The following is a 113631-nucleotide window of genomic DNA, read 5'->3' on the forward strand; positions in this document are numbered from 1 at the left end:
CCTCGGCTACGCGAGCGCGCCCCTGGTGCCCGTCACCGCCTGGCTCGTGCGCGTCTGTCTCACCCAGGAGCCGCCCGCCGCGCGCACCGTGGTCGCCGCCGCTGCCGGAAGGGAGCGCGCCCACCTGGCCGCGGTGCTCGCCGCCGCAGGCTGCATGACGCTGCTCGCGGTCGTGTCGACGGCCGTCGTCACCGCCATGGGCGCGGCAACGTCGGCGGACTCGCAGCACCCGGTGCCGCGGCTGCCCGCCGGCCTCGCCGGCCTCGTCACGGCGGCCGTCTGCGTGCTGATCGGCGTGGCACTGGGCGCCCTGGGCTCCCGGCCCCTCGTCCGCGGCCGGGGCTGGTCGACGGCCGCGATCGCCGTCGGCTCGCTGCTCACGCTGGTGACGCCGGGATCGCCGGCGCAGTACGCCGTGACGGCGCTGGTCACCGGCTCGCACGCCGGCACCGTCGAGGTGCCCTGGCTCGCGCTCCCGGGCGCCGCCGCCGTGGCCGCCGGAGCCGTCGCCGTGGTCTGTCGGCTCACCGCCTGGCGGGACTGAGTACGCTCGAAGGTATGGACGAGAAGCAGAGGACGACGGACACGGCACCCGCGGGCGCGTACTGCGGTCCCGAGCCGGCCGCCGCCGAGCCGAAGCCCGCCGGCGGCCCGCCCTGGGCCGAGTGCGTCCTGTGCCGCGAGCCCACCGAGTACCCCGAGTCGACCAAGGGCATCACGCTCTGCCCGGTCTGCGAGTGGCGGGAGGCGGAGCGCACGGCCTGCTCGGGCTGATCAGCGCCCGGCCATCAGCTCGGAGACCTTGACGAAGCGGTAGCCCCGCCGCCGCAGCTCGGGCACGATCCGGTTGACGGCCTGCTCGGTGACCGGCGCGGCGCTGCGCGTGCAGTGCATCACGACCAGGGACCCCGGCTTCACGCCCGCGAGGACCTGGTCGGCCACCGCGTCCGCGTCCTTGGCGAAGGCGTCGCCGCTGACCACGTCCCACTGCACCGCGGTCACCTTCGCCGGGACGAGGGACCTCAGTGCCGCGTCGTCGTAGCAGCCGCCGGGAAACCGGAAGTACGGCACCACATTGCGCGCGCCCGCCTTGCGGAACGCCCCGAAGGCCCGCTGGACGTCCGCGGCCATCTCCTGTTCCTCCAGCACCGGAAGCCCGTAGCAGGGTGCCTTGAAGGAGTAGTGGCTGTAGGAGTGGTTGGCGATCTCGAAGTTCGGGTCGTTGCCGATCGCCTTGGCCTGCTCCGGGTACTCCTCCGCCCAGCGCCCGGTCATGAAGACGGTCGAGGGGACCTTGAGGCGGCGCAGCGTCCCGATCAGTGCCGGGTTGTCGAACCGCTCGCCGCCCGCCGCGCGGGGCCCCTGGTCCGCGGTCATGTCGGCGTCGAAGGTGAGCGCGACGACCTTGTCGGCCGCCCCCTTGGCTCCCCGCTCGAACACCGGCGTGAGCCCGGCGGGGCCCGGTGCCATGGTGGGCGGCGCCTTGGCGGGCGGCGCCTTCGGAGCGGCCTGCGACGGCCTTCCGGAGGGCGCACCGAGAGCCGTGGAAGGCGAGGCCACGCCCCCCGTCCCCACGCGCGCGCTGTCGGAGCCGCCCCCGCAGCCCACCAGAACGGCGCCCAGCAGAGCCAGCGCCGACATTTTTCGTACAGGAATGGTCACGTACGGAAAGTATCTGATCTATTTATTGGCTTGTATGACCGGCAGTACCGCCAACCGTGCGATCAGCCGTCCCCGTCCGTCAGCAGCCGTCTGCGGCACTCCTGCACATCGAAGTCGCCCGGCGGGTACGTCGGGTCGAGCTCCTCCAGATGTTCCAGGAGCAGCGTGCTGATGGCCCAGTTCCGGTACCACTTGCGGTCGGCCGGTACGAGGAACCAGGGGGCCGCGTCCGTCGAGCAGCGCTCCAGGGCGATTTCGTAGGCCTCCTGGTAGGCGGGCCACAGGGCCCGGTCCTCGAGGTCGCCCGGGCTGAACTTCCAGTGCTTCTCGGGGTTGTCGAGGCGTGCCAGGAGCCGTCGGCGCTGTTCCTCGTACGAGAGGTGCAGAAAGACCTTGACGATGGTCACGCCGTCGTCGGCGACGTACCTCTCGAACTGGTTGATCTGGCCGTAGCGGCGCTCGACCAGCGAGCGGGGGACCAGCTGCCGGACCCGGGGGACCAGCACGTCCTCGTAGTGCGAGCGGTCGAAGATGCCGATGGTGCCCGGCTCCGGAAGCTCCCGCATGACGCGCCAGAGGAAGGGGTGCCTGCGCTCCTCGGGCGTCGGGGCCTTGAAGGCCTTGATGCGGCAGCCCGACGGATTGAACAGACCGATCACATGCTTGACCGTGCCGCCCTTGCCGCTGGTGTCCATGCCCTGCAGGATCAGCAGCAGGCGCCTGCGGTCGCCCGCGGTGCTCGCCGCGTACAGCCGCTCCTGGAGCGCGGCGAGCCGCTCGCCCATCCGGGCGGTGGCGGCCAGTGCGGAGAGCTTGTCCGCCGGACCCGCCGGGAGGGCGTCGGCCGCGTACGAGGAGAGGTCGAGGCGCTCGCCCTCGGTGACGCGCAGGAGGTCACGGAGGGCCGGGGGCGGCTTCGGCTTCGCTCCCTTCCCCGCCCCGTTTCCCGCCCCGGCCTTCTTCTTCTCCCTCTTCTCGTTCTTCTCCTTCTTCGCCACTGGGCGCCCCTTCCGGTCCGTTCCCTCGCGCGTCCTTTCGATCGTGCGACGGAACGGGGCGGGCCGCGAGCGCGGCACCCCCCCCGGGAGGGCCGCCTAGGTCAGCGCCACGGCCCGGTCACCGCGAAGGTGGTTCCGGGCGTATAGCAGTTGACGTACATGGTGTTGCCGTCCGGCGAGAACGTGACGCCCGCGAACTCGCCCCACTCGGGCGCGTCCGCGCCGGCCGGTGTGAGCGCCTGTGCGTTGCGCGCCATCGCGTACACCTCGCCCCGCTTCGTCAGCCCGAACACGTGCTGCGCGCCGTCGCCGTCCTCACACACCATCAGACCGCCGCTGGGCGCCAGGCAGATGTTGTCGGGGGACTCACCGGGCAGCTGGACGTCCGTGCTCGGCCCGAACACGACGACCAGCGTGAGACGCCGCCGGTCCGGTTCGTACCGCCACACCTGGCCGAAGTGGTCCGCTCCCGAACCGTCCTTGGACCGGGCGAAGCTGGAGACGAAGTACACGCAGCTGCCGCGCCAGTAGCAGCCCTCCAGCTTCTGGGCGTGGGTGATGCCCTTCGGGCCGAAGTCCTGCAGGCGGACGGGGGTTTGCACGGCCAGCGGGTCCGGTACGGGGACCCACTCGACGCCGTCGAAGCTCGCCCCGGTCTCCTGGACGACGGAGAGGTCGGCCACGCCCGGCACCCGCATCGCCTCCAGGGCGCCGCCCGCGCGCAGCGAACCGGTGCCGCCGAGCGGACGTTCGGGAAGGAAGCGGTAGAAGAGCCCGAAGGGCTTGTCGAAGGCGTCCTCGGTCTCGTACACGATTCCGCTGTGCGGGTCGACGGCGATCGCCTCGTGCTGGAAGCGCCCCATCGCGGTGAGCGGCACGGCCCCGGTACGGTGCGGGTCGACCGGGTCCACCTCGAAGATGAAGCCGTGGTCCTTGGTGTAGCCGTTGGTGCCGGCCCGGTCCTCGGTCTCCTCGCAGGTGAGCCAGGTGCCCCACGGGGTGGGCCCGCCCGCGCAGTTGACCGCGGTGCCCGCGATGGCCACCCGTTCACGCAGGACGTTGTTGCGGCCGTCCAGCTCGAGCGCCGTACAGCCGCCCTTGCCCATCGGGTCGTAGGTGAGCCCCTCGACCGTGGGGACGCCGATCTTCCCGGTGACCCGGTTCTCGTGGTTGCGGACCAGGTGAACGCATCCGCGGCGGCCCGCGAAGGCCCCCATGCCGTCGTGGTTGCTCGGGACCCTGCCCTCGCCGGAGCGCAGTGGGTCGCCCTCCCTGGAGAGGACCTTGTAGTGGAAGCCGCGGGGGAGATCGAGCAGTCCGGCCGGGTCCGGGACGAGGGGACCGTATCCGGCATGGCCCCGGGCGGCGGCCGTTCCGGCGAAGAGCTCGGAGAAGGCCCCGGCGAAGGCGACACCGGCGACGGACGCGCCGGTGCGGGCCAGGATCTGACGTCGTGTTGCGGACATGTGGCAACTCCCTGTTGGCAGACAGGATGTGACCCGCATGTGTGTATCACGCAGGGTGCTGACGCGTGAACCATGCGGGCCACGTTGCCTCATGTGGCGTGAGGGTCAGACGAGCTTGGCGGTCAGCGTGATCTTCGTACCGGCGAGGGCCTGGCTGACGGGGCAGTTCTTCTTGGCGTCCTCGGCCGCGGCCTGGAACGCCTCCTCGTCGAGGCCCGGAACCTCTCCCTCGACCGTGAGGTGGCTGCCGGTGATGCCGGTGCCGGGCTGGAAGGTGACCTCGGCCTTGGTCGTCAGCCGGGTCGGCGGGGTGCCGGCCTTGGCGAGGGCGCCCGAGAAGGCCATGTTGAAGCAGCTGGAGTGGGCGCCCGCGATCAGCTCCTCCGGGCTGGTCTTGCCATTGGCCTGCTCGGCCCGGGCGGGCCAGGAGACCGGGTACTCACCGATGCCGGAGGAGTCGAAGGTGACGACGCCCTTGCCCTGGAGGAGGTCGCCCTCCCAGACGGTGTGCGCCTGACGCGTGGTGGCCATGATGGTTCCCCTTCACAGATGGATTGGTCCCAACCGGCCCCAACCTACTGGCCCACGAGGCCCTTCGCGTCGCGCGCCAGCGCGGTGAGCCGGGAGATCGCCCGGAAGTACTTCTTGCGGTACCCGCCCTTCAGCATCTCTTCACTGAAGAGCCGGTCGAAGGGCCGGCCGGAGGCGAGCACGGGCACCTCGCGGTCGTACAGGCGGTCGGCGAGGACGACCAGCCGCAGCGCGGTGGACTGGTCGGGTATGGGCTGGACGTCGGTGAGGCAGACCGCGGTGACGCCGTCGGTCAGCGCGCCGTACCGGCTGGGGTGGACCCGTGCGAGGTGCTCCAGGAGGTGCGGGAAGTCGTCGAGGCTGGCGCCGGGCGTGGCGTACGCGGCCTTCGCCACCTGCTCGTCGCTGTACGGCGCGGGCGCTTCGGGCAGCCCCCGGTGGCGGTAGTCCTCGCCGTCGATCCGGAGCGGCCGGAAGTGGGCCGAGAGGCCCTGGATCTCCCGCAGGAAGTCCGCGGCGGCGAACCGGCCTTCGCCGAGCTTGCCGGGGAGCGTGTTGGAGGTGGCCGCCAACGCGACGCCCGCCTCGACGAGCTTGCCGAGCAGCGTGGACACGAGGACGGTGTCGCCCGGGTCGTCCAGCTCGAACTCGTCGATGCACAGCAGCCGGTGCCCGCTGAGGGTCCTGACCGTCTGCTGGAAGCCGAGCGCGCCGACGAGATTGGTCAGCTCCACGAAGGTGCCGAAGGCCTTCAGCGACGGCTCGGCGGGGGTGGCGTGCCAGAGGGAGGCCAGCAGATGGGTCTTGCCGACGCCGTAGCCGCCGTCCAGATAGACGCCGCGCGGGCCGGTGGGCTCCGCCGGCTTCCGGGCGAACCAGCGGCGCTTGCCGGAGCCGCTGGCGTGGGCGCCGCCCAGTCCGCCCGCGAAGGAGGCGAGCACCTTCACGGCGTCGGTCTGGCTCGGCTGGTTCGGGTCCGGGATGTACGTGTCGAAGCGCACGGAGTCGAAGCGCGGCGGCGGCACCATCTCCGCGACCAGCCGGTCTGCGGGGACGTGCGGCTCACGGGCGCACAGGGACAGGGGAGCCGCTTGGGTCATGGCAGGGGTCGACACAGTTCCCCACTGTAAGCGCCGTGTCAGACTGCACGGATGCGACGCCTGTTCCCTGTGACCGACCTGACAGCGACCGGCCCGGCGGTGGCCGGCACCGATTCCGGGGACCGGGAGTGGTCCCTGGACGAGCTGGCCGACGCCTACGCGTATCCGGAGGGCCCCTGGCTGCGGGCCAACATGGTCTCCACGCTGGACGGAGCAGCCCATCACGACGGCCGCTCCCAGCCGATCTCCTCCGAGACGGACATGCGGATCTTCGGCACCCTGCGGGCGCTGGCCGACGTGGTGATGGTCGGCGCCGAAACGGTCCGGCTGGAGGGCTACCGCCCGGCCCGTGCGCGCGAGGCCTTCGCGGCCCGCCGGGAGGCCGCCGGACAGGGGCCGGCGCCCGCGATCGCCGTGGTCAGCGCCTCGCTCCGGCTGGACTTCTCGCTGCCGCTGTTCACCGAGCCGCTGGTGCCGACGCTGGTACTGACCGGGGCCGCCGCGCCCCAGGACCGGATCCGGGCCGCCGAGAGGGCGGGCGCGGAGGTGGTGATCGCCGGGGACGGGCCCGGAGTGGACGTGGCCCGTGCGGTACGGGAGCTGGCCGCCCGCGGGCTGCGCCGTCAGCTCACCGAGGGCGGCCCGCGGCTGCTCGGCCAGCTGGTGGCGGCCGAGGCGCTGGACGAGCTGTGTCTGACCGTCGCGCCGATGCTCACGGCGGGGGACGCGCAGCGGATCGCCGGAGGGCCGTCGGTGACGGTTCCGGCGCGGTTCGCGCTGGGGTCCGTACTGGAGGAGGCCGGGTTCCTTTTCACCCGCTACCGTCAGATCTGACAAGTGGCGGAATTTGCCGTTCCGCTTAGCTTCCGCTGGGCACACTTACCCTGCAGACCCCGTGCGGGCACGGGGAAGGATGGTTTCCGCAGAAGGGCTCACGCAGTGTTCACTAGCGTTTTGATGATCGAGAAGCCCCTGTCGCCCGTCGACGTGGAGTTCGTCACCACCCTGCACGGCGACGAGAGGGTCTCCTTCATCGTGCTGATGCAGCCCCGCGGCGACCAGGCGGACGTCCTCCTGCGCGCCATCGACGACGTGGCCCTGGGCGAGCTGAAGGAGGCCGCCCGGGAAGGCGAGGAGCCGGAGGGCAAGGAAGCCCGGGTCCCGGCGGAGGCCGCCCTCGAACACTCCCTCCAGGCCCTGCGGGACGCGGGCTGCGAGGCCGTGGGCCAGGTCGTCGAGGACCACCCGCTGAGCCGACTGAAGGCCGTGGTCGAGGAGTCCGACGCCGACGAGGTGATCGTCCTGACGGCCCCGCACTACGTGGAGGAGTTCTTCCACCGCGACTGGGCCTCCCGGGCCCGTCACAAGGTCGGCGTGCCGGTCCTGAAGCTCTTCGCCCACGGCGAGCAGCTCGCCGAGTAGCTCTCCGGGGGCGGCCCCGCCGAAAAGAGACTCCGCCGCCCCGCCGACGGCCCCGAGGCCGGGTCCGGCCCCCGTCCCGGTGGCGCGTCCCGGCGTCCCGGCCCCGAGGAATTAGGCTGGGACTCTCATGTACGTCGCACCCCGGGGAGACACACGCATGGCACCCGCCATCCCTGCCGCCATGGAACGGCCGCACTTCATCGGCATCGGCGGTGCCGGAATGTCGGGCATCGCGAAGATCCTCGCCCAGCGCGGCGCGAAGGTCGCCGGCAGCGACGCCAGGGAGTCCGCGACCGCCGACGCGCTGCGGGCCCTCGGGGTCACCGTCCACATCGGCCACGCGGCCGCCCACCTCGCCGACGACGCCACCTCGGTCGTCGTCTCCAGCGCCATCCGCGCCGACAACCCGGAGCTCGCCCGCGCCGACGAGCTCGGCATCCCGGTCGTGCACCGGTCCGACGCGCTCGCCTCGCTCATGACCGGCCTGCGCTCCATCGCCGTGGCCGGCACCCACGGCAAGACCACCACCACCTCCATGCTCGCCGTCGCCCTCGGCCGGCTGGACCTGAGCCCCTCGTACGCCATCGGCGGCGACCTCGCGGGCCCGGGCACCAACGCCCTCCACGGCGACGGCGAGATCTTCGTCGCCGAGGCGGACGAGAGCGACCGCAGCTTCCAGAAGTACGACCCCGAGGTCGCCATCGTCCTCAACGTCGAGCTGGACCACCACGCCAACTACGCCTCGATTGACGAGATCTACGAATCGTTCGAAGCGTTCGTGGCGAAGGTCCGCCCCGGCGGCACCCTCGTCGTCGGCGAGCACGCGGGCGCCCGCGAACTGGCCGCCCGGGTCTCCGCCCGCGAGGGGCTGAACGTCGTCACCGTCGGCGAGTCCGAGGGCTCCGACGTGTGGATCCGCCGGATCACCCCGAAGGGCATGACCAGCGAGGTCTCCGTCGTCATGGACGGCGTCGAGCACACCTTCACCGTCTCCGTCCCCGGCCGCCACTACGCCCACAACGCCGCCGCCGCGCTCGCCGCGGGCTCCCGCGTCGGCATCGACACGGCCGAGCTGGCCCAGGCCCTCACCGCGTACACCGGGGTCGGCCGGCGCCTCCAGCTCAAGGGCGAGGCCGCGGGGGTCCAGGTCATCGACTCGTACGCGCACCACCCCACCGAGATGACCGCCGACCTGGAGGCCATGCGCGGCGCCGCCGGAGCCGCCCGGCTGCTCGTCGTCTTCCAGCCCCACCTCTTCTCCCGCACCCAGGAGCTCGGCAAGGAGATGGGCCATGCCCTGGCCCTCGCCGACGCCTCCGTGGTCCTGGACATCTACCCCGCGCGCGAGGACCCGGTCCCCGGTGTCACCAGCGCGCTGATCATCGACGCGGCCCGCGCGGCCGGCGCCGACGTCACCGCCGTCCACGACAAGGACACCGTGCCGGACGCGATCGCGGGAATGGCCGAGCCCGGAGACCTGGTTCTCACCATGGGCGCGGGCGATGTCACGGACCTCGGTCCCACGATCCTCGCCCGCCTGTCGAGCTGAGGAGCATGTGATGGCGTACGACATCGAGAAGCCGGACGAGCAGTGGCGGGCCGAGCTGACACCGGAGGAGTACCACGTCCTTCGCGAGGCCGGCACCGAGCGGGCCTTCGTCGGTGAGTACACGGACACCAAGACCAAGGGGGTCTACTCCTGCCGGGCGTGCGGCGCGGAGCTCTTCACCTCCACGACGAAGTTCGAGTCCCACTGCGGCTGGCCGTCCTTCTACGACCCGAAGGACTCCGACGCGGTCGAGCTGATCGAGGACCGCTCGCACGGGATGAGCCGCACGGAGGTGCGGTGCGCGCGGTGCGGGTCGCACCTCGGCCATGTCTTCGAGGGCGAGGGCTACGGCACCCCGACGGACCAGCGGTACTGCATCAACTCGATCTCGCTGCGGCTCACCGCCGACGAGGCCTGAGCCCGCGCGCTCCACGACGGCCCCCGGTCACTTCGGTGACCGGGGGCCGTTCGGCAGCCAGAAGCAGGCGGCCGCGAGGAGCGCCGTCGCCGCCGAGCCGGTGAGGACGGGGACATTGCCGAGCCAGGCGGCGAGCGCCCCGCCGGACAGGGCGCCGACCGGGACGGTCGTCAGCAGGGCCGCCTGCACGAACCCGGCGACCCGGCCCTGGAGGCGGTCCGGGGTCACCAGCTGCTGTGTCGTCGTCATGGAGATCGCCCAGACGGTGGCCGTGAGCCCGAAGAGCAGCTGGTACGCGAGGAGCGCCGGGAAGGCGAGACCGAGGGAGGCGGCCGGGACCAGGAAGATCGCCGCGGCCGCGCCCACCGAGCAGATCCGCGTCGCCCGGTACAGCCCGATGGTCGCGGCGAACCGTCCGGCCAGCAGCACCCCGAGGACGGTGGCGACGCTGAACGTCGCGTAGACCGTCCCCAACTGCCAGGCGGGCAGCGCCAGATCACGGCTGGCGTAGAGCACGAACAGCGCGTCGGCGGACCCGCTGCCGAGATTGAACCCCGCGCCCGCGAGCACCTGCCGCCGCAGCATCGGCTCGGCGCGGACGATCGCGAGACCCTCGCACAGGCCGGACAGCCGGGGGCTGTCGCGGGCGGCACGTTCGGCGGCGCTCTCGCCCGGCGTGTCCAGGGCCGCCGGGAGGGCGAGCAGCAGTACCGCCTCGACGGCGTACGCGGCGCTGCCGGCCAGCAGCGCCTCCGACGCGCCGGCGAGGCCCACCAGGACACCGCCGAGGGCCGGACCGCCGATCTGGCCCGCCGTACGGGCCCCGGTGAGTGCGGAGTTGGCCGCAAGGAGCTGGTCCGCCCGGACGACCCGGGGCAGCGCCGCCTGCAGCGCCACCGCGAGCGTCCAGGTCAGGGCGCCCGAGGCGGTCGCCACCGCGTACAGATGCGGCCAGGTCAGCTTCCCCAGCGTGGCGGCCGCCGGGACGGAGCCGACCACGACCACCTGGAGGGAGGTGAGCGCGACGGTGAGGCTGCGCAGCCGGGCCCGGTCGGCGAGGACCCCGGCGAACGGGCTCAGTACGGCTCCGGGGAGATAGGTCAGCGCCAGCAGCGCGGCCGCCCCGAAGGGGCCCGCGTCGAGCCGGGTCACGGCCAGCAGCGCCAGCGCCAGCGCGGTGACCTGGCGCCCGACGGAGCTGGCCGTCTGCTCGGCGCAGAGCAGCAGGAAGGGGCGGTGCCGGCGCAGCGCGCGCGGGCCGACAGGCCCCCCGGGGGAGTGGCCGGGGGAGCCGCGCGCGAGGGACCGGGCCGATGAGGCCTCGGAGGGGGAGCTCACGTTCAGACGCTCGTGCAGGGGACGGGCCACTGCCGCAGTCGTGGGGGCAGGGCGACCGCCCAGCCTCCGCTGATCAGAGCCAGCCGCTCGTCCGCCAGCAGCCCGACGGCCTCCCGCCCCCCTTCGTCGAGATCGTCCAGCGCCGTGGGCTCGAGGACGGTGAGGAAGGCGTCGAGCAGCAGGGGCTGGTCCAGGGTGAAACGCGCCGACTCCAGCCGCTCCCTGCGGTCCATCACCGTGACGAAATCGGGCCCGTGCCGGTGGTAGAGCAGCCCGTAGGCGTGCCCCGACCGCCACTCGGCGCTCCAGGCGGGCTCCCCGGGCCTGGGCGCCGGCGGTGGCAGATGGCGCAGGAGTCCGGGGGCGAAGGGCAGCTCGGCCGTGTCCGGGAGCCAGTCCACGGTCAGCGCGTGACTCTGGCACTCGCGCAGGAACCGCACCGCGCCCACCGCGTGGCGACCGCCCGCGCCCAGCGGCAGCGGATCCTCCACGACGACCCGCCGGCCCTCGAGCCGGTGCGGCGGGGCGGACGGCGGCAGGGCAAGGGGCGGCGACATGGTGGTCATACGGTCACGGCCTCCGCCTCGTCGACGCGTACCGGGGTGTTCCGGAGCGGCAGCGACACGTACGACCGCCCGTCGAAGTACAACAGCCCCAGGGACACCCCGTCCCCGAGCCACCGCGCGAGCACCTCGGGCGGTGCCCCCTGGCCGGCCTCGGTGAGCAGCCGGTGGAGCGCCGCTTCGGTCCGGCCGTGCTCCAGGTGCCGGAACGCGGCCGCCTCCCAGCCGGTCAGCCGGTGCGTACGGCGCGGCCAGCCGCGGCGCCGGTCGTGCAGGAGCAGCGTCCCGTCCCCCTCCTCCTCCAGGACCAGGCTGGAGAAGGCGTGACCGGTGTGCCAGTCCTGGACGGCCTGCTTGAGCCGCTCCTCGGTCCTGCCGCCGATCCCGAGCGGCGGGGTGTCGAAGAGATAGACCAGATCGGCCAGTTCCTCGTCCGGGAGGTCGTAGACATGGCCGTACATCTCGGCGGGGCGCCGTTCGGCGAAGCCGAGGGCGGGGTTGGCGAAGTTGGGGCTGAACCGCTCCAGCTGGATCCGGAACGCGCCGCCCGGCGGCTGGAGATGGACCAGCGCCGGCATCTGGTCGATGACGGACGTGTAGTCGTCCGCCGTCTCGTCCGGAAAACCGTAGAGGTAGTTCCAGGTGCAGGTGAGCGAGTGGTTCGCGCACTCCCGGAGCGTGCGGACGTTGCGGGAGCCGCTCACTCCCTTGTCCATCAGGTCGAGGACCCGGTTGTTGAGGCTCTCGATCCCCGGCTGGATGTGCACCGCTCCGGCCCTGCCCAGCAGCTCCAGCTGGTCCGCGGTGAGATTGGACTTGACCTCGTAGTGCATCCGCAGATCCCAGCCGCTGTCGGCGGCGCGCGGCAGGAAGTCCTTGAAGTAGGACATGTCGATGATGTTGTCGACGGTGACGACGTCGAGGAGGCGGTGGCGCCGGACCAGACGGTCGATCTCGTTCCACAGCCGCTCGCCGGGCTTGGCGCGGAAGGCCATCGCCGAGCCGTTGAGACCGCAGAAGGTGCAGTGGTGCTTCTCGCCCCACCAGCAGCCCCGCGCGCCCTCGACCACCAGCTTGGGATGGACGTACTCGGCCACCGGGGAGGCGTCGAGCGCGGACTGCCACAGGTCGTAGTCGGGCGAGGCGATGTCTCCGGGGGCCACCGTGCGCCGCGTCTCCTCGTTCGCCCGCGAGACGCCGCCGTCCCACCAGCACAGCCCGGGTACGTCCACGGGCGGGGTGGAGCGGTCGAGATGGGCCAGCAGGGCGGGGAACGCGTACTCCCCCTCGCCGCGGACCACATGGTCGACGAAGGGATGGTTGCGGTGCAGGGCGTGCCCCATCGGCCCGTCGCAGTTGCTGCCGCCGAACACCACGGTGACGCCGGGGCGGCGGCGTTTGAGCTCGGCCGCGAGCGCGAGGGAGGACACGTTCTGCATGAACGTGCTGGTGAATCCCACGACCTCGGGGTCGTCGCCGAGGATCTCCGACGCCGTGCGGTCGATGAACTCCGCCGCGTGGACCCGCATCGCGGTGGCCTTCTCGATGGAGATGTCGCGCCGGCGGGCGTACGCGGCGAGCCGCTCGACGCCCCAGTCGGAATCCTCGTAGAGCACGCCCGAGAAGACCCAGTCCCCGAGCCCGTCGAAGATCGAGTCACTGCCCACGGCCACATGGTCACCGGGGCGGATGCGGCCCCCGGAGCGCTCCAGCAGGAACTCGGCCCAGCGCAGGGAGCCGTGGAACTCGCGGACCTCGTCGTCGGGCCGGGTACGGCTCAGCAGGGAGTGGAGCAGACCGATCTGCAGCGAGGGCAGTTCGACCGGCTGCCACGGCATGGTCACCAGATGGACGCGCATACCGTCTCCCCGCCCGTTCCCCCACCAGCGACGCGGGGCGGCCGCCGACACGCGACCGGCGCCCGCCCACGCCCGCTCAGGGCGTCGGTCGCTTGTCGATGGTGTGCCGCTCGCGGTTCTTGGCCTCCTCCTCGCGGACCACCACCTTCTTGATCTCCGGCTTGACGCGGGTGTCGTCCTCTGGTGCCCTGTCGCTGTCCATGGTTTCCCTCCCATGCCTCAAGTCCGTTGACCGTAAGCGCAGTTACCAGTGGTACGCAAGGGGCGGCCGAGTGGGGGAGGTTCCGGTTCAGGCCCCCCACAGCGCGTCCAGGCCGCCCAGCCGCAGAGTCGTCCAGTGCTCCTCGATCAGCACGCACACCAGGTCGCGCGCGGCGGTGGTGAGGTCCTCGGGCGGACCCGGCAGCGGCACCGCCACCGGTGGCCGCCCCAGCCGCACCGGATTCCACACCCACAGGTTCTCGTCCTCGCCGGCGCCGACGATCAGGTCCTGGCCGTCGTGGTGGAGTGTGGCCCAGTGAGTGAGGGCGCAGGGCAGGGTCAGCTCGGCCGTCGAGCCGAACAGTCCCAGGGCGTGGAGGCTCATGACCGGGCGCCCCCGCCCGCCGGAGACGACGGCGAGCCGCGCGTCCCGCTGTCCGCAGAGCACCACGAGCGGAGGCAGGGACTCGGGGCGGGGGCCGAAGCCCAGGGCCGCGATCTCGCGGGCCTTCGCGATGGGGGTGCCGGAATGGAGGTGTACGACGCCCGCCCGGTCGACCCGCACGAACTGGAGCTTCCCGCTCGGCCGGATGAACGGCACGAGTTCGGAACGGGCCCCCTCCGACGGGTCGTAGAACGTCTCCACCTCCCCGTTCTTCCGCCAGATCAGCGCCCGCCAGCCCGATCGGTGGGAGTTCACGACCAGCACTGCGGTCCGGCCCGGGTTGGACACCGCCCGCAGCGATCGCAGGTCGCCCCTGGCCCAGGACACGCAGTACCGGACCTGGGGGGAATCGATCTCCTTACCCGTCCGCGCGTCCACGAACCACCCGCGCGAGTGCTCGCTTCCCCCAGCCAGGACCGGCTGCCCGTCCGGCAGGACCAGCGCCGCGATCCGCGTGCTCAGCCTGGACCCGACCTGGCAGACCAGGCGTCCGGCGCCGTCGAAGGTCGTCAGCCGCAGCCCGTCGCGGGCTCCCACCACAACCAGCGACCATTCGAGACCCTCCGCCGGAGGCAGGGCGACGACACGGCGCGCACGGCGCAGATCGTAGTCCGGCTGATCGGGGGGCCCGCCCCGGTCCGCGTCCCAGAGTCTGACGGTGCCGTCCCACCCCGCCGACGCCAGCAGCCGGTCGCCCCGGCCCGTGCTGAGCGCGGTCAGCGCGTAGGCACTGCCCCGCAGGAGCCCGAGCGTCCTGAGGTCGTCCTTCTGTTCCGCAACGCTCACCTGGGCGCCCAGCGCGCTCTCCGCCGTCTCCTGGTCGGCGCTCAACGCCATCCGGCTGTTCAGCTGCCGGACCGGCGCCCCCGTGACAGGGTCGACGATCCGGATCCGGGAGGCCCGGCCGGCGATCGCCAGCAGCCTTCGGCCCTGCGAGACGAACGGCACCAGGGCCCTTACGCGGCCCACCAGACCCGGCACGGCGTGGACGGCGGTGCCGCACTCCACGTCCCACACCCGGACCGTGCCGTCCTCCGCCCCCGAAACCGCCAGCACCCGCCCGTCCGCCGCTTCCAGGCAGCTCAGGGCGTACACGGGTGTGATGTGTCCGTGCATCCCCCCGGCCGGCTCCCGGGCATCGACGTCCCAGCGGCGGACCGTGCAGTCGGCGCCCGCGGACAGCACCAGGCGGCGGCCGTCGGGCAGTACGGCCGCCGCCAGCGCCGCCACCGGCCCCAGGTGGCCGGGCAGGACCGTGGCGGACCAGGTCCGCGGATCCCACAGCCGCAGCCGCCGGTCCTTGCCCGCCGAGGCGAGCACCGGCGGCCCGCCGGTGTCGAGCCCGGCCAGCGCCTGCACGGTGTCGCTGTGCCCGCGCAGCACCGCGACCCGCTCGCCGTCCTCCAGATCCCAGACCAGGACGTCCTGACCGGCCGCGGCGGCCAGCAGCCGCCGGCCCCGCGCGTCGGTGAGTCCGGCCAGCGCGGTCACCGTGGTCGCCGCCCCGGTGAGCACCCGCCGCGTCTCACCGGTGTCCGGGTCCCACACCCGTACGGTCGTGTCCCCGCCCGCCGAGGCCAGCAGCTCGCGTCCGTCCGGCGCACGGCACACCGCGAGGGCCATCACCGGTCCCGAGTGGCCGCGCAGCCCGACGCTGAAATCGTCCGGCACCGCCGACAGCGCCTCCACCGTCACCGGTAGCGCCTCGCGCCCCTGGAGCCAGTGCAGCAGTGACGGCTCCTCCGCCAGGGCCGTCATCCGGAGGGTGCGCAGCCGCGCCGCCGGGTCGAGCGGTACGAGCCGGGGCGCGGCCCGCAGGTACAGCCGGGCGACCGGCGAGGAGAAGCGGTCCGGCAGGGAACGGACCGCCGCCTCCGTGCGGGTGGGATCGGCACACATGAGGAATCCCAGCTCGCGCAGGACCCTCGGCAGGAGCCCTCCCGCCAGCGCGTGCGCCGCGACGTGCCGGGGCAGGTAGGGGTGCGCCCGCTCCCAGGAAGCCGGGTCCGGGCCGCCCACCGTCGCCAGCAGCGCCCGGGCGATACGGGTCTGGGCGTCGTCGGGGGACAGCGCCCTGAAGTGGTCGATGAGCGACTGGTGGTAAAGCCGGTACACGGTCTGGCCCGACTCGCCCGCCTCGACGAGATGGAAGCCGGCGTGCTCGAGTACCCAGGTGATGTCCCGGTCGGTGTACACCCGGCCGTCGTCGGAGAGCACTGTCGCCAGCACCGGCCACAGATCCCGGCGTGGCAGCCCCGCGCCCTCCGCCCAGGCCAGCGGCCGCAGCAGATCGCGGACCCGCCCGGGATCGGCGATCCGGGCGAACTCCTCGTCCAGTACAGCTGTCAGGCCGCCCGCCAGCAGCCGCTCCAGGCCCCCGTCCGGGACGTCGCCGTCGGCGAGGGAGGTGAGGACGGCCCGGGTCGCGACCCGGGCGTACAGAAAGATTCCCCGGCTCGCCCGGGCGACCCTGGCAGCCCAGGCGCGTGCCTCCGTGTCGCGGCCCCGAAGGGGTGAGCCCTCGGCGCCGAGCAGTCGGCGCAGGGCGTACGCGGCCAGGTCGGCGTCGCTCCCCGGCTCGTCGTCGAGCACGGCCGTCTCGTCCGGGGACAGGGCCTGCAGCAACGGGCCGCTGTCCTGGACGTGTTCCCCGCCGCCGGCGCGGTGGGGCCTGGTGCCGACCAGGACGCGCACCCGCGGCAGATCGGCGAGCGGACGCAGCAGGTCCGCGGCGATCGCCACCGCCTCGGCCGGCTTGGCCTCGTCGAGTCCGTCCAGGACCACGGCGACCGGGCGGCGGAGCTCGCCGACCTGCTGGACGACCTGCGGGGCGCGCAGCCGGCCGTCGTGAGGAACGGGCAGCCGCAGCGCGTCGACGAGCGCGCGCAGACAGTCGTCCAGGGTCTTGTTGCGGCACGTCAGCGCGATGTCGACGCAACCCAGCGTCGGCAGCGCGCCGTTCGGGGTGTCGACGAGGGCGCCCTCCGCCTCGGCGATGGCCCGCAGATTCGGGTCCGAGAGCGTGGCGATCCGGCCGAGCAGCGCGGACTTGCCGGTGCCGGGCGAACCGGTGACCACGAACAGCCCGTGGTCGGCCCGGTCCAGCCAGCCCGTCAGCCGCCGGAGCAGCCGGTCGCGGCCGCAGAAGTACCAGCCGGTCTCGCCCACTTCGATGCCCCGGGCCGAGAGCACCAGATGCTGGTCGATGCCCGAGGCGCGCAGCCGCCGCAGCCGCTTGGTCTCCACGTCCTCGTCGGGGATGACGGCCGCACCCGGATGCAGCGGATTGCGCAGCGCGGGCACGGGCGCGCCCCGGGCGATGTACGCAGTCCGCCCGTCCCGTTCGGCCATCATGCGGGACATCACGTCCGCGAGCTCGTCCGAACGGATGGTCCGGTCGTGCTCTGTCCAGCGCCGGTCCTCCGGGCCCAGCCGCACCACCTGGTTCAGCGCCTCCGCGAACACCCCGTCCTCGGCGCTCTCGTACCCGCAGGCGGAGGCGATCACCGCGAAGCGGCGCTCGGCGCCCGCGTGGCTGCTGTGGTCGATCACCCGGCCGATCTCGGTGGCGATCCTGGACGCGGCGGCGCCGCTCGCGCAGCAGTCGAGAAGGACCAGCACCTCACCGAACTCCTGGTTGACCAGGAAGCGGGCGAGCGCGGTCGCGGACACGGCGTTGAAGCCGTCGAGCCGGGAGGAGGGCGAGTCCCCGGTCACCAGGAAGTGTTCGTCGGCGTCGACGCAGCCGTGCCCCGTCCAGTACAGGACGAGCCGGTCGCCCGAGCCTCGCCAGGCCTTCAGCCGGCCGACGATGTGGGACCAGGCGCCGCCCTCAGCGAGCTCGGCCAGCTCGTGCCCGTACCCGAGAGAGGCGAACAGCTCCCGTAACCGGCCCACGCTCTCCGGCACATGGGTCAGCGGCGGCCAGCCGCCGTCCCGGTACCCGCCGACTCCGACCGTGACGAAGCGCGCGTCGTCGCTCCCGCTGTGCCCGCCGTACGGTGACATCGCCGTGCGCTCCCCGTGGCCGTCCTCACGCCTAGCATGAATACCAACGCCAACCAGCCGGAATAGTAAGGCGAATGGGCCAGCGAGGGGGATCGGTGCCGACATCTCAGGTGGCGGATCTGGTGGTCGTACTGCCCGGCATCATGGGCAGTGTCCTGGCACGTGACGGGAGTGAGCTGTGGAACCACACGGCCGCCGTCACCGGCAGGCACGCCCTCGGCGGGCTCCGGGAACTCGACGCGCTCGCCCTGCCACCCGGCACCGGCGACGAGGACCCCGGCGACGGCGTCGAAGCCGTCGGCCTCATCCAGGGGCTGCACATCCTGCCCGGTGTCTCCGCCATCGACGGCTACGGCACCCTGATCGGCTTCCTGCGGCGCCGGCTGGGCCTGTCGTCCGAGAACGGCCGGCTGCTCGCATTCCCGTACGACTGGCGCGTGTCGGTGCGCCTTTCGGCGCGGCGGCTCGCGGCCCGGGTGGAGCCCGCCCTGGCCCAATGGCGCGCCCGGAGCGGCAACCCGGACGCCCGGCTGGTGTTCATCGCCCACTCGATGGGCGGTCTCGTCGCCCGTTACTACCTCGACGTGCTGGGCGGCGCCCCTCTGGCCCGCTCGCTGATCACGATCGGCACGCCCTACCGGGGCTCGGTCAACGCCCTCGACTCCCTCCACCACGGGGTCGCCCCGCGCCTCGGCCGGCTCTCCGCCCCGCTCACCCGGCTCGCGCGCTCGATGCCGTCCCTGCACCAACTCCTGCCGACCTGGCGGTGCGTGGCCGACGGTGACGGCGGCCGGGCCGGCCTCGCCGCCGTACCCCTGCCCGGCGCGGACGCCGGCCTCGTCGCCGACGCGCTGCGGCTGCACGACGAGCTCGACACGGCCACGTCGGACGGCTACGCCCTCCATGTCTTCGGCGGCTACCGGCAGCCCACCGGCCAGTCCGCCCTGCGCACCGGCGACGGGCTGCGCAGCAGCCGCGAGCTCGACGGCACGGACCACCGGGGCGACGGAACGGTGCCCCGCTTCTCCTGCTTCCCGCCTCAGCTCACCGACGACTCCACCGTGCGCTTCTTCGCCCAGAAGCACGGCGCGCTGCAGAACGAGCGAGCGCTGCTGAACCAGATCGAGGCCATCCTGACCGCCCGTGACCCGCGCCGGTTCCTCGACGGCGCACGGGAGTTGTCCGTCGACGTGCCCGAGATCGCCGACGGTGCGCGCTGCCCCGTCGAGGTCACGGCCCAGGACGGCCGGCTCGTCCTGGTCGCCACCGCCGAGGACGTGGAGACCGGGACGGTGGCGGTGCGCCGGAGCCTGCGCAACCGGGGCGAGGGCCGGTACGGCGCCGACATCACGCTCCCCGGCCCCGGCACCTGGCGCGTCGTCATCGGCGACCCGGTGAACCGGGGGAGGGTCCACGAGGTCAGCAGCATCGTGCTCACCGCCGGGTGACCGCGCCCGGCCGGGGCCCGCGGGGAGCCGGCGGTCGGGTCGGCCGCGGCAGATCCCGCGGAGAGCCGGGCGGTCAGGCGGGCTGGAGCAGGTCCCAGCGGTTGCCGTAGAGGTCCTCGAAGACCGCCACCGAGCCGTACGGTTCGTGGCGCGGCTCCTCCAGGAAGCGGACTCCGGCCGCGAGCATCCGGGCGTGGTCGCCGGCGAAGTCCGCGGTGTGCAGGAAGAAGCCCACCCGCCCACCGGTCTGGGCGCCCACGCTCGCCGCCTGCGCGTCGTCCCCGGCGCGGGCCAGCAGCAGTCCCGTACCGCCCCCCTCGCCGCGCGGCCGCACCACCACCCAGCGCGAGCCGTCGCCCCTGTCGGTGTCCTCGACCAGTTCGAAGCCGAGGGCGTCGGTGTAGAAGGCGATGGCCTCGTCGTAGTCGCGCACGACGAGAGTGATCAGGGCGATGAAGGACATGTGTCAACGTTATACGTATGACTAGGGTGCGGCAACCAAGGCGGGCTCCTGCTCGCCGGCTGGAACAATGGCGCCCATGGACCCGCAGCTGCTCGCCGAGCTCACCGGACGCGCGCGGCGGCTCGCCGTGCCGGGACGCCGCCGCATCCTGGGGCTGGCCGGGGCACCCGGCGCCGGGAAGTCCACCCTCGCCGCGCGACTGGCCGAACGGCTCGACGGGCTCGCCGCCCTCGTCCCCATGGACGGCTTCCACCTCGCCAACGCCGAGCTGGACCGCCTCGGCCGCGCCGGCCGCAAGGGCGCCCCCGACACCTTCGACGCCGCCGGATACGCGGCCCTGCTCGCCCGCCTGCGTGCCCCCGAGCCCGGCACGACCGTCTACGCCCCCGCCTTCGACCGGTCCCTGGAGGAGCCGGTCGCCGGCAGCATCCCGGTCCAACCCGGCACTCCGCTCGTCATCACCGAGGGCAACTACCTCCTCCACGGCGAAGGGCCCTGGGCGCACGTCCACCCCCTCCTCGACGAGGTGTGGTTCCTCGAGCTGGACGACCGCCGCCGCGTCCCCCGGCTCGTCGAACGCCATGTGCGCTTCGGCAAGGAACGCGGGCACGCCGAGCGCTGGGTCAGGGAGTCAGACGAGGCCAACGCCCGCCTCGTGGCGCGCGGCCGGGACCGCGCCCACCTGGTCGTCACGATGAGCTGAGCCCGCGCGGGCCTTCACCGTGGTCCCCACCACACCGGTGCGGCGGCCGACATGCCCTCGGTAGGCTCGGGGCAAGTGTTCACCAGCTGAAGCGGTGACGAGGGAAGGCAGCGACGTGGGACTGTTCCGGCGCGGGCCGAGGCGAGACAGCAGCGACGCACCGAGGGACCCCGAGTTCTCGTTCTTCTCCGAGGCCGAGGGCGGCCGCTTCCGCGGGCAGGTCCGCGAGGCCTTCGCCGAGCGCGGTCTCGAAGTCACCGTGTACGCGGACGTGGTGACCGACGACGCGGGGCGCCAGTTCGGGCTGGGGAACCTGGCCGCCGTGTGCCACAACGACCAGCGCGGGCCCCGGGTGTGGCCCGACCTCACCCGGCAGCACGTCGGGATGGTGCTGCGCACCATGGACGCCCCGTCCGCGCTGGAGACCCTGCCGCCCGAGCAGATCCGTGCCCAGCTCTATCCCCGGGTCGTCAGCGGCGACGGGCTCAACCGGGGGACCTTCGGCTACGCCCGCCCGGTGGCGCCGGGGCTGTACGAGATCCTCGCGCTCGACCTGCCCGAGAGCGTCATGATGCTCACCGACGAGGCCCTCGAGCCGCTCGGCGACCTCCAGCAGCTGCGCGACCGGGCCCTGAACAATCTGCGCGGGCTCCCCGTCGAGGGACACGAGACCGTCAAGGACTCCGACGGCATGCGCTTCGAGGTGCTCCTCGGCGACTCCTTCTACACCGCCAGCCGGGTCCTCGCCCTGGACGAGGTCGTGCGCCAGGTCACCGGGCAGCACGTGGGCGACCACGGGGTACTGGTGGCGCTCCCGTTCCGCCATCAGCTGGCGTTCCATGTCATCCGTGACATGGCGATGGTGCCGGCGCTCAGCGCGATGGCGTCCTTCGCCGCCTCCGGCTACCAGGACACCCCGGGCGCCATCAGCCCGTACGTCTACTGGTGGAGGGCCGGTACGCTCACCCAGCTCAGTGACCGGGACGAGGACGGCGACGGGATGCGGATCGTCGTCGGGGACGACTTCCAGGACCTGCTGGAACTGCTGCTGGCCCGGGAGGGCGACGGCGGCTGAGTCGCCCCCCGCCGGCCACGGGGGCAGGATGCTGTACGTCGAGCGTCGAGGAGGAGCTCCATGCCCAGCACGACCGTGCCGTCCGACGCCGTGCCGCCGGAACCCGCGCCCTTCACCGCCGAGGACTACCGTGCCCGGATGACCCGCGCGGCCGAGTCGGCCGCCGAGGCCGGGCTCGCGGGAGTCCTCGTCTCCCCGGGCCCCGACATGGTGTACCTGACGGGCTACCAGCCGACCGCGATCACCGAGCGGCTCACGCTTCTCGTCCTGGCGGCCGGGCGGCAACCGGTGCTCGTCGTCCCGGCGCTGGAGGCGCCGGACGCGGCGAAGGCACCCGGCGCGGTCGCCCTCACCCTGCGTGACTGGACCGACGGGAAGGACCCGTACGACCTCACCGCCCGGCTGCTCGACGTCGACGGCAGGTTCGGCGTCAGCGACAACGCCTGGGCGATGCACCTCCTCGGGCTCCAGAAGGAGCTGCCCGACAGCTCGTACGTGTCGCTGACCGAGGCGCTGCCGATGCTGCGTGCCGTGAAGGACGCGCACGAGCTGGAGCGGATCGAGGCGGCGGGCCTCGCCGCCGACGAGGCCTACGGCGAGATCCTCAAGGTGCGCTTCTCCGGCCGCAGGGAGACCGAGGTCGCCGCGGACCTGGCCGCTCTGCTGCTGCACTTCGGCCACTCCCAGGTCGACTTCACCGTCGTCGGCTCGGGCCCCAACGGGGCCAATCCGCACCACGAGGCCGCAGACCGTGTCATCCAGCACGGTGACATGGTGGTCCTCGACTTCGGCGGCCTCAAGTACGGCTACGGCTCCGACACCACCCGTACCGTCCATGTCGGCGAGCCCACCGCCGAGGAGCAGCGCGTCCACGACGTCGTCCGCGCGGCGCAGCAGGCCGGGTTCGACGCGGTCGAGGCGGGAGCGGCCTGCCAGGCCGTGGACCGGGCCGCGCGCGAGGTGATCACCGAGGCCGGGTACGGCGACTACTTCATCCACCGCACCGGCCACGGCATCGGCGTCACCACCCACGAGCCGCCGTACATGATCGAGGGCGAGGAGCAGCCGCTCGTCCCCGGCATGTGCTTCTCCATCGAGCCCGGGATCTATCTGCCGGGCCACTTCGGCGTCCGGATCGAGGACATCGTCACCGTCACCGAGGAGGGCGGCCGCCGCTTCAACAACACCTCGCGCCAGATGGCGATCGTCGACTGATCCGCACGGCCTCCCGGACGGGTCCTCAGCGGTGCTCAGCCGTCCGCGAGGATCACGGACGACTCCGGCGCGAGTGTCAACACGCCCTTGGCGTCCGGAGGTTCAGTCGGATCCCAGGAGGTCAGGACGCGCCCTCCGCCGCCCAGGGGGATCCGGGCCGGATCCTTGGCGAGGTTCACCGCGACCCGTACGTCTCCGCGCCGGAACGCCAGCCAGCGCGCCGACTCGTCGTAGGCCACCCGTACCGCCGCCAGGTCCGGATCCGTCAGGTCCGGCTGGGTGCGGCGCAGGGCGATCAGCTCGCGGTACCAGGCCAGGAGCCGGGCGTGCGGCTCCCGCTGCCGCTCGGCCCGGTCCAGGCAGGAGCGGTCCCGGGTGGCGGGGTCCTGTGGGTCCGGGACGTCCTCCTCGGCCCAGCCGTGCGCGGCGAACTCCCGCCGCCTGCCCTCCCGTACGGCCCGCGCCAGCTCCGGATCGGTGTGGTCGGTGAAGAACTGCCAGGGCGTCCCCGCTCCCCACTCCTCGCCCATGAACAGCATCGGAGTGAACGGCCCGGTCAGCACCAGCGTGGCCGCACAGGCCAGCAGGCCCGGCGAGAGGCCGGCCGAGAGCCGGTCTCCGAGCGCCCGGTTGCCGATCTGGTCGTGCGTCTGGGCGAAGCCGACGAAGCGGTGCGCCGCCGTCTTCGCGAGATCCACGGGGCGGCCGTGCGTGCGGCCCCGGAAGCTCGAATACGTCCCGTCGTGGAAGAAGACGCGGCCGAGGGTCTTGGCCAGGGCGGCGAGCGGCGCGCGGGCGAAGTCGGCGTAGTAGCCCTGGGACTCGCCGGTCAGCGCCGTGTGCAGGCCGTGGTGGAAGTCGTCGTTCCACTGGGCGTGCAGCCCGAGGCCGCCGGCCGCGCGCGGCGCCGTCGTCGCGGGATCGCACCGGTCGGACTCGGCGATCAGGAACAGGCTCCGGTCCTGCTCCGCCGCGAGGGCGTCGACCGCGGCGGACAGCTCCTCCAGGAACGTCAGCGCGCGGGTGTCGGCGAGCGCGTGGACGGCGTCGAGCCGCAGCCCGTCGACGCGGTAGTCGCGCATCCAGGCGAGCGCGCTCTCCAGGAGGTAGGCGCGGACCTCGTCGGAGCCGGGGGCGTCGAGGTTCACGGCCGCGCCCCACGGCGTGTGGTGCGTGTCGGTGAAGTACGGACCGAAGGCGGGCAGGTGATTGCCGGACGGGCCCAGGTGGTTGTGAACCACGTCCAGCACGACCCCCAGCCCGAGCCCGTGGGCCGTGTCGACGAAGCGCATGAGTGCCTCGGGCCCGCCGTACGGCTCGTGCACCGCCCACAGCGACACACCCTCGTACCCCCAGCCGTGACGCCCCGGAAACGGGCACAGCGGCATCAGTTCCACATGGGTGATGCCCAACTCCACCAGCTCGCCGAGGTGTTCGGCGGCGGCGTCGAGGGTGCCCTCGGGCGTGTACGTGCCGATGTGCAGCTCGTACAGCACGGCGTCCCGCAGTCCGGGAAGGCTCGCCGCCGAGGGGTGGCGCCACACGTACGCGCCCGGGTCGACGACCGCGCTGAGACCGTCCGGGCCGTCCGGCTGACGGCGCGAACGGGGGTCGGGCAGCACCGGACCGCCGTCGAGCGAGAAGCCGTACCGCGCGTCCCCGCCCGCCCCCTCGCCGGCCTCCGCGTGCGAGACCCACCAGCCGTCCCGCACCGGATCCCGCTCCAGCGGATGGTCCGAACCGTCGAGCCGCAGCACCACCCGGTCCCGGGCGTGCGGCGCCCACACCTCGAAGAGCACTGGCGAATCCCTTCGTCGTCTCGTCCCATCCTGCAAGGCGGGGCGCCGTCACACCAGGTGGACGCGCTCCTGCACCACCGGATGCCCGGCCCGTGCGAAGTTCGCCGCCATGGGGAAGTTCCCCTGATCGGTCGCACCCGCGACGAAGGCGGCGCCCCGCTCGGCCAGGAAGTGCGTGCACTCGACCAGCAGGTCATAGGCGTAGCCGTGGCCGCGCTGCTCCGGTACGACCCCGATGAAGCCGACGCACGGTCCCGAGGAGTTGTGGGCGGGCACCTGGATGCCCACGAGCTCCCCGTCCGGGGTGTAGGCCAACCGCCACCACTCGCGGGGCGAGGGACACCAGTGGAAGAAGTCCAGCTCCTCCTGGGCGGCCAGGTCCAGCCCGCTTTTCTCGATGGCCAGCAGGGCGTGGGCGTCGAGGGTCACCGAGTGCACCCGGCGCAGCACGTCGAGGACGACGGCGTCGTCGGGCTCGGGCCGGAACTCCAGCCGGCCGGGCCGCCCGGGCAGTCCGCACTCCGGCGTCCACCGATAGAAGAACCGTTCCACCAGGACCTTCATGCCGGCCACCCGCGCGGCGCTGATCCTGGACTCGCCCGCCGCCCGCGTCGCGGGGTCGTCGCGCCAGCCGGCCGGCAGGATCAGTTCGTACTCGGTCCTCAGCGGAGACCGGCTCAGCAGCTCGGCGCCCGCCTCGTCCTCGCCCGGCGCGAAGTCGAACCAGTTGAGGAGCCGGGGTTCGGTGTCCTCCGGGCCGCCCCACCAGGCGGCGCGGGCGACGACGACGCCGTCGCGTTCGGCGATCCAGGTCCACTCGGGCCGGTAGTCACCACCTTCGGCGAGTGTGCGGTAGGAGACACCGGTGATCACCCGGCCGACGAGGCCAGGGTCCTGGAGCGAGTCGAAGAGGGACGTTTCCCCCTCGGCCAGGGGGCGGATCACCAGCCTGCTCGGCGTCTTGCTCACACGCGCCCCCAGACGTAGTTGACGGCCCGCTCGAAGTTGACGTACCCGGCGCGCTCGAAGGACTTCGCCATCGGCACGTTGGCGAGATCGGTGGCTGCGCGGATCCGGGGCACCTCCTGCTCGGCGAGGATGCGGGTGCCCTCGACCAGGATGTCGTCGACATGGCCGTGGCCACGGTGCGCCGGGACCACACCGATATAGGCGATGGTGTGGTGGTAGTTGTTGCGGGCGGGGACGACGAAGCCGACCGGCTCGCCCGTCTCCGGGAGTTGGGCGACCCGCCACCACGCGCGGGGCGAGGCGTACGCCTCGAACTCCTCGTCGTAGTGCTGCTCCGCCGCCTCGCGCGGCGAGAGGCCGGACGCCAGATCGGACTGGCCGTGCGCGTCGAGCGTGCCCTCGATCACCAGCGCCATCAGCGCGACGAGGTCCTCGCGGTCCTTCACCGGACGGAACTCCAGCCGCCCCGACGGCGCCGGTACGGGGGTCCCGGGGCGCCACTCCAGCCGCAGCCGCTCCACGAGCAGCCGTGCGCCCGAACGCTCGAGCACGCCCGTGAGCGTCTCCACCACCGCGCGGGCGGCTTCGTCCTCGCGCCAGTCCGCCGGGATGAACCTGCCGTACTCGGGGCGCTCCGCGCCGGCCGGCACGACCTGCGCCATCGCCGTCTCCAGGAGGCGCAGTCCGATGTCGGAGGCCTCCTGGGCCGGGAGTTCCGGGTCGATGTCGAAGAAGTCGAGGGCGAGCGGGGCGCCGCCCTCGGCATTGGTCCACCAGGCGATCCGGGCCAGGACGCGGTCTCCGCGCAGGGCGATCCACATCCACTGGGGCACCCGGCGCCCGGTGGCGAGATCGTCGGCCAGTTCGTGGTCGAGGACATACGAGAGCCGGCAGAACAGCTCCAGCTCCTCCGGCCCGGCGAGCGGGCGGACGGTGAGAAGATCGGCCGTCGTCGAAGACGTCGTCAAGAGGTGGTCCCTCCAAGGGAGTCGAGTGCGCAGACCGTAACAGCGCGAGGCTCCCGGGGCACGGAAATATAAGGGTCCGGCCCAGGTCAGCGCATCAGGGGCCCGCTTCTTCTGGACACCCCGGGCATCCCGGCACGACAATCTGGAACGTGACGTCCTCCTCCGAATTCAGCACGTACCCCGCTCGGCTCTCGGACGCCGAACGGGACAAGGCGCTGGGGATACTCAGGGAGGGCGCCGCGCAGGGCAGGCTGTCGCACGACACCTTCGTGAACCGCATGGAGAAGGCTCTGGCGGCGGCCCGCCCCGAGGAGCTCGCGGCGCTCACCGCCGACCTGGTGACCGAGGGCCGCTGGTCGCGCCGGCTGTTCGGCGCGGTGGAGCGCGCGTCCGCCTTCACCGCCCGGCTGGGGCGCGCCTGGCAGGCCGAGCGGCTGCCGAAGCTGCTGCTGCCCGAGCCCGGCCCGCACCCGCTGCGGATCGGCCGCGACCCGGTGAACGGTCTGCGGCTCAGCCACGACACGGTCTCGCGCCTGCACGCCGAGCTGAGCCTGCGGGACGGCCGGTGGGTCCTGCGCGACCTCGGCTCGACCAACGGCACCACCGTCAACGGACTGCGGGTGACGAGCGCCGTCGTCGTGAGGCCCGGTGACATGGTCGCGTTCGGCCATATGAGTTTCCGCCTCTCCGGACGCTGATCCGGCCCGACACCGCAGGTGAGCGCCCCGGGCCGTCACCCGAATGGGTGTACGTCGCCTGCGGCGGGGCCGAAAGGGTGATGCGCTGGGGGAACGCACGCCCCCGACCCGGGTGCGGCGACCGGCCAACGGCACCGACTGGGGGCGCGATGGTTGACGACCAGCCCACGGGCATCCGACGCATAGGCATACGAGGAGCGGGCACCTGGCCCGCACGGGTGCCGGGAGGTACTTCGGCACCGTCCGGCGCGGCCTCGGCCCGTACCGTCGCGCCCAGCCCCTTCGGCCACGGCGCCGCACGCGATCCGTACCCCGTCTACCGGACGCTGCGCGAGGACTTCCCGCTCACCTTCGACCCCTTCCTCGGGGCGTGGCTGCTCAGCCGGTACGCCGATGTCGCCACGGCCCTCGTCGATCCCCGCTTCACCCACGGCCACCGGCCCGGCGACCCGCCGTGCGCCGCCACCCACCTGGACGTCGACAGCGCCGAGCTGCGCACCGTCACCGAGCGCACCGCCCATGCCCTGGCCCGGCGCATCGCCGGCCGGACCCAGGCCGACCTGGTCGAGGACTTCTGCCGCTGGCTGCCCGCCGGGACGGTCGCCGCCGCCGTCGGGGTCCCCTACCGCGACATGATGCGGCTGGTGCGCGGCCGGGCCGCCACGGCGATGGCGGGCCAGTGCACCGGCCAGATCGCGCTGCGGGCGAAGGCGCTGGCGTCCTTCCTCGCCAACGTCCTCGACGACCCGGACCAGCTGGAGGCGCTGCGGTACGGGCCGCCGGAGCTGGTCGTCCGGGCCTGGACCGAGTCCCTGCGGCGCGACCCGCCCGTACAGGTCGCCGTCCGCCGCACCTGCGCCGAGGTGCGGGTCAGCGGCGGCACCGTCCCGGCCGGCGAGTCCGTGGCCCTGCTGATCGGATCGGCGGGCCGGGACGCGGAACGCTTCCGCGATCCCGACCGCTTCGACGTGCTGCGCGACGACGGCGGTCAGCTCACCTTCGGCAGCGGCTTCTGCCCGGCCGTCCTGCTCGCCTCCCTGGAGGCGGAGTACGGACTGCGCGCCCTGCTCGACGCCATGCCCAAGCTGCGCTGGGCGGACGGCTTCCGGCCCCGGCAGGCGGGGCTGATCACCCGGGCTCCCCGGGCTCTGCTGGTACAGCCAGGCGGCTGAGCAACGCCACCGGGCGGTCCGCGAACAGCTCGGCGAGCCGTACCGGACCGCCCTCGAACTCCCGGCGGGGATCGAGCAGATCGAACCAGTGGCCCTCCGGCAGGGGCAGCTCGGTGCCGGCCCAGCCGCCCGACTCCGCCAGCCGCAGCGAGAGCCGGGTGACCGCCGTGACCACCGCGCCGGAGCGGACGAAGGCCAGGCAGTGTCCGGCCGCCGGGCCGGTCGCCGTCAGCGGTGCGTACCGGCCCGACTCGCCGAAGATCTCCGAGTAGTGCCGGCGCAGCCGCAGCGCCGCGCGGGTCACTTCCGTCCTGGCGTCCGGCGGCCCGATCCGGAACGGCCCCCGGTTGTCCGGGTCGACCAGGGTCCGGCACTCCCGCTCCGTGCCCTGGTACAGCTCCGGCACGCCCGGCATGGTGAGGTGCACCAGCGCGGCGCCCAGGGAGTTGGCGAGCGCGTGCGGGGCGAGCTCGGCGGCGGCTCGGACCACCGGGTGCCGCTGCGCGCCGGGCCCCGCGACACCCGTCCCGACGAACGTCGTGACCGCCCGCTCGTAGGCCGGGTCGGGCTCCGTCCAACTGGTGCGCAGCCCCGCCTCCCGTACGGACTTCAGCAGTGCGGTGCCCAGCCGCTCGGCGTCGTCGTCGGAGCGGTCGGGGCCCAGACCGAAGACGGTCTGCCAGGCCGTCCAGGCCAGGTGCGGGTCGGGGGCGGCGGCGCGGGTGTCGGCGGCCGCCTCCGCCACCAGCTCCGCCCACCGGCCGGGGCACTGGGACAGTACCGCGATGGAGGCCCTCACGTCCGCGCTGCGCTTGGTGTCGTGGGTGGACAGCACGGTCCCGGTGGCCGGCCAGTCGTGGGCCAGCCGCGCGCAGTAGGCGTGGAACTCCTCCGGGCTCACCGCGGGCGCCCCGGGGTCGCCGCCGACCTCGTTGGCCGACAGGAGCGGCGTGTAGCGGTAGAAGGCCGTGTCCTCCACGGACTTGGCGCGCAGCGCGGAGGCGGCCTGCGCGAACCTCGCCCGGAACCGCCGGTGGAGGGGCCCGTCGCCGAGCAGCCCGAGCGCCAGGTCACGGACGACGTCGACGGCCGCCGCCTCCTCGGGCACGGCGTAGGCCGCCTTCGCCCGGCGCGCCGCGTCGGGGGTGAGCACCTCCTCCCCGCCGGTCCGGTAGGGACGGTAGACGGGTACGCGCACCAGGAGTTCCCGCACGGCGGTGCGCAGGGCCCAGGGCGCGTGGTCGCGCAACCGCGCGTCGTCGGCGCAGATATGGGCGGCGGTCCTGGTCAGGAAGGCGATCTCGGCGGAGAGCTCATGGTTCACCACCCAGTAGGCGGCCCGCCGCGTCGTCGCCTCCCAGTGCCCGCCCCGGTCCCCGGCCGGCCCGGCGAACTCGCGGTAGACCTCCGTCAGTTCCCCGGCCCCGCGCTCGTCGACGAACAGGCCGTCGATGTGGCGCAGCGCGTCGTACCCCGTGGTGCCGGCGACGGGCCAGCGCGTGGGCAGCCGCTCCGGGCCGGTGAGGATCTTCTCGACCACCGTCCAGCACTGGCCGCCCGCCGCCTTCCTGAGGTCCTCCAGATAGCCCTCCGGGTCCGCGAGGCCGTCCGGGTGGTCGATCCGCAGCCCCTCGATCACGCCGTCCCGGACGAGCTCCAGAATCTTGCCGTGAGTGGCCGCGAACACCTCCGGGTCCTCCACGCGGACGCCGATCAGATCCGAAATGGTGAAGAAACGGCGGTAGTTGAGCTCGGTGCGGGCCAGCCTCCACCAGCCGAGCCGGTACCACTGGGCGTCCAGCAGCTCGGGCATGGGCAGCCCCTCGGTGCCCTCGCGCAGCGGGAACTCCTGGTCCTCGTGGAGCAGCGTCCCGTCCCGGACCCGCAGCCGGGGCAGGGCGTCGCCGATCCGGTCGGGAAGGACCGGCAGCAGCACCTTGTTCCCGCCCGCCTCCCAGTCGATGTCGAACCAGCGGGCGTAGGGGGAGTCCGGCCCCTCGCGCAGGACCTCCCACAGCGGCCGGTTGTGACGTGGCACGGCCGCCATGTGATTGGGGACCAGGTCCACGACCAGGCCGATCCTGTGCTCCCGGGCGGTCGCGGCGAGCGCCCTCAGCCCCGCCTCACCGCCCAGCTCGGCCCGGATCCGACGGTGATCGGTCACGTCGTACCCATGGGCCGAACCCGGAACGGCCTCGAGGACCGGCGACAGATGCAGATGGGAGATCCCGAGCGAAGCGAGATACGGGACGGCGTCGGCCGCGGCCGAGAACGTGAATTCCGGCCGCAGCTGGAGCCGATACGTGGCGGTGGGCGTCATGCGAACGTACGTACCCCGTGAGACGGCTTCTGTGTCATTGACCCATGCGTCCATTTCGGTGCACACGGTTACGTTCGCCTGATGCTTCGAATGTACCGGGAAACGATGTCTCTGCTCGGACCGGTTCTTCCGGGCATCTCCTTCCTGGGCCGCCTTCCGACGGCGATGTGTCAGCTCGGCAGCCTCCTTCTGGTCGCCGAGACGAGCGGAAGCCTCGCCACCGCGGGACTGGCCGGCGGAGCGCTCGCCGCCGGCCAGACGGTGGGCGGGCCGCTGCTCGGCCGCGCGGCGGACCGGCGCGGCCAGCGCGGAGTCGTCCTGGTCGCCTCGCTCGCCAACGCCCTGGCCGTCGCCGCCCTGGTGTTCGCCGCGCTGGCTAATCCGGCGACCGGCTGGCTCGTCCTGCTCGGCGCGCTCGCCGGGGCGACCGTTCCGCAGGTCGGCCCGCTGGCCCGGTCCCGCTCGGTGGCCCTGGCCCGCCAGTCCGGCGCGGACGACCGGCTCGTCGGCACCGTGCTCTCCTTCGAGGGCACCGTGGACGAAGTGTCCTTCGTGCTCGGTCCGGCCCTGGTGGGGCTCGCGGCGGCCGTCGCCCATCCCGCCGCAGCCCTGTTCCTGGCGTCGGGACTCCTCGCGGTCTGCGGCACCGCGTTCGCCCTGCACCCGACGGCGAAGAAGGTCCGGCCGGTGGCACCCGCCACCGGCGCTGCGCGCCGGCGCGGCGACCGGCTGCCGGGGGCCGCGTACGCGCTGCGCGTCACGATGGTCCTGCAGGGCGCGATGTTCGGCGCATCCCAGGCGGGCATCACCGCGCTCACCGACCAGCTCGGCCGGCCCGCGCAGGCCGGGCTCGTCTACGCGGCGATGGGCGTCATGAGCGCCGCGGCCGGGCTGTCGATGGCCGCCGTGCCCTCCGGGATCGGCCTGACGACACGCTGGCGAGCGGCGACGCTCGCCCTCGTGGTGCTCTCCGCCCCGCTGATGCTCGTGGACGCCCTCTGGTCCCTGTACGCGTCGGTGATCGTCCTCGGGATCGCGTACGCCCCCCACCTGATCACCGTCTTCGGACTCACCGAAAGGATCGTCCCCGCCACCCGGTTGGCGGAGTCGATGGCCTTCCTGACGAGCGGCATCGTCGGCGGGCAGGCCCTGGCCCTCGCCGTCTCGGGCCGCCTCGCCGACAGCCACGGTGCCCCGGCCGCCTTCGCCGTCGCGCTCGGCGCGGCGGTCGCGTGCGTGGTGCTGTCGTGGACGGTCCGCACGCCGGGCCGCGCGGACCGTCCCTCCCCGTCCGTCCCCGTCGCCCAGGAGGCATGAGCCACCCGGGAAGTCCGGGCCGCCCCGGGCCAGGGCCGCCGCGGTGCTACGCCGGCCTGCGCAGGACCACCAGGCTCCGTCCCAGCAGCGGAAGCCGGTCGCCCGCCGAGACCTTCTCGGCTTCGTACGGCGGGACGACCTCGGGGCGGGCCGTGTCCACCAGGACCTGCCAGTTGCTCCCGTGGTTCACCGGAACCATGAATTCCAGGTCCTCCGGGCTGGCGTTGAACATCAGCAGGAACGAGTCGTCGCCGATCCGCTCGCCACGCGGCCCCGGCTCGGAGATCGCGTTGCCGTTCAGGAACACCGACAGCGCCCTGGCCTGCGCCGCCTGCCAGTCCCGGGCCGTCATCTCCTCCCCCTCGGGGGTGAACCAGGCGATGTCGGTGAGCTCGTCGTGCGTGCCCTCCACCGGGCGGCCGTGGAAGAAGCGGCGCCGCCGCAGGACGGGATGGTCCCGGCGCAGCCCCACCATGGCCCGGGTGAACGCGAGGAGCGTGCCCGACGCGTCCGTGCCCGACTCCGGCCAGCGGACCCAGGAGACTTCGTTGTCCTGGCAGTACGCGTTGTTGTTGCCGCCCTGGGTGCGGGCGAACTCGTCGCCGTGGCTGAGCATCGGCACGCCCTGCGAGAGCATCAGCGTGGCGATGAAGTTGCGCATCTGGCGGTCCCTCAGCTCCAGCACCGCCGGATCGTCGGTGTCGCCCTCGGCTCCGCTGTTCCAGGACCGGTTGTGGCTCTCCCCGTCCCGGTTGCCCTCGCCGTTGGCTTCGTTGTGCTTGGAGTTGTACGACACGAGATCGTGCAGTGTGAACCCGTCGTGGCAGGTCACGAAGTTGACCGAGGCCAGGGGGCGCCGCCCGTCGTCCTGGTAGAGGTCCGACGAGCCGGTCAGCCGGGACGCGAACTCGGCGAGCGTCCTCGGCTCGCCGCGCCACAGGTCCCGCACGGTGTCCCGGTACTTCCCGTTCCACTCGGTCCACAGCGGCGGGAAGTTCCCCACCTGGTAGCCGCCCTCGCCCACGTCCCACGGTTCGGCGATCAGCTTCACCTGGCTGACCACCGGATCCTGCTGGACGAGGTCGAAGAACGACGACAGCCGGTCCACCTCGTGGAACTGCCGGGCCAGCGTCGCGGCCAGGTCGAAGCGGAAGCCGTCGACATGCATCTCCGTCACCCAGTACCGCAGCGAGTCCATGATCAGCTGCAGGACGTGCGGGGAGCGCATCAGCAGCGAGTTCCCCGTCCCGGTGGTGTCGGTGTAGTAGCGGCGGTCGGCGGAGAGCCGGTAGTAGGAGGGGTTGTCGAGCCCGCGGAAGGAGAGCGTCGGGCCCAGGTGGTTTCCCTCGGCGGTGTGGTTGTAGACGACGTCGAGGATGACCTCGATGCCCGCCTGGTGCAGCGCCCGCACCGCCGACTTGAACTCCAGGACCTGCTGGCCCCGGTCCCCCCAGGACGCGTAGGCGTTGTGCGGGGCGAAGAAGCCGATGGTGTTGTAGCCCCAGTAGTTGGCGAGCCCGGCGTCCACCAGCCGGTGGTCGTTGACGAACTGGTGCACCGGCATCAGCTCCAGGGCCGTGACGCCCAGCTCGCGCAGATGCCCGATCACCGCCGGGTGCGCCAGACCCGCGTACGTCCCGCGCAGCTCCTCCGGCAGACCCGGATGGAGCATCGTCAGGCCCTTCACATGGGCCTCGTAGATCACCGTGCGGTGGTAGTCGGTCCTGGGCGGACGGTCGTCCCCCCAGTCGAAGTACGGATTGACGACGACGGACGTCATCGTGTGCGGCGCCGAGTCGAGGTCGTTGCGGGAGTCCGGCCGCCCGAAGTGGTAGCCGTACACCGCCTCGCCCCACTCCACGGAGCCCGCGACCGCACGCGCGTACGGATCGAGGAGCAGCTTCGCCGAATTGCAGCGCTGCCCGCGCTCCGGCGCGTACGGACCGTGGACCCGGAAGCCGTACCGCTGTCCCGGCATCACGCCCGGCAGATAGGCGTGCCGGACGAAGGCATCCGTCTCGCGCAGTTCCACGGCCGTCTCCGACCCGTCGTCATGGAGCAGACACAGCTCGATTCTGTCGGCGGCCTCCGAGAAGACCGCGAAGTTGGTGCCGGCGCCGTCGTAGGTGGCACCGAGGGGATACGCCTGTCCCGGCCAGACCTGCATAGATAAGACTCTTCCATTTCTGATCCGGGTGTAGGGGGCTACTTCGGCCAGATCCTGCCCGAAAGTGGGGCAACCTCCTAGGACTTCGGCCCGTCCTACCGGGTGACCACGGGGAATAGGGGGGAAATGTGCGCAAGCTAGTGCGCCGCCACCTGGGGAAAGTGGTGGCGGGCGCGGCCATGGCGGTCACGGCGACCGCCGTGATGGTCGGCATCACACTTCCGGGTACGGCGGGGGCGGACGACACACCGGGCGGCCGGTCCGCGCGGGCGGCGGGGGCCGCCCGCGACACCGGTGGGGCGGGCCGGGACGGCGCCGGGGGCGAGGGCGCGGGAGCGCCCGAACCGGGTGTCGTGGCCGACGCGCCGGACGAGGGGGAGCGCGGGGTGGGCCGCGATCCGCTCACCGACGACGAACTGAAACGGGCCGAACAGCTGGCACTGACGCCACCCGTCCGGACCGCCGCCCGGAATGTCGAGGGCGCCCGCGGCCCGCAGCACCTGGCCACCAATCTCGCCGAACCACTGCCGGGCGAGCCCGAGACCGGCGCGCCGCGCCGCGCCGAGGTGCGGTTCTACGACTACGGCACCGACCGCCTGATGACCACGACCGTCAACCTCGACACCGGGAAGGTCGAGGCGACCGGCGCCCAGCGCGGCGTACAGCCCTCGCCGCACCCGCGTGAACTGCGCGAGGCAGTGGAGCTGATCCTGAAGAGCCCACTGGGCGCGGGCCTCGAGGAGGACTACCGGGACTCCACCGGCAAGGCCCTCACCTCACCCGATCAGCTCTGGTTCAACGGCGACGTCTACCGCACCTACCGCGAGGCGCGCGTGCCGGCGGCGCTGGAGAAGTGCGGTGAACACCGCTGTGTCCGGCTGGTCACCAAGGTGCTCAACGGTTCCTGGATCGACACCAGGAACCTGATCGTCGATCTGAGCGCCAGGACCGTCACCCGCGTCGGCTGACCGGCCGCGCCCTTCCATCCCACTTTCCGCAGTTCCGTACGAGGGAGTTCGTTCCCATGCACTCCACGCAGCCCACGAGAGCCGCGCGGGTCCGGCGGCGGGGCGCCGTCCTGGCCGCCGCCGCTCTCCTCGCCACCGCCACGGCCGCGGCCGGGCCTCTGTCCCCGGCGGCCGCCGACCCGGTCGCCGCCCCCGCCCCGGCGCGTCCCGACTGCAGCGACGCCTACCGCATCGAGCAGACGCTCGACGGCGGCACCACCTGGCGCATGTGCTGGCGCTACGACATCGACTCCGGGCTGGTCCTGGAGAAGGTCAGCTACCAGCCCAAGAGCGCCTCCGCGCCCATCCGCGTGCTCACCAGCGCCAAGCTGGCCCAGATACATGTGCCGTACGACGACGGCAACGCCGAGTACGACGACCTCACCGGCGCCGGATTCGGCTGGGGCCTGCAGAACCTCAAGCCCACCGAATGCCCCGGCGGAAGCATCAAGCCGGTCCGCGTCCCCGAGCGGGGCAGGGTCAACGGCGTCTGCGCCACGACTCGGGCCCGGGGCCACGCCTACCGGATGGCCAGTGACGAGGGCAGCAGGGTCTGGCAGTCCCAGGGCAAGGACCTGCTCGTCTACACCGTCAACAAGGTCGCCTGGTACGAGTACATCACCGAGTGGCGGTTCTCCTCCGACGGTCTGATCGCCGCCAACGTCGGAGCCACCGGCAGCCTCGCGCCCAACGACTACAACGCCACCGACGGCCGGGGCTGGCCCATCGGCCACGGCGCCCGCGACTACGCCACCAGCCATGCCCACAACGTCTTCTGGCGGCTGAACTTCGGCCTCGACGGCTCGCCCAAGGACCGGGTCGAGCAGTTCGACTCCAAGGTCACCCCGCCGCGCGGCAACGGCGGCCCCACCGTGAAGACGACCCGGACCCGGGTGACCAGGGAACTGGCCGGGGACGCGAAGACCATGCGCTGGTGGCGGGTGGTGAGCCAGAACGGCAGGAACAAGGACGGCCACGCCCGCAGCTACGAGATCGTGCCGGGCCCCTCCGCCCGTCACGAGGGCCGCGGCTTCACCAGGCACGATGTCTACTTCACCCAGCAGCGCGCCTGCGAGCAGTTCGCCAGCAACAACATCCGCGACTGCGGGCCCAACGCGCCCGGGAGCGTGGACAAATGGGTCAATGGGGAGACATTGACCAACCCGATCGCCTGGGTCAACATTGGGTTCCACCACATCGCCCGGGACGAGGACCAGCAGCCCATGCCGGTTCACTGGCAGGGCTTCCAGCTCGCCCCCAGGGACGTGACCGCTATGAATCCGCTCACCCCGCCGGATCTCGCCAACCAGAACGGCCAGTGGAATCAGGGCCGTTGAGCAAGGAGCCTGCGCATCCTGCTGCACCGCCCTCCGCTCCCGGAGTACCCTTCCTTGATCGTTGACAGACGGGCGTCCAGGAGCAGAAGGCGGTGCGCGGGTGAGCTCGGGAGGGCTGGAGCTTCCTCCAGGTGACGCTGGTCACGAAGGGGACTCCACTGACCCCGCAGAAGTCCCGCCAGGAGCGGTCTCCGTCGCACGGCCGATGGAGATCGGGGCGGAGCTCGACTGGGGCGCGGACGCCTGGAGCGAGGTGCGCACGCGCGCCCAGCGGGCAGGCCGCGCCTATATTTGGCTGAATCTCGTCGAGCAGCGGTTGCGCGCCGTGGTGGCCGCAGTCCTGCGTCCCGTGTACGAACCGGTGCACGGCGAGGAGTGGGTGGTGGCGGCCGCGGGCCCGGCAGGACAGGAATGGGTGCAGCGGGCCGTCGCCGTACGGGAGGTCTCGCGCCGCAAGGGCTATCTCCTCGACCCGGCCGACGACAATGTGCTCAGTTTCCTGACGCTTCCGCAGCTGCGGGAGCTGATGGTGCAGCACTGGCCGTGTTTCGAGCCCTACTTCGACGACCGGCGCGAGGTCGAACTGGCCCTGGACGAACTGGAGGTCACCCGCAATGTGGTCTCCCGCAACCGGGCTCTCTCGCTGACCGTGCTCGCCCAGTCGGAGCGCGCCTCGGCGCGGCTGCTGGAGATCCTCGGCAGCGGGGCCGGCGTGCGGTCCGCCGACCGGCTGCCCGTCGACGCGGTCGAGGAACTCGTCGGCGACCGGTACGCGGACGTGGTCTCCGTCCACTCCGACCGGGTGCGGCTCCAGCGGCAGCTGCCCGCCGAGGACCTGTTCGGCGGCGCCCGGCGGTTGGACGCCACGGGCATAGGCCTGAACCTCCTCGTGCAGAACTTCTCCGGCCGGCGCCTGGTGCGACTGGCCGAGTCCGGCTGCCGGATACGCCTCCTCTTCCTCAACCCCGCGAGCAGCGCCGTCAAGCGGCGCGAGCGGGAACTCGGCCTGAGGAAGGGCGAGCTGAGCCGGTCCGTGGAGATGAACATCCTCCATATGCGCCGGGTCCGCTCCAAACTCCGCGATCCGGGCGCCTTCCAGATCCATGTCTTCGACGAGACCCCGCGCTTCACCGCCTATCTGGTCGACGGGGACGGCCCGGACGGGCTCGCCGTCGTTCAGTCCTATCTGCGCCGGGCCCGGGGGATGGAGGCGCCGGTGCTGGTGCTGCGCGGTGGGGGCCGGACCGTGGTGAGGTCCGGGTCCGGGCATTCCGGGCGGGACGGCGAGCACGGCCTTTTCGAGACGTACCGCGAGGAGTTCGAGTCGGTGTGGCTGGACTCCCGGCCGGTGTCCTGAATCCCGCTCGGCGCCCGGAATCTCGGGCAGTGTCCGCGTTGTCAGTGGTGCGTGGGAGGGTGTCAGCACCACGGGGGAGCACCACGTAAGGAGGACCCGATGGCTTGGCATGGGGAACCACTGGTCGGCTTCGACCTGGAGACGACCGGTACGGATCCGCTGGAGGCGCGGATCGTGACGGCCTCGGTGATCGGCGTGCGGGACGGTCTGCCGGTGCGGCAGCGCGACTGGCTCGCCGACCCGGGGATACGGATCCCGGCCCAGGCATCGGCCATTCACGGCATCAGCAGCGAGCGGGCGGCGGCGGAGGGCCGGCCGGTGCGCGAGGTGGCCGACGAGATCGCCGAGACCCTGACCGGTTACTGGGCGCAGGGCGTCCCGGTGGTGGCGTACAACGCGGCCTTCGATCTGACCCTGCTCTCCGCCGAACTGCACCGGCACGGACTGCCGTCACTCGACGCGCGCCTGGGCGGCGCCGGAATCGGGCCGGTCATCGACCCGTACACCATCGACCGCGCCGTCGACCGCTACCGCCGCGGCAAGCGGACCCTCGAGGCGGTCTGCGTCGAGTACGGAGTGGTGCTGGAGGGGGCCCATGACGCGGCGGCGGACGCGCTGGCCGCGGTCCGGGTGGCGCGGGCCATAGCCGAGCGGCACGCGGAGGTGGCGGAGCTGTCGCCCGCGGAGCTGCATGAGCGCCAGATCCGCTGGTACCGGCAGTGGGCCGAGGACTTCCAGCGCTTCTTGCGCCAGAAGGGCACCGCGGACGCGGTCATCGATCCGTCCTGGCCGCTGCGGGAGTTGACCCCGGCCGTGCGGTGACTCGCGGGTCCGTGCCGGCGGGGGCGAGGTGTCAGAACGGGTACCAGCGGATCTCGGGGTCGCCGTCGCGCAGTGAGGCCACCCGGCGGCGGAATTCGGCCAGCGCCTTGGGGTTGGACGGCGCGTGCTGGGCCACCCACGCACAGCTCGCCGTCTCCCGGGCGCCGCGCAGTACCGCGCAGCCGTCCCATTCCCGGACGTCCCAGCCGTAGGCGGCGGTGAACGCGTCATGGGCCGCGGGGTCGAGGCCGTAGCGGTCCCGGGCCAGGGCGAGGACCACCAGGTCGTGTTCGCGCAGATCGAGGGAGAAGGTCTCCAGGTCCACCAGGACCGGACCCTCGGGGCCGACATGGACATTGCGCGGCAGCGCGTCGCCGTGGATCGGTCCCGGCGTCAGATGCGGGACGAGCGCGGCCGCCGTGGGGGCGAAGGCGTCCCGGCGCTCGCGCAGATACGCCGCGTCGGCCGGGTCGATCGCGTCACCCGCGAGTCGCAGCCAGCGCTCGACGCCCGCGAGCAGCTCACGCCGGGGGAGGGCGAACGGCGGCGCGGGCAGGGCGTGGACCCGCCGCAGCAGCGGGGCGAGGTCCCGGGGTTCGGTGGGGCGGACGGCGTCGGGCAGCCGGTGCCAGAGGGTGAGCGGATGGCCGTGCACCAGCCGGGGCCGGTGCTCCGCGGCCCGTACGGCGGGGACGTCCGCGTCCGCGAGCCAGGCGGCGACGGCCAGCTCCCGCTCCGCGCGCTCCAGCAACTCGGCGTCGCGGCCCACCTTCACCACCAGGTCGCCGGTGGCGAAGACGGCATTCTCGCCCAGGGCCAGCAGGTCCGCGTCGTGGGGCAGCTCCGCGGCGGCCAGGATCTCCCGGGCCCGGGCCTCGTCCATCCGATCTCCCAACTGGTCGTGCGAATCCGCCAAAGTCTCGCATCCCTGCAGGTGGCCTTGACGAACCGACGACCCGTCAGGACCATGACGGAGGCCGGTTCAACTTCACAAAGGGCACATAAGGGGTCAATCTGTGAGAGTGGCGACCGCAACGACGCGGTCCGGCGAAGCCGCCGGCAAACGACCGGACCACAGCGCCTGGTTCCTTGTGCTGCCCGCGCTGATCCCGATCCTGATCCTCAGCGTCGGTCCGCTGCTCTACGGCATCGCCCTCGCCTTCACCGACGCCCAGTCCGGCCGCACCCAGCCCACCCAGTGGATCGGCGCCCTCAACTTCCAGGACCTGCTGCACGACACGCTCTTCTGGGACTCCTTCCGGATCGGACTGCTCTGGGCGGTCGGGGTCACCGTTCCGCAGTTCCTGCTCGCCCTCGGCCTCGCTCTGCTGCTCAACCAGAACCTTCGCTTCCGCTGGCTGGCCAGGGCGCTGGCGATCATCCCCTGGGCGATGCCCGAGGTCGTCGTCGGCATCATGTGGCGGCTCGTCTACAACCCCGACGCGGGCATCCTCAACGAGACGATCCGCGACCTCGGCCTCGGTGACGGCCGCGACTGGCTCACCGGCCTGGCCACCGCGCTGCCCGCCGTGATCGTCGTCGGTGTCTGGGCCGGAATGCCGCAGACCACGGTCGCCCTGCTGGCGGGCCTCCAGAACACGCCCCATGAACTCCACGAGGCGGCCGCGCTGGACGGCGCGGGCGCCTGGCGCCGGTTCCGCACGGTCACCTGGCCGGCTCTCAGGCCCGTCGCCCTCGCGATCACCGCGCTCAACTTCGTCTGGAACTTCAACGCGTTCGCGCTGGTCTACGTCCTGACCAACGGCGGCCCCGGCGGACGGACCCGGCTACCGATGCTCTTCGCCTATGAAGAGGCGTTCCGCTACGGCCAGTTCGGCTACGCCGCCGCGATGGGCTGTGTGATGGTCGCCGTCATCTCCGTACTCCTCGCCCTCCATCTGGTGGGCCGGCTGAAGGGAGGCGAGGACCGGTGAGCGCTCTTCGCACCAGCGGGCCCGCGCGGGCCGGGCAGTATCTGGCGCTGCTCGGCTATCTGGTCTTCCTCGCCTTCCCGTTCCTCTGGCTGGTTTCCACCGCCTTCAAGCCGGCACGCGAGCTCGGCTCGCTCCACCCGACCTGGATTCCCGCGGACCCGACCCTCGCCAACTTCCGGCAGGCCTTCGACGAGCAGCCGCTGCTCCAGGCCGCCGCCAACAGCCTGATCGCGGCCCTCGGCGCCGCGCTGATCGCCGTCGTCATCGCCACACCGATGGCCTATGTGATGGCCCGTCACCGCGGCGGACTCGCCACCGCCGCCACCAGTTGGGTCGTGGTCAGCCAGGCGTTCCCGTTCGTCCTGGTGATCATTCCGCTCTTCCTGATCCTCAAGAACCTGCATCTGATCAACAGCGTTCTCGGCCTGGTCATGGTGTACGTCGTCTGGTCGCTGCCGTTCGCGCTGTGGATGCTGGTCGGCTACGTACGGGCCGTGCCGGCCGAGTTGGAGGAGGCGGCGGCCGTCGACGGCGCGGGCAGACTCCGGACGCTCGTCTCCGTCACCGCGCCGCTGCTGGCCCCGGGCATCGTCGCCACCGCGCTCTTCGCCTTCATCACCGCATGGAACGAGTTCTTCTTCGCCCTCGTCCTGCTCAAGACCCCGGAGAAGCAGACCTTGCCGGTCGTCCTCACCCACTTCCTCGGCGCGGAGGGCGCGGCCGACCTCGGCCCCCTCGCGGCGGCCGCCTTCCTCGCGACCCTCCCCTCCCTCGTGGTCTTCGCGATCATCCAGAAGCGGATCACGGGCGGCATGCTCACCGGGGCGGTGAAGAGCTGATGCGCGCACGCGCCCTGGCGGCCGTGACCGCCGCACTGGCCCTGATGCTCACCGGATGCGCCGGCGACGACGCGCGCACCGACGGCGCCATCACCCTCCGCTTCCAGTCGCTGGCCTGGCAGAAGGAATCGGTCGAGGCCAACAAGGAGCTGGTGAAGGAGTGGAACGACACCCACCCCGACACCCGCGTCGAGTACGTCCAGGGCAGTTGGGACAGCGTCCATGACCAGCTGCTGACCTCCTTCGAGGGGGGCGAGGCGCCCGACATCATCCACGACGCCTCCGACGACCTCGCCGACTTCGCCTACGGCGGTTACCTCGCCGATCTGCGCGACCTGCTCCCCGCTCGGCTGAAGGCGGACATCCCGGCCCAGAGCTGGCGCACCACGACCTTCGGTGAGGGCGTGTACGGCGTGCCGTTCCTCCAGGAGCCGCGCGTCATCATGGCCAACAAGAAGATCCTCACCGCCTCCGGCGTCCGCATCCCCACCCCCGGCAAGCCGTGGAGCTGGCAGGAGTTCCGCCGGATCACCAAGGATCTGACGGCGTCGATGGGGGAGGGGAAGTACGCCGTCGCCTGGCCGCTGAAGGAGCCCGTGTCGATGAGCCTGAACCTCGGGCTCTCGGCCGGCGGCCATCTCTTCCACCAGGGCGAGGACGGCAAGGTGACCATCCGGTTCACCGAGGCCGACGCGACCGTCCCCGGCACGATCCACGCCCAGGTCGCCACCGACCGCAGCGCGTCCCCCTCCACCCTCGGCAGTGGCGGCTCGGACACCCTCCCCGGCTTCTTCGGCGGCAAGTACGCGATGGTCCCACTCGGCTTCTCGTACCGGCAGCAGATCACCCAGCAGGCACCCGAGGGGTTCGAGTGGATGGTGCTGCCCGCACCCGCCGGACGGGACGGGCTCGCCCAGGGCGTCAGCCCGCAGACACTGTCGATCGCCGAGGACAGCCCGTACAAGAAGGAGGCCGCGCGGTTCGTCGACTTCCTCCTCCAGCCGCGCAACATGGTGCGCCTGGCGCAGGGCGACTGGATGCTGCCCACCGGCGCCGCCGCGCTGGCCGACCCCGCTCTCCACACCCAGAAGGACGGCTGGGAGACAGGTGCGGCGCTCGCCCGGAGCCTGCGCTCCGCGCCCGCGCAGGCGGTGCGCGGCTACCCGGAGTGGAAGGACAAGGTCGCGACGCCGGCGTTCCAGGAGTACTACAGCGGGGCGATCGGCCTCGGGGAGCTGAGGGAACGGCTGGTCGAGGACGGCAATCTGGTGCTGGCGCGCTACCAGCGCGGATGAGCGCGCACGGGAGAATTAAATAGACGGACCGTATCGTCTCGCCTAGGGTGGAGGCCATGACCACTCGTGCCCCCGCCCATGTCGCCATGTTCTCCATCGCCGCCCACGGGCACGTGAATCCCAGCCTCGAAGTCGTCCGGGAGCTCGTCGCCCGGGGGCATCGCGTGAGTTACGCGATCCCCGCGTCCTTCGCCGAGAAGGTCGCCGCCACCGGTGCCGAGCCGGTGATCTACACCTCCACCCTCCCCACGGACGACGACCCCGAGGCATGGGGGACCGAACTGATCGACAACATCGAGCCGTTTCTGAACGATGCCGTACAGGTGCTGCCCCAGCTCGCCGAGGCGTTCGCGGGGGACGAGCCCGACCTCGTCATCCATGACATCACCGCCTATCCGGCGCCCGTGCTCGCCCATCGGTGGGGTGTGCCCGCCGTCTCCCTCTGGCCCAACCTCGTTCCCTGGGCGGGATACGAGGAAGAGGTCGCCGAGCCGATGTTCGCCGAACTCAAGGCGTCCGACCGCGGCAGGGCGTACTACGCGCGTTTCGAGGCATGGCTCGCCGAGAACGGCGTCGACACCCACCCCGACCGCCTCATCGCACGCCCCCGGCGGGCGCTCGTCCTCATCCCCCGGGTGCTCCAGCCGCACGCCGACCGGGTGGACGAGTCCGTATACACCTTCGTCGGCGCCTGTCAGGGCGAGCGTGCCGACCAGGGCGAGTGGCACCGGCCGGCCGCCGCCGAGAAGGTGCTTCTGGTGTCGCTGGGATCGGCCTTCACCAAGCAGCCGGACTTCTATCGTGCGTGCGTCGAGGCCTTCGGTGGTCTGCCGGGATGGCACATGGTGCTCCAGGTCGGGAGGTTCGTCGACCCCGCCGACCTCGGCGAGCTCCCGGCGAACGTGGAAGTGCACGAATGGGTCCCGCAGTTGGCGATCCTCAAGCAGGCCGACGCCTTCATCACCCACGCGGGCGCCGGCGGCAGTCAGGAGGGGCTGGCCACCGGCACGCCGATGGTCGCGGTCCCGCAGGCCGTCGACCAGTTCGGCAACGCGGACATGCTCCAGTCGCTCGGTGTGGCCCGGCACATCCCGATGGAGGAGGCCACCGCGCGGACCCTGCGCGAGGCGGTGCTCGCTCTGGTGGACGATCCGGAGGTCGCGCGCAGGGCGGCGGAGATCCGTACCGGCATGGCGCGGGAGGGCGGCACCCGGCGGGCGGCCGGCCTGATCGAGGCCGAGCTGAGGCATGTCGCGAAAGGCTGAGCGGTAACGGGTGTTGGGGGGTGTTCGGGGGAGAAATCCGGCTTGGGGCACCCCGGCCGGATTTCATATTACGAAACCTTGTTGAGTAAGTCACAGCTGTATGAAGGTCTTGATCTGCGCGCGTCAATGGGCAAGGGTTTTGAGCGGCCCCGGAGGTTCTGCTTCCGCGGCCCAACCCCCCACACACAACTGAATGACGAGGAGTCACCTCTTCATGGCAACTCACAAGCGCGCCCGCGGTATGAAGCTCACCGCGGCGATATCCGCCGTGGCCGCCGCAGCGGGACTCACCCTGCTCGGCACGTCGTATGCCGGAGCGGCCCCCGCGCCCGCCGAGGGCACGGTCTACGGCGCCGACGCCGCGACCGCCGTCGAGGGCAGCTACATCGTGCTGCTCGACCAGAAGGCCGCCCCCAAGGCCGACAAGGGCGAACTGGCCAAGGAGTACGGCGGCACCCTGCGCCGCAGCTACAGCTCCGCCGTCAACGGCTTCTCCGCGTCCGGTCTTTCGGAGACCGAGGCCAAGCGCCTCGCCGCCGACCCGGCCGTCGCCAAGGTCGTGCAGAACAAGAAGTTCTCGATCAACGCCACCCAGGACAATCCCCCGTCCTGGGGCCTCGACCGCATCGACCAGGCGGACACCGCGGGGGACAGCAAGTACACCTACCCCGACGGGGCCGGCGAGGGCGTCACCGCCTATGTGATCGACACCGGAGTGCGCGTCAGCCACAAGGACTTCGGCGGCCGCGCGTCGTCCGGATTCGACGCGGTGGACAACGACAACGATGCCAGCGACGGCAACGGCCACGGCACGCATGTCGCCGGGACCATCGCGGGCACCGCGCACGGTGTCGCCAAGAAGGCGAAGATCGTCGCGGTCCGCGTCCTCGACGACAACGGCTCGGGCACCACCGAACAGGTCGTCGCCGGCATCGACTGGGTCACCAAGAACCACCAGGGCCCGTCCGTCGCCAACATGAGCCTCGGTGGCGGCGCCGACCCCGCCCTCGACGAGGCGGTCAAGAAGGCGATCGCCTCCGGCGTCACCTTCGGCGTCGCCGCGGGCAACGAGTCCTCCGACGCCGGCGAGGGCTCGCCCTCCCGCGTCGCCGAGGCCATCACCGTCGCCTCCTCCACCAAGGACGACGAGCAGTCCAGCTTCTCCAACTTCGGCTCCGTCGTGGACATCTACGCCCCCGGCTCGGACATCACCTCGGCGTGGAAGGACAGCGACGAGGCCACCAAGACCATCTCCGGCACGTCCATGGCGACCCCGCACGTCGTCGGTGCCGCCGCGGTCTACCTGGCGGGCCACAAGGACGCCACCCCGGAGCAGGTCGCCAAGGCGCTGACCGACGGCGCCACCGCCGGAAAGATCACCAACCCGACCGGCGGGACGGCCAACAAGCTCCTGAAGGTCGTCGAGTAATCCCGCCCGACACCCCATGACCGGCGGTCGCCGTGCCCTCCCCCACGGGGCACGGCGACCGTCTTATGGTGTGACCATGACGACCACGTACGCCGCCCTGCTGCGCGGAATCAATGTCGGAGGGTCCCGCAAGGTGCCGATGGCGGACCTCCGTTTCGTGCTGGAATCGCTCGGCCACACCGGCGTACGCACTTATCTGCAGAGCGGCAACGCCATCTTCACCACCGCGTCCGGCGACGACGACCGCGCACTCGGCGCCGCGCTCGAGGACGCCATCGAGAAGCACTTCGGCTTCCGCGTCGACTGCCTGGTCCGCGACGCGTCCTATCTGCGGGCCGTCGCCGACGCCTGCCCCTTCCCGGCCGCCGAACTGGAGGGGAAGCAACTGCACGTGACGTACTACTCCGAGCCCGTCGGCTCCGAGCGCTTCGCCTCCCTCGACCAGGCCGCCTTCCTCCCCGAGGAGTTCAGGCTCGGCGACCGGGCGATGTACCTCTACGCTCCCGAAGGCCTCGGCCGCTCCACCCTCGCCCCGGTCCTCTCCCGCCCCTCACTCCTCAAGGGCGTCGTCGCCACCACGCGGAACTGGAACACCGTCGTCAAGCTCGTGGAGATGACCGGCGGCTGACCGTCGCCGGACCTCCGGGACGAGCGCGTCGCCCGAAGCTGCTCGGGCCTGCCCGCGATGTGTCAGGCGGGGTCGCCGGTCCGCACGACCCCGCCCTTGGTGGCGATCACCGGACCGGCCGGGTCGCCGGTCCGCACGACCCCGCCCTTGGTGGCGATCACCGGACCGGCCGGGTGGGGGCGCAGCGCCTCGGCTGCGGGCCGTCGCCGACGCCTGGCCGGCGATCGCGTCGGCGCGCCTGCCCCCCCGCGGTCCCCAGTAGCCGGGACCGGTCAACTGGGCGGCCCCGAACCCCAGTCGGCGTACTGGAAGGCCACCGCCGAGGAGATGCGTGTTCATGGTCGGACGGTACATCAATGTATGGGGCACCGAAGGGACGGTGGCCCAGCTGACGAACTCGTGATTGGCCCGCCGGGACATGCCACCGGCTGGCTACTCTCGCCCCATGACCACTGATACGAACACGACCGTCGTCGACTTCTGGTTCGACCCCGCCTGCCCCTTCGCGTGGATCACCTCCCGCTGGATCCTCGAGGTCGAGCGGCAGCGCGACATCGAACTGCGCTTCCATGTGATGAGCCTGTACTTCCACAACGCCGGCAATGAACTGCCCGACTGGTACCGCGAACTCGTCGACAACTCGATCCGCCCGGTGCGTGTCGCCGCCGCCGCGGCCGAGCAGCACGGCGACGGCATACTCCGCGACCTCTACACCGCCTACGGCACCCGCATCCACGAACGGAAGAACAAGGACTTCGACGCCGTCGTGGCCGAGTCACTGGCCGAACTGGGCCTTCCGGCCGAGCTGGCGAAGGCCGCGCACGACTCCTCGTACGACGAGGTCGTGCGCCGCAGCCACGACGCGGGCAAGGACCCGGCGGCCGAGGGGTACGTCGGCACGCCCACGATCCATGTCGACGGCACCGTCTGGTTCGGCCCGGTCCTGCGGGCGATCCCGCGCGGCGAGGAGGCGGTCCGGCTCTTCGACAGCTTCCGGGTCCTGGCCGGCCACCCCGACCTCTTCGAACTGAAGCGCACCCGCACCGGCGGTCTCGACTTCAGCTGACCCGGCCCGGCGCCCGCCGCGCGGCCGCGTCGCGTTTCTTCAATACGCCGCCCCGCCCACCGGCCGAGACTCGGGGGCATGAACAGCATCCACACCCACCTCACCGTCTGCGCCGCCGAGGCCGCCCGGGTGGCCCGGGGCGTCGACGCCGGCCGGCTGGCCGAACCGTCCGTCTGCGACGGATGGACCGTCCGGGAACTCGTCAACCACCTGGTCCTGTACTCCTCCCACGGCCTGGAACACCGGGCTCTGCGCAAGCAGCTCCCCGACGAGCTCACGCGGCGGGACTTCACCGAGGACGCCGACTGGGCGGAGCGTTACGCCGCCCAGCTCGATCGTGCCCTGGCCGCGTGGGACACCCCGGAGGTGTGGGAGGGAGAGGTGGACCTCGGCTTCACCGCGATGCCGGCCACCGGGATCGCCTCCCTCCTGGTCAAGGAACTGGCCCTGCACGGCTGGGACCTCGCCCGCTCCACCGGCCAGGACTTCAAGGTCCCCGACGCGACGGGAGCGTTCGTGCTCACGGTCGTCGAGGAGCACGCGGAGACCTACCGGCAGTACGACGGCTTCGCCGGTCCGGTGGAGCCGGCGCCCGACGCGAGCGCCTTCGAGCGGGCTCTCGCGGCAAGCGGCCGCGACCCGCGGAGCCGGCCGCACACGGTCTGAGGACAGGCCCTAGAACCAGGTCGTGTCCGCAGAGTCTCGCCTGGCCCGCGATGCCCCGCACGCACTCCCCGTAGCCCTTCGGGCACGGGAGGTGCCTCCACGCTGCGTTGCCCAAAGGCCCAAGTGGCTCCGCTACGAGGGCATCCCGGCGCCTTGCGATCGCACGGACCGGACGCCGCAGGCCCCGCCCTCCGGGCGGACGACGACACCTTGCGGACACTGCCTAGACGGCGACCGCGACCCGCGTCTCGACCCGGGCCTCGTCGTACCGGACCAGCAGCAGCCGGGCCAGCTCGGGCGCGGCGCCGATCACACCGGCCAGCACATCCGCGCCCTCGGCACCCGCCACGATGCGTTCCGGCAGACGACCGGGGGCGATCACATACGGGGCGACCGCCACCCGCCGGACACCCTCGTCGCGCAGCGCCCGGACGGCGTCCTCGGTCCGGGGGTGGCCCGCGGCGGAAACAGCGGAGGCGAACGCAGGCCGCACGGCGCACCAACCGGTGTGCCGCAGCTCCCGCGCGATTTCAGCGATCACTGCGATCGCCTCCGGGTCCGTGGAGCCCGCCGAGGCCAGGACGACCCCGGTCGAGCTCTTGTCGCCGGGCGTGAGCCCGGCCTCGTACAGCCGTCGCTCCACCGCCGCCAGCAGCAGCGGGGACGGCCCTCGGTGTCCGTTCAGCACCTCCGCCTGGCGGATCCGCAGCGACGGCGGCGCCTGCCGCAGTACGGCGGGGATGTCGGCCTTCGCGTGGAAGGCCCGGGTCAGCAGCAGCGGCAGCGCCACGACGTCCCGTACGCCCTCCGCCGCGAGGCCCTCCAGGACGCCCGTCACCGAGGGGAGGTTGAAATCCAGGAACGCCGTCTCCACGCGCAGCCCCGGCCGCAGTGACCGCGCACGGCGCACCAGCGCGTGGACGGTCGCGGCGTGCCGCGGGTCGCGGCTGCCGTGGGCGATGACGAGGAGCACCGGGCGGGTCATGGCGTACTCAGCTCTTCACCAGCAGGCCGCGGCCGCGCAGGACCGCGCGCTCCAGCGGGCTGAAGATCAGCAGGTCGATGGCGATGCCGACGACCAGGATCAGGATGATGGCGAGGAAGATCCCGGGCATGTCGATGTTGTTGCGGCCGTTCTCCAGCAACTGGCCGAGACCCAGACCCAGTTCGGGGGACGAGGCGATGATCTCCGCGGCCATCAGGGAACGCCAGGAGAACGCCCAGCCCTGCTTCAGGCCGGCCAGGTAGCCCGGCAGCGCGGCCGGCATCACGATGTGCCAGGCGCCCCGGAGCCCGGTCGCGCCGAGCGTACGGCCCGCCCGCAGGAACAGCGGCGGAACCTGGTCGACTCCGGCCACCAGACCGTTGGCGATCGACGGCACAGCGCCCAGCAGGATCACCGCGTACATCATCGAGTCGTTCAGGCCCAGCCAGAGGACCGCGGGCGCCACCCAGGCGACCGACGGCAGAGCCTGCAGTCCGGAGAGGATCGGGCCGATCGCCGCCCGGACGAACTTCACCCGGGCGACCAGCAGACCGAGCGGCGTACCGATGGCGAGCGCCATCAGAAAGCCGAGCAGGGCGCGGGAGACGCTGGTCCACAGCACGCCGAGGAGCGTGCCCTCCAGCCACATCGTGGACAGGCTGTCCCACACCGCGGAGGGGGAGGGCAGCTTGTAGTCGTCGGTGACCTTCCCCCACACCAGCAGCTGCCACACCACCAGGACCAGCGCGACGGCCAGCAGCGGCGGCAGGACCTTCTTGAGCAGGACCTCGCGCACCGGGGTGTGGCGCACCTGCACGGCGTCGAGCGCGTCGAGGCCCGCTTCCAGACCGGCGAGGTCGTCGGGCTTGTTGACCTTCGTCTCAGTGCTGGCCATGGCGGCGGATCTCCCCACGCAGTTCTTCAGTGATCTCGACGGAGAGCTCCGCCACGGCGGTGTCCTCGATACGGCGCGGCTGCGGAATGTCGATCGTCCACTCGCGGGCGATCCGTCCCGGCCGGGACGACAGCAGCACCACACGCTCGGCCAGCCGCACGGCCTCGCGCACGTTGTGGGTGACGAACAGCACCGACAGCTTGGTCTCGCGCCAGATCCGGGTCAGTTCGTCGTGCAGGACGTCACGGGTGATGGCGTCCAGCGCCGCGAACGGCTCGTCCATCAGCAGCAGATCGCTGTCCTGGGCGAGTGCCCGGGCGAGCGCCACACGCTGGCGCATACCGCCGGACAGCTCGTGCACCCGCTTGCCGTACGAGCCGCGCAGCCGAACGAGGTCGAGCAGCCGCTCCGCCTCGTCGCGCCGCTCGCTCTTCGCCACGCCACGCAGCCGCAGCGCCAGCTCGATGTTCTTGCCCGCGGTCAGCCACGGAAAGAGCGCGTGCTCCTGGAACATCAGGGCCGGCCGGCCGCCGGGGGTCTCGATGGACCCCGCGGACGGCCGGTCGAGTCCCGCGACCAGATTGAGCAGCGTGGACTTGCCACACCCCGAAGCTCCCAGGAGGGTGACGAACTCACCCGGCGCGACATCGAGCGAGATGTCGTCGAGGACGAGCTGCTGCCCGCCGGGCACGGCGAAGGACTTCGAGACATGCTCGATGCGCGCGGCATGGGACACCGCGACACGGTCCTCGGCCTTGGCGAACGTCGTGGCCATGGTCGTCACCTCCTGGGAACTGGCTGGCTGGCTGGCTGGTTGGCGGATTACTTGACGCCGAGTCCGGCGTCGGAGACCTCGGGCGCGCCCTCGGCCTTGAGGACCTTGTTGAGGGGCTTCAGGTCGTAGATGCCGGCCAGATCCGGCTTCTTCAGCAGGCCCGCCTTCACCGCGTGGTCCGCCTGCGCCTGGAGCGTCGAGGCCAGCGGGTCGTTGGTGAACTGGATCGACGGCCAGGCCGGGTCGATCACCTTGGGACCGAGCTCCTTGCCGCTGAGCGCCTTCAGCCGGGCGTTCGCGGACGCCTTCGCCTTGTCGGGGTTGGCGTTGATCCAGGCGTTGGTCTTCACCGAGCCGCGCAGCACGGCCTCCACCACGTCCGGGTGCTCCTTGAGGAACTTCTGCGACACGATGATGTTCGTGATCACGAACTTCTTGTCGGGCCACAGCGTCGACTCGTCGAGCAGTACCTTCGCGCCCTCGCTCACCAGCTTGGAGGCGGTCGGTTCGGGAACCCAGGCGCCGTCGATGGAACCCGACTTGTAGGCGTCCGGGGCGATCTTGTTGTCCGTACGGACCACGGAGACGTCGCCCTTGCCGCTCTGGGCGTCGACCTTCCAGCCCTTCTCGGAGAGCCAGTTGAGGAACGCCACGTCCTGCGTGTTGCCCAGCTGCGGGGTGGCGATCTTCTTGCCCTTGAGGTCGTCCAGGGTCTTGATCCTCGCCGGGTTGACGACCAGCTTCACACCGCCGGACGCGGAGCCGCCGACGATGCGCAGGTTCGTGCCCTTGGACTTCACATAGCCGTTGATCGAGGGCGAGGGGCCGATGAAGCCGATGTCGATCGAGTCGGCGTTGAGCGCCTCGATCTCCGACGGGCCGGCGTTGAAGGTCGACACCTTCAGCGCGGTGCCGCCCAGTTCCTTCTGGAAGATGCCCTCTTGGTCACCGACCAGAGCGGTCGCGTGGGTGAGATTCGGGAAGTACCCGAGCCTGACCGTGTCGGCCGAGAGCTTCTTGCCCTCGGCGGCCACCTTCTTCTCGTCGGTCTTCGTCTGCGAGCCGTAGCCGCAGGAGGCGAGCGCGCCGATCAGCAGAGGCAGGGCCGCGGCGGCGGCGAGGGAGCGGCGCAGGGTGGTGCGAGTGGCAGGCACGGGAGTGGATCCCCTTCTTTTAGGGTCTTCGAAGTCTTCGTCTGTGTCGCGAGTGGAGCCGGTGGTGCGAGATGCGGCCGCTGACGCGGTACGCGGGCGTCAGCGAACACATCGCGCGACACCTCCGGTGCCCGAGCCGAGGGCGCCGCTGCCGACACGGCCCCCCTCCTTCGCGAACGTCGCGTAGGCATCGATGTTCATCAGAAGTCCCACCCCTCGTCGTCGGCGTGGTGCGTGGCCTTGGCCGTGCCGTCGGCCGCGGCGAAGGCGTCGCCGGCCATACCGGCCGCCAGCGTGGTGCCGTCGGCCGGGTCGATCAGCAGGAAGGAGCCGGTGCGGCGCGAGTCGGCGTACGAGTCGAGCGCCAGCGGCTCGGCGGTACGGACCTTGACCCGGCCGATGTCGTTGGCGACCAGCTGCCCGGGCGCCGGGTGCTGGGAGAGGTCGTCCAGCGTCAGCCGGGACGGGATCTCCTTGACGATCGCCTTGACCGTGCGGGTGGTGTGCTTGAGCAGCACCCGCTGGCCGACCGTGAGCGGCTGGTCCGCCACATGGCAGACCGTCGCCTCGACGTCCTGCGTGGTCGCAGGGGCGTCGCCGCTCGGCGCGATCAGATCGCCGCGCGAGATGTCGATGTCGTCGGCCAGCCGGAGGGTGACCGACTGCGGCGCCCACGCGATGTCGACGCTCTCCCCGAGCGCGTCGATCGCCGTGATGGTGCTGGTCCGCCCGGAGGGCAGCACCGACACCTGCTCGCCGACCCGGAACGCGCCGGCCGCGATCTGACCCGCGTAACCCCGGTAGTCCGGGTGCTCCGCCGTCTGGGGGCGGATCACGTACTGCACCGGGAAGCGCGCGTGGCAGCTCGTCAGGTCGTGGCTGACCGGGACGGTCTCCAGGTGCTCCAGCACCGTCGGGCCGCCGTACCAGTCCATGTTGGCGGACGGTTCCACGACGTTGTCACCGGCCAGCGCCGAGATCGGGATCGCGGTGATCTCCGGGACGCCCAGCGAGGCGGCGTAGGTCGTGAACTCCTCGGCGATCGCCGCGAAGACGGGCTCGGCGTACTCGACGAGGTCCATCTTGTTGACGGCCAGCACCACATGCGGGACGCGCAGCAGCGCGGCCACGGCGGCGTGCCGGCGGGTCTGCTCGACCACGCCGTTGCGGGCGTCGACCAGGACCACGGCCAGCTCGGCGGTGGAGGCGCCGGTGACCATGTTGCGGGTGTACTGCACATGGCCCGGCGTGTCGGCGAGGATGAACCGGCGTCGCGGCGTCGCGAAGTAGCGGTAGGCGACGTCGATGGTGATGCCCTGCTCGCGCTCGGCACGCAGACCGTCGGTCAGCAGCGCCAGGTCGGGGGCCTCCTGACCGCGCTTGAGCGACGCGGCCTCCACGGCCTCCAGCTGGTCGGTGAGGACCGACTTGGAGTCGTGCAGCAGCCGGCCCACCAGGGTCGACTTGCCGTCGTCGACGGACCCGGCGGTGGCGAAGCGCAGCAGGGTGGTCGCCGACACGTCGGCGAACTGCTCGGTCGTACTCGTCATGGCTAGAAGTACCCTTCGCGCTTGCGGTCTTCCATCGCGGCCTCGGACATCTTGTCGTCGGCGCGGGTCGCGCCCCGCTCGGTGAGCCGGGAGGCGGCGATCTCGGCGATCACGGCGTCGAGCGTGGTGGCGTCGGAGTCCACCGCGCCCGTGCAGGACATGTCACCGACGGTGCGGTAGCGGATGAGCCGCTTCTCCACCGTCTCGGTGTCCTTCGGGCCGCCCCACTCGCCGGCCGTCAGCCACATGCCGTTGCGCGCGAAGACCTCGCGCTCGTGGGCGAAGTAGATGCCGGGCAGCTCGATCTCCTCGCGGGCGATGTACTGCCAGACGTCCAGCTCGGTCCAGTTCGACAGCGGGAAGACCCGCACGTGCTCGCCGGGCGCGTGGCGGCCGTTGTAGAGCTGCCACAGCTCGGGGCGCTGGCGGCGCGGGTCCCACTGCGAGAACTCGTCACGCAGCGAGAACACCCGCTCCTTGGCGCGGGCCTTCTCCTCGTCACGCCGTCCGCCGCCGAACACCGCGTCGAAGCGGTGCTGCTGGATCGCCTCGGTGAGCGGGACGGTCTGCAGCGGATTACGGGTGCCGTCGGGGCGCTCGCGCAGCTTGCCGGCGTCGATGTACTCCTGCACGGAGGCGACGTGCAGCCGCAGCCCGTACTTCTCGACCGTGCGGTCGCGGTACTCCAGCACCTCGGGGAAGTTGTGCCCCGTGTCGACGTGCAGCAGCGTGAACGGCACCGGCGCCGGCGCGAACGCCTTCAGCGCCAGGTGCAGCATGACGATGGAGTCCTTGCCGCCGGAGAAGAGGATCACCGGCCGCTCGAACTCGCCCGCGACCTCGCGGAAGATGTGCACCGCCTCGGACTCCAGGGAGTCCAGGTGCGACAGCGCGAACGGGCTGTCGGTCTCTGCGTGGACAGTGGCCGTCGTCGTCATGCCAGTCCCCTCTCGGTAAGCAGCGCGTGAAGCACCGCCGCTGACTCCTGCACGGTCTGGTTCTGGGACTCGATCCGCAGATCGGGGGTACGGGGCTCCTCGTACGGGTCGTCGACCCCCGTGAGCCCGCTGATCTCGCCCGCGGCCTGCTTCGCGTACAGCCCCTTCACATCGCGTACGGAGCACACCTCCACCGGAGTGGCGACATGCACCTCGACGTAGGGGGTGCCCTCGGACTGGTGGCGCTTGCGGACCGCCTCGCGGCTGTCCTCGTACGGCGCGATGACCGGTACCAGGACCTTCACACCGTTCGACGCGAGCAGCTCGGAGACGAACCCGATCCGCTGCACGTTGGTGTGCCGGGCCTCGCGGTCGAAGCCGAGGCCCGCCGACAGGAACTCGCGGATCTCGTCGCCGTCGAGGATCTCGACCCGGTGGCCCTCGCCGCGCAGCCGGCCCGCGAGCTCGTACGCGATGGTGGTCTTACCGGCGCTCGGCAGACCGGTGAGCCAGATGGTGGCCCCAGTCACGTGGTTCTCCTGAGAGGTCTGAGAAATCTGGGAGGTCTGAGTGGTCTGTGTGGTCGTCATCAGCCGTGCAGCCCGCATTCGGTCTTGGACCGGCCGGCCCAGCGGCCGGCGCGGGCGTCCTCGCCCTCCAGCACCCGGCGGGTGCACGGCGCGCAGCCCACGGAGGCGTAGCCGTCCATCAGCAGCGGGTTGGTGAGCACGCCGTGCTCCGCGACGTACGCGTCCACGTCGTCCTGCGTCCAGCAGGCGATCGGCGAGACCTTGACCTTCTGCCGCTTCTCGTCCCAGCCGACGACCGGGGTGTTCGCCCGGGTCGGGGACTCGTCACGGCGCAGGCCGGTCGCCCACGCGCTGTACGCGGTCAGGCCCTCTTCCAGCGGCTTGACCTTGCGCAGCGCGCAGCACAGGTCGGGGTCGCGATCGTGCAGCTTCGGCCCGTACTCGGCGTCCTGCTCGGCCACGGTCTGGCGCGGGGTCAGCGTGATGACGTTGACGTCCATCACCGCGTCCACCGCGTCGCGGGTACCGATCGTCTCGGGGAAGTGGTAGCCGGTGTCCAGGAACACGACGTCCACGCCGGGGAAGGCGCGCGAGGCGAGGTGGGCGACGACCGCGTCCTCCATGGAGGAGGTGACGCAGAAGCGCCTGCCGAAGGTGTCGGCCGCCCACTGGAGGATCTCCAGCGGCGTGGCGTCCTCGAGGTCGCGCCCGGCCTGCTCGGCCAGCGCCTTCAGGTCATATTCCTGAGTGACCGTCATGTCTCTTCCCCTCCATCGGTGTCGCGCTGAAGTCCGGGGGCCAGGAGCCCCAGGAACTTCAGCTGGAAGGCTCGATTGCATGCCGCGCATTCCCACGCGCCGTGGCCCTGCTCGCTGGGACGCAGGTCCTCGTCGCCGCAGTACGGGCAGAAGAACGGTGCGGCACGCTCGCTCACGACAGGGCCTCCTCGGAGGCACGCGCCGCCCACGTGGCGAAGCGCTCGCCGTCCTCGCGCTGCTCCTGGAAGCGCGTGAGGACCCGCTCGACGTAGTCGGGAAGCTCGGTGGCGGTGACCTTCAGGCCGCGCACCTTGCGACCGAAGCCCGCCTCCAGGCCGAGCGCACCGCCCAGGTGGACCTGGTAGCCCTCGACCCGGTTGCCGGCGTCGTCCAGGACCAGCTGTCCCTTGAGACCGATGTCCGCCACCTGGATACGGGCGCAGGCGTTGGGGCAGCCGTTGATGTTGATGGTGATCGGCTCGTCGAAGTCCGGGATGCGGCGCTCGAGCTCGTCGATCAGGGAGGCCCCGCGGGCCTTCGTCTCGACGATGGCGAGCTTGCAGAACTCGATACCGGTGCAGGCCATCGTGCCCCGGCGGAACGGCGACGGGTTCACCCGCAGGTCCAGCGCCTCCAGGGCGTCGACCAGCGACTCGACCCGGTCCTCCGTCACATCGAGGACGATCATCTTCTGCTCGGCGGTGGTCCGCAGACGGCCCGAACCGTGCTCGGCCGCGATGTCGGCGATCTTGGTCAGGGTGGCACCGTCGACCCGGCCGACGCGCGGCGCGAACCCGACGTAGAAGTTGCCGTCCTTCTGCCGGTGGACACCGACGTGGTCGCGCCACTGCCCGGCGGGCTGCTCCGGCGCGGGGCCGTCGGTCAGCTTGCGCTGGAGGTACTCGTCCTCCAGGACCTGGCGGAACTTCTCCGGGCCCCAGTCGGCGACGAGGAACTTCAGACGGGCGCGGGTGCGCAGCCGCCGGTAGCCGTAGTCACGGAAGATCGAGATGACGCCTTCGTAGACGTCCGGGACCTCGTCGAGCGAGACCCAGGCGCCCAGGCGCACACCCAGCTTGGGGTTGGTGGAGAGGCCGCCGCCGACCCAGACGTCGAAGCCGGGGCCGTGCTCGGGGTGGTTCACACCGACGAAGGCGACGTCGTTGATCTCGTGCGCCACGTCGAGCAGCGGCGAGCCGGAGACGGCCGACTTGAACTTGCGGGGCAGGTTGGAGAAGTCCTTGTTGCCGACGATCCGGCGCTGGATCTCGTCGATGGCGGGGGTGCCGTCGATGATCTCGTTCTCGGCGATGCCGGCGACCGGCGAGCCGAGGATGACACGCGGGGTGTCACCGCACGCCTCGGTGGTGGACAGGCCGACGGCCTCCAGCCGGTTCCAGATCTCGGGAACGTCCTCGATGCGGATCCAGTGGTACTGCACGTTCTGCCGGTCCGTGATGTCGGCGGTGCCGCGCGCGAACTCCTGCGAGATCTCGCCGATGACGCGCAGCTGCTCGGTGGTCAGCCGGCCGCCGTCGATGCGGACGCGGAGCATGAAGTGCTCGTCGTCCAGCTCCTCCGGCTCCAGAACACCGGTCTTGGTGCCGTCCAGCCCCTGCTTGCGCTGGGTGTAGAGGCCCCACCAGCGCATCCGGCCGCGCAGGTCGTTGGGGTCGATCGAGTCGAATCCACGCTTGGAGTAGATCGTCTCAATACGTGTCCGCACATTGAGACCGTCGTCGTCCTTCTTGAACTGCTCATTGCCGTTGAGCGGGGTGAAGTGCCCCACGGCCCACTGACCCTCGCCACGGTGACGGCTCACCTTGCGGCGGGGCGTGGCGGGAGCGGGCTTTTCCGGGGTGGCGGCCATGGCGTCTTGTCCTTCGGGACTGCAGGAGGGCGGCTCTGACCTACACACTCGCGCTCAGAGCAAGGGGATGGCGCGGCAGTGCGCAGAGGGTCGGTCAACGGGGAAAGTCGGCGGTGCTGGTTCTCTCAGCTCGCCGGACAGATGGCGCTGGACATGCGGCCGAGGTCGACGTGCCGCCGGCTCACCAAGGCAATTCCAGTTCCAGACATGACGGAAGCCTGTCACGGGCCTTTGGACCCAGTCCAGCTTAATCCACAATGTGGACATCATTGTCCCGAATCGTGGGACGATGTGCCGTGGGTCACTCCTGGCGGACCGTGCGGCCGATTCAGCCGAGGGCGCCGGGCCAGGGGCCGGGGGCCTCGACCTCCTCGGTCTCCTCGACCTTGGTGTCGAAGAGCTGGAAGCCCCGCCGCAGATAGTTGTCCATCGCGTGCGGTCCGTCCAGTGAGCAGGTGTGCAGCCACACCCGCTTCGTCGGGGCCCGCCCCGGCCACCGGTCGGCCAGGTCCCAGGCGCGCTGGACTCCGTACGAGAGGAGATGCCCGCCGATCCGCCGTCCACGGAACGCGGGGATCAGCCCGAAGTAGACGATCTCGACGACCCCGTCGTCCTGCGGGTCCAGCTCCACGTACCCCGCAGGCGTTCCCCGGTCGTACGCCACCCAGATCTCGGCCGCGGGCCGCTCGACGATCTCCTGCCACTGGGCGTAGGTGAGGGAGAGCCGGTCGGTCCAGCGGATGTCACCGCCGACAGCGGTATAGAGGAAGCGGCTGAACTCCGCAGAGGGCACCTCGGCGCGGACGATCCTCACGTCCCCCTCCGGCGCGGCGGCAGGCCGGAGGTCGGACGGCGAGGTCTGTTCGAGGGACCAGGTGGTCAGTGCGATGCTCATACATCTCAGCGAATCATGCGGCCGGACGTTTTCCTAAGCCGGCCCCGGTCCCGTGAGCAGGGCGGCGCTCTGCGCGTCCGCCGGCAGGAACGCCTCCAGCTTCAGCTCGGCGACCGTGACGTCCACCGCCGTCCCGAAGTGGGTGAGCGTCGCCAGCAGCCGCAGCTCACCACCGGCCGTGCGCAGCCGCAGCGGCACGGCGAAACCGACATGGTCCGAGCCCGGCCGGCGCGGCCGGTCCGGTCGGAGCGCCGCGAGCTCTGCCACCAGCGCCCGCAGCCGCCCGTCCGGATTGCGGACCGCCTCCTCCCGCATACCGTCGAGGATGTGCCAGGCCCACGTGTCGAGGTTCACGATCCGGGGCGCCATGCCCCGGGGCAGGACTTCGTCGCCCCGGGCACGACGACCTTCCGCGCGGGCAAGGACGCCGAACGCCTCGGCCACGTGATCACGTTCCACCGGGAGGCCGTGCTCACCGGCACCGGGGAGGCCGGCGGGCGAGGCCTGGAGTTCGTCGTCCTGGACGAGCACGGCCTGATCAAGGAGGACTACCAGTTCATCGAGAGCTGACGGCTCGGAATGCCGGCCCCGCGCTTCAGAGGACGTCCGTACGGCTTCAGAGGACGTCCGTACGGGAGGCGAGAACCGCCGGGGCCGTCGAGTGGGGGAGCAGGTCCTCACGAGCGGCGGGGGTCACCAGCTCCACCTCGACCTCCTCGCTGAAGCGGTACGGGCGGTGGGCGAGGACACCCGCGAGATTCCGTCTCACACGTGACATCTCGGCGCGCACGGTCACCGTACGCGTCCGGTCGCCGAAGACGTCCTCCGCGAGGTCCGCCGCGCTGCGCCCCTCGGGGTGCGTCGCCAGTACGTAGAGCAGTTCGGCATGGCGGGGGCTCAGCTCCTGCGTCCAGCTCCCCGCCGCCCCGGTCACCGCGACCGACCAGCGGCGGGGCCGGCTGAGATCCAGGACCACACGGCTCGCCACGTCCGCCGCCGGCCGAGCCTCCTCCACGCGCAGCAGCCAGCCGCCGGGCAGAGGTTCCACCGCGCACATGCCGAGCGAGGGAAGCCACACGCGTCCCGGCCGGAACGACTTTCCCAGCGGCACCCGGTCCACCGACGGCATCCCGGTCACCGCCGCCGTCCACCCATGGACGTCGACCGCGATCGCCCGCCCGCCCACCCGGCACAGGATCGGCGCGGCCACCGAGCGCAGCCGCTCGATGGAGCGCAGATGCCGGTCGCGCAGCTCCGCCTCGGCCAGCTGCGCCACCGAACCGACCAGGGCCAGCGTCGCCGGGTGGAAGGAGGACGCCGGCCCGCTCACATCGACGATCCCGAGCAGCCGCTGGTCGCGCGGGTCGTGGACCGGGGCCGCCGCGCACGTCCAGTTGTGCAGCGTGTGCACGAAGTGCTCGGCCGAGTGGACCTGTACCGCCCGGCGCGCGGCCAGCGCCGTACCGACCGCGTTCGTCCCCGTGGCTCCCTCGGTCCAGGCCGCGCCCTCCTCCAGACAGATGCCGTCGGCCTGCCGGATCACACTGTGGTTGCCCTGCCGCCACAGCACCCGGCCCTGGTCGTCGGTGACGACCATGATCTGCATCGACGCGTCGGCGATCCCCGCGAGACCCGAGCTGAGCGTCCGCATCAGTTCGCCGAGCGCGGTCGTCCGCCGCCGGTGCTCCAGCTCGTCGCGCTCCAACAGCACGCTGCGCGTGGACTGGTCGGGATCCAGACCGATCCGGAACATCCGCCGCCACGACGCGTCGATCACCGGCCGGGGAGCGATCGGCGGACGCCGGCCGGCCAGTGTCTCCTCCCGCACCCGGTGCAGCAGCCGCGCGGCCTGGGCCGCGTCCATGGAGGCCAGACGGGTCATGTCGAGCGCGGTGTTCTTCATCGGGTCCCCTCAGCCACATGCTGGATCGGTTCTGCGCGAGCATGGGTTCGTGGCCCGGCGCGCAGAACGGCATTCTGGCGTGTTCGTCCCCCATCGTGCCGCTCGGGCCCCCATGCCGAGGGCCGGTTCGCGCAATCCTGCAACCGTTTGCAACTCTGGCAGACATTCGCCGCATACATGAAAGTTGCATCAAGCGGAGGGTGGTGCCGTGTCGGCGCAGCACCACCCTCGGCCCATCCGCGCGCATCAGTCCCCTCCGCATGTCCCGGTGCGCGCGGCTCAGTTCTCCGCGCACCGGTCCACGAGGGCTTTTGGGCTCAGACCTCGGCCCGTGCCCGCTCCACCACCGACCCCAGGTCGAGCGTGTGCGGCAGCGTCCCGAACGCCCCGCCCCAGTCGCCGCCCAGGCGCGACGCGCAGAACGCGTCCGCCACCTCCGGCGGAGCCCACCGCACCAGCAGCGAGCCCTGGAGCACCAGCGCCATCCGCTCGACGAGCCGCCGCGCACGGGCCTCGATGCCGTCCAGATCGGCGAGTTCGGTCAGCAGCCCCTTGATCGCGCCGTCCAGCCGGTGGTCCGCCCCGCGTGCCGTCCCGACCTCCTGGAGGAAGGCGTTCAACGACTCCGGCTCCTTCTGCAACGCCCGCAGAACGTCCAGTGCCTGGACGTTCCCCGACCCCTCCCAGATCGAGTTGAGCGGCGCCTCGCGCAGCAGCCGCGGCATCCCGGACTCCTCCACATAGCCGTTGCCGCCCAGGCACTCGAGCGCCTCGGCCGCGACCGGCGTGCACCGCTTCGTCACCCAGTACTTGGCCGTCGGCACCGCGAGCCGCAGGAACGCCCGCTCCTGCTCCGTCCCGGAGTCGTACGCGGCCGCCAGACGGAACGTCAGGGCCGTCGCCGCCTCCGATTCGATCGCCAGATCCGCCAGGACATTGCGCATCAGCGGCTTCTCGATCAGTACGCCACCGAACGCGCTGCGGTACGCGGCGTGGTGCACCGCCTGGGCCACCGACTGCCGCATCAGCGCCGACGACCCGATGACGCAGTCGAGACGCGTCGCCGCCACCATCTCGATGATGGTGCGCACCCCGCGCCCCTCCTCGCCGACCCGGCGCGCCCAGGTCCCGTCGAACTCGACCTCGCTCGACGCGTTGGACCGGTTGCCCAGCTTGTCCTTGAGCCGCTGGATGCGGAACACATTGCGCGTTCCGTCCTCCAGGACCCTCGGCACCAGGAAGCACGTCAGCCCCCCGGGCGCCTGGGCGAGGACCAGGAAGGCGTCGCTCATGGGCGCCGAACAGAACCACTTGTGGCCGGTAAGGACGTACTCCCCGGCCGCGTCCAGCGGCTTCGCGTGCGTCGTGTTCGTCCGTACGTCACTGCCGCCCTGCTTCTCCGTCATGCCCATTCCGAAGAGCACACCGGCCTTCTCACCGGCCGGCCGCAGCCCCTCCTCGTAGACCTGGGAGGTGAGCCGCGGCTCCCACTCGGCGGCGAGCTCCGGATCGGTCCGCAGCGCGGGCACCGCGGCGTGCGTCATCGACAGCGGACAGCCGTGGCCGGCCTCCGCCTGCGTCCAGACGAGGAATCCCGCGGCGCGTCGCACATGACCACCGGGCCGGCCCCAGGCGTTGGTCAGACCGGAGGCGACGCCGCGGCCGAGGAGCCGGTGCCAGGACGGATGGAAGTCCACTTCGTCGATCCGGTTCCCGTACCGGTCGTGGGTGCGGAGCTTCGGAGGGTTCTCGTTCGCGAGAACACCCCACTCCTGGGCCTGCGCGGACCCCGCCACGCGGCCCAGTTCTTCGAGCTCCCCGCGGGCGGTGGGGAGCAGTTCGGGCGCGAGATGCCGCTCCACCGCCTCGGTGAGCGCCCGGTCGGAGGTGAAAACGTCGTACCCCACCAGGGGTGGAGCCTGGTTGGTCACTGTGTGGGTGGTGGCTGCCATGCCGATACGGTAAGGAGGTGCAGGCAGCAAATGAAACACCCGAGCGGCCCCCGGGCAGACTCCACCGGGCACGAGTCCTCTACCGCAACGTCTCGAAGCGGAAGATGGTCTGGCTGCTTCTGAAGGACACCGTCAACTCGTGCATCGAGTACCGCATTCTCGGTCTCGCGGCGGAGGCGGCCTTCTTCACGCTCCTGTCCCTGCCGCCCCTGCTGCTGGGCCTGATCGCGCTCCTCGGCTACGTCGACGACTGGACCAGCACCAACACCGTCGCCAGCATCGAGGAGAACATCCTCAACGCCGCCGGAACGGTCCTGTCCGACCGGGGCGTGCGCGACATCGCCCGGCCGCTCCTCGAGGACGTCACCCACGGCAAGCGGCCCGATCTCATCTCCATCGGCTTCGCCATCGCCCTGTGGTCCGGCTCGCGGGCGGTGAACGTCTTCATCGACACCATCACCGTGATGTACGGCCTCGACGGCCACCGGGGCATCGTCAAGACGCGGCTGCTGGCCTTCCTGCTCTACATCATCGCCCTGCTCATCGGCGCGGTCGTGCTCCCGCTGGCGGTGGTCGGACCGGACCGGGTGGTGGAGCTGATCCCCTGGGGCACCGAGGTCGTCGCCGTCCTGTACTGGCCGGTGGTGATCCTGCTCTCCATCGCCTTCCTCACCACGCTCTACCACGTGTCCGTCCCGGTCCGCTCGCCGTGGGTGGAGGACGTCCCGGGCGCGCTGGTGGCGCTCGCGATGTGGGTCCTCGGCAGCTTCCTGCTGCGGATCTATCTGACCAGTACGGTCGAGGGCCCGACGATCTACGGGTCGCTGGCCGCCCCGATCGCGGTCCTGCTGTGGATCGGCATCTCCGCGTTCGCCGTGCTGGTGGGCGCGGCGGTGAACGCGGCGATCGACCGCGTCTGGCCGTCGGTCGCCACCGCCGCCGCCCGCGAGGCCAACGAACGGGCCCGCGCGGTCCAGGCGGCGGAGCTGGTGGCCCGGGCCAAGGCGGCGGTGGAGGACCTGGACGACGACGACCCGGACATGCCGTCGGAGTTCCCCGAGCGGTGGTCCCGCTTCCTGCCGCCGGACGACGTGAAGTCCCGGCTGCACACGGTCCGCGAGAAGGACCGCGACCGGGAACAGCGTTCCTGACGCCGGGCGCCTACGCTCGGAGAGATGTACGAGGAACGCCCTTCCCGGCTGGACGGCGCCATCGTGTGGACGCGCGGCGCGGTACGGGGCGCCGCGGTGTACCCGGTCCTGCCCGACGGTTGCATGGATCTGCTGTGGTGCGGTGGCCGGCTGTTCGTCGCCGGGCCCGACACCAGGGCGTTCGTCCCGGAGGAATCGGGTTTCCCCTATGCCGGGGTGCGCTTCGCGCCCGGAAGCGCGCCCGCCGTGCTCGGCGTACCGGCCCACGAGCTGCGCGACCGCCGGGTCGCCCTGGAGGAGCTGTGGCCCGGGGCGCGGGTGCGGCGGCTCGCCGAGCGGGTCGGGGAGGCCCCCGACCCGGCGGCTGCCCTGGAGGAGGTGGCCCTGGCCGGGGCGAGCGCCGCGCCGCCGCCCGACCCGCTGCCGCGGGCCGTCGTCGAGCTGCTGAACGCGGGTGCCGGGGTCGCCGCCACCGCCGAGGCGGTGGGGCTCGGCGCCCGGCAACTGCACCGCAGGTCGCTGGACGCCTTCGGCTACGGCCCCAAGACGCTGGCCCGCATCCTGCGGCTGCAGCGGGCGCTGGCCCTCGTCCGCGCGGGCGTGCCCCACGCCGAGGCCGCCCTCGCCGCGGGCTGCGCCGACCAGGCGCACCTGGCCCGCGAGACGCGCGCCCTGGCCGGGACCACGCTCGGCGCCTACGTGGCGTTGGCGAAGAGCGAGACGCCGCAGCCGTCGGGGTCGAGCACCACCGCGTAGCGCTGCCCCCACACGGCGTCCCAGGGCTTCAGATGGCCGGTCGCGCCGGACGCGACCAGCCAGTCGTACATCCTGTCCACCTCCTGCGGGCTCGCGCACAGGAACGCGAGCCCCATCCGGTCGCCGCCCCGGGGCCTGGTCCACGCCGGGTCGAAGGAGCGGACGACCTCCTCCGTGTCCCAGGCGATCCGCAGGCCGCCGGGCAGCGGGGCTTCGACGTGCGGGGCGGTGTCGGCGTCGGCGGGGACGTCGAGGCCGAGCCGCCGGTAGAAGGCGAGCGAGGCGGCCATGTCGGAGACGACGAGGCCGATCACATCGAGTCGTGGAGTGGTCATGCCGCCGAGCGTAGGAGGCCCGCGGGCGCCGGTCTTGGAGGAATCGGACATCCTTTGGCGTCGCTGTCGCTGTCGCTGTCGCCGCGCCCTCGCCGTAAGACTTTCGTCATCGGCCGGGGGGACTCCACCAGGTGGTGATCACCGTTGAATGGACACAAGGAGTTCCCCGCACCAGGAGGCCGTGATGAACCGCGTAGGACACCTGCTGACCAGGCCTGTCGTGATCGGCGCCCTCGCGCTCGCGGTGGTGGCGGCCGGCTTCGGCCTCTTCTGGTTCCAGCCCTGGAAGCTCTGGACGGACGAGACCGTACGGGAGAGCCTGCCGTCACCGGTCCCCGCCACCTCGGCCCCGGCCACCCCCGGGGCCACCGCGCCCCAGGCCGCCGGCACGCTCGCCACGGGCACCCTCATCAGCCATGAGCACAGGACGACCGGCACCGTGCGCGTCCTGCGGCTGCCCGACGGCAGCCGGACCCTTCGTCTGGAGAACCTGGACACCAGCAACGGGCCGGACCTGCGCGTGTGGATCACCGACGCGCCCGTGCGGGAAGGGAAGGACGGCTGGCACGTCTTCGACGACGGAAAGCACGTCAGCCTCGGGAAGTTGAAGGGCAACAAGGGTGACCAGAACTACGCGCTGCCGGCGGGGCTGGACCTGAACCAGTACTCCAGTGTCAGCATTTGGTGCGACCGCTTCGATGTCTCGTTCGGCGCGGCGGCCCTCAAGCCAGCCTGAGGGCAGCGCGCTGCAAGGCGGGGCAAGGTACGGCCAATGGACTCGGCACGGAGCCCCGCACCGGCGTACCGGTGCGGGGCTCCTCGGCTCGTGCTGTCCGATCGCTACTTGAGGTAGAACAGCCCGTCCGTCGTGATCGTCGGGCGGCCCGACGTGCCCACCACGACGAGCTTCACCGTGTGTGAGGCGCTCGTGGCCCAGGTCTTGGTCCAGATCGCGTTCCGGTAGAGGGTGGTGGTCGACCTGAGGTCGACCGTGGCCGCCTTCACGCCGTCGACGTACACATAGGCCTGGCCCGACGTCGAGGCGCGGGAGACGATCAGCGCGACCGAGCGGCTGGTGACCGTCCAGCTCAGCGACGCGTTCCTGGCGGCGCTGGAGTAGGACCTGCCGCCGAAGTAGCTGCTGGACGTCTTCGTGGCCCACACGCCCGACTTCACGGCCGCGCTCTCCTGGAGGATCGTCGGCGTCGCGGTGACCGAGGCCGCGCCCCGGTTGCCCGCCACGTCGTACGCCGACAGGGACCAGGTCGTGGCCGTCGCGTACGGAGCCGTGTGCACCGCCGAGGTGACCGTCGGCCCGTACGTCTTGGCCGTCGGAGCGGTCAGCCGCACATCGCGCAGCACGCCCGAGTCGGTCGCCTTCCACGCCAGCGTCAGCGGAACCGCCGAGGCGTTCACCGTGCCGGTCCTCAGCGACAGTTGGGGCCGCGTCGTGAACACGGGCGCCGTGACGTCGCCGATCACGGTGACGGCCGCGCTCGTCGCCGCCCTGCCCGTCTGGTGGACGGCACGCACCTGGACCGTGTGGCTGCCCGCGGCGATCGTGGCCGGCGCGGAGGTCGCCGAGCCCGCGACGGTCGCGACGATCTGCCCGTCGACCAGGAGCTCGTTGCGCTTGATGAACACGGCCGGGGTGGTCGCCCGCCAGTTCACGGTGACCGGACCACGCGTGTAGGACGCCGTCCCGGAGGCCGTCGCCCCGGTGACCGACGAGACGGCCAGGCCGGTGACCGGGCCCGCCGCCCACGACCGGAGCGTCGCGAGCTGCGCGTACAACGCGTTGCCCGGGCACTGGGTGTTGTAGCCGTCGCGGTGGCCGTGGATGACCGGGAACGCCAGCTGCGCGCCCTTGGCCCACGACTTGCCGAAGTAGTTGGTGCCCGCGTCGCCCGCGGTGAGGGTCGCCGTGCCGGTGGGGCTCACGCCGTACTGGCCGAGCTTCCACGCGGCCACCCGGGCCACCGAGATCATCGCGGCCTGCGGGGGCGCGGTGTCGGTGTAGGTGCCGAGGACCGAGATACCGGTCGTCTCGGAGTTGAAGCCGTAGGCGTGTGCGCCCTGCACGGGCTTGTCGACGCCGCCCTTGCGGCCCTCGTAGACCGTGCCGCACTTGTCGACGAGGAAGTTGTAGCCGATGTCCTTCCAGCCCAACTGCTTGACGTGGTAGGCGTAGATGCCCCGGACCACGCTCGGCGCCTGCTCACAGGTGTAGCTGTTCGACTCGGCGGTGTGGTGCACCACGACCGCCTTGATCTTCTCGCCCGGCAGATAGCCGGGCTCCTCGGGGCTGATCGTCTCGTCCGCTCCCCAGCCCGCCCGGGAGGTGATCGCCGGACGCGGAGCCGTGGACGGCGGGGCGGTGGGGCCGGTCGCGGTCGGGGTGGGCGACACGGTGGCCGAGGGCGGCGCCGAGGAGGTGGTGGACGTGCTCGGCGCGGGCTCCGTGGTGGCGGGGACCGTCGTGGGTTCCCCGGTTACGGACTCCGTCGGCGCGGGCTCGGTGGTGGCGGGCGCCGTGGTGGGCTCCCCGGGTATGGACTCCGTCGGCGCGGGCTCGGTGGTGGCCGGTTCGGTGGTGGGCTCGCCCGTCTCGGCGGCGAACGCCGCCGGCTCCATGGCTCCGGATCCGCCCTTGCCCGGGTCGATCATGTCGAGGCGGAGTCCGGCCGGAAGGACGGAGGAGGCCTTCGCGCCGGAGACGACGCGTACCTCCACGCCGTCGGAGGCACCGACCCAGGCGGGTTCGGTGCCGCCCCGGCGCGCGGAGCTCTCGCCCTGCCCGCTGTCGCCGTCGAGCCGCAGCCAGCGCGACCACGTCCCCGAGCCGCTGGCCCGCGTCCGCGCCTCGATCCTGCCGGGGACCCTCGCCGAAGGATCGGTCCAGGTCACACCCAGCATGCTGAACGGCTCGGTGTCCTGCTGCTTCAGGGACGCGCTGCGCCCGCCGTCGCCGGTGCTCAGCGCGACGGTCCGGGTGTCCACCGGAATCGGACCGGGCCCGGACGCGCCGCTCGACCCGCCCGGCTGCCCGGTCACTCCCTCGAAAACGAGTACGCCGGTCAATCCGGCGATCACGGCCACGGCCGTGCCCCACACGCGACGCCGCTTCATGCGGCCCACCCCTTGCTGTGTCACTCCCCCGGCGGTCCTTCGGCGGGGAATCTACAGCAGGGTTCAGCGTGGCCAGGGCCCGGGGAACGCGGGGGGCTGAAGATCCAGGGGCCCGCCCGGCGTTATGCCCGGATCCGCTCCCATCTGCTCCGGCACCCGCACGTCGATTCGGCTCGGCGGGCCGGGTGTGGGAGGCGCGGAGAAGACGCGCCGCTCCTCCACTTCCAGACTGATGTTGTTCCATTTGTCCGTGAAGTACACCACCGCGGTCCGCTCCAGGTCGGTCCCCGGGATCGACCCGAAGACGACCGGCCTGCGCGCCGTCTTGTCCACGCCCTTGGCCAGCGCCCGCCCGAAGCGGATGTTCCGTGAGACACCGTCGGCCTGGAGGTGCAGGAAGAAGTCCCAGGTGCCGTGGGGGAGAGGCTGTCCCCGGTCGATCGTGTTCAGGTCCAGGTCGAGGTCGAACCCGGCCATGGAGTGGTCCGGCGCCGACGACCCGGCGGGCGCGCCCAGCGACGGCGTGGCCCTGACCGTCACCGGGACCCGTACCTCCGTCTGCGTCTGTCGCCTGCGCAGGACGAACTCGGTCGTCATCCGTGTCGTCGGCAGCACGTCGATGTACGCGTAGCCGGAGATCCGCAGCCGGGAGTCGCGCCACTCCAGGGTCTGGAGCCGCTGCGGCGTACGGACGGTGTCCGTGATGTCGTACAGCTCGTCCGGCAGGCCCCCGCGGGGGTCGCGGAACAGCGGGTAGGCGCGGTACAGGCGGCCGTTGTCATTGACGATCGGGGCCGGCTGCCCGGGGACGGGGGTGTAGTGCGCCAGCTCGTCGAGCGCCTCCTCGTTCCCGTACAGGAAGGTGTACAGCTGGATCCAGGCGAGCTGCGAGAGCTCCTTGACCATGTCGTCGGTGAAGTACGTCGCGCACAGGGCGCGGCTGCGCTCCAGCACCTCCCACGCGTACGCGGGATCGCTCGCCCGTACCCGGACGGCCGGGAGGATCGCCTTGCCGAGCAGGTTGCGGATGTGGCGGCCGAGCATCCGGCGACGGCCGACCGGGTCGGTGACGCGGTCGGAGACCATCCGCATCACACGCTCGATGTGCTGGACGGTCTCGTTGGCGGTCCGGGGCCGCGCCGTGATGTTGCCGCCGTCCTCGCGCCGGCGCAGGTAGTAGCCGTCGTAGTCGCCGACGACGGAGATGGTGCGGGCGGCCAGGTACGCCTCGGTGACGAAGAGCTGGTCCTCGCCGAACCACAGGTCCTCGGGGTAGCGGATGCGGGCCGACTCGATCATCTCGCGGCGCATCAGCTTGGCGCTGTGCAGGGAGCGGTAGATCTCCGAGCGGTAGAGATCGGCGCGCTCGGCGTGCTTGTGGGCCTTGTCGGCGACCGCGCGGCCGAGGCCCACCAGCTTGGCGAGCACGATGTCGCTCTCCTGCGCGTCCGCCATGGCCACCAGACGCTCCAGGGTCTCCAGGCCGAGGTAGTCGTCCGCGTCCACGACGAAGGTGAAGCGCCCCCTGGCGAGGTCCAGCGCCCGGTTCCGCGGGCCGCTCGGCCCGCCGGAGTTGGGCTGGTGGAGCACCCGGATCTGCGGGAAGGCGGCGGCGTACCGGTCCAGCTCGGCGCCGCTTCCGTCGGTGGAGCCGTCGTCGACGGCTATGACTTCCATGCGTTCGATCCCGATCGTCTGTTTGACGATCGAGTCCAGGCACTCGGTCAGATACGGCATGGCGTTGTAGACCGCGACGATCACCGACACGTCGGGAGCCGCTGCGGGGGCGGTGCTGAAGAACGGCGTGCTCATCGCTGATCCTTCGGATGCTTTTCAGGGGAACGCTTGATCGGGATTCTATGGGACCGCCCGCATTGCACCGGCTTTTCCGAGGCCCGCCCGCCCGGGCGGGGGCTTGCTTCTCGGTCCGTTGCACGGGGGGCGTGCGAAGGCGAGCGAGGGGGCGCGACCCGAGGCGCCGGGCAACCATCGCCCGCGACCACGTGCTTCATGACGTTCCCTCGGTGGGTCCTCTCGCCGGGCGGCCGGCCGGTGGTGCGGCCGGTCCTCCCGTCACGATCGGCGTGATGCCACGGCGGCCACCACCCCCGCCGGAATGAGGAGCAGGAGCATGAAGGCGACGACGGTGAACGGTCCCTCGCGCCGGGGGGTGCCGCCCGAGCGCACGGGCACGAGACGCGGACTGGCGTCCTCGGCGGCCGGGGGTTCCCCGGCACGCGCGTTACCCGGCCGCGGCGCGCCACCCGCGTCCCGCGCCTGCCGGTCCCGTGCCTGCCCGTCGGGAGTGATCTCGCCAGGGGCCCGGCCGGCGGCCTCGTTCCGGGGCGTGGCGGGAGCGTCGGCGCCCGTGAGCGGCAGCGTGGGAAGCGCCAGACTCTCCAGGGCCAGCGCGGCGAACGGTGCTGCCGCGGCGGCATCGTCCGACGCACCCGCACCCGCACCCGGACCCGCACCACCCGCACCCGCACCACCCGCACCCGCACCCGGCCCCGTGCCCGCCGCGTTTCCGGCCGAGCCCGGAGGAACCGCTCCGGGGGCGACAGGACCGAGGACGCCCGGGGGAAGAGCCACCCCGGGGGCGGTGAGCAGCGAGGAGAACGGTGGGGCACCCGGCGCCGCCCCCGCACCGGCAACGGGCGCGGCGGCGGCTCCGGGTGGCGCCACGGCTCCGGGCGCCGCGGGAACGCCCGCGCCGGGAGCAGCCGTGCCGGGCGCCGGGAGAAGTCCGGGAGGGGCGAGCGGGCCGGGGGGAACGAGCGCCCGCGGAGGAGGCACCGCGCCGGCGCGCACCAACGCGCCGGGGACGAGCGCCGCCGCCCCCGGAGCCCCGGCGGCCCCGGGCACCGCGGGAGCGCCCGGGGCGGTGCCCCCAGCGCCCGGGAGACCCGCACGCGGCGCCGGTCCCACCGTGAAGCGGGTGGTCGCACGGGCCGGCAGACTCGGCGCGGTGACCCCCGCCCCCGCCGGCCCGAGGGTGGTGACCTGGTCGTTGCCCCGCACTTCCGGCACGCTGCGGTACTCACCCGGCCGCAGCCCGTCGACGCGCGCGACGCAGACCGCGGTGGCCCCCGCCCGTACCTCCGGAGGATTCCCCGGACGGCCGCCGCAGACGATCTGCGACGGCCGGAGCACCGGGTCGGTGAGCCGGATGTCGTACACGGTCCGGTTGCCCGGGTTGCTGATGACGTACTGGACGACTGCGGACGACCGGGTGAGCGCACGCACCGACACACCGAGCCGCAGCGCTCCGCCGACCCCGCGGTACCCGGCGACGGCGGAGGCCTGCGGCCGTACCCCGATGGAGGGGATCTCGCCCCACGCGTGGACGGTGGCCGTGTGCGGGCCCGGCGCCGCCGCGGTCCGCGCGGTGCAGGTGACGGTGGACAGTCCGCGAATGGTGAAGCTTCGCCCGCCGGGGCATACGACCCCGCCGGGCACGGCGGGGTCGTTCACGGTGACGCGCTGGAGGTCCGCGCCGGAGCGGTTGGTGAGGACATAGCGCCTGATGACGGGGTCTCCGACACGGATACCGGTGCGTTCGGCCTCCCGCCCGGGCCGCGTGTTGATGGTCACCGAAAGGCCCAGGGAATGGGCGCCCGCACCGTCGGCCACGGCCGACGGGACATACGGGGCGGCCAGCGGCCAGCCGGCCGCATGGGCCGTCAGAAGCAGCACCCCGGCGGCGACAAGCACCGTTCTGGGGCGGGTGATGGGGGGTCTGACCCACATGGAGGCATTCCTTCCCGGGTCCTCGGGTGTGCCGGACTGCGCCCAGCGTCGGCCGAGGTGAGGGGTGAAGACAGCGGAGAGACCCGGTCATTGCGCTGCTCGTGGCCGAATCCACCACGATGGCGGACCCGCACGCCCCGACGGACAGCCGGACCGGCCCGCCCCGATGGACGCCCATGCGGCCGCCACGACAAATCGCTGGCGGGCCGTCCGGGCCGGGAGTAAGGTCCCGTCCTGTCGGTCCGCGCGCGGCAACAGCGCGCAAGGAGAGGGAACCAGGAGGTGAGGACATTGATGACGGTCACGGTGACGGGCACTGCCCGCGATCAGGAGTTCATCGTTCCCACCCCCGTGGTCTCCGGCTGACACCCACTCATACGCCTGCGCGTCACGCGCTCGTGCCGGGGCCACCCTTGTGAAGGGTCACCCCTTGTCCAACCTCTCGTTTCAGGCTCCGACGTCCTCGCACCCGCTCTCGCCGTACGGCTGGAACGAAGCGTGGGAGGCCGAGTTCGCCCCGTACGCCTCCCGGGGACTGGTTCCGGGCCGGGTCGTACGCGTCGACCGGGGCCAGTGCGATGTCGTCACCGCCGACGGTGTCGTCCGTGCCGACACCGCGTTCGTCACCCCGCACGATCCGCTGCGGGTCATCTGCACCGGTGACTGGGCCGCCGTCGACACCGACGGCAACCCCCGCTACGCGCGGGCGTATCTGCCGCGCCGGACCGCCTTCGTCCGGTCCACCTCGTCCCAGCGGTCCGAGGGGCAGATCCTCGCGGCCAACGTCGACCACGCGATCATCGCCGTCTCGCTCGCCGTCGAGCTGGACCTCGGCCGGATCGAACGCTTCCTCGCCCTCGCCTGGGAGTCCGGCGCGCAGCCGCTCGTCGTGCTCACCAAGTCCGACCTCGTGCCCGACCCGGCCGGGATCTCCCACCTGGTCCAGGACGTGGAGTCCGCCGCGCCCGGCGTCCAGGTACTGGCCGTCAGTTCCGCGACCGGGGAGGGCATCGAGGTGCTCTCCGCGATCGTCTCCGACGGTACGAGCGTGCTGCTCGGGATCTCCGGCGCCGGGAAGTCGACCCTCGCCAACGCCCTCCTCGGCGAGGACGTCATGGAGGTGCGGGCCACCCGGGACGTCGACGGCAAGGGCCGGCACACCACGACCACCCGCAACCTGCTCACCCTGCCCGGCGGTGGCGTGCTCATCGACACCCCCGGGCTGCGCGGCGTCGGGCTCTACGACGCCGAGAGCGGCGTGGGGCAGGTCTTCTCCGAGATCGAGGAGCTGGCCCGGGACTGCCGGTTCCACGACTGCGCGCACGGGAGCGAACCCGGGTGCGCCGTGCTCGCCGCGCTGGAGGACGGCACGCTGCCCGAGCGGCGGCTGGACAGCTACCGCAAGCTGCTGCGGGAGAACCAGCGCATCGTCGCCAAGACCGACGCCCGGCTGCGCGCGGAGATCCTGAAGGACTGGAAGCGCAAGGGCGCCGAGGGCCGGGCGGCGCTGCAGGCCAAGCGCGGCCGGGTCCGGTAGCCCCACGCCCAGCGCGGTGTCCGAAAACCGCCGGACCGGCCCCCGCCGACGGCGCACACTGGACCCGTGATGGACGAAGACACCAGGTACGAGGCGGTGAGCAGCCGCGACGCCCGTTTCGACGGCGAGTTCTTCTTCGCCGTCGAAACGACCGGCATCTACTGCCGGCCGAGCTGCCCCGCCGTCACCCCCAAGAGGAAGAACGTCACGTTCTTCCCCACCGCGGCCGCCGCCCAGGGACACGGCTTCCGCGCCTGCCGCCGATGCAGGCCGGACGCCGTCCCCGGGTCGGCCGCGTGGAACGTTCGCGCCGACGTCGTCGGCCGCGCCATGCGCATGATCGGCGACGGGGTCGTCGACCGTGAGGGCGTGCCAGGCCTCGCCGGGCGGCTCGGCTACAGCGCCCGGCAGGTCCAGCGCCAGCTCACCGCGGAGCTGGGCGCCGGCCCCGTCGCGCTCGCCCGCGCCCAGCGGGCCCACACCGCCCGTCTGCTGCTCCAGACCACGGGACTGCCGGTCACCGAGATCGCGTTCGCGTCCGGCTTCGCGAGCGTCCGGCAGTTCAACGACACCATCCGCCAGATCTACGCCCGTACCCCCAGCGAGCTTCGGGCCGAGTCCGGCACCGGGACCGGCCCCCGGACCGCCCTCGCCGCCGGTGTCCCGCTGCGCCTCGCCCACCGCGGCCCGTACGCCGCCCGCGAGGTCTTCGACCTCCTCGCCGACGAGGCGGTCGAGCGGGTCGAAGAGGTCGTCGGCGCGCCCGGCGCCCGCACCTACCGCCGCACGCTCCGCCTGCCCTACGGCTCCGGCATCGTCGCCGTCGACGAGAAGTCCGCGGGCCCGTGGCTGGAGGCGCGCATCCACCTGACCGACCTGCGCGACCTCACCACCGCCGTCCAGCGGCTGCGCCGGCTCTTCGACCTGGACGCCGATCCGTACGCCGTCACCGAACGGCTCGGCGCCGATCCCGTCATCGGGGCGCGCGTAGCCGCCCGCCCGGGCCTGCGCTCGCCGGGGGCGGCCGAGCCGGAGGAGTTCGCGATCCGGGCGCTCGTCGGCCCGGCGGAGAGCGCGCGGCTGGCCGAGACGTACGGAACCGCGCTCGACACCGCCTGCGGCGGGCTCACCCATCTCTTTCCCGAGCCCTCGGCGCTCGTCGGCCACCCGGTCGCCGGGCCGCTGGCGGCCGCGCTCGCCGACGGCTCCGTACGGCTCGACCCGGGGGCCGACCGCGACGGGGCCGAACGGGCGCTGCTCGCCCTGCCCGGAATCGGCGCGCGGACCGCCGCGCTCATCAGGATGCGCTCGCTCACAGATCCCGACGTGGCGGCCGACGAGTGCGCCGAGCGGGAGGAGTGGCGGCCCTGGCGGTCCTACGCCCTGCGCTATCTGGCCATCGCGCCCTGAGCCGTGGCACCGTGGACCGATGATCACGATCGACAGACTCGCACCCTCCGACCGCGGCGACTGGGAAGCGCTCTTCCGCTCGTACATCGACTTCTACGGGCGCACCGAACCGGCGGCGATGTACGAGCGCTCCTGGCAGGCCTTCCAGGAGGACACCCGGCTGCACGCCCTCGGCGCGTGGCTGGACGGCCGGCTGGTCGGCATCACCCACTTCTTCGTCCACCCCAGCACGTCCGGCCCGGACGTCTGCTACCTCCAGGACCTCTTCACCGCCCCCGAGGCACGCGGCAGGGGCGCGGCCCGGGCGCTGATCGCCGCCGTCACCGAGTGGGCGCGGAAGCAGGGCTGCTGCCGGGTCTACTGGATGACCCAGGAGACCAACACCACGGCCCGGCGGCTCTACGACCAGGTCGCCGACAACCGCGGGTTCATCAAGTACCAGATCGACCTGCCGGCGAACGCCTGACGGGTCCGCGCGTCCGGCCGGCGCTAGGAGGACGCGTCGGAGGAGCGGTCGGCGTCCAGGCCCCAGCTGTGGATCCGCCGCGGGTGGATCCGGATGACCTCCTCGCTGAAGTGCGGGCCGAGACTGTGGGGTCCGACCAGCAGTTCCGCCTCACCGCGGATGTCGACGCCGCGTACCCGCCACGGCCTGACGCTGACGACGTCATCGACGACGAGCGCCACCTTCGGATTCGCCCGGAGGTTGCGCCACTTCTTCGTACGGCCGAGGGCCATCCCGCCGACCAGGATCGTCCCGTCGTCCTGGGGGAAGAAACCGACCGGGTTGGCCTGCGGCTGCCCCTGCGGGTCGACCGTGGCCAGGCGCCCCAGCCGCTGGCTGCCGAGATAGGCGCGCTCGGCGTCGCTGAATGCGGTCATGAGGCTCAGGATGGCGCGCCCGCCCCACCGGGCGCATCGGCGATCGGTCCTAGTCCGCGCCGTCGAGGTCCTACCGTCGAAGTCCTAGGTCGGCAGTCCCGCTCACGGTCCCGATCCGGTTCCCGCTCACCGTGCCGGCAGCCCCCTTCGCGGGCCGGGGTTCCCGCGTCAGCCCCCGATCGCCGCGCCCGCCCACGCGCCCACGGCCGTCCGGGGTTCCGGCGTCAGCCCCCGATCGCCGCGCCCGCCCACGCGCCCACGATCACCAGGCAGGCGACGAGTTCCACCAGCACGCTGGCGCCGGACGCCCGCATCACGTTCCTCATGGACGCGACCGCCTGGCCGTGGCCGCCCAGGCGCCGGCGCTCGCAGAGGTAGATCCCGCCCACATAGCCGGGGACGGCCCCCACCACCGGAAGCAGCAGGAATCCGATCAGCGCCCCCAGACCGGCGAACGCCACCATCCTCCGCGTGATCCCGATCCCGCGGATCCTGCGGGGCGGCAGCTGCCAGACGACCACCTGGCTGACCAGCTGCAACACCGTCGATCCGACCAGCAGCCCCCAGGCCAGGCCCGTCTGCTCGTGCAGCGACCACCACAGCACCGCCGACCACACCAGCCATGAGCCCGGCACGCCGGGAACGAGCACCCCGACCAGGCCGAGCAGCATCACCAGTGCGATCAGAAGGAGCTGCCACACACCCATCTGTCAAGCGTGCAGGAACGCACCCGTCCCCGCTCCCCGGACCGTGTGTCGCTCGCCGGACGTCGCCCCCGGCCCCGCGTACCGCTCAGACCCGGGCGACCCAGCCCTTCTCGTACGCGTGCCAGCCCAGCTGCAGCCGGGTCGTGACCCCGGCCAGCTCCATCAGCCCCTTCACCCGGCGCTGCACGGTCCGAAGCCCCAGCTCCAGCTGCTTCGCGACGCTCGCGTCCGTCAGCCCCGCCAGCAGCAGCGACAGGATCTGCAGATCGACGGCGTCCGGTGCGGGGCGGTCCTCCCACGCCACCTGCCCGCCCGTCCCCAGCCGCAGGGGCAGGGCCTCGCGCCACACCGCCTCGAAGAGGCCCATCAGCGACTCGAGCAGCCCGCTCGCGTGGACGACCAGCGCCGCGGGCTCCGCTCCCCGGCCGGTCAACGGCACCATCGCGAGCGCCCGGTCGGCCACGACCAGCTTCGTCGGCACCTGATCGACGACCCGGACCTGCTCGTCGCGGCTCAGGGCCGTCGACAGTTCGACGAGCCCGGTGGGCAGGGTCAGCACCTCGCGTTCGAGCACCACGCGGTACCCGACGCCCCGGTTCGACGCCCGCTCCTCGGCCACATTGTCCATCCCGGTGACCGCGATCGGCCTGCCCGTCACCAGGGCGCAGACCTCCTCCGTCGCACCCAGCTGGAGCTGGAGGAAACGGTGCGCCACCGCGCTCGCGCCCGTCACCACCTCGACCAGGTCGTGCACGGCCGGCTCGGCGGCCTCGGCGCGGTACTCCTCAGCCAGCAGCACGGCGGCCAGCTCCGCCTGCTCCAGTTCGTGGCGCTGCTGGGTCAGCAGAGCGCCCAGCGCCACGGCCGGCGGCGCCGCCACCCAGCGCCCGGTGCGGGACGAGGACTGCGCGGCCAGCCCCTGCGACTCCAGCCGGCGCAGAGCGCGCTCCGTCTCCGTCTCCGGCAGGGCCAGCCGGTGCGCCAGATCGGCGACTTCGGCCGCGCCCAGCGCGACCAGCGCCCGATACGCGGATTCCTGGCGCTCGTCGAGACCAATCGCACTCAGCATCGCTGCCCCACCCCTCACCGGACGATCACGTTCCACCACGCAGTGGCGGGAATCGGCCACGGCGCATTCCCGCCTCGGCCATCATCCCTGCACCACCCGTTCCTCTGCCAATGTGGCGCCACCGCAGCACCAACAGCCTCCCTCCAAGGGCCCTTTGTGGGCTCCTGGGACGGAATCACCTGGGGAGAGCGATGCGTCCGATATCGCGTACGGCACTCGGGGCGACGGCCGCCGCCCTGGCCGCCGTCACCGCGCTCGCGCCGTCCGTGGCCGCCCGGCCGCAGGACGGCACGACCGCCCACAGACCTCCGGTCGGCAGCGAGGCCGCCGCGCGCACGGGGGAACGGCCGGTCACGATCACCCTCGTCACGGGTGACCGGGTACTGGTCACCCGTGACACCGCCGGAAACCCGGCCGCCACCGCTCTGCCGCGCGAGGACGGAACCGTCCCCCTCGTCCAGACCCGCCGCTCCGGCAAGGATCTGTACGTCTATCCCGAGACGGCCGTCGCCGCCCTCGCCGCGAACCGGGTCGACGAGGAACTCTTCAACGTCATGGGCCTCATCCGGCAGGGCTACGACGACACCCGCGCCAAGGACCTCCCGCTGATCGCGGTGTACGGCACCGACGTGGCCCGCTCCGCGCCCGCCGCCCCGCGCGGCGCCCGGCGCGGCCAGGTCCTGACGGCCATCGACGGCGTCGCCCTGAAGACGGACAAGAAGCAGGCCACGGCCTTCTGGGCCGACATCGCCCCGCAGGTCTCCGCCCCCGCGCCACGCGCCGCTTCCGGCCTGAAGAAGCTGTGGCTGGACCGCAAGGTCCAGGCCACCCTGGAGCGTTCGACCGCCCAGGTCCACGCTCCCGAGGCCTGGGCCGCCGGCTTCGACGGCAAGGGCACCACGATCGCCGTCCTCGACACCGGCGCCGACGCCGAGCACCCCGACCTCAAGGGCCGGATCACCGCCTCGCGCAACTTCACCGACTCCGAGGGCACCGGCGACCGCCAGGGCCACGGCACCCACACCCTCTCCACCGCCGGCGGCTCCGGCGCCGCGAGCGACGGCCGCAAGAAGGGCGTCGCCCCCGGCGCGGACCTCCTCAACGGCAAGGTCCTGAACGACTACGGCTCCGGCGCCGCGTCCTGGATCATCGCCGGTATGCAGTGGGCCGTCGACCAGGGCGCCGACGTCGTCTCCATGAGCCTCGGCAGCCCCGAACCGACCGACTGCACCGACCCGATGAGCGCCGCCGCCGAGGAACTCGCCCAGAACAAGGGGACCTTGTTCGTCCTCGCGGCCGGGAACTCCGGCCCCTCCCTCGGCACCGTCTCCTCGCCCGGCTGCGCCCCGAGCGTCCTCACGGTCGGCGCCACCGACCGCGACGACTCCACCGCGTACTTCTCCAGCCGCGGGCCGACGATCGTCCAGCACACCCTCAAGCCGGAGATCGCCGCCCCGGGCGTCGCCATCTCCGCCACCTCCGCCGACGGCCGTGGCGTGTACGCCTACCGGTCCATGTCCGGCGCGTCCATGGCGACCCCGCACGTCGCGGGCGCCGCCGCCGTCGTCAAGCAGCGCCACCCCGAATGGACCGCCCAGCAGATCAAGGCCGCCCTCGTCTCCTCCGCCGACAGCGGAGTCCCCGGTGACGTACGCGAGGTCGGCGGCGGCCGGCTGGACGTCAAGGCCGCCGTGGACCAGACGGTCCTCGGCGCACCCGCCGTCCAGGGCGGCACCTTCCGCTGGCCGCAGCACAGCAGCGACCGCACCACCGTCACCGTGCCCTACACCAACACCACCTCCCGGCCCGTTACCCTCACCCTCGCCGTCCAGAAGGTCACCGGCAACGACGGCTCCACGGTCCGCTCCGCCGCGGCCCGCCTCGGCAAGCGGTCGGTCACCGTCCCGGCCGGCGCCGCCGTCACGGTCCCGCTGACCCTCGACCCGTCCGCGCGCCTCACCCGCGCCCAGTACGGCGACGTCACCGGACGCGTCCTCGCCACCGCGCCCGGCGGTATCGGCGTCTCGACCGTTCTCCCTCCACGTGGAGCCCGAGACCGTCACCCTGCGCGTCAAGCTGATCGACCGGCAGGGCAGGCCCGCCGACGGAGCGTCCTCCCTCGACGTCATCGGCACCGACGACGCCACCGGCTCGCGGCGCTTCAACGAGGGCGCCGCCGACCAGGTCTACCGGCTGCGCCCCGGCTCCTACTTCCTCTCCGGCTTCGTCACCACGCCCGACGCCGGAGCGGGCGCCACCCTGAACGACTCGCTCAGCTATCTGGGCCGCCCCCAACTGGAGCTGACGAAGGACACCACCGTCGTCCTGGACGCCCGCAGGGCCCACCGCCTGGCCGTCACCACCGACCGCCCCGGTGAAGTCCGGGGCGCGACCCTCGCCTTCTCCCGCTCCTGGGGCGACACCTGGCTGCACGCCGGCACGGCAGCGGGCCCGCGCACCATCCGCGGCTACTACGCCTCCGTCGAAGGCCGCGCGACCGACGGCGACTTCGAGTTCGGCAGCTACTGGCGCTCCGCCGCCCCGCAGATCTCCGAACTGAAGGTCGCCGGCGGACCCGCACTCCACCCGGTCACCGCCAACACCGGGGCCGACAACCTCGACGGCACCGCCGGCGCCCGGCTCGCCGACGCCGGGTCCGGAACCCCTCAGGAGCTGGCGGCCGCCGGCGTCCGGGGCCGTATCGCCCTGGTCCGCTTCCCGGACACCGACACCTCCGCGCTGCGCCCGCGACGCCAAGGCGGCCGGAGCCGTCGCCGTCCTCGGCCACCGCACCGCGCCCGGCCGCTGGTACCCGAGCACCGGCCTGGCCGGCGGCGTCGGCATCCCCGTCCTCGCCGTCCCCCCGGCCGAGGGCGACGCGCTCCTCGCCCGGCTCTCCGCCGGCCCGGTCACCCTCGGCCGGAAGGCCACGGCGAAGAGCCCCTACCTCTACAGCCTCGCCTTCCCCGAGACCGGCCAGATCCGGGGCGACCGCGCCTACCGGGTCGCGGACCGCGAGCTCGGCAGCACCACGTCGACCTATGACTCGATGGGAGTGGCCACCGACTTCGTCGACAGCGCCGCCGCCCACCGCCCCGACGGCACGGCCGTGTACTTCGCGGGCTTCGAGTCCGTCTCCGTGCCGGGCACCCGCACCGAGTACTACACGGCCGGAGACACTCAGTGGGACCAACTGCTGTCCAGCAGCTTCCCGTTCGGTGAGTTCATGCTCGGGCAGCGGAGGTCCTACGAGGCCGGCTCGGCGCGCCCCGAGAAGTGGTACGAGGGTGTCGTCGCCCCGGTCGCCCCGCGCGACGCGACCGGCAAGCCGCTGCTCGTGGCCGAACGCCAGGGCAATCTCATCGGCTTCGCCGCGGCGATGTGGGGCGACAGCACCCACCACGCCGAGGCGGGTTCCTTCGGTGACATCGGCAATGTGACCCTGCGCGCCGACGGTCAGGAGCTCGGCAGCAGCGGCTATCCGTTCGGAGTTTTCGACGTGCCGTCCGGCAAGCGGACATATGAGCTGGAGCAGCGGACCACGAAGATCGGCAGCAGGGTGTGGAACCGCTCCACCGCCGTCAACTCCCTCTGGAAATTCACCTCCCAGCTCGATGAGAGCGTCTACTCTCAGGGCATTCCGATTCTGTTCCCCCGGTACGACCTGCCGGAGGACGGCCTCAAAACCCTCGCCGCGGCGGACGGGCAGACGATCGGCCTGACCGTGACGGGCCACGCGGGCTACACGCCCGGCGCCCTCACCTCGGCCACGCTCGCGTACTCCTACGACGGTGGCGCGACCTGGACCGACGCGAAGGTCTCGCAGCGCGGCGGCCGGTGGAACGCGACCGTGAACCACGCGGGCGCGGCGGGCAGGCCCGTCACCCTGAGAACCGAACTGACGGACGCCCACGGTGCGTCCGTCACCCAGACCGTGGTCCGCGCTTACGACGTGCGCTGATCACGCCGGTCCGCCGGACGTCCTTCCCGTGGGGGGTGGGGTCGTCCGGCGGACTACTTTTTCCGCCGCTTTTTCCGGATGCCCCGTTTTCGTACGCCCCTCGCGGTGGACAATAAGGGCATGAGTCAGCAGGGGGAGAGGCAGCCCGCCGGCGCGGACGACTGGTGGGACAAGCTCTATGACGACGCCGCGCCGGACACGGGTCCGGGCGCACGGCCCGGGCAGGCCGCCGGCGCGGGTCCCGGCGACACCCTCGACGACCGCTTCGGCTCGGCGTCCGAGGCCGTGAAGGCCCCCGGCCCCCGCCAGGAGCGCCCGGAGCCGCAAGGACCCGGCGAGCCCGGAGGGCCGGGAGACATGACGGCGGCCGAGCCGGACGAGGCCGCCCGCCCCCGCGCCTGGTGGGAACCCGACGCACTGTCGGCCACGGCCCCACCGCCTCCCGTTCAACCGCCCGCGCGGCCCTGGACAGAGAGGCCGCGCGCACCGTGGGAGCCCCCGGAGGCCCCGGAGTCGTCCGCCGGGCCCCGCGCCTTCGCCGACCCGCCGACCGCACCGCCTCCTGTCCCGCCCGCGCCCGCACCCGCCACACCCGTCGAGCCACCCCCCGGCCCACCCCCCGGACCGCCCGCCGCGCCGCCCCGGCCGGCCGGCCCGCCGCTGGCCGAGACGCCCCCGCCGCCGCCCCGGGCCCCCGCCGCCCCCGAACCCCCCGCGGTCGCCTCCGTGCCACCACCCCGTACCGGCCATGTCGGCGACGGTCCGCCCACCTACGCGCCCGAGCCCACCGCCCTGCCCCTGGCGCGGCCGCACGAACTGCGGGAGCTGGTCGCCGACACCGTGCTCGACGGGGCGCAGTACGGCACGTACACACTGCGCGCCGCCTCCGTGCGCGGGGACTCCGCGCGCTATCGCGGCCAGCCGCGCCGGGACTCGCTCATCACCGCGCGCTTCGGCGACGGCGCCGCCGCGCTGGTGCTCGTCGCCGTGGCGAGCGGTGCGCGCGCCGCCGAAGGCGCCCACCTCGCCGCCGCCGACGCCTGCCGCTGGATCGGCGAGGCGGTCGGCCGCAGTCACACCCGGCTCTCCGAGGACATCCGGGCCGGTCGCCGGGGCGACCTCAAGTCAGGACTCCACCGGCTCACCGACCGTTCCTTCGGCAGGCTCCGCGCCCGCGCCGCCGAACTCGGTGTCGCACCGGAGGAGTACACCGCGAGCCTGCGGTGCCTGCTCCTGTCGGCCGACCCCGAGTGCCGCACACGTGTCTTCTTCGGCGTCGGCGAGGGCGGCCTCTTCCGCCTGCGCGACGGCGCCTGGCAGGACCTGGAGCCGCGGGTCGCCGAGCCGGTGGCCGTCAGGGGCGAGCCCGTGGTCGGCTACGGCTCACCGCCGCCCGGCGCGCCGTCCCGGCCGCGGCCCGCAGCCGGGCCCGACGCACGCCCCGAGGCGCAGGGGCCGCACGACGAGCGACTGACCATGGACCTGGGCATCACCACACCCCCGTCCCCCTATGTCGAGGCCCCGCTGCCGCCCCCGCCCGAACCGTTCCGCTTCCGTGCCTCGGTGGCCCGCCCTGGCGACACGCTGCTGCTGGCAGGCCATGGCCTCGCCGAGCCGCTGCGCGGCGAGCCCGCCCTCGCGGAGGAACTGGCCGAGCGATGGGCGACCCGGGAGCCGCCGGGCCTGGCCGCGTTCCTCGCGGACACCCAGCTGAGGGTGAAGGGGTACTCCGACGACCGTACGGGTGTCGCAGTCTGGGAGGCGTAATGCCACACGCCATGGGTTGATGGATCCATGGCCAAGCAGAATGTGGCAGAACAGTTCGTCGACATCCTCGTCCGCGCCGGAGTGCGGCGGATGTACGGAGTCGTCGGCGACAGCCTGAACCCCGTCGTCGACGCCATCCGCCGCACACCCGCCATCGACTGGGTCCAGGTACGGCACGAGGAGGTCGCCGCCTTCGCCGCCGCCGCCGAGGCGCAGATCACCGGCAGGCTCGCGGCCTGCGCGGGATCGTGCGGCCCGGGAAACCTCCATCTGATCAACGGGCTCTACGACGCCCACCGCTCGATGGCCCCCGTCCTCGCGCTCGCCTCCCACATCCCCTCCAGCGAGATCGGTCTCGGCTACTTCCAGGAGACCCACCCGGAGCAGCTGTTCCGCGAGTGCAGCCACTACAACGAGATGATCTCCAACCCGCAGCAGATGCCCCGGCTGCTCCAGACGGCGATCCAGCACGCGATCGGCCGGGGCGGCGTCAGCGTGGTGACCCTGCCAGGCGACCTCGCCTCCCAGCCGGCGCCCGAGGCGTCCGTCGAGCACGCACTGGTCACCACACGTCCGACAGTGCGGCCCGGCGACGCCGAGATCGACGCACTGACACGGATGATCGATGACGCCGGCAAGGTGACATTGTTCTGTGGCAGCGGAACGGCCGGTGCCCATGCGGAGGTCATGCAGTTCGCCGAGCGCGTCAAGTCCCCGGTGGGGCACGCCCTCCGGGGCAAGGAATGGATTCAGTACGACAATCCGTTCGATGTCGGCATGAGCGGACTGCTCGGCTACGGCGCCGCCTACGAGGCGACCCACGAGTGCGACCTGCTGATCCTGCTCGGCACCGACTTTCCGTACAACGCCTTCCTTCCCGACGACGTCAAGATCGTCCAGGTCGACGTCCGTCCGGAACACCTCGGCCGCCGCTCCAAGCTGGACCTGGCCGTCTGGGGAGACGTGCGCGAGACCCTGCGCTGCCTCATCCCGCGCGTGCGGGAGAAGACCAGCCGGAAGTTCCTCGACAAGATGCTGAAGAAGCACGCGGACGCCCTCGAAGGCGTGGTCAAGGCTTACACCCGCAAGGTGGACAAGCACGTTCCGATCCACCCCGAGTACGTCGCCTCCGTCCTCGACGAACTGGCCGACGACGACGCCGTGTTCACCGTCGACACCGGCATGTGCAACGTCTGGGCGGCCCGCTATCTCTCGCCCAACGGGCGACGGCGGATCATCGGATCCTTCAGCCACGGCTCCATGGCCAACGCCCTGCCGCACGCGATCGGCGCCCAGTTCGCCGATCGCGGACGGCAGGTCATCTCCATGTCGGGCGACGGCGGGTTCTCCATGCTGATGGGCGACTTCCTCACCCTCGTCCAGCACGACCTGCCGGTGAAGATCGTCCTTTTCAACAACTCCTCCCTCGGCATGGTCGAGTTGGAGATGCTGGTGGCCGGACTCCCCTCGTACGGCACCCACAACCAGAACCCGGACTTCGCGGCGATCGCCCGCGCCGCCGGGGCGTACGGCGTCCGCGTGGAGAAGCCCAAGCAGCTCGCCGGCGCGCTGAAGGACGCGTTCAGGCACAAGGGATCCGCCCTGGTCGACGTGGTCACCGACCCGAACGCCCTGTCCATTCCACCGAAGATCCGCGCCGACATGGTCACCGGGTTCGCCCTGTCCGCCAGCAAGATCGTCCTCGACGGTGGCGTGGGCCGGATGCTCCAGATGGCCCGCTCCAACCTGCGCAACGTACCCCGCCCTTGAGGATCGTCCCCTTGGCTCACGCGGCCTACCCCCCTACGCACCGGCCGGGGTGAGCCGCAGGGTGAGGATCTGGAAGGGCCGCAGCCGCAGGGCCACCCCGCCGTCCGCTCGGTCGGCGGCGTGCTGCGGCCGTTCCAACAGGTCGGTGACCTGGGCGCGCGCCACGGGGAAGGACGTCCTGAGCGTCGTCTCCACGCGGGTCCCGGCCGACTCGTAGAGCCGTACGACCACATCGCCGCTCCGGTCGTCCGCAAGCTTCACGGACTCCACGGTCACCGCGGGGTGCCCCGTGTCGACCAGCGGGGCGCGCGTCGGTACGCCGGAGGCGACGCGCAGCGGCAGATTGAGTGCCAGGCCCTCCCGTACCGCGTCGGTCGTCGAACCGCCCGGCATGAGCGCGTAGGTGAAGCGGTGCGGGCCCAGATCGGTCTGTGGATCCGGGCTGTGCGGCGCTCGCAGCAGGGTCAGACGGACGGTCGTGCCCAGGCCCTCGTCGTGCGGGGTGCGGGTGACGTCATGACCGTATGTCGAGTCGTTGAGCAGCGCGACGCCGTAGCCGGGCTCGGCGACCCGCAGCCAGCGGTGGGCACAGATCTCGAACCGGGCGGCGTCCCAGCCGGTGTTGACATGGGTCGGCCGGTGGACATGGCCGAACTGGATCTCGGCGGTGGACCGTTCCGCGTGCACATCGAGGGGGAAAGCCGCCTTCAGGACCTTCTCGGACTCCTGCCAGTCGATGTCCGTGACGATGTCGAGCCGCCCGCTGCCACGGGACAGGACGGTGTCCTGGACGATTCGGGAGGCCCCGAAGGTGCGCACCACGCGCACCACCCCACGCAGGGGCCCCTCCTCCGTCAGTGAAACGGAGTCGGCGGCCGTGAGATCGGTGTGGCTGCGCCGGTAGTGCTTGTCGATGTCCCAGGCGTCCCAGTGGTTGGGGTGGTCGGGGTGCAGCTGGAGGAGGTTTCCCCGCCCGCCGGGTGTGAGCACCTCGCGGCCGGCCCGTAGATCCCGTACGGATGCCAGCAGCCCCTCGTGGTCGACGACGACCCGCAGAAGACCGTTGTCGAGGACGAATCCCTCCTGGGCGCTCCCGCCGACCGTGACGCGCGGGGGAGCGGTGTGCGGATCGGCGTCGCCGTCCCGCCGCACGAGGGCACTGCCGAGCGCCGGGACCCGCACCAGTACGGGGCCCTCGTCCTCGAGGTCGACCACCTCCGCCCGCGCGTAGGGCGACGCGTTGCACACGCCCGGCGCCGGGCCCGGGCCGCCCAGCGAGGCCACCGCCGCCCGGGTGATCCCCTCGAGCTCCTCCCGCACCCGGGCGTATGTCTCGCGCGCTTCACGGTGCACCCAGGCGATGGACGAGCCGGGCAGGATGTCGTGGAACTGGTGCAGCAGGACGGTCTTCCAGATCCGGTCGAGATCGTCGTACGGATACGCATACGCGGACGCGCCCGAGTCCGGGAAGGCGTCCGCGTCGTCCGGGAAGGCGTCCCGAGGCGTGTCGGGGGCGTCCCGACGGGAACGGCCGGCCGCGCGCAGGGCCGCCGCCGTGGCCCACAACTCCGCCTCCCGCAGCAGGTGTTCCGCGCGCCGGTTGCCCTGTTTCATCTTCGCCTGCGTGGTGTACGTCGCCCGGTGCAGCTCCAGGTACAGCTCCCCGGACCACACCGGCGCCTGAGCCCCGTACTCCTCCTGCGCCGCCGCGAAGAACGCCGAAGGCCGCTCGATGCTCACCCTCGGCGACCCTTCCAGATCCCGCAGCCGGCGCGCCTTCTCCACCATCTCCCGGGTCGGGCCGCCACCGCCGTCGCCCCAGCCGAACGGGACCAGTGACCGGGTGGCGCGCCCCTTGTCGGCGAAGTTCCTCTCGGCGTGGGCAAGTTCACGGCCGTGGAGCTGCGAGTTGTAGGTGTCCACAGGAGGGAAGTGGGTGAACACCCGGGTCCCGTCGATGCCCTCCCACCAGAAGGTGTGGTGCGGCATCCTGTTGGTTTGGTTCCACGACAGCTTCTGCGTGAGGAACCAGCGCACGCCCGCGAGCTTCGCCAACTGAGGGAACGCCGCCGTGTAGCCGAAGGAGTCCGGCAGCCAGATCTCCTCCGTCTCCACCCCCAGCTCCTGCGCGAAGAACCGCTTGCCGTGCGTGATCTGGCGGGCCAGGGCCTCCCCGCCCGGCATGTTCGCGTCGGACTCCACCCACATCGAGCCCACCGGCGCCCAGGTGCCCGTCGCCACAGCGGACGTGATCCGCTCCCAGATGTGCGGCTGGTGTTCCTTCACCCACGCGTACTGCTGCGCCTGCGAGCAGGCGAAGACCAGCTCGGGGTACTCGCCCGCGAGCGCGGTCACATTGGCGAAGGTCCGGGACGCCTTCCGCACGGTTTCGCGCAGCGGCCAGAGCCACGCCGAGTCGATGTGGGCGTGGCCGGCCGCCGAGATCCGGTGGGCGCTCGGCGCCGCCCGCCGGGACAGGGCGTCCGCCAGCCGGGCGCGCGCGCCGCCCGCCGTACCGGCCACGTCGTGCAGATCGAGCCCGTCGAGCATGTCCTCCAGCGCCCGCAGGATCTCGTGGCGGCGCGACCTGTCCTCCGGGAGCTCCCGCATCAGCTCCGAGAGCACCTCGATGTCGAGGATCAGATGCCACACCTCTTCATCGAGTACGGCGAGTTCGGCAGCGGCGAATCGGTACAACGGCCCGTGCCCCGCGGTCAGTACGTCCCCGAGGGCGGTCGGTTCGAAGTCGCGCAGGACCGCCGGGTTCGCCGCCGCCTCCAGCAGCAGGTCGACGGATTCTCCGCCGCGCGCGGGCGCGGCGACGGGGATGTACCGGTTGCGCGGGTGGATGCCCTTGAGCGGGACGCCGTCACGGTCGTGGACGAGCCCTTCGGCCTGGAAGCCGGGCCCGTCGCCGGTGAAACCCGGGTCGACGACCGCCTCCACGCGGCGCCCGGCCCACCCCCCGGGCACGGTGCCGCGCATCCGGAACCAGCTGGTGGACCAGGGAGCGCCCCATGCCGCGCCGGGCTCGAACGGGCTGTAGGTCGCCCGAAGCGCCTCGGTCACCGGGACGGGTTCGCCGGGCGCGTGCCAGACGGTGAGGGCGAGCGGGACCCGGTCCGCGTACTGCGCGGGGCGGATGAACCGGCCCAGGGCACGCTCCAGGCGCGCCTCCACCTGGGGGCGGTCGTCATGCATCGCGGGACCTCACTCTCTCGCACGGGGGGCGTACTGCCGAGTGATGACTTACCCCGATGCATCCGCTTTGACGGTTCTCCATGAATGGCGGCCCCTGGGCGGGGCATGCATCCCGGGAGTGTGTTCGAAGCGAGAAGGGTCGAAACGACGTGCGGGTGGGGGATATGAGCAGGCAGTCGACCCAATGGCGCCGCAGAGTGGGGTGCTCGGAATTATCGGCGGTGCGGGAGGTGAGAAGTGCTCTGCGCGACATGCTGCGGCACTGGGGCGAACCAGGCGCCGGTGACGTCGCGGAGCTGCTCGCCACGGAGCTCGTGACCAACGCGCTGATACACACCGGCCAGGGCGCCGAGGTCACCGCCACCGTGGAACCCGGCGCCCTCCGTGTGGAGGTGCGGGACTTCGTCCCGGGCCTGCCCGAGCCGTCCCACGTACCGCACGCCGACGACGGTACGCACGGCAGGGGGCTTCTGCTGGTGCAGGCGCTCGCCGACGCCTGGGGCGTTCGCCCTCAGGCCATGGGCAAGGTGGTCTGGTTCGAACTGGGCGGCGGGCCCACCTCGGCCGGGTGAGCCCGCCGCCCGGTTCGGAGTCGTACCCACGGCGTCGGCCGCGGCCGTGGGCGGTGTCGGTGTCGGGCCGTCAGCCGAACTGCTGCTCCAGATCCTTGAGCTTGCGCTCCAGGGAGTCGAGCCGGGGCAGCGTCTGGGTGTCGTCCTCGGCGGTGAGGTCCACCGTCCGGGGTTCATTTCCCCTGACGGCCTGGAGGGAGGGCCGGGGTCGAAGCGGCAGTTGTCCGGGGTCCGCTATGGCGGGCTCCGCGACGGGCGACCCCACGGCCGACGTCGCGGAGCCCGCTGCGGGGGTCAGTGCCTGGACCTCGACCTGGCGGCCGCCGCCGCGGCCGATGCCCCAGGCCCGGTTCTGCCGGCTGAGCGCCTTGAAGTGCGCCCGGTCCAGCTTGTCCTGTTCACGCCTGCGGTGCCGGTTGCGCTCCTTCTCGCGCCGGTCCTCGCGGACCTCGTCGACCGCCTCGTCCAGCGTCCGTACGCCTTCGAGGAGCATCAGCGACCAGGCGCCGAAGGTCTCCCGGGGCGCCCTGAGCCACCGTACGATCCGGATCTGCGGCAGCGGACGGGGCACCAGGCCCTGTTCGCGCAGCGCGGCACGGCGGGTCTGCTTCAGCGCGCGGTCGAAGAGGACCGCGGCCGAGAGCGACATGCCGGCGAAGAACTGCGGCGCGCCCGCGTGGCCGAGGCCCCGGGGAGCGTGCACCCAGTTGAACCAGGCGGCGGCGCCCGCGAACGTCCAGACGAGGAGCCGGGAGCCGAGGGCCGCGTCGCCGTGGCTGGCCTCGCGGACCGCCAGCACCGAGCAGAACATGGCCGCGCCGTCGAGTCCGAAGGGGACGAGATACTCCCATCCGCCGGTCAGATTGAGGTTCTGCCGGCCGAAGCCGACCAGCCCGTGGAAGGAGAGAGCGGCGGCGACCGCCGCGCAGCAGAAGAGAAGCAGATACGAGGCGGTTCCATAGACCGCCTCCTTGCGCCTGCGGCGCTCCTCGCTGCGTTCCCAGGTGTCGTCGGCCGCGGCCTGGTCACCGGCGCGCTTGCCGCGCGCGAGCACCGCCACCGCCGTCAGGACTCCGGCGAGCATCACGCCACCCGGAAGCAGCCAGTCCAGCGATATGTCGGTCAGTCTCATGCGGTGTCCCTTGCATCGCAGTGGGGCGGTTCGGCGGCCCATACTGGCCGAAGCCCGACCGCCCTCAAGGGGTTTCGGAGCAAGAGGACGCCATTGAGACGACAAGGCATACGAATAGGTGCGATCTGCTCGAACTCTGTTACGGCCAGGCCGAGTTGAGTTCGATTTAAGTCACCCGCACGAGTGGCGTGGCGATCACGCGGTCGCGCTGAGCCTGCGGATCCGCTCCGCGTCACAGGTACGGGGGCACGTCACGCAGGTGTCCTCGGGGCGCAGTGTGTAGAAGAGACAGCAGCTGGCCCGGTCCCGGGTCGGCAGCGCGGCGCCGTCCGGCCCGGTCAGCTCCCGGAAGCCCGCAGTCCCCGCGTACGGCTTGGCCGTCCCCGGCAGGAGCAGCTCCAGTTCGGCCATCGCCCGGCGCTCCTCGCCCAGCAGATGGGCGACGTACCAGAGCCCCTCGACGATCTCGTCCGTGGCCATGCCCCACAGTGCGCGCCTGCCGCGCCGCATCCGCGGGCCGAAGCCGCCGAGGACCGGCTCGAAGTGCTCGGCGAGCGCCGCCCGCGCCTCGGCGCGCAGCGCTTCCTCGCCGGGGACGACCCTGGCGCCGGGCAGTCGGGCAGCCGGGTCCCCGGGAAGGCAGGCGAAGTCGCCGATCCGTACGGTCATCCGGCCGAGCGTCCGCTGGAAGGCGACCGCCTCGACGGGGACCCTGGGCACCCGGCGGTGCAGGAACCAGGGCACCGTGATCAGCAGGCAGGCGGGCCAGGCGTAGCGGTGCAGACCGAAGCTCGCCACCACGTCGGGGCGGGCCTGTTGGCCGTAGTCCCGGAGGACCTGCGCGTTGTCCCAGGCGAGGAAGGCGTCCAGGGCGGGGCCGCCGGCCGCCAGCTCGTCCGCGCCGACCCAGCCGCCGCCGCGCGGGGCCTGCTCGCCGTCGGCCAGCTCCCGCACGCGCAGCCCGGGGAACGCCTCGGTGAGGCGTGCGTACGCGGCCGCCACGGGAGAGGTGAGGGCGGTCGGCGGAGCGGCGTGAGGGGCGGGGAGCAGGGCGGGAGTCGACATGCAGGGGACCACCGAATCGCGATCGTTTGCAGGTAAGCCTTACCTTACCCGACGCGTTCGAGGTTTGAACTGAAGCCCTGTCCGCCTATGGTGCACAGGAGGCCCCTGCACCGCGAGCGGGGCCGGTACGAGGCCTCAGGAGGAGCCGGGTGGAGCAGGGCAGAGCGCGCGAGAGGGCGGCGGAGCCGCCGTACGCGCAGGCTGCCGCGCTCGCACGGACCCCGGACACCGGCTCGGCACGGGTCCCGGACACCGCCTCGCTACGGCCCGCGGACAACGAGGGCGCGCGGGCGCCGGACGCCCAGGTACGCCCGACGGGTGACGACTCCGTACGGGTACCGGAGCAGGCGCGTGGCGAGCACACCCACAGTGAGCCCCCCGCCCCCACAGGCGCTCCCAATCCCGTCCAGCGGCACTCCGTCCGCGGCCAGATCCTGCGGGCCCTGCGCACCGCCCTCGTCGGCGGCGAGCTGGTCCCCGGCGAGGTCTACTCCGCCCCCGTGCTCGGCGAACGCTTCGGAGTCTCCGCGACACCGGTGCGCGAGGCGATGCAGCAGCTCGCCATCGAGGGCGCCGTGGAGGTCGTACCGAACCGGGGCTTCCGCGTCATCCGGCGCACCCCCCGCGACCTCGCCGAGCTGGCCGAGGTCCGCGCCCTGATCGAGGTCCCGGTGATGCTGCGGCTCGCCCGGACCGTGCCCGCCGCCCGCTGGTGCGAGCTGCGCCCGCTGGCCGACGCGACGGCCGCGGCCGCGGCCCGGGGCGACCGCGCCCACTACGCCGAGACCGACCGCGCCTTCCACCGCGCAGTCCTCTCCCTGGCCGGCAACGACCAGCTCGTCGCGGTCGCCGACGACCTGCACCGCCGCTCCCAGTGGCCGCTGATGGCCGCACCCCCCGCGCACCCCGGTCCGGCGGCGGCCAGGACCTCGCTCGCCGACCTGGTCGCGGACGCCGCCGAGCACACCGCGCTGCTGGACGCGCTGGTCGCCCAGGATCTTCCGGTGGTCCAGTCCCTCGTACGGGAGCACTTCACCGGAGCGGACAGCTGACGCCCGACCGCCTGGTGGTCCCGCTGGGAGGCCGGAGCGTGCGGGGCGCCGTCTGGGCGCTGGCCAACGGCCTGGGCGTGGTCGCCCGGACCCCGGCCGAGCTGTTCTCCGAGCTGCTGGTCTCCGCGACGCGTACGGAACTGGTCCTCACGGAGCTCGCCGAGGCCCGGGATCCACGGGGGATCGCCGAACTGGCGGCGGCGCTTGGGGAGACGGGGCATGTCCGGCTCGTCGGTGAAGGGCCGGGTGATGCAACCGACCGCGGACCGGAGGCGGCCGGCGAAGCGCCGTCGGGCGCGGACGCCGCCCTGCGCCTCGACGACCCCGCGGCCGTGTGCGCGGCGGACCCCGTCGCCGTCACGGCCGGCTATGAAGCCGGTCCGGGTGACCACGGCGGTCTCCGTACGGCGTGGCTGCGGGCCGGCCAGTCGCTCACCCGGGACCAGCCGGCCGCCGTACGCGCCCTCGTCCTGCTCGCCGCCCTCGGCGGCGACGCCGACCCCCGGCTGCGCCCCGTCCTCCGGGGGATCGCCGCGGAAACAGGGGCCGACGTCGTGTGGGCCCGCCACCGGGGAGATGTGACGCCGCCCTGGCCCGGCCCCGTCGCGGCGCTCGGCACCGTCCCTCAGGTGGACCTGCTCCTGCTGGCAGACGACCTCGGCACCGTGCACGTCCTGCACGCGGCGGACGCCCACCCGGCCGCCGCTCCCCTCCCGGCCGGCCTGCGCCCACGCGCGCTCGCGCCGCTCCCGGACGGCCGTGTGCTGGTCCTCGACGAGCGGGGCCAGGCGCACGTCGTACCGGTCGCCCGGACCGCGCAGGGCGACCGGCCGAGCGGCATGGACCGGCTGACGGGAGCGGTGTCGGCGACGCTCGTACGCCATCCGGGGACCACCCTCGCGACGGCCGGCGGCACGGTGCTCGTCGGCGACCGCATGGGGTCCGTGCACGCCTTCGGGCTCGACGGCGTCCACCAGGCGGCGCTGCACTCCGGCCGGGTCACCGCCCTCGCCGCACTGCCGGGCTCCGGGGACGCCCCGGGTGCGGCCCACGCGTACAGCGGTGGCGCCGACGGCACGGTCCGCGGCTGGCCCGTCGGCGGCGACCCCCTGCCGGCCCCGATCACCGAACGCGGCTGCCCGGTCGTCGCCCTGCACGCGGCGGCCACGGCCACCGGCCCCGCGCTGGCGATCGGCTGGCGCGACGGCCTGGTCGCGTTCCACCGGCTCGGCACGGCGGCCCCGGCCGCGACGTTCCGCCCGGGCCCGCCGGTCCGGGCGGTGGCGGTCCTGCCGGACGCCTCCGTCGTCATCGGCACGGACGAGTCACTGACCGTGCTGCGGCAACGGATGTGACGACGCCCGGATCTCGGTCAGCGGATCCGGGCGCCGTACACGTGGTCGACCTTCATCGTCATCAGAACCCTGCGGTCGGACACCATCACCGACCGGTACTCGTCCCAGTCCGGGTGCTCCCCGGCGGCGAGCCGGTAGTAGCGCACCAGCGCCTCGACCTCGGGACCGTCGGGATCGGTACCCGGGCCGGTGAGCGTCACGGTGCCCTCGGCGGTGGCCCAGGACCCGCCGTCGGGGCTGGTGACCTCCAGCGCGGCCCGCGGGTCCCGCCGGAGGTTGGCCGTCTTGGCTCGCCCCTCGGTCATCGACACGTAGAGGACCTCGGCCTCCGGGTCGTAGAAGGGCATGACGGGGGAGAGCTGAGGGCGGCCGTCCGACTTGATCGTGGCGAGGACACCGAGTCGGCTCTCCCGGAGCAGCGTGCGGGGGTTGAACGGAATGGCGGTCATGTCCGTGACCAAGTCACGACGGGCGTCCGCTATTCCTGGTGACGAAATGTCAGGCAGCCGACAGGGGCGCCAGTTGGGGTGCCAGCCAGGTCGGAACGCCGCCGAGGAGGCGGAACAGCCTGGCCGCCTCCGCCCGCAGCCGGCCCGCCTCCGGTTCCGTCTCGGTGTCGGCGAGCGCGGTGAGCGCCGGGGCCGTCCCGACCAGGTAGCCCAGTTCCTCCCGGATCCGCAGCGACTCCGCGAAGCCGTGCCGTGCCTCCGCCAACTCTCCTTCACGCAGGGCGAGTCCGGACAGGTGGCGCCAGGTGGAGGAGAGCAGAAGCGTGTCGCCCCGAGCCGCCGCGCCCGCGTGTGCGCGGCGGTAGGCGGCCCGGGCGGCCTGGGGCGAGTCGCCGAGGTTCTGTGCGATCAGCCCGCGGCGCAGGTCCAGCAGAGGCCGGCCCTCACCCTCGGGGGCGATCAGCGCGGCGGCCCGGCCGAGCGCGGCCCGCGCCTCGTCGGCCCGGTCCCGCACCCCGAGGAGGGTCGACGCGTAGGCCAGATGGCCCCGTTCACAGGCGGCCGCTCCGCGCTCGTCGTCGCTCTGGGCGACGGCCTCGGCCACCCGCAGCGCTTCCTCCGCCTCGGCCCAGCCCTTCTCCGTGTACAGACACCGTTCGATCAGCAGTGCCGCCCGCTCCAGCGCCGCCGCCGGTTCCGCGGCGTGGGGGGCGAGCAGGGCGGCCGCGTCGGTCCAGCAGCCACGCGACCGCAGACGCCATATCGCGGTCTCCACGGGGGTCTCCTTGCCGTAGGCAAGGGACGGATCGTCGCCATCCGTTGTTTCGGAACCAGACATGGCGGTATCCGCCACATTGCCCTCCCCGAGCGCGCCATTGAGCTGTTGAGTCAGCTCGCATCTCAGCACGGATGGGCGCGCCGGGCCAAGGGGTCAGGTGAATGAATTCACAATCCCTGGCGGCCGATCGGCGTGCCGACGGCGTTGACGAGGAGTCAGCGGCCCGTCGGATCGGCGTCCGTGTTGTCCTCGGGGGAGACAAGTGCCAGGTGGCAGCCCTCGTCGGGCGCTATCGGGGCGCCGGGGCGTGGTCACCGGCCGTTCCCCGTCGCGGAGCGGGATCTTCCGTGACCGCCACGGGTGACGGCGGTCAACCCGCCGCCGGGCGGTGCCGCGAGGGCGCGACACCGTGCCCCGTCCCTGCCGGAGTCCGCGGGAGTCTGCGGGGGATGCGAGGCGGTGCGGGCGGGGGAGGCGTGCGGGCGCTGCCGGGTGGGCCGGGAAGCGCCTCCGCGCTCCCCGGCCCACCCGCTCAGCTCACCCTCAGCTCATCCTCAGCGCCAGGAAGAAGTCCAGCTTGTCCTCCAGACGCGACAAGTCGCGGCCCGTCAGTTGCTCGATCCTGCCCACTCGGTAGCGCAGGGTGTTCACATGCAGATGCAGCCGCGTTGCGCACCGCGTCCAGGAGCCGTCGCAGTCGAGGAAGGCCTCCAGGGTCGGGATGAGTTCCGCACGGTGGCGGCGGTCGTAGTCACGCAGCGGGTCCAGGAGGCGGGCCGTGAAGGCGCGGCGGACGTCGTCCGGGACGAAGGGAAGGAGGAGGACGTGGGAGGCCAGTTCGTGGTGGCCCGCGGCGCAGACGCGGCCCGGGCGGGCGGCGGCGACGCGGCGGGCGTGGCGGGCCTCCTCCAGGGCTCCCCGCAGGCCCTCGGCGGAGTGGACGGCCGCGCTGACGCCCAGCGTGAGACGGCCGTCGTCGGCCAGACCGGACGAGAGCGGGTCGCGGACCGCCGCGAGCAGCGCGTCCGCGTGCAGGCCGGCCTCTATCGCGTCGCCCTCCTCCTCGTCGGACGGGACGACCGCGGGCAGCGGTACGAGGGCGATGGCCTCGTCGCCGTTGTGCGCTACGGCGATCCGGTCGGCCGACTCGGAGCCGACGGTCGCCGGGTCGACGAGGATCTCCTCCAGCAGCGCCTGGGCGACCGGGCCGCTCTCCACGGTCGCGCCCGGCGTGCCCTCCTGGTCCCATTCGACGCGGGCGACGACGACCTGCCAGTGCGGCGCGGTGCCGAGCCCGGGCAGCAGGACCGGCGCCGCGACCCGCAGCCGCGCCGCGATCTCGGCGGGCGCGGCCCCGGTCGTGACCAGTTCGAGGACCTCCTGAGCCAGCCGGCGCCGTACCGTACGGGCCGCGTCGCGTCGGTCCCGTTCGACGGCGATCAGCTGGGTGACGCCCTGCAGGAGGTCGAGCCGGGCCGCGGGCCAGTCGCCCGCGTCGGCCTCGACGGCCAGCAGCCAGTCCGACAGCACGGTTTCCCGGACGTCCCGGGAGGCGGGCGCCGCGCCACGGCCGGTGTTTCGGATCGGGAAGAGCGAGTACGTCGTGCCGCCCATCGCCAGCCGGTGCGGGCCACGCCGCCCGGTGCGGGTCGCGGCGAGGTGTTCGCCCGCGAGCCTGGCGCTGAGACCGGGCTCCAGCGGTTCGCCCGCGCCCGCGATCTGGCGGCCGGTGGGGGAGAGTACCCAGGCCCGGAGATCGAGGTCGGAGCCCAGGAGATCGAGGACGACCTCCGGGCCGCCGCCGGCCGGACCGGAGGTCATCAGCCGCCTGTGGCGGTCCACGACGGCCGCCAGGTCCCCGGCCCGTTCGCCCGACACCTGCCGCACCACATGCTCGGTAATCGTTGCGAATGCAACGGACTCGTTGACTGCGAAGAGTGGCAGCCGATGGCGCAAACACGCCTCGATCAGATCATCGGGAATGTCCCCGAGTTCCGCTTCGCCCGCCGCCAGCCCGGCCACCCCGGCACTGGCCAGGATCCGGACGAACGGCTCGGCGTCGGAGGCGTCGCGCCACCACGCGAGGCCGGTGAGGACCAGCTCGCCGCCGGAAAGATAGCGGCTCGGGTCCCTGAGGTCGGTAGTCATCACGCCACGGACTGTGCGATCGAGCTCGTCCTCACCACCGAGCAGGCGCAGCCCCAGCGCGTCGGTTTCCAGCAGTGCGCGCAGCCGCATCTCGTTGCCGCCGATCTGTCTCGTTGTTGCCGGTGACCCATGGCCACCGTTTCCGGGGGGAAACAGCGAGGTGACTGTTCCCCGCCTTTCGTTCGAATCTACAAGACGACGATGGTCACCAGCCAACTCCTTCATGGTTTCGGTGACTGCACCCGGGCGGTCGGGGCTTGTGTACTAGGCCACACACCGCGTTAACAGCACATGAATATGAAGTCGAGGGCCGGCCGTCCCCCCGGGCCCAGCGAACGACCCCGAATCACGTAGAAGAGAGCCACTCATGGACTTCCTTCGCCCCGCCAGCTGGGAGGAGGCGCTCGCCGCGAAGGCCGAGCACCCCACGGCTGTGCCCATTGCGGGTGGCACCGATGTCATGGTTGAGATCAATTTCGACCACCGGCGGCCGGAGTACTTGCTTGACCTGAACCGCATCGAGCTGCTGCGCGAGTGGGAGGTCGGCGAGGAGAACGTCCGTCTGGGCGCCTCCGTTCCGTACACGCAGATCATGGAAGAGCTGCGTGCCGAACTGCCCGGTCTCGCCCTCGCGTCGCACACCGTCGCCTCCCCGCAGATCCGCAACCGCGGCGGCGTCGGTGGCAACCTCGGAACCGCCTCCCCGGCCGGTGACGCCCACCCCGCCCTGCTGGCGGCCGGCGCCGAGGTCGAGGTCGAGTCGGTCCGCGGCAACCGGTTCATCCCCATCGACGAGTTCTACACGGGCGTGAAGCGCAACGCGCTGCAGCCCGACGAGCTCATCAAGACCGTCCACATCAAGAAGGCGGACGGCCCCCAGCAGTACTCCAAGGTCGGCACCCGCAACGCGATGGTCATCGCGGTGTGTGCCTTCGGCCTGGCCCTGCACCCCGAGACCCGCACGGTCCGCACCGGCATCGGTTCGGCCGCGCCGACCCCGATCCGCGCCAAGGAGGCCGAGGTCTTCCTGAACGCGGCTCTGGAAGAGGGCGGGTTCTGGGACAGCGGCAAGATCATCACCCCGTCGATCGCCAAGCAGTTCGCGGACCTGTGCTCGGCCGCGAGCAACCCGATCGACGATGTCCGAGGCACCGCCAAGTACCGCCGTCACGCCGTGGGCATCATGGCCCGCCGCCAGCTCGGCTGGACCTGGGAGCAGTACCGCGGCGCCGGCCGCACGCTTGAGGGAGCTGCATAACCATGCGCGTCAATTTCACGGTCAACGGCCGCAAGCAGGAAGCCGACGACGTCTGGGAGGGCGAGTCCCTTCTGTACGTGCTGCGTGAGCGTATGGGGCTCCCGGGCTCCAAGAACGCCTGCGAGCAGGGCGAGTGCGGCTCCTGTACGGTCCGCCTCGACGGCGTGCCGGTGTGTTCCTGCCTCGTCGCCGCCGGACAGGTCGAGGGCCGCGAGGTCGTCACCGTCGAGGGCCTGGCGGACTACGCCCAGCAGCGCGCGGAAGCCCATCCGAGTGGTGGCTGCGCCACCGGTGCCTGTGGCACCAGCCTGGACGAGGCCAAGCAGTGGCAGGCCAAGCCCAGCGACTCCCAGACCGGCGAGGGCACCACGCTCTCCCCGATCCAGCAGGCGTTCATCGACGCCGGCGCCGTGCAGTGCGGTTTCTGCACCCCGGGTCTGCTGATCGCGGCCGACGAGCTCCTGGAGCGCCAGAGCGACCCGTCCGACCAGGACATCCGTGAGGCCCTCTCCGGCAACCTCTGCCGCTGCACGGGCTACGAGAAGATCCTCGACGCGGTCCGCCTGGCGGCCGCCCGTCAGGGAGAGGCGGTCTGACCATGGCTCAGAACACGCGCACCGCTCCGGCCGGTACGCCCACCAACGTCACCCAGAAGCACAACCAGGGCGGCATCGGCGAGTCCACGCTCCGCCCGGACGGCACCCTCAAGGTCACCGGTGAGTTCGCGTACTCCTCGGACATGTGGCACGAGGACATGCTCTGGGGCCAGACGCTCCGCTCCACCGTCGCCCACGCCGAGATCGTCTCCATCGACGTCTCCGAGGCGCTGGCGATGTCCGGTGTGTACGCCGTCCTGACGTACGACGACCTGCCGGCGGAGATGAAGAACTACGGCCTGGAGATCCAGGACACCCCCGTTCTCGCCAACGGCCGGGTACGCCACCACGGTGAGCCGGTGGCCCTGGTCGCCGCCGACCACCCGGAGACCGCCCGCCGCGCGGCCGCCAAGATCAAGATCGACTACAAGGAACTGCCGCTCGTCACCGACGAGGCCTCCGCCCTCGCCGAGGACGCTCCGCTGATCCACCCGGGCCGCGACGACCACCACTCCGGTCACGTCCCGCACCCGAACATCGTGCACCGCCAGCCGATCATCCGCGGCAACGCGGACGAGGCCGCCAAGCGCGCCGACGTGATCGTCAGCGGCGAGTACGTCTTCGGTATGCAGGACCAGGCGTTCCTCGGCCCGGAGTCCGGCCTCGCCGTGCCCGCCGAGGACGGCGGTGTCGACCTGTACGTCGCCACCCAGTGGCTGCACTCGGACCTCAAGCAGATCGCCCCCGTCCTCGGCCTGCCCGAGGAGAAGGTGCGCATGACGCTCTCCGGCGTCGGCGGTGCCTTCGGTGGCCGCGAGGACATCTCGATGCAGATCCACGCCTGCCTGCTGGCGTTGCGCACCGGCAAGCCGGTCAAGATCGTCTACAACCGCTTCGAGTCCTTCTTCGGCCATGTGCACCGTCACCCGGCGAAGCTCTGGTACGAGCACGGTGCCACCAAGGACGGCAAGATCACGCACATGAAGTGCCGGATCGTGCTCGACGGCGGTGCCTACGCCTCGGCCTCCCCGGCCGTCGTCGGCAACGCGTCCTCCCTCTCGGTGGGGCCGTACGTCATCGACGACGTCGACATCGAGGCGATCGCGCTCTACACGAACAACCCGCCCTGTGGCGCGATGCGCGGCTTCGGCGCGGTCCAGGCCTGCTTCGCCTACGAGGCCCAGATGGACAAGCTCGCGGCGAAGCTGGGCATGGACCCGGTGGAGTTCCGCCAGCTCAACGCCATGGAGCAGGGCACGATCATGCCGACCGGCCAGGTCGTGGACTCGCCGGCCCCGGTGGCCGAGCTGCTGCGGCGGGTCAAGGCCCGCCCCATGCCGCCGGAGCGCCAGTGGGAGAGCGCCGGTGAGGGCGCGGACGTCCGCGCGCTGCCGGGTGGTCTCTCCAACACCACGCACGGCGAGGGCGTCGTCCGCGGCGTCGGCTACGCCGTCGGCATCAAGAACGTCGGCTTCTCCGAGGGCTTCGACGACTACTCCACCGCCCGGGTGCGCCTCGAGGTCATCAACGGCGAGCCCGTCGCGATGGTCCACACGGCCATGGCCGAGGTCGGCCAGGGCGGTGTCACCGTGCACGCCCAGATCGCCCGCACGGAACTGGGCGTCACGCAGGTGACCATCCACCCGGCCGACACCCAGGTCGGCTCCGCCGGTTCGACGTCCGCCTCCCGGCAGACGTACATGACCGGTGGCGCGGTGAAGAACACCTGTGAGGCCGTGCGCGAGAAGGTCCTGGAGATCGGCCGTCGCAAGATGGGCTCCTACCACCCCGCGTGGGCCACCGCCGAGCTGCTGCTCGAGGGCGGCAAGGTCGTTACCGACGGCGGCGAGGTCCTCGCCGACCTGGCGGACGTCCTGGAGGACGAGTCGGTCGACCTGGAGCTGGAGTTCCGGCACCGTCCGACGCAGGCCTTCGACCTGGTCACCGGTCAGGGCGACGGTCACGTCCAGTACACCTTCGCCGCGCACCGCGCGGTGGTGGAGGTGGACACCGAGCTCGGCCTGGTCAAGGTCATCGAGCTCGCCACCGCCCAGGACGTCGGCAAGGCGCTCAACATGCTCTCCGTCGTCGGCCAGATCCAGGGTGGCACCACCCAGGGCCTCGGCGTGGCGGTCATGGAGGAGATCATCGTCGACCCGAAGACCGCGAAGGTGCGCAACCCCTCCTTCACGGACTACCTGATCCCCACGATCCTCGACACGCCGACCATCCCGGTCGACGTGCTGGAGCTCGCCGACCCGAACGCGCCGTACGGCCTTCGCGGTCTCGGCGAGGCGCCGACCCTCTCGTCCACCCCGGCCGTCCTCGCGGCGATCCGGGCGGCGACCGGGCTGGAGCTCAACAAGACGCCGGTCCGCCCCGAGGCACTCACCGGCACCCTCTAGCCCCCGGCGAAAGCCGAGCGACAGGGACCCCAGATCTCTCCGGACGGTGCGTGCCTCCCAGGAACGTCACAAGTCCACAGCCCGCACCGTCCGGAGAACTCAGGACTGCCCCGTTCCCCGCGGGCAGCGCCCCCCGGCAGTACCCACGCAGTACCCAGCATCACCTGAAGTACCCGATTCATCCTGATTGACCCCGTTCGTCTCGGGCCGTCCCCCGGGTCGTGCAGCCCACGCATCATCCCAAATCCCGCATCTTTCCCAGTCTTACGCGGGTGCCCCTTTGAACCTTGGGAGTAGGCCCCATGACCCAGTCGTCAGTGGAGCCGAAGACCACCGCGGAAGACGCGGGCTCCGGCTCGAACGTCCCCGCCGGCAGGTCTTGGCTCGACCGGTACTTTCACATATCCGAAAGAGGATCCACGGTCGCGGTAGAGGTCCGCGGCGGCATCACCACCTTCATGGCGATGGCGTACATCCTCCTGCTCAACCCCCTGATCCTCAACGGCAAGGACGTTGCGGGCAACGTCCTCGGCCAGCCCGGCCTCATCACCGCGACCGCCTTCGCGGCCGCCGCGACCACCCTGCTCATGGGCTTCGTGGGCAAGGTCCCGCTGGCACTCGCGGCCGGCCTGAGCGTCTCCGGCGTGCTCGCCTCGCAGGTCGTTCCCCAGATGACCTGGCCGCAGGCCATGGGCATGTGCGTGATGTACGGCGTGGTGATCTGCCTCCTGGTGGTCACCGGTCTGCGTGAGCTGATCATGAACGCGATCCCGCTCCCGCTGAAGCACGGCATCACGATCGGTATCGGTCTCTTCATCGCCCTCATCGGCCTCTACAAGGCCGGCTTCGTGGGCAAGGGCTCCCAGTTCGGCCCGCCCGTCACCCTCGGCACCGGCGGCGAACTCGCCGGCTGGCCCGTCCTGATCTTCTGCCTCACCCTGCTGCTGATCTTCGCGCTGCAGGCGCGCAACGTCCCCGGCGCCATCCTCATCGGCATCGTCGTCGGCACCATCGTCGCCGTGGTCGTCCACAATGTGGCCGGGCTCGACGCCAAGGCGTGGAACATGTCCCCGCCGGAGCTGAACGGCAGCGCGGTCTCGACCCCCGACTTCTCGCTGTTCGGGCAGGTCGAGTTCGGCGGCTGGGGCGACGTCGGCGCCATCACCGTCGGCTTCATCGTCTTCACCCTGGTCCTGGCGGGCTTCTTCGACGCCATGGCGACCATCATCGGCGTCGGCACCGAGGCCAACCTCGCCGACGACAAGGGCCGCATGCCGGGCCTGTCCAAGGCCCTGTTCATCGACGGCGCCGGCGGCGCCATCGGTGGCGTCGCGGGCGGCTCCGGCCAGACCGTGTTCGTCGAGTCCGCGACCGGCGTCGGCGAAGGCGCCCGTACCGGCCTCGCCTCGGCCGTGACCGGTGTGCTCTTCGCGGCCTGTCTCTTCTTCACCCCGCTCACCGCGATCGTGCCCCCGCAGGTCGCGTCCGCCGCCCTGGTCGTCATCGGCGCGATGATGATGCAGAACGCCAAGCACGTCGACTGGAGCGACCGCTCCGTCGCCATCCCGGTCTTCCTGACGGTCGTGCTGATGCCGTTCACGTACAGCATCACGCCCGGCGTGGCTGCCGGTGTCATCGCGTACGTCGTGATCAAGGTGGCGCAGGGCAAGGCCCGCGAGGTCGGCGCCTTCATGTGGGGTCTGACCGCGATCTTCGTGATCTTCTTCGCGCTCAACCCCATCGAGCACTGGCTGGGCGTCGGCTGACGCCAGGCCCTCCACACATCCGCAGAACCCTCAAGGAGGCCGAGATGCTGGACATCGCCGAAGAGCTGCACCGGTGGGTCGAGCAGGGACGTGATTTCGCTGTCGCCACCGTCGTGGCCGTCGGCGGGAGCGCGCCCAGGCAACCCGGTGCCGCGCTCGCCGTCGACAGTGACGGCACGGCGATCGGATCGGTCTCCGGCGGATGTGTGGAGGGCGCGGTCTACGACCTGTGTCAGCAGGCGCTGGAGGACGGCGAGACCGTCCTCGAGCGCTTCGGCTACAGCGACGAGGACGCCTTCGCGGTCGGTCTGACCTGCGGAGGCGTCATCGACATCCTCGTCACTCCGGTACGTGCGGACGCCCCTTCCAGGGATGTGTTCGCCGCCGCGTTGTCCGCCGCCGCCGGAGGGGAGGCGGCGGCGGTCGCGCGGATCACCGAAGGCCCCGCGGATCTGAAGGGCCGCGCGCTCCTGGTGCGGACCGACGGCTCGTACGAGGGCGGGCTTGGAGGCCACCCCGAGCTGGACCGCACCGCCGCCGGCGAGGCCCGCGCGATGCTGGACGCCGGCCGCACCGGAACCGTAGTGATCGGCGAGGACGGCTCGCGCTGCGGACAGCCGCTGACGCTCCTCGTCGAGTCGAGCGTCCCGCCGCCCCGCATGATCGTCTTCGGTGCCATCGACTTCGCCTCGGCGCTGGTCCGGGTGGGCAAGTTCCTCGGGTACCACGTGACCGTGTGCGACGCCCGGCCGGTGTTCGCCACCGCCCTGCGTTTCCCCGACGCCGACGAGATCGTCGTCGAGTGGCCGCACACCTACCTGGAGCGCACCCAAGTGGACGGCCGTACCGTCCTGTGCGTCCTGACCCATGACGCCAAGTTCGACGTCCCGCTGCTCGAACTGGCCCTCAAGCTCCCCGTCGCCTACGTCGGCGCGATGGGTTCCCGCCGCACCCACGAGGACCGCAACAAGCGGCTGCGTGAGATCGGCGTCACCGAGCTGGAACTGGCCCGGCTGCGCTCGCCGATAGGGCTCGACCTCGGCGCCCGGACGCCGGAGGAGACGGCTCTGTCGATCGGCGCGGAGATCGTCGCCAACCGGCGCGGCGGCAGTGGAGTGTCACTGACCGGCGCGCACACCCCGATCCACCACGACGGCGGACAGGAACCGGCCGGCCGGATAGGGTCCGTGGCCTGACCAGCCCCCGGGCGTACTGAGCCCCCACGGCTCCGCCCGCCGCCCCTTCCGTACCGGCCCGCTGTCCGCCCGGCCCGGCCACCCGCACGTCAGTGCCGGTGGCCGGGCCTTTGGTCGTCGGGCATCCGGCTGATCCGTACCAGCCGTTCGAAGTCGACCGCCACGCCGCGCAGCAGCAGATCCACCAGCTGCCCCGCCTCGCTCGGACCGACCGGGGCATCGCCGAACAGCGCCCGCTGGTACACGGTCGAGGCCAGCAGGTCCACCAGCAGGTCCGGGTCCGCGTCGGCCACCAGATCGCCCCGCTCGACGGCCCGCCGCACCGCGATCGCCGCCGCGTCACGGCTGGGCCGGACGAGAACGCCGATCAGCCGCCGGTGCAGCTCCGGGTCGCGCGCGCAGTCCGCGATCAGTGGCGCGAGGACGCCGGACGGCAGGCGCGTGTGCAGCGCGTCCGCGAGCAGCCGCACGCTCTCCATCAGATCGCAGCGGGTGCAGCCGTTGTCCGGCACCGGAGGGGTGACGAGGATCCGGACCAGCGCGTCGATGACCAGGTTCTGACGCACCGGCCAGCGCCGCCGGACGGACGCCTTGGTCGTGCCTGCCCTGGCCGCCACCTTCTCCAGCGCGAGCCCGGCGTATCCGTGCTCGCGCAGCAGGTCGAGGGTGGCCGACAGCACCGCGGCGTCGATGGCCGGGTCCCGGGGCCGGCCGGCCGCGCCCGGGCTCACCGCTCCGCCTGCTCCACGTCCTGCGGGTACCAGCGCAGCTCCACGGTGTTGCCGTCCGGGTCCTGTACGTAGACCGACTGGGCCGAGCCCCGGGCGCCGAAGCGGGAGACCGGGCCCTCCAGCACGGTGAACGTGCCGGAGTCGATGACCTCCTGCCAGTCCAGCGGGTCGACGACCAGGCAGATGTGGTCGACGTTCGACTCGCCGCGGGGACGGGAGAACAGGTCGATGATGGTGTGCGGGTTGATCCGCACCGACGGGAACGGCACCTTGCCCGCGCGCCACTCCTCCACCCGCACCGGCTCCAGGCCGAGCGGACCGCAGTAGAACTCCAGCGCCTTCTCGACGTCCCGCACATTGAGCACCAGATGATCGAAGTCCTTGACCCGCATGGTCATCCTCCGTGTCGTGTGACCGTGCCGTGTGACGCTCGCGTCGTGTGACCCGGTCGGGGTGAATGGGGCGTGCCGATGAGTTCGAATACGACTCGGTCCGGATCGTAACGGCGGAACGCGCCCCCGCGGGCGATCTCTGCCGAAGTGACGCAACGTCAGAATGCCTGGCCCGGGCGGCTCTTCCGGAGAACGGTTCCCGTGTGCAGAAGGAGGACCCTCCCGGCCGCGCTGTCCGGCGCCCTGCTTTCCGTCGGCGTGCTGTCGCTCGCCCTGGCGCTGCTCCCGGCCCGGACCGTGGCCGCCGACCCGGCCCCGGTGCACCCGGCGCGAGGGGCCGTGGACCCGCCTGCCGGCGAGTGGTTCGACGAACAGGCGCTGGAACTCGTACGGCTGGCCGATCCGCCACTCCTCCCGCTCGTCGGCGCGACCGCCCCGTAGCCTCTGTGGCCGACATGGCACCCATGTGCGCGAACTGCCGTTCTCCTAGGATCGGTTGGTTCGCTCCGCGTACGCGGAGCACATCGCCGTCCCCCACAGGCAGGAGCACCCATGGGCCAGCAGCCCGTCGCCCTCGACCCCGCAGGTACCGACCTCCACGCGGAGGCGGACCGCCTCCGCGCCCACGGCTCCGCCGCCCTCGTCGAACTGCCCGGCGGCATATCGGCCTGGGCGCCCACCGGTCACACCGTGCTCAAACAACTCCTCGCCGACGACCGGGTGTCCAAGGACCCCAATCTCCACTGGCCCGCCTGGATCGAGGGCAAGTACCGGGAGTGCTGGGTCAACACCTGGGTCGGCGTGACCAATATGTTCACCTCGTACGGCGCCAACCACCGCCGGCTGCGCAAACTGGTCTCCCCGGCCTTCACCAAACGCCGCACCGACGCGCTCGCCCCGCGCATCGAGGAGATCGCGGCCACCCTCCTCGACAGGATGGCCGACGCCCCCGACGGCCGGGCCGAACTGCGCTCCGCCTTTGCCCACCCCCTGCCCATGCAGGTCATCTGCGAGCTCTTCGGCCTTCCGGAGGACCGCCGGGCCGACACCGCCCGCCTCGTCGAGGAGATCTTCGACACCACGGCCACTCCCGACCGGGCCCTCGCCACCCTGCAGGAGATCCACGGCCTGCTCGCCGGACTCGTGGCCCTCAAGCGGGAGGAGCCCGGCGAGGACATGACCAGCGCACTGATCGCCGCGCGCGACGAGGAGGGCTCCAGCCTCACCGAGACCGAACTCATCGACACCCTGCTCCTGGTGATCGGCGCGGGTCATGAGACCACCGTCAACCTCATCGGCAACGCCGTTCACGCCCTTCTGTCCCACCCCGACCAGCTCGCGCGGGTCCTGGCGGGCGAGGTCCCCTGGAACGAGGTCATCGAGGAGACCCTGCGCTGGGCGCCCTCGGTCGCCAACCTGCCACTGCGCTACGCCGTCGAGGACATCGAACTGCCCGACGGCATCACCATCCCGCGCGGCGACGCCATCCTCGCCGCGTACGCCGCGACCGGACGCGACCCGGGCCGCCACGGCGAGACCGCTGGCGTCTTCGACATCACCCGCGTCGACAAGGAACACCTCGCCTTCGGCCACGGCGTCCACTACTGCATCGGTGCGCCGTTGGCCCGTCTCGAGGCGGCGATCGCCCTGCCCGCCCTCTTCGCCCGCTTCCCACGGCTGGCGCTGGACACGGAACGGGGTCCGGCGAGCCCCATAGAGTCGTTCATCGCGAACGGCTGGGCCGTACTGCCCGTCACGCTCACCTGACCGCACGGCCCCCACCCCTGGCCCCCGCCCCTGGCCCCCACCCCTGGCACCCGCTCCTCCTGCCGGTCCGGATCAGGTCAGCAGCGCGAGCAGATGCGAGCAGGCCGCCGTCTCCGTCGGGTGCGTGGCGATCGGCTCGTGCGTGCCCCGCTCGTACGCGCCGGTCTCCCAGCGCCCGTCCGCCGCCCGGCGCAGATAGAGGAAGTCCGGCGGAGGGGGCGCCGGCTCGTGGACACCCTCGATCCAGTAGTGGCCCTCGGGCACCGCGGCGTCGCGCAGTGCCCGGGCCAGGGCGTGCCGGTCCACCGGATCAGACGGTGACCGGTCGCAGGTAGCCGTGGTCGAGAAGCCACTTGACGCTCAGGCGCTGCCCCTCGCCCGGGTCGAGGAAGGCCGGGTCGAGCTTGATCTGCCGCCCGCCGCCGGGCTGCTCGAACCACGGGGCGATGCCGCCCTCCCAGACGACGAACGGCTTGCTCACCTCGTAGACGTGGTAGTCGCAGGCGAAGGCCGTGTCGCGCGTGTTCAGGTTCTGCGGGGGCAGGGCGCGCGCGGCGTACGGGTCGCCGGCGGGCGCCAGATAGGAGCCGTACTCGGAGCCGAACCGGTCCAGCCGCTCGCCCGGGACGAGCTGCTCGGGCTCCTTGTCGACGGTGCCGTTGACCTCGGCGAAGCCGTCGTTGGGCGGATACTTCCAGCTTCCGCTGTCGGCCGGGCCCTCCCAGTACTTCTTCAGGAAGTCCCGCGAGGAGAGGGATCCGGTGCGCTCGTAGCCGTTCAGCAGCGGCCCCACCGGCCTCTGCCACTTCTTCGGAAGCCACTTCGGGCCGAGCCGCTTGTCACCCTGGAACTCGCCGGTGCACGGCTCGGGCGGCGCGGGTCGCGGGGCGGCGTGGCCCGTGACGGCGGGTGCGGCCGGGCCGGATGCGGCGGCCTGCGCCGCCGGGGCGGTCACCATGACGGCGGTGACGCCGAGAGCGGCGAGTACGGCACGGATCCTCAGGTCGGTACGACTGCGCTCCACGCGGAGATCTCCTCATGCGGTGATGGTCCGTCAAGTCGGCGCACACAGTAGTCGATCGCTGACGGAGTGCGATGGCGTGCGGGGTCCCTTCACGGGGGCGGTGGACCCGGCGTCCGCCCCCGTCCGACCGCCGGTCAGACTGGGGCGACCGAGGTCACGCGAGACATGTGGCCCGAACGCACGAGAAGGAGGAGGCTCCCTTGAGTACGCGCCACGCGCCCGGGACCACGGGGGAAACGGACGGCCGGGGCGACCTCGTACGGGCGGTCACGGCCGGGCTGATCGCCGCGTTCGTCGGCTTCTCCAGCTCCTTCGCGGTGGTACTCGAAGGACTGGCCAAGGTCGGGGCGACACGCGCCCAGGCGGCGTCCGGGCTGATGGCGCTCTGTGTCGCGATGGGCGCCTGTGCCGTCTTCCTCAGCCTGCGCACCCGGATGCCGATCAGCATCGCCTGGTCCACGCCCGGCGCCGCGCTGCTCGCCGGCTCCGCCGCGACCGACGGCGGATTCCCGGCGGCCGTCGGGGCGTTCCTCGTCACCGGCGCGCTGATCGTGGTCACCGGCCTCTGGCAGCCGCTGGGCCGCTGGGTCTCGGCGATCCCCAAGCCCCTGGCCAACGCCATGCTGGCGGGCATCCTGCTGCCGCTCTGTCTCGCCCCGGCCAAGGCGGTACGGGAGGAGCCGGTGCTGGGACTCGCCGTCGTCGTCACCTGGGCACTGGTCGCGGCCTTCAGGAAGCTGTACGCGGTGCCGGCCGCGGTGGTCGTGGCCGCCGTACTGATCGCCACCACGACCCATGTCTCCGCCGGGGAGCTCGGCCCGCTGTGGTCCGGACCGGTGCTGGTCCGGCCGGAGTTCTCGGCGGCCGCCATGATCGGTATCGCCCTGCCGCTCTACGTCGTCACCATGGCGTCGCAGAACATCCCCGGCATCGCGGTCCTCAACGTCAACGGCTACGAGCCCCGGCCGGGCCCGCTGTTCAGCTGGTCCGGGGGCTTCAGCCTTCTCTCCGCTCCCTTCGGCGGGCACGCCGTGAACCTGGCGGCGATCACCGCGGCCCTGTGCGCCGACGAGGGGGCGGGCCCCGACCCCCGTAAGCGGTACCGGGCGGCGGCCGTCTCCGGCGTGGCGTACATCCTGCTCGGCCTGGGGGCCGGGGCCGCCGTGGCCTTCGTGAGCGCCTCACCGCCGACCCTGATCCAGGCGGTGGCGGGCCTCGCACTCCTCGGCGCACTCGGCAGCTCACTGATGGGGGCGGTGGCCGAGCCGGAGGACCGGGAGGCGGCGATCGTCACGCTGGTGGTGACGGTGTCGGGAGTGCAGTTCGCCGGGATCAGTGGCGCCTTCTGGGGGCTGCTGGCCGGCGGCGGTGTGTACGCGCTGCGGCACTGGCGGCCGGGGCGGCCCGGAGGGCAGGACCGGTCCGGGGACACGTCCGGGGACCCGTCGTCCTCGCGCCCGGTCGCGGCGTGAGGACGACGGAGGGGTGGCGCCCGGAGCGGTGTCAGTCCGTGACGGTGATCTGCTGATTCGCGTCGGTCGTGTCCGCGACCTGGTAGGTGGCCGTGAACGTCGCCGTCTGGTTGCCAGTCGGGCAGAAGAACCCGCCGGTCACGGTGGCCGGCACGGGGGCGTTGGAGACGGCCAGCGTGGACGGCGTCCCGTTGGTCCAGGCGCCGTTGACCGCGGTGGGGCCGGCGGGGGAGGCGGTGATCGTGCAGCTCGCCAGCCCGCTGGTCTTGAGCACGACCCCGCTCTTGGGCATGGTCAGTCCGGCCGCGATCGGCGCCCCGTGCTGCGCCGAGAGGCTCCAGGCCCCGTTGACGGAGTTGCTGGTCACGGTGACGCCGACACCGGCCAGGTTGGTCGAGCATCCACTGAAGGTCGGCGGGTTGATGTTCGACGTGACGGGTCCGGCGGCGTTGTGGTTGCCGGGCGCTGCGGGCACCCGGTTGCCGGCGCTCGTGGTCGTGGGCAGGGACGCCGAGACGGTGCAGGTCATGGTCGTCGACCCGGCGGTGAAGGTGGCCTTCCCGGTGAGCTTGACGGCGAAGGAGTGCCCGGCGGGGGCGACGGTCGTCGAAGGGGCCGCCGCGTCAAGGGCGTTGGCGACGCTCGTGGAGCCGAGCGTGAGGGCTGTCGCGGCGGCGAGGCCTGCCGCCGACGCGAGTAAGGAGCGCGTGCCGGAGCTGCGGATTGCCATGGGGGATCTCCTCGGAACGAACGGCATTCGATGGGGTGGGGGGTGCGAGGAGGTGCAAAGTGACTTGAGAGTAGGACTGGCGAGTAGGGGTGTACAGGTGCGCTTTGCGCCACGCATGTGACGGATCATCAGGCCCCTTCGGGACCTCTGCGAGGGAGCCGTCCGAGTGACACGTCGGCGCCGCTCGCGCCCGCGCACGCGACATGGGGGGCGCCGGGGGGCAGCCTGGCCCAAATATCTCCCAGGGAAAGGAACCCTGATGCTTGAGCGTGCGCGCCGCAAGAAGCAGACCGAGGTCACCTTCGTCATTCCGGCGGACCGGCCCGTGGGAGAGGTCAGCGTCGTCGGCGACTTCAACGACTGGCAGCCCGGCAGCCACCCCATGACCCCGCGCGAGGACGGGACCCGGGCCGTCACCGTCACCCTGCCGGGCGAGCAGCAGTACGGCTTCCGGTACCTCGCGGCCGGGGACTACTGGTTCGACGACGAGCAGGCCGACGGGCACGACGGCCGCAACGGCATCCTGCACACCTGATCACCCGGCCCCGTCTCGCCCCGGCCCCGCCTTTCCGCGCTCCCGGCCCGCCTCCTCCCGCAACCACGCCCCCGCGCGGTAGCGGGAGTGGGCCGTGGGTGTGAGCCTGGAAGCATGAGCTGGGCATCGTGGACGACGGCCGGTGTGTACGCCGGGCGGGGCGGGGTGCGGACCGACGAGGCGGGCGTGCTCACGGGTGATCTCACCGTGCACACCACCTGGTCGGACGGGGAGGTACAGGTCGCTGTGCAGTTCAGCGGCGCGTCGGACTGGTTCACGATGTCGGGCAGCCCCACACCGTGCCCGTCCGAACAGGAGAGCCGAACCCTGCATGACGCCATCGTTGAGGCGGTGCGCAGGGGTGGGGGCGCCACGGTCCCGCCGTATCAGCCCTCCCCGCCCAGACCCTCCCGCAGCTCTCAGCCGCCCCAGCCGACTCAGTAGCGCCCCACCAGCAGCGCCGCGCCCGCGCACAGTCCCGCCCCGCTGACCAGCGCCGCGACGCTCAGGCACAGCAGGCGCCGGCGCAGGGCCTCATAGCGGGCGGTGTACTGGCCGCGCAGCTCGGCGCACCGCTCGCCGATCGCCCGCAGGGTCTCCTTCGACAGAGCGACCCGCTCCTGGGCGTAGAGACGGACAACCTCCTCGTGCTGGGCGGTGGTGAGCCACGGCATGCGCCGGGCGAAGACCTCCGCCTCCGCGTGGGCTTTGCCCAGCTCCGCCTGGCAGAGCAGGTAGCCCTCGATGCGGTTGATACCGGCGGCGGCCTCCCGGCCGAGCGGGGAGGGCGCGGTCATCAGTCGCCGTCCTCGTCGCCCGAGAGCGGGGAGGCCACGCCCTTGCCCGGCTCGATGACGTCCCGGCGGCCCTGGTTCTCCACGCGCATGAGTGCCGTGATCTCGGGATGGTGGAGGTCGAACGCGGGCGCCTCCGAGCGGATTCTGGGCAGCGTGACGAAATTGTGCCGGGGCGGCGGGCAGGAGGTCGCCCACTCCAGGGATCGCCCGTACCCCCACGGGTCGTCGACGTCGATGCGCTTTCCGTACTTCGCGGTCTTCCACACGTTGTAGAGGAACGGCAGGGTCGACAGGCCCAGCAGGAACGCGCCGATCGACGAGGTCGTGTTCAGTGCCGTGAAACCGTCGGCGTGCAGGTAGTCGGCGTACCGGCGGGGCATTCCTTCGGCGCCCAGCCAGTGCTGGACGAGAAACGTCGTGTGGAATCCGACGAAGAGTGTCCAGAAGTGAATCTTTCCGAGTGTCTCGTCGAGCATCGTCCCGGTCATCTTCGGCCACCAGAAATGGAAGCCCGCGAACATGGCGAAGACGATCGTGCCGAAGAGCACGTAATGGAAATGGGCCACGACGAAATACGTGTCGGTGACGTGGAAGTCCATCGGCGGTGACGCGAGGATGACACCGGTCAGGCCGCCGAAGAGAAAGGTGACGAGGAACCCGATGGCCCACAGCATCGGGGTCTCGAACGTGATCGACCCCTTCCACATGGTGCCGATCCAGTTGAAGAACTTCACCCCGGTCGGCACGGCGATGAGGAAACTCAAGAAGGAGAAGAAGGGCAGCAGCACCGCGCCGGTGGCGAACATGTGGTGCGCCCACACGGTCGCCGAGAGGCCGGTGATGGCGATCGTGGCCCCGATGAGTCCGATGTATCCGAAGAGCGGCTTGCGGGAGAACACCGGAAGGATCTCGGTGACCACCCCGAAGAAGGGCAGCGCCAGAATGTAGACCTCGGGATGCCCGAAGAACCAGAAAAGGTGCTGCCACAACAGCGCGCCGCCGTTCTCGGCGTCGAACACATGGGCGCCGAACTGTCGGTCCGCCTCCAGCACGAGCAGCGCGGCCGCCAGCACCGGGAAGGCGAGCAGGACAAGGACCGAGGTCAGCAGCACGTTCCAGGTGAAGATCGGCATCCGGAACATCGTCATGCCCGGGGCGCGCATGCAGATGATGGTCGTGATGAAGTTGACGGATCCCAGAATCGTGCCGAACCCGGAGAGCGCCAGCCCCATGACCCACAGGTCGGCGCCCACGAACGGGGTGCGTTGCCCGCTGTTGAGCGGGGCGTAGGCGGTCCAGCCGAAGTCGGCCGTTCCCTGCGGGGTGAACAGACCTCCGACGACGATCAGGCCGCCGAAGAGGAACAGCCAGTACGAGAACATGTTCAGCCGCGGGAATGCGACATCGGGCGAGCCGATCTGCAGCGGCATGATCGCATTGGCGAAACCGACGAAGGTCGGGGTGGCGAACAGCAGCAGCATGATCGTGCCGTGCAGCGTGAACGCCTGGTTGTACTGCTCGGTCGAGACCAGTTGCATTCCGGGCCGGGCCAGCTCCGCCCGGATGATCAGCGCGAGCAGCCCGGCGAACAGAAAGAACGCGAAAGAGGTGGCCAGATAAAGGTGCCCGATCTTCTTGTGGTCCGTCGTGGTGAGCCAGGAAATCACCACGCTTCCCAAGCCGCGGCCTGCTACCGGTACGGGGGCGACGGGTTCGGTCGATGTGGCCATACGAATCCTCGGGACGCGCTGCACGGGCAGGACGGGCGCCGGGGGCACCCGATTGCTGGGGCACCAAACACTAAGGCGCACCGCGCCACGCCGGGTGGAGAGCCACGGCGTTTCTCGGCGGACGTCTTCTACCGGGCGACAGGCGGAAAGGTAATGCGCCTGCCGGATGATCGGTAAGTACGCGCAATTGCCCCGGGGGAGGCCGCGCCACCTGCCGAGGCGGTCACTGCGACCGGATCACGCACCACCCGGTCCCCCGCTCTTGACAATCGGTCATGCTCCTGACAGCTGTGGCACTGCACCACTCCCACCAACGGCACCACACCCGAAGGGGCCATCAGCGCATGACCAAGCCTGAGAGCGCGGGACACGACTACGACGTCGTCATCGGCGGAGCCGGCCTCGCCGGCAGCGCCGCAGCGATTCTGCTCGCTCGACGCGGTGTCCGCGTCGCACTGCTGGAACGCCGCGCGGACCCCGAAGCGTACAAGGCGCTGTGCACCCACTCCCTCACGGCCAACGCCTACCCGGTGCTGGACGAACTCGGCCTCGTCCCCGCTCTCGAGAAGGCGGGAGCGGTCCGCAACGAGGCCCGTTGGTACACCCGTTGGGGATGGATAGAGCCGAGGGCCGCGCCGGCGGGCCCCGAGCTGCCGTACGCGTACAACATTCGGCGCAGCACCCTCGATCCGCTCATCAGGTCCCATGCGGCAAAGACCCCTGGCGTCGATCTGCTCCTCGCTCACCATGTGACCGGGCTGGTCCGGGAAGCCGGCCGAACCGTAGGGGTGCGCGCGTCGACACCACAGGGCGAGCGGGAGATCCGGGCCCGCCTGGTGGTCGGCGCCGATGGCAAGGACTCGGCCGTGGCGAAGTTCGCCGGGGTGGCCGCTCGGCAGTACGAGAACGCGCGGTTCGGCTATCTCGCGCACTTCCGCGATCTTCCGCTGCGCGGCGGGATCGGTCACGCCTGGTTCCTCGAGCCCGACATGGCGTACGCGTTTCCGAACGACGACGGGGTGACGGTCATCGCGGTGCTCCCGGACAAGAAGCGGCTGCCGGCCTTCCGGGAAGACCTGGAGGGCAGCTTCTCCGCATTCGTCCGCGCCCTGCCCGAGGCACCCCCCATCGACTCCGCCGAGCGCATCACGAAGATCACCGGCACTGTCAACTACCCGCTTCTCAGCCGCGAGCCGACCGCACCGGGCATCGCGTTGATCGGCGACGCCGCCCTGACCGGCGACCCCCTGTGGGGAGTGGGATGCGGGTGGGCTCTGCAGTCCGCGCAATGGCTGGCAGAGGCGGTCGCCTCGGCCACGACCGGTGTGGGCGACCTCGACAGGTCGCTCGCGGTGTACGCACGCAGACACCGGCGCCGGCTGCGCGGTCACCAGTACCTGGCCGCTGACTTCGCCACGGCCCGTCCGTTCAATGCCTTGGAGCGGCTGATGTTTTCGGCGGCGGCGCGCGACGAGTCGGCGGCGCGGCACATGTATCTGTTCGCGTCCCGTCTGATCGGTCCACTGCGCTTC

The 113631-nt window shown here is 72.0% G+C and carries 100 protein-coding genes and 1 pseudogene (2 of these 101 only partly in view); 49 read left to right on the forward strand and 52 right to left on the reverse strand.

Going from position 1 to position 113631, the window contains the following annotated elements; all coding sequences use genetic code 11:
* Both ACZ5VC_RS18100 and ACZ5VC_RS18105 read left to right on the forward strand, forming a co-directional pair.
* Positions 1-544, forward strand: partial view of an ABC transporter gene (locus tag ACZ5VC_RS18100; protein WP_469121017.1) — the 3' portion only. Its footprint begins 125 nt before the window's first position; 544 of the gene's 669 nt are visible here — the last part of the coding sequence; its start codon lies beyond the left edge, outside the window; the stop codon is at positions 542-544.
* Between the two features lie 14 nt (positions 545-558).
* Positions 559-774 carry a hypothetical protein gene (locus tag ACZ5VC_RS18105; RefSeq protein ID WP_468704259.1) on the forward strand — a complete coding sequence of 72 codons (216 nt, stop codon included), beginning with the start codon at positions 559-561 and terminating at the stop codon, positions 772-774.
* Here ACZ5VC_RS18105 and ACZ5VC_RS18110 read toward each other — a convergent pair whose 3' ends face one another.
* The 5 genes from ACZ5VC_RS18110 to zapE all read right to left on the reverse strand — a co-directional run bounded on the left by ACZ5VC_RS18110 (position 775) and on the right by zapE (position 5757).
* The gene (locus tag ACZ5VC_RS18110) at positions 775-1641 is read right to left on the reverse strand and encodes a polysaccharide deacetylase family protein (protein ID WP_469121318.1); all 867 of its coding nucleotides are present in this window, start codon (positions 1639-1641) and stop codon (positions 775-777) included.
* Positions 1642-1724: 83 nt separating this feature from the next.
* Entirely contained in the window at positions 1725-2552 is an 828-nt protein-coding gene (locus ACZ5VC_RS18115; RefSeq protein WP_469121319.1) for a PPK2 family polyphosphate kinase, read from the reverse strand.
* A gap of 209 nt (positions 2553-2761) precedes the next feature.
* The gene (locus ACZ5VC_RS18120; RefSeq protein WP_469121018.1) at positions 2762-4126 is read right to left on the reverse strand and encodes an alkaline phosphatase PhoX; all 1365 of its coding nucleotides are present in this window, start codon (positions 4124-4126) and stop codon (positions 2762-2764) included.
* Positions 4127-4231: 105 nt separating this feature from the next.
* Positions 4232-4657 carry an OsmC family protein gene (locus ACZ5VC_RS18125; protein ID WP_468704252.1) on the reverse strand — a complete coding sequence of 142 codons (426 nt, stop codon included), beginning with the start codon at positions 4655-4657 and terminating at the stop codon, positions 4232-4234.
* Between the two features lie 44 nt (positions 4658-4701).
* The gene (gene zapE / locus ACZ5VC_RS18130; RefSeq protein ID WP_469121320.1) at positions 4702-5757 is read right to left on the reverse strand and encodes a cell division protein ZapE; all 1056 of its coding nucleotides are present in this window, start codon (positions 5755-5757) and stop codon (positions 4702-4704) included.
* Positions 5758-5808: 51 nt separating this feature from the next.
* On the opposite strand from zapE, the gene ACZ5VC_RS18135 reads away from it, so the two are divergent.
* The 4 genes from ACZ5VC_RS18135 (at position 5809) to msrB (ending at position 9146) form a co-directional block, all read left to right on the forward strand.
* Positions 5809-6591 carry a pyrimidine reductase family protein gene (locus ACZ5VC_RS18135; RefSeq protein WP_469121019.1) on the forward strand — a complete coding sequence of 261 codons (783 nt, stop codon included), beginning with the start codon at positions 5809-5811 and terminating at the stop codon, positions 6589-6591.
* Between the two features lie 105 nt (positions 6592-6696).
* A complete protein-coding gene (locus tag ACZ5VC_RS18140) occupies positions 6697-7179 on the forward strand; it encodes an indole-3-glycerol phosphate synthase (protein ID WP_469121020.1) in 483 nt (160 codons plus the stop codon).
* A 157-nt stretch (positions 7180-7336) separates the two neighbouring features.
* Positions 7337-8728 (forward strand): UDP-N-acetylmuramate--L-alanine ligase, encoded by a 1392-nt coding sequence (gene murC / locus ACZ5VC_RS18145; protein ID WP_469121021.1) that lies wholly within the window; start codon positions 7337-7339, stop codon positions 8726-8728.
* A gap of 10 nt (positions 8729-8738) precedes the next feature.
* A complete protein-coding gene (gene msrB, locus ACZ5VC_RS18150) occupies positions 8739-9146 on the forward strand; it encodes a peptide-methionine (R)-S-oxide reductase MsrB (protein ID WP_469121022.1) in 408 nt (135 codons plus the stop codon).
* A 27-nt stretch (positions 9147-9173) separates the two neighbouring features.
* On the opposite strand, the gene ACZ5VC_RS18155 is transcribed toward msrB, so the two are convergent.
* The 5 genes from ACZ5VC_RS18155 to ACZ5VC_RS18175 form a co-directional block, all read right to left on the reverse strand.
* Positions 9174-10484: an MFS transporter gene (locus ACZ5VC_RS18155; RefSeq protein ID WP_469121023.1), complete on the reverse strand. Its 1311-nt coding sequence runs from the start codon at positions 10482-10484 to the stop codon at positions 9174-9176.
* 2 nt (positions 10485-10486) lie between these two features.
* Positions 10487-11050, reverse strand: coding sequence for a DUF5825 family protein (locus ACZ5VC_RS18160; RefSeq protein ID WP_469121024.1), 564 nt, complete (start codon positions 11048-11050; stop codon positions 10487-10489).
* Positions 11047-12906, reverse strand: a complete 1860-nt coding sequence (locus tag ACZ5VC_RS18165) for a RiPP maturation radical SAM C-methyltransferase (protein WP_469121025.1) — start codon at positions 12904-12906, stop codon at positions 11047-11049. Before ACZ5VC_RS18165 ends, ACZ5VC_RS18160 begins: the two co-directional genes overlap by 4 nt.
* 76 nt (positions 12907-12982) lie before the next feature.
* Positions 12983-13108, reverse strand: a complete 126-nt coding sequence (locus ACZ5VC_RS18170; protein ID WP_468704236.1) for a hypothetical protein — start codon at positions 13106-13108, stop codon at positions 12983-12985.
* An 87-nt stretch (positions 13109-13195) separates the two neighbouring features.
* Complete coding sequence (locus ACZ5VC_RS18175) at positions 13196-17560, reverse strand: AAA family ATPase (protein ID WP_469121026.1); 4365 nt, start codon at positions 17558-17560, stop codon at positions 13196-13198.
* A gap of 95 nt (positions 17561-17655) precedes the next feature.
* Here ACZ5VC_RS18175 and ACZ5VC_RS18180 point away from each other — a divergent pair, with 95 nt between their 5' ends.
* Positions 17656-19008: an esterase/lipase family protein gene (locus ACZ5VC_RS18180; RefSeq protein WP_469121027.1), complete on the forward strand. Its 1353-nt coding sequence runs from the start codon at positions 17656-17658 to the stop codon at positions 19006-19008.
* A gap of 73 nt (positions 19009-19081) precedes the next feature.
* On the opposite strand, the gene ACZ5VC_RS18185 is transcribed toward ACZ5VC_RS18180, so the two are convergent.
* Positions 19082-19471 carry a VOC family protein gene (locus ACZ5VC_RS18185; protein WP_469121028.1) on the reverse strand — a complete coding sequence of 130 codons (390 nt, stop codon included), beginning with the start codon at positions 19469-19471 and terminating at the stop codon, positions 19082-19084.
* Positions 19472-19538: 67 nt separating this feature from the next.
* Between ACZ5VC_RS18185 and ACZ5VC_RS18190 the strand changes: the two genes are divergently transcribed.
* The 3 genes from ACZ5VC_RS18190 (at position 19539) to ACZ5VC_RS18200 (ending at position 22464) form a co-directional block, all read left to right on the forward strand.
* Positions 19539-20174: a nucleoside/nucleotide kinase family protein gene (locus tag ACZ5VC_RS18190; RefSeq protein ID WP_469121029.1), complete on the forward strand. Its 636-nt coding sequence runs from the start codon at positions 19539-19541 to the stop codon at positions 20172-20174.
* A gap of 115 nt (positions 20175-20289) precedes the next feature.
* Complete coding sequence (locus tag ACZ5VC_RS18195; protein WP_469121030.1) at positions 20290-21249, forward strand: DUF1444 domain-containing protein; 960 nt, start codon at positions 20290-20292, stop codon at positions 21247-21249.
* A 60-nt stretch (positions 21250-21309) separates the two neighbouring features.
* A complete protein-coding gene (locus ACZ5VC_RS18200) occupies positions 21310-22464 on the forward strand; it encodes a M24 family metallopeptidase (protein ID WP_469121031.1) in 1155 nt (384 codons plus the stop codon).
* Positions 22465-22499: 35 nt separating this feature from the next.
* Here ACZ5VC_RS18200 and treZ read toward each other — a convergent pair whose 3' ends face one another.
* The 3 genes from treZ to ACZ5VC_RS18215 are packed head-to-tail and all read right to left on the reverse strand — an operon-like array spanning position 22500 to position 26200.
* Positions 22500-24263 (reverse strand): malto-oligosyltrehalose trehalohydrolase, encoded by a 1764-nt coding sequence (gene treZ, locus ACZ5VC_RS18205; protein ID WP_469121032.1) that lies wholly within the window; start codon positions 24261-24263, stop codon positions 22500-22502.
* Between the two features lie 48 nt (positions 24264-24311).
* Positions 24312-25232 carry a GNAT family N-acetyltransferase gene (locus ACZ5VC_RS18210; RefSeq protein ID WP_469121033.1) on the reverse strand — a complete coding sequence of 307 codons (921 nt, stop codon included), beginning with the start codon at positions 25230-25232 and terminating at the stop codon, positions 24312-24314.
* Complete coding sequence (locus tag ACZ5VC_RS18215) at positions 25229-26200, reverse strand: GNAT family N-acetyltransferase (RefSeq protein WP_469121034.1); 972 nt, start codon at positions 26198-26200, stop codon at positions 25229-25231. The genes ACZ5VC_RS18210 and ACZ5VC_RS18215 overlap by 4 nt, the downstream gene beginning before the upstream one ends.
* A gap of 149 nt (positions 26201-26349) precedes the next feature.
* Between ACZ5VC_RS18215 and ACZ5VC_RS18220 the strand changes: the two genes are divergently transcribed.
* Both ACZ5VC_RS18220 and ACZ5VC_RS18225 read left to right on the forward strand, forming a co-directional pair.
* Entirely contained in the window at positions 26350-26898 is a 549-nt protein-coding gene (locus ACZ5VC_RS18220; RefSeq protein ID WP_469121035.1) for an FHA domain-containing protein, read from the forward strand.
* Between the two features lie 149 nt (positions 26899-27047).
* Positions 27048-28070, forward strand: a complete 1023-nt coding sequence (locus tag ACZ5VC_RS18225; RefSeq protein WP_469121036.1) for a cytochrome P450 — start codon at positions 27048-27050, stop codon at positions 28068-28070.
* On the opposite strand, the gene treY is transcribed toward ACZ5VC_RS18225, so the two are convergent.
* On the reverse strand, positions 28027-30390 hold the full coding sequence (gene treY / locus ACZ5VC_RS18230) for a malto-oligosyltrehalose synthase (protein ID WP_469121037.1): 2364 nt from the start codon (positions 30388-30390) through the stop codon (positions 28027-28029). The two genes, ACZ5VC_RS18225 and treY, sit on opposite strands and share 44 nt — an antisense overlap.
* Before the next feature lie 81 nt (positions 30391-30471).
* Here treY and ACZ5VC_RS18235 point away from each other — a divergent pair, with 81 nt between their 5' ends.
* A complete protein-coding gene (locus ACZ5VC_RS18235) occupies positions 30472-31707 on the forward strand; it encodes an MFS transporter (RefSeq protein ID WP_469121038.1) in 1236 nt (411 codons plus the stop codon).
* 46 nt (positions 31708-31753) lie between these two features.
* Here the strand turns inward: ACZ5VC_RS18235 and glgX are convergent, their stop codons facing one another.
* Positions 31754-33874, reverse strand: a complete 2121-nt coding sequence (gene glgX / locus ACZ5VC_RS18240; RefSeq protein ID WP_469121039.1) for a glycogen debranching protein GlgX — start codon at positions 33872-33874, stop codon at positions 31754-31756.
* Positions 33875-34002: 128 nt separating this feature from the next.
* Here glgX and ACZ5VC_RS18245 point away from each other — a divergent pair, with 128 nt between their 5' ends.
* The 4 genes from ACZ5VC_RS18245 (at position 34003) to ACZ5VC_RS18260 (ending at position 38397) form a co-directional block, all read left to right on the forward strand.
* The gene (locus tag ACZ5VC_RS18245; protein ID WP_469121040.1) at positions 34003-34842 is read left to right on the forward strand and encodes a Tat pathway signal sequence domain protein; all 840 of its coding nucleotides are present in this window, start codon (positions 34003-34005) and stop codon (positions 34840-34842) included.
* Positions 34843-34898: 56 nt separating this feature from the next.
* Positions 34899-36218 carry a copper amine oxidase gene (locus ACZ5VC_RS18250; RefSeq protein ID WP_469121041.1) on the forward strand — a complete coding sequence of 440 codons (1320 nt, stop codon included), beginning with the start codon at positions 34899-34901 and terminating at the stop codon, positions 36216-36218.
* A gap of 100 nt (positions 36219-36318) precedes the next feature.
* Positions 36319-37575, forward strand: coding sequence for an SAV2148 family HEPN domain-containing protein (locus tag ACZ5VC_RS18255; RefSeq protein WP_468704197.1), 1257 nt, complete (start codon positions 36319-36321; stop codon positions 37573-37575).
* A 99-nt stretch (positions 37576-37674) separates the two neighbouring features.
* Positions 37675-38397, forward strand: coding sequence for an exonuclease domain-containing protein (locus ACZ5VC_RS18260; protein ID WP_469121042.1), 723 nt, complete (start codon positions 37675-37677; stop codon positions 38395-38397).
* A gap of 31 nt (positions 38398-38428) precedes the next feature.
* On the opposite strand, the gene ACZ5VC_RS18265 is transcribed toward ACZ5VC_RS18260, so the two are convergent.
* A complete protein-coding gene (locus ACZ5VC_RS18265; RefSeq protein ID WP_469121043.1) occupies positions 38429-39280 on the reverse strand; it encodes a phosphotransferase enzyme family protein in 852 nt (283 codons plus the stop codon).
* Positions 39281-39419: 139 nt separating this feature from the next.
* Here ACZ5VC_RS18265 and ACZ5VC_RS18270 point away from each other — a divergent pair, with 139 nt between their 5' ends.
* From ACZ5VC_RS18270 to ACZ5VC_RS18305, 8 genes are all read left to right on the forward strand, one after another.
* Positions 39420-40331 carry a carbohydrate ABC transporter permease gene (locus ACZ5VC_RS18270; protein WP_469121044.1) on the forward strand — a complete coding sequence of 304 codons (912 nt, stop codon included), beginning with the start codon at positions 39420-39422 and terminating at the stop codon, positions 40329-40331.
* Entirely contained in the window at positions 40328-41170 is an 843-nt protein-coding gene (locus ACZ5VC_RS18275) for a carbohydrate ABC transporter permease (RefSeq protein ID WP_469121045.1), read from the forward strand. Before ACZ5VC_RS18270 ends, ACZ5VC_RS18275 begins: the two co-directional genes overlap by 4 nt.
* A complete protein-coding gene (locus tag ACZ5VC_RS18280; RefSeq protein WP_469121046.1) occupies positions 41170-42465 on the forward strand; it encodes an ABC transporter substrate-binding protein in 1296 nt (431 codons plus the stop codon). The genes ACZ5VC_RS18275 and ACZ5VC_RS18280 overlap by 1 nt, the downstream gene beginning before the upstream one ends.
* Before the next feature lie 56 nt (positions 42466-42521).
* Entirely contained in the window at positions 42522-43730 is a 1209-nt protein-coding gene (mgt, locus tag ACZ5VC_RS18285) for a macrolide-inactivating glycosyltransferase (protein WP_469121047.1), read from the forward strand.
* A 214-nt stretch (positions 43731-43944) separates the two neighbouring features.
* Positions 43945-45159, forward strand: a complete 1215-nt coding sequence (locus ACZ5VC_RS18290) for a S8 family peptidase (RefSeq protein WP_469121048.1) — start codon at positions 43945-43947, stop codon at positions 45157-45159.
* A 76-nt stretch (positions 45160-45235) separates the two neighbouring features.
* Positions 45236-45787: a DUF1697 domain-containing protein gene (locus ACZ5VC_RS18295; protein ID WP_469121049.1), complete on the forward strand. Its 552-nt coding sequence runs from the start codon at positions 45236-45238 to the stop codon at positions 45785-45787.
* A 445-nt stretch (positions 45788-46232) separates the two neighbouring features.
* Positions 46233-46853, forward strand: a complete 621-nt coding sequence (locus ACZ5VC_RS18300; protein WP_469121050.1) for a mycothiol-dependent nitroreductase Rv2466c family protein — start codon at positions 46233-46235, stop codon at positions 46851-46853.
* 78 nt (positions 46854-46931) lie between these two features.
* Positions 46932-47519: a TIGR03086 family metal-binding protein gene (locus tag ACZ5VC_RS18305; RefSeq protein ID WP_469121051.1), complete on the forward strand. Its 588-nt coding sequence runs from the start codon at positions 46932-46934 to the stop codon at positions 47517-47519.
* A 223-nt stretch (positions 47520-47742) separates the two neighbouring features.
* Here ACZ5VC_RS18305 and ACZ5VC_RS18310 read toward each other — a convergent pair whose 3' ends face one another.
* From ACZ5VC_RS18310 to ACZ5VC_RS18370, 13 genes are all read right to left on the reverse strand, one after another.
* Complete coding sequence (locus ACZ5VC_RS18310; protein WP_469121052.1) at positions 47743-48504, reverse strand: sirohydrochlorin chelatase; 762 nt, start codon at positions 48502-48504, stop codon at positions 47743-47745.
* Positions 48505-48511: 7 nt separating this feature from the next.
* Complete coding sequence (locus tag ACZ5VC_RS18315) at positions 48512-49399, reverse strand: ABC transporter permease (protein ID WP_469121053.1); 888 nt, start codon at positions 49397-49399, stop codon at positions 48512-48514.
* Positions 49386-50174 (reverse strand): ABC transporter ATP-binding protein, encoded by a 789-nt coding sequence (locus ACZ5VC_RS18320; protein ID WP_468704171.1) that lies wholly within the window; start codon positions 50172-50174, stop codon positions 49386-49388. Before ACZ5VC_RS18320 ends, ACZ5VC_RS18315 begins: the two co-directional genes overlap by 14 nt.
* A 47-nt stretch (positions 50175-50221) precedes the next feature.
* Positions 50222-51328 (reverse strand): aliphatic sulfonate ABC transporter substrate-binding protein, encoded by a 1107-nt coding sequence (locus ACZ5VC_RS18325; protein ID WP_469121054.1) that lies wholly within the window; start codon positions 51326-51328, stop codon positions 50222-50224.
* Positions 51329-51528: 200 nt separating this feature from the next.
* A complete protein-coding gene (locus tag ACZ5VC_RS18330) occupies positions 51529-52878 on the reverse strand; it encodes a sulfate adenylyltransferase subunit 1 (RefSeq protein WP_469121055.1) in 1350 nt (449 codons plus the stop codon).
* A 2-nt stretch (positions 52879-52880) separates the two neighbouring features.
* On the reverse strand, positions 52881-53816 hold the full coding sequence (cysD, locus tag ACZ5VC_RS18335; RefSeq protein WP_469121056.1) for a sulfate adenylyltransferase subunit CysD: 936 nt from the start codon (positions 53814-53816) through the stop codon (positions 52881-52883).
* The gene (cysC, locus tag ACZ5VC_RS18340; RefSeq protein WP_469121057.1) at positions 53813-54406 is read right to left on the reverse strand and encodes an adenylyl-sulfate kinase; all 594 of its coding nucleotides are present in this window, start codon (positions 54404-54406) and stop codon (positions 53813-53815) included. Before cysC ends, cysD begins: the two co-directional genes overlap by 4 nt.
* Positions 54406-55104 (reverse strand): phosphoadenylyl-sulfate reductase, encoded by a 699-nt coding sequence (locus ACZ5VC_RS18345; protein WP_469121058.1) that lies wholly within the window; start codon positions 55102-55104, stop codon positions 54406-54408. Before ACZ5VC_RS18345 ends, cysC begins: the two co-directional genes overlap by 1 nt.
* Positions 55101-55280 (reverse strand): hypothetical protein, encoded by a 180-nt coding sequence (locus tag ACZ5VC_RS18350; protein WP_469121059.1) that lies wholly within the window; start codon positions 55278-55280, stop codon positions 55101-55103. Before ACZ5VC_RS18350 ends, ACZ5VC_RS18345 begins: the two co-directional genes overlap by 4 nt.
* Complete coding sequence (locus ACZ5VC_RS18355; protein WP_469121060.1) at positions 55277-56974, reverse strand: nitrite/sulfite reductase; 1698 nt, start codon at positions 56972-56974, stop codon at positions 55277-55279. The genes ACZ5VC_RS18350 and ACZ5VC_RS18355 overlap by 4 nt, the downstream gene beginning before the upstream one ends.
* 125 nt (positions 56975-57099) lie before the next feature.
* A complete protein-coding gene (locus ACZ5VC_RS18360; RefSeq protein WP_309486338.1) occupies positions 57100-57183 on the reverse strand; it encodes a putative leader peptide in 84 nt (27 codons plus the stop codon).
* Positions 57184-57302: 119 nt separating this feature from the next.
* Positions 57303-57869: a GNAT family N-acetyltransferase gene (locus tag ACZ5VC_RS18365; RefSeq protein ID WP_469121061.1), complete on the reverse strand. Its 567-nt coding sequence runs from the start codon at positions 57867-57869 to the stop codon at positions 57303-57305.
* A 33-nt stretch (positions 57870-57902) separates the two neighbouring features.
* Positions 57903-58223, reverse strand: coding sequence for an MmyB family transcriptional regulator (locus ACZ5VC_RS18370; protein ID WP_469121062.1), 321 nt, complete (start codon positions 58221-58223; stop codon positions 57903-57905).
* On the opposite strand from ACZ5VC_RS18370, the gene ACZ5VC_RS18375 reads away from it, so the two are divergent.
* A complete protein-coding gene (locus ACZ5VC_RS18375; protein ID WP_469121063.1) occupies positions 58197-58439 on the forward strand; it encodes a hypothetical protein in 243 nt (80 codons plus the stop codon). The two genes, ACZ5VC_RS18370 and ACZ5VC_RS18375, sit on opposite strands and share 27 nt — an antisense overlap.
* Positions 58440-58485: 46 nt before the next feature.
* Here ACZ5VC_RS18375 and ACZ5VC_RS18380 read toward each other — a convergent pair whose 3' ends face one another.
* Positions 58486-59772 (reverse strand): helix-turn-helix domain-containing protein, encoded by a 1287-nt coding sequence (locus tag ACZ5VC_RS18380; RefSeq protein ID WP_469121064.1) that lies wholly within the window; start codon positions 59770-59772, stop codon positions 58486-58488.
* 317 nt (positions 59773-60089) lie between these two features.
* Complete coding sequence (locus ACZ5VC_RS18385; protein WP_469121065.1) at positions 60090-61724, reverse strand: acyl-CoA dehydrogenase family protein; 1635 nt, start codon at positions 61722-61724, stop codon at positions 60090-60092.
* 17 nt (positions 61725-61741) lie between these two features.
* On the opposite strand from ACZ5VC_RS18385, the gene ACZ5VC_RS18390 reads away from it, so the two are divergent.
* Together ACZ5VC_RS18390 and ACZ5VC_RS18395 are read left to right on the forward strand one after the other, a co-directional pair.
* Positions 61742-62875, forward strand: coding sequence for a YihY/virulence factor BrkB family protein (locus tag ACZ5VC_RS18390; protein WP_468704143.1), 1134 nt, complete (start codon positions 61742-61744; stop codon positions 62873-62875).
* Between the two features lie 24 nt (positions 62876-62899).
* Positions 62900-63631: a helix-turn-helix domain-containing protein gene (locus ACZ5VC_RS18395; RefSeq protein ID WP_469121066.1), complete on the forward strand. Its 732-nt coding sequence runs from the start codon at positions 62900-62902 to the stop codon at positions 63629-63631.
* On the opposite strand, the gene ACZ5VC_RS18400 is transcribed toward ACZ5VC_RS18395, so the two are convergent.
* Positions 63571-64017 (reverse strand): VOC family protein, encoded by a 447-nt coding sequence (locus ACZ5VC_RS18400; RefSeq protein WP_469121067.1) that lies wholly within the window; start codon positions 64015-64017, stop codon positions 63571-63573. The genes ACZ5VC_RS18395 and ACZ5VC_RS18400 overlap by 61 nt on opposite strands.
* 133 nt (positions 64018-64150) lie before the next feature.
* Between ACZ5VC_RS18400 and ACZ5VC_RS18405 the strand changes: the two genes are divergently transcribed.
* Positions 64151-64702, forward strand: a complete 552-nt coding sequence (locus ACZ5VC_RS18405) for a DM13 domain-containing protein (protein WP_469121068.1) — start codon at positions 64151-64153, stop codon at positions 64700-64702.
* 104 nt (positions 64703-64806) lie between these two features.
* Here the strand turns inward: ACZ5VC_RS18405 and ACZ5VC_RS18410 are convergent, their stop codons facing one another.
* From ACZ5VC_RS18410 to ACZ5VC_RS18420, 3 genes are all read right to left on the reverse strand, one after another.
* Positions 64807-67095: a peptidoglycan recognition protein family protein gene (locus ACZ5VC_RS18410; protein ID WP_469121069.1), complete on the reverse strand. Its 2289-nt coding sequence runs from the start codon at positions 67093-67095 to the stop codon at positions 64807-64809.
* A gap of 63 nt (positions 67096-67158) precedes the next feature.
* Entirely contained in the window at positions 67159-68907 is a 1749-nt protein-coding gene (locus ACZ5VC_RS18415; protein ID WP_469121070.1) for a glycosyltransferase, read from the reverse strand.
* A gap of 261 nt (positions 68908-69168) precedes the next feature.
* Positions 69169-70845, reverse strand: a complete 1677-nt coding sequence (locus tag ACZ5VC_RS18420; RefSeq protein WP_469121071.1) for a hypothetical protein — start codon at positions 70843-70845, stop codon at positions 69169-69171.
* Between the two features lie 430 nt (positions 70846-71275).
* Here ACZ5VC_RS18420 and rsgA point away from each other — a divergent pair, with 430 nt between their 5' ends.
* From rsgA to ACZ5VC_RS18435, 3 genes are all read left to right on the forward strand, one after another.
* Entirely contained in the window at positions 71276-72382 is a 1107-nt protein-coding gene (gene rsgA / locus ACZ5VC_RS18425; protein WP_469121072.1) for a ribosome small subunit-dependent GTPase A, read from the forward strand.
* Positions 72383-72451: 69 nt separating this feature from the next.
* Positions 72452-73792, forward strand: a complete 1341-nt coding sequence (locus tag ACZ5VC_RS18430) for a DNA-3-methyladenine glycosylase 2 family protein (RefSeq protein WP_469121321.1) — start codon at positions 72452-72454, stop codon at positions 73790-73792.
* Positions 73793-73811: 19 nt separating this feature from the next.
* Positions 73812-74258 (forward strand): GNAT family N-acetyltransferase, encoded by a 447-nt coding sequence (locus tag ACZ5VC_RS18435; protein ID WP_469121073.1) that lies wholly within the window; start codon positions 73812-73814, stop codon positions 74256-74258.
* Positions 74259-74281: 23 nt separating this feature from the next.
* Here the strand turns inward: ACZ5VC_RS18435 and ACZ5VC_RS18440 are convergent, their stop codons facing one another.
* From ACZ5VC_RS18440 to ACZ5VC_RS18450, 3 genes are all read right to left on the reverse strand, one after another.
* Positions 74282-74674: a PPOX class F420-dependent oxidoreductase gene (locus tag ACZ5VC_RS18440; RefSeq protein ID WP_469121074.1), complete on the reverse strand. Its 393-nt coding sequence runs from the start codon at positions 74672-74674 to the stop codon at positions 74282-74284.
* Positions 74675-74898: 224 nt separating this feature from the next.
* A complete protein-coding gene (locus ACZ5VC_RS18445) occupies positions 74899-75381 on the reverse strand; it encodes a DUF456 domain-containing protein (RefSeq protein WP_469121075.1) in 483 nt (160 codons plus the stop codon).
* A gap of 85 nt (positions 75382-75466) precedes the next feature.
* Positions 75467-76450 (reverse strand): helix-turn-helix domain-containing protein, encoded by a 984-nt coding sequence (locus tag ACZ5VC_RS18450; RefSeq protein ID WP_469121076.1) that lies wholly within the window; start codon positions 76448-76450, stop codon positions 75467-75469.
* Between the two features lie 191 nt (positions 76451-76641).
* On the opposite strand from ACZ5VC_RS18450, the pseudogene ACZ5VC_RS18455 reads away from it, so the two are divergent.
* The 3 genes and pseudogenes from ACZ5VC_RS18455 to ACZ5VC_RS18465 all read left to right on the forward strand — a co-directional run bounded on the left by ACZ5VC_RS18455 (position 76642) and on the right by ACZ5VC_RS18465 (position 83948).
* Positions 76642-80411: pseudogene (locus ACZ5VC_RS18455) on the forward strand (S8 family peptidase).
* Positions 80412-80531: 120 nt separating this feature from the next.
* On the forward strand, positions 80532-82178 hold the full coding sequence (locus tag ACZ5VC_RS18460) for a protein phosphatase 2C domain-containing protein (protein ID WP_469121077.1): 1647 nt from the start codon (positions 80532-80534) through the stop codon (positions 82176-82178).
* Positions 82179-82205: 27 nt separating this feature from the next.
* Positions 82206-83948, forward strand: a complete 1743-nt coding sequence (locus tag ACZ5VC_RS18465) for a pyruvate dehydrogenase (protein ID WP_469121078.1) — start codon at positions 82206-82208, stop codon at positions 83946-83948.
* A gap of 33 nt (positions 83949-83981) precedes the next feature.
* On the opposite strand, the gene ACZ5VC_RS18470 is transcribed toward ACZ5VC_RS18465, so the two are convergent.
* On the reverse strand, positions 83982-87149 hold the full coding sequence (locus tag ACZ5VC_RS18470; RefSeq protein WP_469121079.1) for an alpha-mannosidase: 3168 nt from the start codon (positions 87147-87149) through the stop codon (positions 83982-83984).
* 164 nt (positions 87150-87313) lie between these two features.
* Between ACZ5VC_RS18470 and ACZ5VC_RS18475 the strand changes: the two genes are divergently transcribed.
* Positions 87314-87721, forward strand: coding sequence for an ATP-binding protein (locus ACZ5VC_RS18475; protein ID WP_469121080.1), 408 nt, complete (start codon positions 87314-87316; stop codon positions 87719-87721).
* A gap of 70 nt (positions 87722-87791) precedes the next feature.
* Here the strand turns inward: ACZ5VC_RS18475 and ACZ5VC_RS18480 are convergent, their stop codons facing one another.
* Positions 87792-88853 carry a DUF2637 domain-containing protein gene (locus tag ACZ5VC_RS18480; RefSeq protein WP_469121081.1) on the reverse strand — a complete coding sequence of 354 codons (1062 nt, stop codon included), beginning with the start codon at positions 88851-88853 and terminating at the stop codon, positions 87792-87794.
* 195 nt (positions 88854-89048) lie between these two features.
* Positions 89049-89918: a (2Fe-2S)-binding protein gene (locus tag ACZ5VC_RS18485; RefSeq protein ID WP_469121082.1), complete on the reverse strand. Its 870-nt coding sequence runs from the start codon at positions 89916-89918 to the stop codon at positions 89049-89051.
* A 149-nt stretch (positions 89919-90067) separates the two neighbouring features.
* On the opposite strand from ACZ5VC_RS18485, the gene ACZ5VC_RS18490 reads away from it, so the two are divergent.
* Both ACZ5VC_RS18490 and ACZ5VC_RS18495 read left to right on the forward strand, forming a co-directional pair.
* Complete coding sequence (locus tag ACZ5VC_RS18490) at positions 90068-90970, forward strand: GntR family transcriptional regulator (RefSeq protein WP_469121083.1); 903 nt, start codon at positions 90068-90070, stop codon at positions 90968-90970.
* Positions 90971-91008: 38 nt separating this feature from the next.
* On the forward strand, positions 91009-92325 hold the full coding sequence (locus ACZ5VC_RS18495; protein ID WP_469121084.1) for a WD40 repeat domain-containing protein: 1317 nt from the start codon (positions 91009-91011) through the stop codon (positions 92323-92325).
* Positions 92326-92342: 17 nt separating this feature from the next.
* Here ACZ5VC_RS18495 and ACZ5VC_RS18500 read toward each other — a convergent pair whose 3' ends face one another.
* The 3 genes from ACZ5VC_RS18500 to ACZ5VC_RS18510 all read right to left on the reverse strand — a co-directional run bounded on the left by ACZ5VC_RS18500 (position 92343) and on the right by ACZ5VC_RS18510 (position 95790).
* Positions 92343-92774 carry a PPOX class F420-dependent oxidoreductase gene (locus ACZ5VC_RS18500; RefSeq protein WP_469121085.1) on the reverse strand — a complete coding sequence of 144 codons (432 nt, stop codon included), beginning with the start codon at positions 92772-92774 and terminating at the stop codon, positions 92343-92345.
* A gap of 49 nt (positions 92775-92823) precedes the next feature.
* Entirely contained in the window at positions 92824-93612 is a 789-nt protein-coding gene (locus ACZ5VC_RS18505) for a hypothetical protein (RefSeq protein ID WP_469121086.1), read from the reverse strand.
* 483 nt (positions 93613-94095) lie between these two features.
* A complete protein-coding gene (locus tag ACZ5VC_RS18510; protein ID WP_469121087.1) occupies positions 94096-95790 on the reverse strand; it encodes a PucR family transcriptional regulator in 1695 nt (564 codons plus the stop codon).
* Positions 95791-96067: 277 nt separating this feature from the next.
* Here ACZ5VC_RS18510 and ACZ5VC_RS18515 point away from each other — a divergent pair, with 277 nt between their 5' ends.
* From ACZ5VC_RS18515 to ACZ5VC_RS18535, 5 genes are all read left to right on the forward strand, one after another.
* On the forward strand, positions 96068-96958 hold the full coding sequence (locus ACZ5VC_RS18515; protein WP_469121088.1) for an FAD binding domain-containing protein: 891 nt from the start codon (positions 96068-96070) through the stop codon (positions 96956-96958).
* A gap of 2 nt (positions 96959-96960) precedes the next feature.
* Positions 96961-97554, forward strand: coding sequence for a (2Fe-2S)-binding protein (locus tag ACZ5VC_RS18520; RefSeq protein WP_469121089.1), 594 nt, complete (start codon positions 96961-96963; stop codon positions 97552-97554).
* Between the two features lie 2 nt (positions 97555-97556).
* The gene (gene pucD, locus ACZ5VC_RS18525) at positions 97557-99959 is read left to right on the forward strand and encodes a xanthine dehydrogenase subunit D (RefSeq protein WP_469121090.1); all 2403 of its coding nucleotides are present in this window, start codon (positions 97557-97559) and stop codon (positions 99957-99959) included.
* Between the two features lie 302 nt (positions 99960-100261).
* Positions 100262-101725, forward strand: coding sequence for an NCS2 family permease (locus ACZ5VC_RS18530; RefSeq protein ID WP_468704042.1), 1464 nt, complete (start codon positions 100262-100264; stop codon positions 101723-101725).
* A 44-nt stretch (positions 101726-101769) separates the two neighbouring features.
* Positions 101770-102921: an XdhC family protein gene (locus ACZ5VC_RS18535; protein WP_469121091.1), complete on the forward strand. Its 1152-nt coding sequence runs from the start codon at positions 101770-101772 to the stop codon at positions 102919-102921.
* 89 nt (positions 102922-103010) lie between these two features.
* On the opposite strand, the gene ACZ5VC_RS18540 is transcribed toward ACZ5VC_RS18535, so the two are convergent.
* Positions 103011-103652, reverse strand: a complete 642-nt coding sequence (locus tag ACZ5VC_RS18540) for a TetR/AcrR family transcriptional regulator (RefSeq protein ID WP_469121092.1) — start codon at positions 103650-103652, stop codon at positions 103011-103013.
* Complete coding sequence (locus tag ACZ5VC_RS18545) at positions 103649-104044, reverse strand: VOC family protein (protein WP_469121093.1); 396 nt, start codon at positions 104042-104044, stop codon at positions 103649-103651. Before ACZ5VC_RS18545 ends, ACZ5VC_RS18540 begins: the two co-directional genes overlap by 4 nt.
* A gap of 201 nt (positions 104045-104245) precedes the next feature.
* Between ACZ5VC_RS18545 and ACZ5VC_RS18550 the strand changes: the two genes are divergently transcribed.
* Both ACZ5VC_RS18550 and ACZ5VC_RS18555 read left to right on the forward strand, forming a co-directional pair.
* Complete coding sequence (locus tag ACZ5VC_RS18550; RefSeq protein ID WP_469121094.1) at positions 104246-104485, forward strand: hypothetical protein; 240 nt, start codon at positions 104246-104248, stop codon at positions 104483-104485.
* A 111-nt stretch (positions 104486-104596) separates the two neighbouring features.
* A complete protein-coding gene (locus tag ACZ5VC_RS18555; protein WP_469121095.1) occupies positions 104597-105811 on the forward strand; it encodes a cytochrome P450 family protein in 1215 nt (404 codons plus the stop codon).
* A gap of 72 nt (positions 105812-105883) precedes the next feature.
* Here the strand turns inward: ACZ5VC_RS18555 and ACZ5VC_RS18560 are convergent, their stop codons facing one another.
* Both ACZ5VC_RS18560 and ACZ5VC_RS18565 read right to left on the reverse strand, forming a co-directional pair.
* Positions 105884-106117, reverse strand: a complete 234-nt coding sequence (locus ACZ5VC_RS18560; RefSeq protein ID WP_469121096.1) for a hypothetical protein — start codon at positions 106115-106117, stop codon at positions 105884-105886.
* Between the two features lie 4 nt (positions 106118-106121).
* A complete protein-coding gene (locus ACZ5VC_RS18565) occupies positions 106122-106769 on the reverse strand; it encodes a TNT domain-containing protein (protein ID WP_469121322.1) in 648 nt (215 codons plus the stop codon).
* Between the two features lie 266 nt (positions 106770-107035).
* On the opposite strand from ACZ5VC_RS18565, the gene ACZ5VC_RS18570 reads away from it, so the two are divergent.
* Positions 107036-108307: a benzoate/H(+) symporter BenE family transporter gene (locus ACZ5VC_RS18570; protein ID WP_469121097.1), complete on the forward strand. Its 1272-nt coding sequence runs from the start codon at positions 107036-107038 to the stop codon at positions 108305-108307.
* Between the two features lie 31 nt (positions 108308-108338).
* Here ACZ5VC_RS18570 and ACZ5VC_RS18575 read toward each other — a convergent pair whose 3' ends face one another.
* Positions 108339-109037, reverse strand: a complete 699-nt coding sequence (locus tag ACZ5VC_RS18575; protein ID WP_469121098.1) for a hypothetical protein — start codon at positions 109035-109037, stop codon at positions 108339-108341.
* 259 nt (positions 109038-109296) lie between these two features.
* On the opposite strand from ACZ5VC_RS18575, the gene ACZ5VC_RS18580 reads away from it, so the two are divergent.
* Positions 109297-109572 carry an isoamylase early set domain-containing protein gene (locus ACZ5VC_RS18580; RefSeq protein WP_468704027.1) on the forward strand — a complete coding sequence of 92 codons (276 nt, stop codon included), beginning with the start codon at positions 109297-109299 and terminating at the stop codon, positions 109570-109572.
* 114 nt (positions 109573-109686) lie between these two features.
* Positions 109687-110016: a hypothetical protein gene (locus tag ACZ5VC_RS18585; RefSeq protein WP_469121099.1), complete on the forward strand. Its 330-nt coding sequence runs from the start codon at positions 109687-109689 to the stop codon at positions 110014-110016.
* Here ACZ5VC_RS18585 and ACZ5VC_RS18590 read toward each other — a convergent pair.
* Entirely contained in the window at positions 110010-110369 is a 360-nt protein-coding gene (locus ACZ5VC_RS18590) for a hypothetical protein (RefSeq protein WP_469121100.1), read from the reverse strand. The two genes, ACZ5VC_RS18585 and ACZ5VC_RS18590, sit on opposite strands and share 7 nt — an antisense overlap.
* The gene (gene ctaD, locus ACZ5VC_RS18595; RefSeq protein ID WP_469121101.1) at positions 110369-112099 is read right to left on the reverse strand and encodes an aa3-type cytochrome oxidase subunit I; all 1731 of its coding nucleotides are present in this window, start codon (positions 112097-112099) and stop codon (positions 110369-110371) included. Before ctaD ends, ACZ5VC_RS18590 begins: the two co-directional genes overlap by 1 nt.
* 344 nt (positions 112100-112443) lie before the next feature.
* Here ctaD and ACZ5VC_RS18600 point away from each other — a divergent pair, with 344 nt between their 5' ends.
* Positions 112444-113631, forward strand: partial view of an NAD(P)/FAD-dependent oxidoreductase gene (locus tag ACZ5VC_RS18600; RefSeq protein WP_469121102.1) — the 5' portion only. It continues 96 nt past the right edge of the window; the window shows 1188 of its 1284 coding nt (coding positions 1-1188); it begins with the start codon at positions 112444-112446; its stop codon lies beyond the right edge, outside the window.

Source organism: Streptomyces sp. NPDC033174 (assembly GCF_055577795.1).

Coding starts and splice junctions, on each gene's coding strand:
- ACZ5VC_RS18105 (WP_468704259.1), top strand. CDS start 559: ATGGACGAGAAGCAGAGGACGACGGACACGGCACCCGCGGGCGCGTAC.
- ACZ5VC_RS18110 (WP_469121318.1), bottom strand. CDS start 1,641: ATGTCGGCGCTGGCTCTGCTGGGCGCCGTTCTGGTGGGCTGCGGGGGC.
- ACZ5VC_RS18120 (WP_469121018.1), bottom strand. CDS start 4,126: ATGTCCGCAACACGACGTCAGATCCTGGCCCGCACCGGCGCGTCCGTC.
- ACZ5VC_RS18125 (WP_468704252.1), bottom strand. CDS start 4,657: ATGGCCACCACGCGTCAGGCGCACACCGTCTGGGAGGGCGACCTCCTC.
- zapE (WP_469121320.1), bottom strand. CDS start 5,757: ATGACCCAAGCGGCTCCCCTGTCCCTGTGCGCCCGTGAGCCGCACGTC.
- ACZ5VC_RS18135 (WP_469121019.1), top strand. CDS start 5,809: ATGCGACGCCTGTTCCCTGTGACCGACCTGACAGCGACCGGCCCGGCG.
- murC (WP_469121021.1), top strand. CDS start 7,337: ATGGCACCCGCCATCCCTGCCGCCATGGAACGGCCGCACTTCATCGGC.
- msrB (WP_469121022.1), top strand. CDS start 8,739: ATGGCGTACGACATCGAGAAGCCGGACGAGCAGTGGCGGGCCGAGCTG.
- ACZ5VC_RS18160 (WP_469121024.1), bottom strand. CDS start 11,050: ATGACCACCATGTCGCCGCCCCTTGCCCTGCCGCCGTCCGCCCCGCCG.
- ACZ5VC_RS18165 (WP_469121025.1), bottom strand. CDS start 12,906: ATGCGCGTCCATCTGGTGACCATGCCGTGGCAGCCGGTCGAACTGCCC.
- ACZ5VC_RS18170 (WP_468704236.1), bottom strand. CDS start 13,108: ATGGACAGCGACAGGGCACCAGAGGACGACACCCGCGTCAAGCCGGAG.
- ACZ5VC_RS18175 (WP_469121026.1), bottom strand. CDS start 17,560: ATGTCACCGTACGGCGGGCACAGCGGGAGCGACGACGCGCGCTTCGTC.
- ACZ5VC_RS18185 (WP_469121028.1), bottom strand. CDS start 19,471: ATGTCCTTCATCGCCCTGATCACTCTCGTCGTGCGCGACTACGACGAG.
- ACZ5VC_RS18190 (WP_469121029.1), top strand. CDS start 19,539: ATGGCGCCCATGGACCCGCAGCTGCTCGCCGAGCTCACCGGACGCGCG.
- ACZ5VC_RS18200 (WP_469121031.1), top strand. CDS start 21,310: ATGCCCAGCACGACCGTGCCGTCCGACGCCGTGCCGCCGGAACCCGCG.
- ACZ5VC_RS18225 (WP_469121036.1), top strand. CDS start 27,048: ATGGTTGACGACCAGCCCACGGGCATCCGACGCATAGGCATACGAGGA.
- treY (WP_469121037.1), bottom strand. CDS start 30,390: ATGACGCCCACCGCCACGTATCGGCTCCAGCTGCGGCCGGAATTCACG.
- ACZ5VC_RS18235 (WP_469121038.1), top strand. CDS start 30,472: ATGCTTCGAATGTACCGGGAAACGATGTCTCTGCTCGGACCGGTTCTT.
- glgX (WP_469121039.1), bottom strand. CDS start 33,874: ATGCAGGTCTGGCCGGGACAGGCGTATCCCCTCGGTGCCACCTACGAC.
- ACZ5VC_RS18250 (WP_469121041.1), top strand. CDS start 34,899: ATGCACTCCACGCAGCCCACGAGAGCCGCGCGGGTCCGGCGGCGGGGC.
- ACZ5VC_RS18260 (WP_469121042.1), top strand. CDS start 37,675: ATGGCTTGGCATGGGGAACCACTGGTCGGCTTCGACCTGGAGACGACC.
- ACZ5VC_RS18265 (WP_469121043.1), bottom strand. CDS start 39,280: ATGGACGAGGCCCGGGCCCGGGAGATCCTGGCCGCCGCGGAGCTGCCC.
- ACZ5VC_RS18280 (WP_469121046.1), top strand. CDS start 41,170: ATGCGCGCACGCGCCCTGGCGGCCGTGACCGCCGCACTGGCCCTGATG.
- mgt (WP_469121047.1), top strand. CDS start 42,522: ATGACCACTCGTGCCCCCGCCCATGTCGCCATGTTCTCCATCGCCGCC.
- ACZ5VC_RS18290 (WP_469121048.1), top strand. CDS start 43,945: ATGGCAACTCACAAGCGCGCCCGCGGTATGAAGCTCACCGCGGCGATA.
- ACZ5VC_RS18295 (WP_469121049.1), top strand. CDS start 45,236: ATGACGACCACGTACGCCGCCCTGCTGCGCGGAATCAATGTCGGAGGG.
- ACZ5VC_RS18300 (WP_469121050.1), top strand. CDS start 46,233: ATGACCACTGATACGAACACGACCGTCGTCGACTTCTGGTTCGACCCC.
- ACZ5VC_RS18305 (WP_469121051.1), top strand. CDS start 46,932: ATGAACAGCATCCACACCCACCTCACCGTCTGCGCCGCCGAGGCCGCC.
- ACZ5VC_RS18310 (WP_469121052.1), bottom strand. CDS start 48,504: ATGACCCGCCCGGTGCTCCTCGTCATCGCCCACGGCAGCCGCGACCCG.
- ACZ5VC_RS18315 (WP_469121053.1), bottom strand. CDS start 49,399: ATGGCCAGCACTGAGACGAAGGTCAACAAGCCCGACGACCTCGCCGGT.
- ACZ5VC_RS18320 (WP_468704171.1), bottom strand. CDS start 50,174: ATGGCCACGACGTTCGCCAAGGCCGAGGACCGTGTCGCGGTGTCCCAT.
- ACZ5VC_RS18330 (WP_469121055.1), bottom strand. CDS start 52,878: ATGACGAGTACGACCGAGCAGTTCGCCGACGTGTCGGCGACCACCCTG.
- cysD (WP_469121056.1), bottom strand. CDS start 53,816: ATGACGACGACGGCCACTGTCCACGCAGAGACCGACAGCCCGTTCGCG.
- cysC (WP_469121057.1), bottom strand. CDS start 54,406: ATGACGACCACACAGACCACTCAGACCTCCCAGATTTCTCAGACCTCT.
- ACZ5VC_RS18345 (WP_469121058.1), bottom strand. CDS start 55,104: ATGACGGTCACTCAGGAATATGACCTGAAGGCGCTGGCCGAGCAGGCC.
- ACZ5VC_RS18355 (WP_469121060.1), bottom strand. CDS start 56,974: ATGGCCGCCACCCCGGAAAAGCCCGCTCCCGCCACGCCCCGCCGCAAG.
- ACZ5VC_RS18360 (WP_309486338.1), bottom strand. CDS start 57,183: ATGTCTGGAACTGGAATTGCCTTGGTGAGCCGGCGGCACGTCGACCTC.
- ACZ5VC_RS18365 (WP_469121061.1), bottom strand. CDS start 57,869: ATGAGCATCGCACTGACCACCTGGTCCCTCGAACAGACCTCGCCGTCC.
- ACZ5VC_RS18380 (WP_469121064.1), bottom strand. CDS start 59,772: ATGAAGAACACCGCGCTCGACATGACCCGTCTGGCCTCCATGGACGCG.
- ACZ5VC_RS18385 (WP_469121065.1), bottom strand. CDS start 61,724: ATGGCAGCCACCACCCACACAGTGACCAACCAGGCTCCACCCCTGGTG.
- ACZ5VC_RS18395 (WP_469121066.1), top strand. CDS start 62,900: ATGTACGAGGAACGCCCTTCCCGGCTGGACGGCGCCATCGTGTGGACG.
- ACZ5VC_RS18400 (WP_469121067.1), bottom strand. CDS start 64,017: ATGTCCGATTCCTCCAAGACCGGCGCCCGCGGGCCTCCTACGCTCGGC.
- ACZ5VC_RS18405 (WP_469121068.1), top strand. CDS start 64,151: ATGAACCGCGTAGGACACCTGCTGACCAGGCCTGTCGTGATCGGCGCC.
- ACZ5VC_RS18410 (WP_469121069.1), bottom strand. CDS start 67,095: ATGAAGCGGCGTCGCGTGTGGGGCACGGCCGTGGCCGTGATCGCCGGA.
- ACZ5VC_RS18415 (WP_469121070.1), bottom strand. CDS start 68,907: ATGAGCACGCCGTTCTTCAGCACCGCCCCCGCAGCGGCTCCCGACGTG.
- ACZ5VC_RS18420 (WP_469121071.1), bottom strand. CDS start 70,845: ATGTGGGTCAGACCCCCCATCACCCGCCCCAGAACGGTGCTTGTCGCC.
- ACZ5VC_RS18430 (WP_469121321.1), top strand. CDS start 72,452: ATGGACGAAGACACCAGGTACGAGGCGGTGAGCAGCCGCGACGCCCGT.
- ACZ5VC_RS18435 (WP_469121073.1), top strand. CDS start 73,812: ATGATCACGATCGACAGACTCGCACCCTCCGACCGCGGCGACTGGGAA.
- ACZ5VC_RS18440 (WP_469121074.1), bottom strand. CDS start 74,674: ATGACCGCATTCAGCGACGCCGAGCGCGCCTATCTCGGCAGCCAGCGG.
- ACZ5VC_RS18445 (WP_469121075.1), bottom strand. CDS start 75,381: ATGGGTGTGTGGCAGCTCCTTCTGATCGCACTGGTGATGCTGCTCGGC.
- ACZ5VC_RS18450 (WP_469121076.1), bottom strand. CDS start 76,450: ATGCTGAGTGCGATTGGTCTCGACGAGCGCCAGGAATCCGCGTATCGG.
- ACZ5VC_RS18460 (WP_469121077.1), top strand. CDS start 80,532: ATGAGTCAGCAGGGGGAGAGGCAGCCCGCCGGCGCGGACGACTGGTGG.
- ACZ5VC_RS18465 (WP_469121078.1), top strand. CDS start 82,206: ATGGCCAAGCAGAATGTGGCAGAACAGTTCGTCGACATCCTCGTCCGC.
- ACZ5VC_RS18470 (WP_469121079.1), bottom strand. CDS start 87,149: ATGCATGACGACCGCCCCCAGGTGGAGGCGCGCCTGGAGCGTGCCCTG.
- ACZ5VC_RS18475 (WP_469121080.1), top strand. CDS start 87,314: ATGAGCAGGCAGTCGACCCAATGGCGCCGCAGAGTGGGGTGCTCGGAA.
- ACZ5VC_RS18480 (WP_469121081.1), bottom strand. CDS start 88,853: ATGAGACTGACCGACATATCGCTGGACTGGCTGCTTCCGGGTGGCGTG.
- ACZ5VC_RS18485 (WP_469121082.1), bottom strand. CDS start 89,918: ATGTCGACTCCCGCCCTGCTCCCCGCCCCTCACGCCGCTCCGCCGACC.
- ACZ5VC_RS18500 (WP_469121085.1), bottom strand. CDS start 92,774: ATGACCGCCATTCCGTTCAACCCCCGCACGCTGCTCCGGGAGAGCCGA.
- ACZ5VC_RS18505 (WP_469121086.1), bottom strand. CDS start 93,612: ATGTCTGGTTCCGAAACAACGGATGGCGACGATCCGTCCCTTGCCTAC.
- ACZ5VC_RS18510 (WP_469121087.1), bottom strand. CDS start 95,790: ATGCGGCTGCGCGCACTGCTGGAAACCGACGCGCTGGGGCTGCGCCTG.
- ACZ5VC_RS18515 (WP_469121088.1), top strand. CDS start 96,068: ATGGACTTCCTTCGCCCCGCCAGCTGGGAGGAGGCGCTCGCCGCGAAG.
- ACZ5VC_RS18520 (WP_469121089.1), top strand. CDS start 96,961: ATGCGCGTCAATTTCACGGTCAACGGCCGCAAGCAGGAAGCCGACGAC.
- pucD (WP_469121090.1), top strand. CDS start 97,557: ATGGCTCAGAACACGCGCACCGCTCCGGCCGGTACGCCCACCAACGTC.
- ACZ5VC_RS18530 (WP_468704042.1), top strand. CDS start 100,262: ATGACCCAGTCGTCAGTGGAGCCGAAGACCACCGCGGAAGACGCGGGC.
- ACZ5VC_RS18535 (WP_469121091.1), top strand. CDS start 101,770: ATGCTGGACATCGCCGAAGAGCTGCACCGGTGGGTCGAGCAGGGACGT.
- ACZ5VC_RS18545 (WP_469121093.1), bottom strand. CDS start 104,044: ATGCGGGTCAAGGACTTCGATCATCTGGTGCTCAATGTGCGGGACGTC.
- ACZ5VC_RS18555 (WP_469121095.1), top strand. CDS start 104,597: ATGGGCCAGCAGCCCGTCGCCCTCGACCCCGCAGGTACCGACCTCCAC.
- ACZ5VC_RS18565 (WP_469121322.1), bottom strand. CDS start 106,769: ATGGTGACCGCCCCGGCGGCGCAGGCCGCCGCATCCGGCCCGGCCGCA.
- ACZ5VC_RS18575 (WP_469121098.1), bottom strand. CDS start 109,037: ATGGCAATCCGCAGCTCCGGCACGCGCTCCTTACTCGCGTCGGCGGCA.
- ACZ5VC_RS18580 (WP_468704027.1), top strand. CDS start 109,297: ATGCTTGAGCGTGCGCGCCGCAAGAAGCAGACCGAGGTCACCTTCGTC.
- ACZ5VC_RS18585 (WP_469121099.1), top strand. CDS start 109,687: ATGAGCTGGGCATCGTGGACGACGGCCGGTGTGTACGCCGGGCGGGGC.
- ACZ5VC_RS18590 (WP_469121100.1), bottom strand. CDS start 110,369: ATGACCGCGCCCTCCCCGCTCGGCCGGGAGGCCGCCGCCGGTATCAAC.
- ctaD (WP_469121101.1), bottom strand. CDS start 112,099: ATGGCCACATCGACCGAACCCGTCGCCCCCGTACCGGTAGCAGGCCGC.